We start from the raw sequence: 111337 nt of genomic DNA, 5'->3' as shown, positions 1-111337 counted from the left end.
CTGGATCATCACCCTGCTGCCGAAAGAAAACGGCAGCGTAGTGATTCCGCCGCTGCAACTGGGCGAAGCGCAGAGCCAGCCGATCACCGTGCAGGTGATCGCCAGCAACAACCGCGAAGACAACAACAGCCTTGATCCGGTGTTCATCGAAGCCAGCCTCGACCAGACCAGCGTCTACGTGCAGGCCCAGGCCATCCTGACCCTACGCATCTATCATTCAGTCTCGCTGTACGACGACAGCAGCCTGAGCCCGCTGCAAATCGCCGATGCGCGCATCGAACAACTTGGCGACACGCGCACCTACGAGAAAGACATCAACGGTCTGCGCCACGGCGTGATCGAGATGCGCTACGCGATCTATCCGCAACACAGCGGCCTGCTGACGATCGCCCCGCAGACCTTCAGCGCCACGCTGGTCGATACCGCGCCATCGGCAGACGCCTCGGGGCCCAAGCCCGGCAAATTGATGCGCGTCAGCTCGGCGTCGATTCCGCTGACGGTCAAACCGAAACCGCTGACCTACCCGGTCGATGCACCATGGCTGCCGGCGCGCAGCCTCAACCTCAGCGAAAGCTGGAGCCCGGAACCGGATCACACCCAGGTCGGCGATTCCCTGACCCGCAGCCTGACCCTGAAAGTCGAAGGCCTCGCCAGCTCGCAACTCCCAGCCCTGCCCGCCACCGACGTCAACGGCCTGCGCCGCTACCCCGACCAACCGGTGCTGAGCAACCAGAGCAGCGACCGCGGGATCATCGGCAGCCGCGAAGAACGCGAAGCCCTGGTGCCAAGCCGCAGCGGCGCGATCGACCTGCCGACCGTCGACGTGGTCTGGTGGAACACCTTCGAAGACCACCTCGAACACAGCAGCCTGCCCGCGCGCACCCTGCAAGTGGCGAACAACCCCAGCCTGCAAATCGACACCCCGGCCGGCACCCTGCAACCGAGTACGCCCGACAACGACACCCTGTGGTGGTGGAAACTCAGCACCCTGATCCTCGCCTGCACCACCCTGCTCGGCTTCGGCCTCTGGTGGCGCGCCCGCTGGCAACCGGCAATCCACCGCGCCGCCCAGACCGGCCCGAGCCCACGCACCCTGCTCGACGACATCAAACGCGCCAGCCAGGCCAACGACCCCCACGCCACCCGCCAGGCACTGGACGCCTGGGCGCGGCAGCAGCCGGAGACACTGGCAGACATGGCCGCGCGGTTTGTACCGTTGTCGGACGCGTTGGACGGGTTGAATGGTGCGCTGTACAGCGAGACGGGGCAGCATTGGCAGGGTGAGGATTTGTGGCGGGCGATCCGAACTATTCCCGCCGCCGAGCGCGTGCAGGATCCGGTGGGTGAGAGTGGGTTGCCGCCGCTTTATCCGAAGTGAAAAGCGAAAGATCGCAGCCTTTGGTAGCGCCTACGGATTGTGAGCAGGAGCTGCCGAACGCTGCGATCTTTTGATTCTCATAAGTACTGATTCCTGAGTACCGTCGAACCTAGGGCAGTTTAACCAGCACAATTTCATCGGAGCCCTTTGGCAACTCCAGCAAATACTTCCAGCTTTCAATAATTTTCTTCCACTCTTCCAAGCTGAATTTGCTTTCCGGCTGACCGATCCAGTCATCGTTTATGTTTATATCGACCTGTACACCACTCGCATCAATATTCAGGACAACATCATTTCCGCCTTCACAGACTGATAGCTGAGTGCCGTTCATTACTGACGTTAAGGACTCAAGCAGGCGATCACAATCCCCGGAGTATTGGGCAATAGCGCCAAGGACAGAGCAGACATATAGCTCATACCGTTGAACTCCCTCTTGGCCTGGGCTCACTTGCGCCATGTCATGAAAAACCTCACCCAATACTGGGTGAGTGCCAGCCCTATGATAAAAAAATTGCAATTCCATAAATGCATTCTCAGCGAGTAATTCGGGAAAGCTACGCAGTCCCAGAAGATCTATGAGCCTGGTTTTCTGGTGCGTCTTACACGGACAACTCTACGTAGACAGCCTCAACGATGGCGTCGCCTTCTTCGAAATCAGGCACATAAAACCTTAAACCCACGCCAGTGACACTGAAGCCTGAATTATTGAAAACCAGAACCTCTCCTCGCTTGGCCAAAAACTGTCGAACCACAAGCGCATCTTCACCGACCAGTTTCTGGTTGTCCCAAACAAGCCCACTCCATTTCAAAAACTCAACGCCAAAGACCCGGTAGCGCTCATCAAAGTAAACGTGCACGCCTAAATCATCGTAAGCGTCGGTCGGTACTGTCGAATCTTCGGCTTTGTAAAACGCCTCAAACCGACCACCAAGCGCCTTCCTTGATTCTTCTCGGGACATGCCAGCATGAATCAATCCCAGATCACCGCGACCTAAAAAACTAAATACCATTGTCATTTTCTTCTGGGATCCCCTGAACCAAGAAAGATACGCAATTCCTTCCAAGATGGTCAGGCTTGCGCATTCTGCACCTATGGAAAACTCACTGGTGACGTAAAAAGGGACAGACCACGTTTTCGGAGTACTTTCCAAACATGGTCTGTCCCATTATCCCTTTTTAGAGATTAAATACGGAGCGAACATGCTCGGCAAGTCCAGTTAAATCTTCGTAGGCCAGTGGACCGAGTGAAGGTTCATGAGTAGACAAGTAGACGGCTGCTGTCATATTTTTTTGCGAAGCACAATCACCAACTTCCCACAACCTTGACGGTGCAATCATCCAGTTGATCCCTGGGAGCCCTTCTCGTGGCCGGCCTACAAGCGACCATGACAAAGCCCCCTCATAGCCCTCCACCGCGGCCTTCAACTTGTCGATGTCAACCTTGTTAATACACTCAAACCTGAAAGCGACGAAAGGTGGCAGCGCAGAATGATCCTCCCGCTGCATTTCATTGCCGACCCTGGTTTTTGGAAACCGCTGTTGGTACTTTTGCCACTCCAAGACGCCAATTTCAGCAATAACGTTCAAGAGACGGCCTTCTTCATTTTCAACTGTCATAAATCAAAGACCTTTCAATTTATCTGAAATTCTAACACCGTCTGGATTCATCCCTTTGATGTGCTGCTCCCAATCACCTTTGGGAATAGGACTAGAAGACAATCGCGGATCGTATACATAGCGCCCATCTGTAAAAACATTATGATAATACTGGCCTACTTCAATTTTTCCATTTTCAAAGACCGTTAGCTTCCTGGGCTGGACCGGTTGAACTTCTATTATTTTTCCTTTGCCCCCGGCAGCGTCAAATAGTTTTATCGCAATTTCCAAACAGTCGGAGCTATCACACGCGACCATTTTCTTGATCAACGGGCTTTCCATCGCATCAACAACAGATTGAAGCGGTGGATGTAAAAAGAGGACAAACCACTTTTCGGAGTACTTCCCTCAAACGTGGTCTATCCTTATTTACCCACTAACCTTCATAAGTTAAAGACCTTTGACCCCTCGAGACAGACTACGTTTATTTAAACGTGGTCTGCCCCATTATTCCTCCAAACGCCTCAGACCTCGTCTGCGAGAAAGGAAATGAGATCAAGAAGTCGCCTAAAATTTCAATCAAGTTCTCCAATCGAGATCATGGTCACTTTCAAGATCGGTCTTGTAACCGAAATACAGCCCTACTTCCAGCAACCTGACGGCTGACTTTCCTGAAATCTTGAAATCAAAACGCTCAAGCAAGGACACCATCACTTCGTATGCCAAACCATATTCGCTATCATCTTCCAACCATTCTCTAATATTGGATAATGTATCTTCATAACCCAATATATCTGACGCAAAGAAGATCGCCATTTCGGGCTGAGATTCAAGCTCCTCCAAGAGCGCTGTGAGACTTTTTTCAACAAAGACATCATCCCTACTCATAATTTTGGATTCTTGGGTACATTCGTTGGATAACCTGTTACAACACGATTAAGAACCGTATCATAAACAACTTTGATATCGAGCCCATCTCTTGTGGCATTGCCCACTACGTAACCTCTGTTATCTGGAAGCAAAAAATGGGACAGATTTATTTCCTAAAATGAATCTGTCCCCTTTTAGCCTGACGCCCGCGCCCCTTATCAAAGACCCGATGTCGTCGCATTCTGCACCTATGGATAACTCAATGGTGGTAGCCCTGATAATCAAATCCTTCTGGAATATCCGGCCAGACTGGCTTGCGCAGCAGTGCATCCAAATCGTCGAAAACATCCCTGAAAAAATTGGCGAGATCCATGAAGTCCGTTCGTGAATTCAGCAACGCGGCTTTCAACATGACATCATCTGTATTTTCTTTGGCGGATGCCGCTCTGGACATATTGTAGAAAGCGTTTGCTAGCCTTTCCGCTAACTCGTCTTCCCAGTTCAGCTTGTAATCAGCTTCCCAACTGCCACCATCAAAATTGCCGGTTTTATCTTTAACCAACTGGATAATCAGTTTCTTTACTGACTCGAAATCATTCATCTTTCAACTTTCTCTTGATCGGATAACTTTTGGCTGCGCTGGACAAATGGCACATTTTTACTTATCAGACATGGCTCTCACTCAAGAGAACATCGACTTCCGTCTTATTTTCAGGATGACGCTGCAGCTATTTATCACAAGCTAGCCGAAGGTATTCCATGCAAACCTCTTCACTGACAACAATTGTGTCTGCATCGCTAGAGGGATACCCATAAGAAAACTCCACTCCTTCGAAATGACCCTCTTCAAATGAGCTATTTACATCAGGGAAGTTACAGTATGCTCCATCAACACTGAACCCCCAACGCCTCACAATATAGCCGGCCGCCTCGATGAAACGGCCATCATCATACATCCTGTCGAAATACCCTTTGACAATCCAATAAGGGTCTGACGGGCGGTATGGCTGACCGAACAACTCCTTCATAACAACCTTACTTCATTGCCGGATCATACACTGTCATTTCTTGAGTCTTCTGAACCGGAAACAATGTCCAACTCGTCCCACAGCATCGACAAGCCTATGCTTTCCATATAAGTCCCAAAATCCAGAAAAGGCGCAACGCCGATCGCCTCAATTGAAAACCAGGTAGCGTCGCACTCTGGGCACATGAATAATTCTTTGCCAGTGGCCTTGACATGGGCACAGACAATGTAATCCTGCTGACATCTTGGGCAGATGATCATCTCTGGCTCCTGTTAGAACACGACGCCGTTGAATGAATTTTCGCGGCGCAGATTGATATATAAAGTGGTGATCAAGTCGTCGTCATCGTCAACGTAAAACCCCATACCCAACTCACCGACTTCAAATCCGTCATCGTCAATGACGGGATCAATACCGTGGCGACGAAACAAAGCCAACACGTCCGTGGATGTTTCGCCTACCAGCTTGTGGCCGTTCCAGGACACCGTGCTTCTTTCGAAAAACTCTACCCCTTTAACCATATCTCGCGCGTCGTAGTAGACATGAAGGTCGAGCTGAAAATAAGCATCCGTAGTATTCAAGGAGTCAGCTGTTTTCCAGAACACTTCGAAACCGGCTCCAAGAATGTCGCGCACTTGTCCTCTGGACAACTTGCCATTCAAAGGGCCGACCGCTCCGTACTCCGCAATTGAAAAGTCCATTTGAAGCCTCTTGCTGGCGAACAATCCAGCCCCCACTCTTACCCGAAAGCGTGTGGGCGCGCTCTATCATAGTTCCTTAATATAGGAAGAAAAGTTTCCGCCACCTTGATCAATATGTAGTCGCCCGCATTTATTGCATCGATAAACAGTAGTAGCACCCGCACCTATCTGCTGATAGAACTCTTCCTCAGACAACCAACGGTCTGCCAAGGCAGCACCCAGCTCATCTATCTTTCGCTCGGCAACCATTGAAAACTCTAACTCGGAAGTACCATGAGACAAATTGATTATCTGACCGCACACACAGGAAAATTTAGGCATTGTATTGGTGGCTCAACTCAAGAAATGTAAAAAACTCGCCCACGGTCTTGAGGCGGACACATCAAAACAAAAAATCTTTCATCAGCGAGTGTTGGGAAGGGATCAATCATTGTTTCACCTGATAAAACGTAACCACCGGGCCGTAATCCTCATCCGAGTTCGACACCTCGACAGTGAATAATGTGTCCGGGAATTTCTCCTTCAACACCATTCGCCAGGCAAACCCGATCATCTCGCACAGTTGAAGAAATATTCTCGGCGATACACCATTTCCGTATTGGCCAAAAACATCATAAATCTTCACATAATTTATAAGCCGCTCAACCTCCGCCATGTCTCCAGCGGCCAGGTTCACGCAGCGCGCGAACGCTTCGTGTGAAAAATTTCGCTCGAGGAAAACGCCTCCCTCAGACACGATGAACGTCGGGAACAGCAACGTGGAAAATATCAATATCTGTTCCGGATGGCATTGGTCGTTGATATACGAATGAATATCCAGGCCTTCCTGATTCGACCACTGCTGCTTCCATGTGTCGAAGGGTTCTGTGTCGATAACCATGGGTATAGAGTTGATCACTTGCATTCCATTGGCTCCCCACTCGATCTTCTGGCGTCAGCTTTATCGAATAACGCTGAAGACTGGACGTAACGCTTGCGACTGAGATGATATCAATACGATGGCTCGATATTAGGTAGCCGCTGTATGGGCGTCAACGAGCGAATCGTCGAAATGCCCTGCGGCGTTCCGCTGGGACAAGCCCCACCGGCGCAATAATCTGTAAACTCTCCCCTCTTTCGCCGCCCAATCATTTCCTCGCGGCCATCACCTCTTTTCTGTAGCGGAGTCCACCTTGCGTCTGTTCCACACCTCCGACTGGCACCTTGGGCAAAACCTGCACGGCCAGGAGCGCGATTTCGAGCACGCGTGTTTTCTCGAATGGCTGCTGCGCCAGTTGCACTTGGCGCAGCCGGATGTGCTGCTGATCGCCGGAGACATCTTCGATACGGTCAATCCGCCGGTCAAAGCGCAGGAACGCCTCTACGATTTCATCGTCAGCGCTCACGAACAGCAGCCGCTGCTGACCATCGTGATGATTGCCGGCAACCATGATTCGGGCTCGCGGATCGAGCTGCCGGCGCCGTTGATGCGGCGTTTGCGTACTCACGCGTTGGGTCGGGTGCTGTGGCTGGATGACGGGCAGCTCGACGCCGAGCGCTTGTTGCTGCCGCTGCCGAATGCGCAGGGAGAAATCGCCGCGTGGTGTCTGGCGCTGCCGTTCTTGCGCCCGGCGGAAGTCACTGGCGCGCATCTGGGTGACAACTATCTGCGCGGCATCGGTCAGGTACATGAGTGGCTGATCGCGGCGGCGAATGCCAAGCGCCAGCCCGGGCAGGCGTTGATCGCTATCAGCCACGCGCACATGGCCGGGGGCTCGGTGTCGGAGGATTCCGAGCGCAGCCTGATCATCGGCAATGCCGAAGCGCTGCCCGCCAGCCTGTTCGGCGAAAGCATCAGTTACGTCGCCCTCGGCCATTTGCACAAGCCGCAGAAGGTCAACGGCGAGGAGCGCATCCGCTACAGCGGCTCGCCGATTCCGCTGTCGTTCTCCGAAATCGGTTATCAGCATCAGATTCTCGATGTGGTCCTGGACGGTGAAACACTGGTCAGCGTCGAGCCGAAACTGATCCCGCGCTCGGTCAATCTGCAGCGCATCGGCCCGGCACCGCTGGCCGAGATTCTGCTGCAACTGGCTGACCTGCCGAACATCGATCTGCTCGCCGAAACCCAGCGCCAGCCATGGCTCGAAGTGCGCGTGCGCCTGGATGAGCCGCAACCGGATCTGCGCCATCAAGTGGAAACCGCACTGCAAGGCAAAGCCGTACGACTGGTGCGCATCGCCGCTGAATACGCCGGCAATCGCGGCGTCGATGGCAGCGAGGACGGCAGCACGCTGATCGAACTCGACCAACTCACCCCGCAGGAACTGTTCAGCCGCGCCTGGCTCGACAATTACGGCAGCGAGGTCGACGAGCAGACGCTCAAGGACTTCGCCGAACTGCTGCAGGACGTGCAACTGGAGGGCGAGCAGCCATGAAAATTCTCGCCATTCGTTTGAAGAACCTCGCCTCGCTGGCCGGTCCGTTCGAGATCGATTTCACCGCTGAACCGCTGGCCAGCGCCGGTCTGTTCGCAATCACCGGCCCGACCGGCGCCGGCAAAAGCACGTTGCTTGATGCCTTGTGTCTGGCACTGTTCGGCGCTGTACCGCGTCTGAACAACACCGGCCGAGATGCGAAAGTCCCGGATGCTGACGGTGAAATCGCCACTGGCGACCCGCGCACCTTGCTGCGACGCGGCACCGGTGAAGGCTATGCCGAAGTGGATTTTGTCGGCGTCGATGGCCGCCGCTATCGCGCGCGCTGGGAAGCCAACCGTGCTCGCGAGAAGGCTGGCGGCAAGCTCCAGGCCAGTCGGCAGAGCCTGCGCGACATCGATCAGGATCAACTGCTCGCCAGCCAGAAAGGCGAATACAAAACTCAGCTGGAAGCCGCTCTGGGTCTCAACTTTGAACAGTTCACTCGCGCTGTGCTGCTGGCGCAGAGTGAGTTCAGCGCGTTCCTCAAGGCCGATGACAACGACCGCAGTGAACTGCTGGAAAAACTCACCGACACCGCGCTCTACACCCGCCTCGGCCGCCGCGCCTTCGACAAGACCAAAGAGGCCCGCGAAGCGCACAAGCTGTTGCAGGATCAGGCTACCGGCGTGACGCCTTTGGCGCCGGAAGCGCGCGCCGAACTCGACGAGCGTTTCAACACCGCGCAGCAACAGATGAAGGCGCAACAGGCGCAGCTCAAACAACTTGAGCAACAACACAGTTGGCTGAAGGATTTGCGTCAGTTGCAGGAAGCGCAGCAAGCGGCCAGCGAACAACTGCAAACCGCGCAACAGCAATGGCAGGCACTGGCCGGCGAGAGGGTAAAACTGACGCGTCTGGAACAGCTTGGCCCGCAGCGTCATCAGTTCGCGCGCAAGGCCGAGCTCGATGCGCTGCTGACGCCACTGGCGACGCAGATTGCCGCGCACACCCAACAACACGCGGCGCTGGGCGAACGCCAGACGGAGCTGGAACAGAACCTCGACGCAGCGAAAGTCGCCCTGAGCGCAGCGCAACAACGCCAGAGCGAAAATGCGCCGTTGCTGCGTCAGGCATTCGAAGAGCAAAGCACCCTCGCCCGCCTGATCAAGGACACCGCCAGCAGTGCCGAAGCCCGGCAAGCGGCCGAGCAAGCGTTCAAGGATGGCCAGAGCGCGATTCAGGCTTTGCAGGAAAAGCAGACTGAAGTCGCCGCGCGTTTGCAACACATCGCCGCTGAGCTTGAGCAGAGTGCCCATCTGGCGCCGTTGAGCGATGCCTGGAGCGCCTATCGCGATCGTCTGCAACAGCTGATGCTGATCGGCAACCGCTTGAACAAGGGCCAGAGCGAACTGGCTTCCCTCGCACAGAACGCCGCGCACAGTGCTGAGCAACTGGCCTCGCACAAACAGCAACTGGAAGTGCTGTTCAAAGAAGCCGGCGCAGAGCCGGACGCAGTCGCCGAACAGATCGGCCTGCTTGGCACCTTGCTGCAGGACAACCGCAAACAGCTGCGCGCGATCGAAGACCTGTCGCGCCTGTGGGCGACTCAGCAGGATCTCGACAAGCGCAGCGCCGAGTTGCAACAACGCCAGCTTGACGCGCAGCAGCAACGTGAACGTCTAACCCAGGACGGGGTGAAAACCAAGGCCGAACTGACCGTCGCCGAGCAGACCCTCAGCGTCACTCGCGAGCTGCTTGAACGTCAGCGGCTGGCGCGCAGTGCCAGTGTCGAAGAGTTGCGCGCGCAGTTGCAGGACGATCAGCCCTGCCCGGTCTGCGGCAGCAACGAGCATCCCTATCACCAGCCCGAAGCGCTGTTGCAAAGCCTTGGCCGTCACGATGAAAGCGAACAGGCCAACGCCCAGCAAGTGGTCGATCAGCTCAAGGAAAAACTGAGCGAACTGCGCGGCGAAGTCGGTGGCGTGATCGCACAACAGAAAGAATTGCTGCAGCAACAGGAACAACTCGCGGCGCAGCAACAAGCCTTGGCCCCGAGCCTCGACGCGCATCCGCTGGCCGCGCAACTGTTCAATCAGGACGCCGACAAACGCGACGCCTGGCTCAGCCGCCAGACCGAGCAGTTGAACCAGAGCATCACTCAGGACGAACAACGCCAAAGTGCGCTGCTCACCTTGCAACAGGACGCTGCGCGCTTATCGCAACAATTGCGTCAGGCTGAAGTGGCGCATCAGCAAGCGGCGCAACAGCTGAGCCATCAGCAGCATGAACTCAACAGTGATCGTCAGCGCCTTGAGGAAGAACTCAGCGCGTTCGGCCCGCTGCTGCCCGCCGACACACTTGAGGCATTGCGCCTGGAGCCGGCGGCAACGTTCATGCAGCTGGACCGGCAGATCGCCGAGCGTTTGACCCAGCTCGAACAGCAAAAGGAAGAGCTGAGCGAACAGCAGCAACGCCAGCAGACGTTGGAGAAAGAACAGGATCGTCAACAGCTGCGCACTCAGCAACTGCACAGCGCCGAGCAACAATTCATGGCGCTGACCGAGCAACAGCAAGGCTGTCAGGAAAAGCTCGCGCAGTTACTTGGCGAGCACGACAGCGCCGAGCACTGGCAGCAGCAGCTGGAACACGCGGTGGAACAGGCGCGCGTCGCCGAAACCAGCACCGCTGAGGAGCTGCAAAGTGTGCGCACGCAACTGGTGCAGATCGCCGCTGAGCTCAAGGCCCAACAGGAACGCCTGCAAGCACTGCAAGCCGAAGACCAGGCACTCGCCGGCAAGATCGCCGATTGGCGCGCCAGCCATCCGGAACTGGATGACGGCGGCCTCGAGGACTTGCTGCGCTTCGACGACGCGCAAGTCGCCGAACTGCGTCAGACCCTTCAGCACAACGAAAAAGCCATCGAACAGGCCCAGGTCCTGTTGCAGGAGCGCGATCAGCGTCTGCTCGATCACCAGGCCCGGCAGGACGGCAATCTTGACGCCGAACAGCTGGACAGCGCCCTCGCTGAGCTGCAGAACCAGTTCGCCGTCAGCGAACAGCAGTGCGCCGAGCTGCGCGCCGAACAGGTGGAGGACCAGCGCCGGCAGAACGCCAATCAGGCGCTGGCCCAGCAGATCGCCGACGCCTATGCCGAGTACCAGCGCTGGGCGCGGCTCAGTGCCTTGATCGGCTCGGCCACCGGCGACACCTTCCGCAAGATCGCCCAGGCCTACAACCTCGACCTGCTGGTGCATCACGCCAACGCGCAGCTGCGCCAACTGGTCAAACGCTATCGCCTCAAACGCGGCGGCAGCATGCTCGGCCTGCTGGTGATGGACACGGAAATGGGCGACGAACTGCGCTCGGTGCATTCGCTTTCCGGCGGCGAGACGTTCCTCGTATCACTCGCCCTTGCGCTGGGTCTGGCCTCGATGGCGTCGAGCACGCTGAAAATCGAGTCGCTGTTTATCGATGAAGGCTTTGGCAGCCTCGATCCGGAATCCTTGCAACTGGCCATGGACGCGCTCGATGGCTTGCAGGCGCAGGGACGCAAGGTGGCGGTGATTTCCCATGTGCAGGAAATGCACGAGCGGATTCCGGTGCAGATTCAGGTGCGGCGCCAGGGCAATGGTTTGAGCACGCTGGAGGTGATATGAACACGCTGTATTCCTTCCGCCGCTGCCCTTACGCCATGCGTGCGCGAATGGCGCTGCGTTATGCGGGCGTGCCGGTGGAGATTGTCGAAGTCAGTCTCAAGGATAAACCGGCGCAGATGCTGGAACTCTCGCCCAAGGGCACGGTGCCGGTGCTGAATGCCGATGGCGTGGTGATCGATGAGAGTCTGCAGATCATGCGCTGGGCGTTGGCGCAGAATGATCCGGATGATTGGTTGCTGGCCGGTGATTCGTTCGCGGCGCTGTGGATGGAGAAACTGATTGAAGGCAATGATCAGATTTTCAAATCGGCTTTGAATCGCTACAAGTACGCCGAGCGTTACCCTGAGCAGCCGATGGAAGCTTATCGGGCTGAAGGTGCGTTGTTTCTGCAGAAACTGGATGAGCTGCTCGAAGGCCGCGATTATTTGCTCGCCGATCACCCAAGCCTCGCCGACATCGCCCTGCTGCCCTTCGTCCGACAGTTCGCTCATGTTGATCGCGAGTGGTTTGCGCAGACGCCTTATCTTCGCTTGCAGGCCTGGTTGCAGCGCTTGCTCGAATCTGAGCTGTTCACCTCGGTCATGAAGAAGTAACCCTCTCTCCCTCTTGATCGTTCCCACGCTCTGCGTGGGAATGCAGCCGGGGACGCTCTGCGTCCCATTGGAACGCGGAGCGTCCCTTGAGGCATTCCCACGCAGAGCGTGGGAACGATCTTCGTCAGGCCAGGGCGTTGCACATGCCCAGCGCCATGCAATCCACTTCAAACGGCCCGAGAAAATCCACCGCGACCTTGACCGGTGGATTGCCGGCCATCAGCCCCAGCGTGTTGGCTCTTTCAATGTTGTGGGCGATGTTGTGGTTGGCCTCTATGGCCCGGGCCAAGCCGCCCACCGAGCCCTGGCCAAACCCCAGGAGTGAGGCGCCGTTGGTCATCAGCGCGAGGCTGGCGATGACCCAGAGTCTGTAGCCTTTCATGCGCCGCCGACTCCTGCGAGTTCGGCCCTGTCGACCATCGCGCTTTGCGAGCGCAGTTCGAACTGGATGCCGGGGTGGGCGACGTTGATCGGGGCGTCGAAGCTGTGTTCCATCTGTGCGCCGATGCTGACGAACAGCACCACGGCCAGGTACAGACCAATGGCCAGGTAGGCGCCGCGTTTGGCGGAAGTGAGGATTGCGCTGGCCATGGTGTTCTCCGTGGGCAAAGGTTTCGATGGCCACAGAATCAATCAAAAAAGCCGAAGCAACCACTCAGGGTTTGCAATGGTGAATATCAGCTTCGTTGATTATTTAGCGGCTCTATTTGCCGGCGAGAGAAAACCTATGAGTGCAGAACGCGCGCGCGCGTAGGAGCTGCCGAAGGCTGCGATCTTCTGATTGATCGTTCCCACGCTCCGCGTGGGAATGCCTCAAGGGACGCTCCGCGTTCCAATGGGACGCAGAGCGTCCTGGGCTGCGTTCCCACGCAGAGCGTGGGAACGATCAGGTTACGCGCGCGCGTAGAAGCTGCCGAAGGCTGCGATCTTTTGACGATGAAGATCAAGAGATCGCAGCCTTCGGCAGCTCCTACAGGAGAACGGTGCGCTCAGGCTTGGGTTTTGTGATCCAGCGCGGCGTAGAAGTTGGCGCTTTGTTGCAGGTATTTCTGGGTGTAGCTCTGGGTGTGGGATTTTTTGCTGGCGATTTCGACGTTGGCACCGGCTGGCAATACCACGGTGGCAGAAATGGCGGAAGCGGCGATGACGGAGAAGAGATTAAAGTTCATGGCGGTAACCCTCGTGTTCGTTTGCTTGGTTTGCCCGGTCGGGCTGTGAAACAAACGTAACGCTCGAGGGTTGCCTCCTTGAAATCTTTTGTAGCATTAGCCGATATCAGTGCAATTAATACAACGATGCAGGCCCCGCAGACCGGGGCCTGTGGCTTATTGTCGCACTACAAATTTCAGATCGCTTGGCGCGTCCATCGGCAGTTTTTGCACGGTTTTGCCCAGCAGACCGGTCTTGGCATCGCGTTCGACGACGACAATCTGGTTGCTCTTCTGGTTGGCAATCAAGACGAATTTACCGCTCGGATCAAGGGCAAACTCGCGCGGGTGATCACCTTCGACCGAGCGCTTTTGCAGCTCTTTGAGCTGACCGGTCGCAGGATCAATGCCGAACACTACGAGCTGATTGGCCGTGCCGCGATTGCTCACGTAGAGAAACTTGCCGTCAGCCGAAGCATGCAGCGCCGCGCCGGCTTTGTCCGAGGTCGGCTGGCCCGCTGCCAGATCGACCAGTTGCGTCTGGGTCAGTACGCCGTCCTTGTAGTCGAACACCGCGACCTGTGCACTCATCTCCATGGTCAGCCAAGCGTGTTTGCCGTCAGCGCTGAACAGCAGATGACGCGGGCCACTGCCGGCCGGCAAGGCTACCGAGGCGGTTTTTGCCGGGGTCAGCGGCAGGTGTGGGTTGGCCTTCGGGTCGTATTGATAGATGAAAACCTTGTCCGCGCCCAAATCATTGGAGAACACATAGCGCCCGTCCGGCGACGACACCGTCGAGTGCACGTGATTGGAAGCCTGGCGCTCGGGGTTGACCCGACTGGCCGGGTGTCCGCTCATTTGCACTACCGGTTTCAGCTGGCCGTCGGCATCGACCGGCAATACCGCCAGGGTGCCGCCCGGATCTTCCATCACCGAGTAGTTGCTGACGAACAGGTGTTTGGCATCTGCGCTGAGGCTGGAATGGGTCGGCTCGTTACCGAGACTCTGCACTTGATTGATCAGGCTCAGCGCATGGGTTTTCGGGTCGATGGCGAAGCTGCTGACGCGGCCGACCGGATCGGTCTGGCCCGGGCCGTTTTCGTTGACCACGAACAGGCGTTTCTGGTCTTTCGAGAGGGTCAGCCACGAAGGGTTTTCGGTCTTGACCACTTGCAGCGGCTTGGCGTCGATCTGGCCGGTGGCACTGTCGAACTGCATGCGGTAGATGCCCTGGCTGGAACCGGCGGTGTAGGAGCCGACCAGCAATTGCAAGGTTTCGGCAGAGGCGCTGGAAAGCCCCATCGCGCCGACGCTGCCGGCCATCAGCAAAGGCCAGAAATTACGCATCTTCATTATTGTCATCCTCATCGTCGCTGCTGCTGACTACGTCGCCGACGCACACCAGACGATGCTCGCCCGTGGTCTTGGTGTCGCTGGCGTAACCAACGATCAGCCAGCTCTGCAGCGTCTCAGCGAACGTCGCTTGCGCGACCTGCGCCGGGGTGAATTGCCAGTGCTTGGCTTCGCGGCCGTCGATGCATTCGATGTGCAGGTTATCGTCCTCGTCGAGGGCGAATTCGAAGGCGTGCAGGCCATCGATTTCGACCATACCGCAGTGTTCGAGGGCGTTGAGAAGGGTTTGGGCAGTCATGGCAAACAGTCTTTCTAGGGGGGAAAGGGCCAATGATAGCCCAATGTGATCCGAAGGCCCCTGCTGGAACCTCTGTGGGAGCGAGCCTGCTCGCGAAGGCGGTGAGCCAGCTGATCGTTCCCACGCTCTGCGTGGGAATGCCTCTAGGGACGCTCCGCGTTCCAATGGGACGCAGAGCGTCCCGGGCTGCATTCCCACGCGGAGCGTGGGAACGATCAATCAAAGACACAGGAAATTACGGTGCTGGCTAGATCGCCTCACGCGATGGCTTGCCATCCACCAGACGCTGAATCCGCAGCGGGTTGGCGTTTTTCAGCGGTTCGGGCAGCAAGCTGTCCGGGTAGTTCTGGAAGCACACCGGGCGCAGGAAGCGATCGATCGCCAGCGTGCCCACTGACGTGCCGCGCGCATCGGACGTCGCCGGGTACGGCCCGCCGTGCACCATCGAATCGCACACTTCGACACCGGTCGGATAACCGTTGAGCAGGATGCGCCCGACCTTCTGTTCCAGCAGCGGCGTCAGCTCGGCGAATTGCTCGAAGTCAGACGGCTCGCCGATGATCGTCGCGGTCAACTGACCGTGCAGGCCGTGCAGCGCTGCGCTCAGTTGTGCCTGATCGGCCACTTCGACGATTACTGTGGTGGGGCCGAACACTTCTTCCTGCAGCACTTCATCGCCGTTGATCAACAGGCTGACATCGGCCTTGAACAACTGCGGCTGCGCCTGATTGCCCTGCTGCGGATTACCGGCCAGATGCTCGATGCCGCTGTGGGCCAGAAGCTTTTCCAGGCCTTTGCCATAGCTGCCGAGGGTACCGGCGTTGAGCATGGTTTGCGCCGGTTGATCACCGATTGCAGCGGCGACTTGCTGTACAAACGCGCTGAACTGCGGCGAGCGAATACCGATGACCAGACCCGGGTTGGTGCAGAACTGACCGCAACCCTGAACCACCGAAGCGGTGAGGTCACGCGCAACGGTTTCCGAACGCGTGGCCAGTGCCTGCGGCAGCACGATGACCGGGTTGATGCTCGACATCTCGGCGAACACCGGGATCGGTTGCGGACGTGCGGCAGCCATGTCGCACAAGGCGCGACCGCCCTTCAGCGAACCGGTGAAACCAACGGCCTGAATCGCCGGATGCTTGACCAGCCATTCACCGACGCCGCCACCGTAGATCATGTTGAACACGCCGGCGGGCATACCGGTTTTTTCTGCGGCACGAATGATCGCGTCGGCGACCAGTTCAGCGGTGGCCATGTGGCCGCTGTGCGCCTTGAATACCACCGGGCAACCGGCGGCCAGTGCTGCTGCGGTATCGCCACCGGCAGTGGAGAACGCCAGCGGGAAGTTGCTCGCACCAAACACGGCGACCGGGCCGAGGCCGATGCGGTACTGACGCAGATCCGGACGTGGCAGCGGCTGGCGATCCGGCAATGCCTGATCGATGCGTGCGCCGTAGAAATCACCGCGACGCAGAACTTTGGCGAACAGACGCATCTGCCCGCTGGTGCGACCACGCTCGCCCTGAATGCGACCAGCCGGCAGCGCGGTTTCGCGGCAGACCACGGCGACGAAATCGTCGCCAAGCGTATCGAGTTCATCGGCGACCGCGTCGAGGAACTGCGCGCGACGTTCGGCGCTGAGGCTGCGATAGGTCGGGTAAGCCGCAGCGGCGGCCTTGGCGGCGGCGTCGACTTCTTCGGCCGTGGCCTGAATGAAATCATGCGGCAGGGCTTCGCCAGTGCTGGCGTCGAGCGAGTGCAGTTTGACGCTGCCGGCGGCGCTACGCTGACCGCCGATGTAGTTGTGACCGAGAATCTGAGTCATGGGATCTCCTTAAAGGGTGCCGATGCTGTCCGGTTCAAAAGCCGCCTGAACCGGTGCGATACCGTTGACCAGCGGTGCGCCGAAGTCGGCCTGGCTGATCTCGAACGTGTCGCCCGGCTGGGTGCGGATGCCGTCGGCAAACGACAGGGTCGCAGTGCCGAAAAAATGAATGTGCACGTCGCCCGGACGCAGGAACTGACTGTATTTGAAGTGGTGGTACTCGAGGTTCGCCAGGCTGTGGCACATGTTGGCCTCGCCGCTGAGGAACTCGTTCTGCCAGAGCACTTCGCCGTCACGCAGGATTCGGCTGGTGCCGGCAAGGTGTTGAGGCAATTCACCGGTACGAAGTTCCGGGCCATAACTGCAACTGCGCAATTTCGAGTGCGCGAGGTACAGGTAATTCTTGCGCTCCATGACGTGGTCGGAGAACTCGTTACCGACGGCGAAACCGAGGCGATACGGCTTGCCATCGTTGCCGATGACATACAGGCCGGCCATCTCCGGCTCTTCGCCGGCGTCCTCGGCGAACGGCGGCAGCGGGAACGGCTGCCCCGGACGCACGACAATGCTGCCGTCGCCCTTGTAGAACCACTCTGGTTGCACGCCGGCCTGCCCCGCCGCTGGTTTACCGCCCTCCACGCCCCATTTGAAAATGCGCATGGTGTCGGTCATCGCCGCTTCATCGCCGGCCTGCTGGTGCATCTTGTCCCGGGCCGAAGCACTGCCCAGATGGGTCAGACCAGTACCGCTGACCAGCATGTGCGCCGGGTCCGGGTGATCGAGTGGCGGCAGGATGCGCAGGTCTTTGAGCAACTGCCCATAGTCGTGACTGGCGCCGAGGCCGAGGCTTTGCACTTGCTGCTCAAGCGAGCTGCCGGCCTCGATCGCGGCCAGGGCCAGATCACGGACACTGCGGGCGTCCTCGACTTCGCGGACCTGACCGTTGTCGACCACGCCGACCCGGCGCTCGCCGTTGGGTAATTCGAATTGAACCAGATGCATATGTCCTCTCCTTTATCCAAAATTCCGAAACACCGCAAAACCCTGTGGGAGCTGGCTTGCCAGCGATAGCAACCTGTCTGACGCATCAATGTTGGATGTGCCGCCGTCATCGCTGGCAAGCCAGCTCCCACAGGGGTGGTAATTGATCCATAGGTGTCAGGTTCGGGTCGCGCCACGGGCGCTGGCGGCAAACTGGTCGACGGGCAACACGTGTTTGCGCTCCAGCACGCGATAAACGACGCCGGTCAGAATCAGCCCGAACACCATCACGCCCGAGAGGAAGTAGAGTCCGGACGCCAGATTGCCGGTGTATTCCTTCAACGCGCCGATGACGAACGGCCCGATGTAACCGCCGAGGTTGCCCACCGAGTTGATCAAGGCAATCCCCGCCGCGGCACTGGCGCCAGCAAAGAAGCGACCGGGCAAGGTCCAGAACACCGCTGTGCACGAGAACAACGCGAACGCCACCAGACACAGCGCCGCCAGTTGCGCTACCGGCAGCGACAGCCAGGCACTGAGGAACAGGCCCAGCGCACCAAGCACATAGAGCACCGCCAAGTGGCCGTAGCGATCATTCAAGCGGTCGGAACTGCGCGGAATGATCAGCAGGCCGATGATCCCGAAAATGTATGGCACCGAAGAAACGAAACCGGTCACCAGATCGCTGCCGCCGAACTGTTTGATCAGCGTCGGCAGCCACAGGCCGAGGCCATAAATGCTCAGGGTCACCGGCAGATAGAAAAGCGCCAGCAGCAACACGCGTTTGTCTTTCAGCGCATGCAGTGGATTGCCGTGACGGGTCTGGCCGTACTCCTGCAAGTCCTTTTTCAGTTCGCCGGTCAGCCAGTCTTTTTCCGCCTGATCCATCCACTTCACTTGCTGCGGGCCGTCCGGCAGCCAGCGCAGGACCGGCCATGTCAGCAGGATCGCCGGGGTGCCGATGACGATGAACAGCCACTGCCAGCCATGCAGACCAAGGATGCCGTCCATGCCCAGCAAACCGCCGGACACGGGACCGGTGATCATCATCGCGATGGGTTGCGAGAGGATGAACAGGCCGAGGATCTTGCCGCGATGGCGCACCGGGAACCATTGGGTGATGTAGTACAGCACGCCGGGGAAGAAGCCCGCCTCGGCCGCGCCGAGCAGAAAGCGCATCACATAGAAGCTGTGCGGCCCTTGCACAAAGGCCATGCCGATGGTGATCGCGCCCCAGGTGATCATGATCCGCGCGAACCAGCGCCGCGCGCCGAAGCGTTCGAGCATCAGGTTGCTGGGAATCTCGAGAAGAAAATAGCCGATGAAAAACAGCCCGGCACCGAGGCCATAGGCGGCGTCGCCGATGCCAATGTCGGCGCCCATGTGCAGCTTGGCGAAGCCGACGGCGGAGCGATCCACATAGGCGATCAGGTACAGCAGGATCAGGAAGGGAATCAGTTTCAGTGTGATGCGCCGGACAAGCCGCAATTCCTGGCTCATGAGATCGGTCTCCGATTGTTGTTTTTATAGAACCTCGGGGGACGCCTCTCGCCAAACCAGCCAAGGCCATCCCACCGTCGAAAACGACTATATAGTAATACTAATTACCCAACAACTCTTCCAAAGCGCGGATTTTGAGCTTAGATTAAGCGTCAGCTCGCAAACAATAGTCTTACAATAAGAGAATCGATCATGTCTGATAAGAAACCCACCCTGCGCTCCGCCCAATGGTTTGGCACGGCCGACAAGAACGGCTTCATGTACCGCAGCTGGATGAAGAATCAGGGCATCGCCGACCATCAGTTCCACGGCAAGCCGATCATCGGCATTTGCAACACCTGGTCGGAACTGACCCCGTGCAACGCGCACTTCCGCCAGATCGCGGAGCACGTCAAACGCGGGGTGATCGAGGCCGGTGGTTTTCCGGTGGAATTCCCGGTGTTCTCCAATGGCGAATCGAACCTGCGCCCGACCGCCATGCTCACCCGCAACCTGGCGAGCATGGACGTTGAAGAAGCGATTCGCGGCAACCCGATCGACGGCGTCGTGCTGCTCACCGGTTGCGACAAAACCACTCCAGCACTGCTGATGGGCGCGGCCAGTTGCGACGTGCCGGCCATCGTCGTCACCGGCGGCCCGATGCTCAACGGCAAGCACAAAGGCAAGGATATCGGCTCTGGGACCGTGGTCTGGCAGCTCAGCGAACAGGTCAAGGCCGGCACCATCACCATCGATGACTTCCTCGCAGCCGAGGGCGGCATGTCGCGTTCGGCGGGCACCTGCAACACCATGGGCACCGCGTCGACCATGGCCTGTATGGCTGAAGCGCTGGGCACTTCGCTGCCGCACAACGCGGCGATTCCGGCTGTGGATGCGCGCCGTTACGTGCTGGCGCACATGTCCGGCATGCGTGCGGTGGAGATGGTGCGTGAAGACCTGAAATTGTCGAAGATCCTCACCAAGGAGGCCTTCGAAAACGCTATTCGTGTCAACGCTGCCATCGGCGGTTCGACCAACGCCGTGATCCACTTGAAAGCCATCGCCGGACGCATCGGCGTCGAGCTGGACCTGGACGACTGGACCCGCATCGGTCGCGGCATGCCGACCATCGTCGACCTGCAACCGTCCGGGCGTTTCCTGATGGAAGAGTTCTACTACGCCGGTGGCTTGCCAGCGGTACTGCGTCGCCTCGGTGAAGCCAATCTGATCCCCAACCCGAATGCACTGACGGTCAACGGCAAGTCCATCGGCGAAAACACCAAGGACGCGCCGATCTACGGCGAAGACCAAGTGATCCGCACCCTCGACAATCCGATTCGCGCCAACGGTGGCATCTGCGTGTTGCGTGGCAATCTGGCGCCGTTGGGCGCGGTGCTCAAGCCGTCCGCCGCCACTGCTGAACTGATGCAGCATCGCGGGCGTGCGGTGGTGTTCGAGAACTTCGACATGTACAAGGCCCGGATCAACGATCCGGAGCTGGACGTCGATAAGGATTCGATTCTGGTGATGAAGAACTGCGGGCCGAAGGGTTATCCGGGCATGGCCGAAGTCGGCAACATGGGCCTGCCGGCCAAGCTGCTGGCAGAAGGCGTGACCGACATGGTGCGCATTTCTGACGCACGCATGAGCGGCACCGCGTACGGCACGGTGGTTTTGCACGTCGCCCCGGAAGCCGCAGCCGGCGGGCCTTTGGCGGCAGTAAAGGAAGGCGACTGGATCGAACTCGATTGCGCAAGCGGCCGTTTGCATCTGGACATTCCGGATGCTGAACTGGCCGCACGCATGGCCGATCTGCAAGCACCGCAGCAATTGCTGGTGGGCGGTTATCGTCAGCTGTACATCGATCACGTGCTGCAGGCGGATCAGGGTTGCGACTTTGACTTCCTGGTTGGCTGCCGAGGTGCCGAGGTTCCGCGCCACTCTCATTGACACCCCACTGATCGTTCCCACGCTCCGCGTGGGAATGCAGCCCGGGACGCTCCGCGTCCCTTTCAGAGCTGGAACGCGGAGCGTCCCTTGAGGCATTCCCACGCAGAGCGTGGGAACGATCATTGCCTACCTCAAGATTGTGCCGTGCCTGCTATGATGCGCGGCATCTCCATCGCTCAGGATCGCGCCACTCCCCATGGATTACCGCAAACCTTCCGACCGTAAAAGCATGCACTCGCGCATCGTCCAGGAACTGGGCATGCAGATCGTCTCCGGACGCTTTTTGCCCGACGACAAACTGCCCGCCGAAGCCCTGCTTTGCGAGGAGTACGCGGTCAGTCGGCCGGTGTTGCGCGAGGCCACCCGAGTGCTGGTGGCCAAGGGTCTGGTGTATTCCAAACCGCGCGTCGGCACCGTGGTCAAGGCGCGCCGCGAATGGCACATGCTCGACCCGGACGTGCTGCACTGGCTGATGCAGAGCAGCCCGCAGAATGAATTCTTCAACGTCCTGACCAGCGTGCGCAGCATCATCGAACCGGCAGCGGCCGCCCTCGCCGCTCAGCATGCAACCGATGCCGACATCGCCGCGATCAACGAAGCCTACCAACGCATGGAAGCCGCGCCGACCCCGGAAGCGCTGTTGCAACCGGACCTGGACTTCCACAGCCGCATCGCCGATGCGACGCACAATGACCTGCTGGCGAACCTGTGCAACATGTTGGCGGTAGCAATTGCCGAGGCGTTGAAGCATTCCAATCAGCGGCCGAATCTGCATGAACTGGCGTTGCCCAGGCACAAGGCGATTCTGACCGCCATCGAGAACCGCGATGCCCTGGGCGCCCGGCATGCGACGCTGGTGCAGCTGGATGATGCGCGTAGTGCGTTGAGTGTTGTGCTTGGCGCAGAGCTTTCTTAGGGCTTGAGATCGCTTGCCCTCACCCTAGTCCTCTCCCAGAGGTAGAGGGGACCGATTGGGGGATATTTGAAATTTACGCCGACTTGAACGATTTGCGCTGAATCCAACATCGCTTGGTATTGCAGGTCCAGTGATTTGCTTTGAATCCATAATCGACTCGATCTTTCAGGTCGGTGTATGGCGAGAGACACCGCGGTCAGTCCCCTCTCCCTCCGGGAGAGGGCTAGGGTGAGGGGCTCTTGATCTTGAAGCACAAAAAAAGCCGCAACCCCTCAAGGTTGCGGCTTTGTCGTTTCAGGCTTTCAGATCAATGAGCAAACAGCGAATTGCCCTTCTGCCCCGCCAGCTTCTCAGGCTTGATCAGGAACTTGGCCAGCGCCGGCAGCAGCCACAGCGCGCCGAACATGTTCCACAGCAGCATGAAGGTCAGCATCAGGCCCATGTCGGCCTGGAACTTGATCGCCGAGAAGATCCAGGTGCACACGCCGATCGCCAGGCACAGGCCGGTGAACAGCACCGCTTTACCGGTCGACTTCAGGGTCTGGTAATAGGCTTCCTGCAACGGCAGCCCGGCACGCAGGAAACTTTCGAGGCGGCTGTAGATGTAGATGCCGTAATCCACGCCGATCCCCACACCCAACGCCACCACCGGCAGCGTCGCGACTTTCACGCCGATGCCCATGAACGCCATCAGCGCGTTGCCGAGCACCGAGGTGAGCACCAGCGGCAAGACGATGCACAGGGTCGCTGCCCATGAGCGGAAGGTGATCATGCACATCACTGCCACGCAGATGTACACCAGAATCAGGATGGTCAGCTCAGCCTGTTTGATGACTTCGTTGGTGGCCGCTTCGATCCCGGCGTTACCGGCAGCGAGGATGAATTCCAGGCCGTCCTTGTTGTTTTCCTTGGCGAACTCCTGCACCGCGTTGACAGCACGATCGAGGGTTTCAGCTTTGTGATCGTTAAGGAACACCAGTACCGGTGCCAGCGAGCAGCTGTTGTTGTACAGGCCATCGGCGCGGGCGATCGAGTTGTTCAGTACGTCCGGGTTGCGCGACAGGGTTTCCCATTTCAGGTTGCCCTCGTTCATGCCCTTGATCATCTGCTTGGACACGGTCACCAGCGAGATCGCCGACTGTACGCCCTCGGTGTTCTGCATCTTCCACATCAGCTGATCGATCGGCGCCATGGCTTCGTAGCGCGAGCAGCCTTCGGCTTTGGTCTTGACCATCACCACCAGCACGTCGGAGCTGGTCGAGTAGTTGCTGATGATGAAGTTGTTGTCCTTGTTATAGCGCGAGTCCGGACGCAGTTCCGGCGCGCCCTGGTCGAGGTCGCCGATCTTCAGGTTCTGGCTATACCAGAGGCCGCCACCGAAAGCGATCAGGGCCAAGGCTACCGAAATCGGCGCGACTTTCGGGCTGGCGAAGTTCGACAGCAGGCGCCAGAACGGGTGCTCACGGTTCGCATCTTTCTTGCTCTTGGCAATCGCGCGCTTGCTGATGCCGACATAGGAAATCGCCACTGGCAGCAGGATCAGGTTGGTGAACACGATCACCGCAACGCCGATAGACGCGCCGATCGCCAGTTCACGGATCACCCCGATGTCGATGATCAACAGGGTGATGAAACCCACCGCATCGGCCAGAATCGCGATCATCCCCGGCAGGAACAACTGGCGGAAGGTGCGTCGTGCAGCGGTCAGGGCGTTATCGGCCTCGCTGGATTGCAGGGCGATACCGTTGATCTTCTGCACGCCGTGGGAAATGCCGATGGCGAAAATCAGGAACGGCACCAGCATCGAATACGGGTCGAGCCCGAAGCCGAGGAAGTGCATCAACCCGAGCTGCCAGACCACCGCCACCAGCGTTGTGCTCAACACCGCGATGGTGCTGCGCAGGCAGTTGGTGAACCACAGCAGCAGAATCAGGGTGATGACGAAGGCGACACCGAAGAACAGCACCACCATCACCAGACCGTCGATCAGGTCACCGACCTTCTTGGCGAAACCGACGATGTGGATCTTGATGTTGGGGTTCTGCGCTTCGAACTTGTTGCGGATCTTGTCTTCGAGCTCATGGGAGAACTGGCGATAGTCCAGCGCCAGCAACTTGCCCTGATCCTGCGGGTCCGGATAGGCCTCGAGCAGCGGGATGTCGACGATGCTCGACTTGAAGTCGTTGGCCACCAGACGCCCGACCTGGCCGGACTTGAGCACGTTGTTGCGCAGCAGATCGAGGCTGTCCTGCGAGCCATTGTAGCTCTGCGGAATCACTTCACCGCCGGCGAAACCCTCTTCGGTCACTTCGGTCCAGCGTACGCTCGGGCTCCACAGCGATTTGAGGCCGGAACGGTCGACGCCGGAAATGTAGAACACTTCGTCGTTGATCTGGCGCAGGGTCTCCATGTACTCCTTGGAGAAGATGTCGCCGTCGGTGGCCTCCACCGAAATACGCACGGTGTTGCCCAGGTTCGCCAGATCGTTGCGGTGCTCCATCATCTTTTCGATGAAGGGATGCTGCAGCGGGATCATTTTTTCAAAACTGGTCGACGGCCGAATCAGCGTGGCCTGCCAGAACAGGAAAATGCTCACCACCAGGCAGATCAGGATCACGGCCGGACGGTTATTGAAGATCAGGCGCTCGAGAACCGTCGCCTTTTCCTGCTGAGGAGTGATCAAGGAAGTCATAGCCCCGCCTTCTTGTTATTGGTCTCGGCACCGTTTGGCTGGGTGATGTGCAAACCACCCTGCCCGGTCAGAATCAGGTTGCCGTTGCCGGCGGCGGTGACCGACGACAGCGAAATGCGATCCGGGCGGTTGAACACGCTGAAGGTTTCGCCGTTGTCGCTGCTGCTGATCACCGAGCCGCCGTTACCGACGATGACGATCGAGCCGTCTTCCAGCAGCGTGCCGCCGGACAGGCCGAACTCCAGCGCACCGCGTGCAGCTTTGAGTTCGACCTGCTCCCAGTTGCTGCCGAAATCAGTGGAGCGATAAAGATTGCCGCGCAAGCCGTAAGCCAGCAGGGTCTGCGGCTGCGCCGTGCCGATCACGCCGAACAGTGAACCTTCGTACGGGCCTTCAAGCTTTTCCCAGGTCTGGCCGTCATCGGCGGAGCGGAACATGCTGCCGGACTCGCCGACGATAAACAGCCCGGCGTCTTTCACGGCGGCGATGGCGTTGAGGTGGAACTGGTCTTCGTTGTCGAGGCGATCGCTGACGTCTTCCCAGTGCTTGCCGCCGTCGGTGGTTTCCAGCAGCGTGCCGTAGGCGCCCACGGCAAAGCCGCTGCTGGCGTCCTTGAACCAGACGTCGAGCAGCGGCGATTCGCGTGCGAGGTCTTCGAATTGTTTGGTCCAGGTCAGACCGCCGTCTGCGCTGGCGAGAATCTGTGCGTCGTGGCCCACGGCCCAACCGTTTTTGTCGTCGACGAAATACACGGCGGTGAGCAGTTGCCGGGTTGGCACCTTGGCCTGGGTCCAGGTTTTGCCCTGGTCATCGGAATAGACGATGTGCCCGCGATCGCCGACCGCGACCAGACGCGCGCCAGCGTGGACGACATCAAGAATCAGGCTTTTCGCGGCCTTGGCCGATTCAGTGGCATAGACCACGTCAGCCGGGGCCTCGGCGGCAATCACAGGTGCCGATAACGTGGCGAAGCCCAGCAGCGAGAGTGCTGTGGCCAGCAACGCGGTGTTGCGTAACGCCGGCGGGCGGCAACGACTCATAGACCTTCCCCTATTTATTATTGTTGGGCCATCGGGCCTTCAAGGGCGCCGCAAGGGTGCTCAGCTACTGGCGTTTCAGAAGCATAGTCCTGAAACCCGCAATCCAGAGCCCCTTCGGAAGCTGGCTCATCCTATCGGGCTTTGCAAATGTCTGACAATCGGCGCCGCGTTATCTTTTGTTAACCGAAAGCGGCCCTCTGTAACCAAGGAATTCCCCTGTGGGAGCGAGCTTGCTCGCGAAAGCGCCGGGTCTGGCAATGAAGATGTCGACTGGAGGGGCCTCTTCGCGAGCAAGCTCGCTCCCACAGGGGTTGGCGGTAGCTTGGGAATTTGAATACATGACCATTCGCCGGGGTGATGAGGCAAATCTCGTCAGGGGGACTTGCAGGATCGGTATTATGGTATACCATCAGACGCACAGACATTCTCAATCCTCCAACGGAGCAGCTCATGAGTTTCGAAATTCGCAAGATCGTCAGCTATGTCGAAGAAACCTTCATTGAAGGCGACAAGGCTACTGACAAGCCGGTGACCATGGTCGGCCTCGCCGTGGTGATGAAGAACCCGTGGGTGGGCAACGGTTTTGTCGAAGACCTCAAGCCGCAGATCCGCGCCAACTGCTCCGACCTCGGCGCAATGATGGTCGAGCGTCTGGTCGGGATCATCGGCGGTGCCGAGAAGATCGAGGCCTACGGCAAAGCGGCGGTCGTCGGCGCTGATGGCGAGATCGAGCACGCGTCGGCGGTGATCCACACCCTGCGCTTCGGTAATCACTATCGCGAAGCAGTGAAAGCCAAGAGCTACCTGAGCTTCACCAACAAGCGCGGCGGCCCTGGCACTTCGATTCAGATCCCGATGATGCACAAGGACGACGAAGGCCTGCGTTCGCACTACATCACCCTGGAAATGCAGATCGAAGACGCGCCGCGTGCTGACGAAATCGTCGTCGTGCTCGGTTGCGCCGACGGTGGCCGCCTGCACCCGCGCATCGGCAACCGCTACATCGATCTGGAAGAACTGGCTGCCGAAAAAGCCCAGTAATCACAATAAAAAGGCATTGCAGGAGCGCTCCATGATTCGGCTCACCGCTGAACTCACCCCGGCTGGCACCAGTTACCTGGCGACCGGCCAAGGCCAGCCCGTGGTATTGATCCACGGCGTGGGCCTGAACAAAGAAATGTGGGGCGGGCAGATTGTCGGCCTCGCCAGCCAGTACCAGGTGATCGCCTACGACATGCTCGGCCACGGCGCCAGCCCGCGCCCGGCCAGCGGCACCGACCTGCTCGGTTACGCCGATCAGTTGCTCGAGCTGCTCGATCACCTCAATCTGCCCCAGGCAGCGGTGATCGGTTTCTCCATGGGCGGTCTGGTCGCGAGGGCCTTCGCCCTGCACTACCCGGAGCGCCTGCAAAGCCTGGTGGTGTTGAACAGCGTGTTCAACCGCAGCGAAGAACAGCGTGCCGGTGTCATCGCGCGCACTGCGCAGGCTGCCGAACACGGCCCGGACGCCAATGCCGAAGCGGCGTTGTCGCGCTGGTTCAGCCGTGAATATCAGGCGGCCAACCCGGCGCAGATCGCCGCGTTGCGCCAGACTCTGGCCAACAACGATCCGCAGGGCTATCTGACCACCTACGAATTGTTCGCCACCCAGGACATGTACCGCGCCGACGACCTGAGCAGCATTCAGGCGCCGACGCTGATCGCTACCGGCGAACTCGACCCCGGCTCGACGCCGGAAATGGCCGAGCAACTGGCCCGGCGCATCCCCGGCGCGAAGGTTGCCGTGCTGCCCGAGCAACGGCATATGATGCCGGTAGAGTCGCCGCGTCTGGTCAACCAGATGCTGCTGGAATTTCTCCAATTCGCACACGCCCGACAAAACCATATAAAGGGGATCGTTGCATGACACTCGCACGCTTCCAGATGTGCATCGGCGGAGACTGGGTCGACGCCCTCTCCGGCAAGACCTTCGAAAGCCTCAACCCGGCCTCCGCGCAAGCCTGGGCGGAACTGCCCGACGCCGATGAAGCGGACGTCGAACGCGCCGTGCAAGCAGCGCAAAATGCCTTCGACAGCCCGGCGTGGCGCGGCCTGACCGCCACTGCGCGGGGCAAACTGCTGCGCCGCCTCGGTGATCTGATCGCAGAAAACAAGGAACACCTCGCGCAGCTGGAAAGCCGCGACAACGGCAAGCTGATCCGCGAAACCCGTGGCCAGGTCAGCTATCTGCCGGAGTTCTTCCACTATACCGCAGGCCTCGCTGACAAGCTTGAAGGCGGCACCCTGCCGTTGGACAAGCCTGACCTGTTTGCCTACACCGTGCATGAAGCCATGGGTGTGGTCGCCGCGATCATTCCATGGAACAGCCCGCTGTACCTGACCGCGATCAAACTGGCCCCGGCCCTGGCCGCCGGCAACACGATTGTGATCAAGCCGTCCGAGCACGCCTCGGCGACCATTCTCGAGCTGGCGCGTCTGGCCCTCGAAGCCGGGATTCCGCCGGGCGTGGTCAACGTCGTTACCGGCTACGGCCCGAGCACCGGCGCCGCCCTCACCCGTCATCCGCTGATCCGCAAGATCGCCTTCACCGGCGGCGCGGCCACGGCACGGCATGTGGTGCGCAGCAGCGCCGAGAACTTCGCCAAGCTGTCGCTGGAGCTGGGCGGCAAGTCGCCGAATATCATCTTCGCCGACGCCGACCTGGACAGCGCGATCAACGGTGCGATTGCCGGGATCTACGCGGCGTCCGGGCAGAGTTGCGTGTCTGGTTCGCGCTTGCTGGTGCAGGACGAAATCTACGACGAATTCGTCAATCGTCTGGTCGAGCGCGCCCAGCGCATCCGCATCGGCAACCCACAGGAAGACAACAGTGAAATGGGGCCGATGGCCACCGCGCAGCAACTGGCGGTGGTCGAAGGTCTGGTCGCCGATGCGATCGCCGAAGGCGCGCGTTTGCGCACCGGTGGCAAGCGTCCGGCGGATCTTGGCGAAGGCTGGTTCTACGAGCCGACGCTGTTCGAATGCGACCGCAATTCGATGAAGATCATGCAGGAAGAAGTCTTCGGCCCGGTGGCTTCGGTGATTCGTTTCAAAGACGAAGCCGAAGCGCTGGCGATCGCCAACGACTCGCAGTTCGGCCTCGCTGCCGGCATCTGGACCCGTGACCTCGGCCGCGCCCATCGTCTGGCGCGCGATGTGCGCTCGGGGATCATCTGGGTCAACACTTACCGCGCAGTGTCGGCGATGGCGCCGATCGGCGGCTTCAAGAACAGTGGCTATGGACGCGAAAGCGGCATCGACTCGGTGCTGGCCTACACCGAACTGAAAACGGTGTGGATCAACCTCTCCCAGGCGCCAATGCCTGATCCGTTTGTGATGCGCTAGGAGTCCTGCGAAATGATCGAACCCGGCATTTACAAAGACGTCATGAGCTCGTTTCCGTCCGGCGTCACGGTGGTCACCACCCTCGACCCGGACGGCGGCATCGTCGGTATCACCGCCAGCGCGTTCAGCGCGCTGTCGATCGACCCGGCGTTGGTGCTGTTCTGCCCCAACTATGCGTCCGACACCTACCCGGTGCTGCGCGACAGCAAGAAATTCGCCATCCATTTGCTCTCCGCCGAGCAAACCGCCGAAGCCTACGCGTTCGCCGGCAAGGGCAAGGAAAAGGCCAAGGGCATCGAGTGGCACCTGAGCGATCTGGGCAACCCGATTCTGGCCAAGGCCACGGCGATCATCGAGTGTGAGTTGTGGCGTGAATACGACGGCGGCGATCACGCGATCATTGTCGGCGCAGTGAAGAACCTGATCCTGCCCGAGCAACCGGTGACGCCGATGATTTATCACAAGGGCAAGCTCGGTGCGTTGCCGCCCCTTGTTTGAGAACAATACAAAACCCTGTGGGAGCTGGCTTGCCAGCGATGGCGACGGAACATTCAACATCAATGCTGACTGAACTACCGCTATCGCTGGCAAGCCAGCTCCCACAGGATTGAGGTGAGGCGAAAGAAATGAGTAACGAGAAGTATGAAAAAGGTCTGAAAATCCGCACCCAGGTATTGGGCGAAGCCTATGTTCAGCGCTCGATCGAGAACGCCGACGACTTCACCCGTCCGCTGCAGGAAATGGTCACTGAATACTGCTGGGGCCATGTCTGGGGGCGTGAGGGTCTGTCGCTCAAGGAGCGCAGCATGATCAACCTGGCAATGATCTCGGCGCTCAACCGCCCGCATGAACTCAAGCTGCATGTGCGTGGCGCCTTGCGTAACGGCCTGAGTCGTGAGCAAATACGCGAAATTCTGCTTCAGGTCGGCATTTATTGCGGCGTTCCGGCGGCCGTGGACAGTTTCCGGCTGGCTCGTGAAGCCTTTGCCGAAGCCGACGCCGAGGCCTCCAGTTAACCCTCGGCTGTTTTGATGCCCGTCTGGCATGGACAGCCAAGCTCAAGAGCGGACCCCATGAAACGCCAGCCACTCGACGACAGCTTCAAGGTCAATCGCAACCCCGTTACCCTGCGCGAAATCGTGCTGGACAAACTGCGTAGCGCGATCATGAATTTCCAGCTCATGCCAGGTGATCGTCTGGTCGAACGCGACCTGTGCGATCGCCTCGGTGTCAGCCGCACTTCGGTGCGCGAAGCCTTGCGTCACCTCGAATCCGAAGGTCTCGTCGAATTCGCCGATGCCAAAGGCCCGCGCGTAGCCATCATCACCCTCGACGACGCCGTCGATATCTACGAACTGCGTTGCGTGCTCGAAGGCTTGATCGTGCAGTTGTTCACCCTGCGTGCCAAAGCCAAGGACATCAAGGCCCTGGAAAAAGCCCTCGACGACAACCGCAAGGCGCTCAAGGACGGCGAGCTGCAACAGGTCATCGACTCGGTGCAGGGCTTCTACGACGTGCTGCTCGAAGGCTCGGGCAACCATGTCGCCGCCACCCAGCTGCGCCAGTTGCAGGCGCGCATCAGTTACTTGCGGGCCACTTCGGTGTCGCAGGAAAACCGACGCGGCGCGAGTAATCACGAGATGGAAAAAATGGTCGAGGCGATCAAGAGCGGCGATCCGCTGGCGGCGCATCAGGCGTGCGTAGATCACGTCCGCGCTGCGGCTGCCGTGGCCCTCGATTACCTCAAGCGCAAGCAGGAAGAAACCGGCGTCGCCGTCAAAGGCACCCCGGCGATCACCCTGCCGATCGCGCTGAAAGAACCCCGTATAGGTCAATGACATGTTCAGCCCGAGCTTTTGCCCGAAATGCGGTGGCCCTGACCTCGGTCAGCAGACGCCGCCGGGTGATACGCACGAGCGCCTGATGTGCCGCGGCTGCGGCTACATCCACTACGTCAATCCGAAGATCATTGCCGGCTGCATCATCGAGCAGGACGGCAAATACCTCTTGTGCCAACGGGCGATCCCACCACGCCCCGGCACCTGGACGCTGCCGGCCGGTTTCATGGAAAGCGGTGAGACCACCGAGCAGGCGGCGCTGCGCGAAGTCTGGGAAGAAAGCGGCGTGCGCGCGGAAATCGTCTCGCCGTATTCGATCTTCAGCGTGCCGAAAATCAGCGAGGTGTACATCATATTCCGCGCCATCGCCCTGGAGATCACCGGGCAGTACGGGCCGGAGACCATGGATTACAAGTTCTTCGCCCCGGAAGAGATTCCGTGGGAGCAGATCTACTACCCGGCGATCCGGCAGATTCTCGAGCGCTATATCGAAGAGCGCCAGGCTGGGGTTTACGGGATTTACATGGGCAATGATGACAGCGGCAAGATCCATTTCATGCGCTAAAAATCACCTGTCCCCTGATCGTTCCCACGCTCCGCGTGGGAATGCCTCTTCGGACGCTCCGCGTTCGGCTTTGAAAGGGACGCAGAGCGTCCCGGGCTGCATTCCCACGCGGAGCGTGGGAACGATCATCAGTGTGGCTTAAATTGGGTTGATGCCTTCAACGATGATGATCTCCGCTCTCGCCCAATCTTCGCGATAACTTTTCGCCTCCTGATACGCCGCCGAGCGGTAGCACGCCACGGCTGTTTCGTAGCTCTCGAACTCAATGATCACTGTGCGCTGCGGCGTCTGCCGTCCTTCCATCGCTTCGCTGCGCCCGCCTCTGGCGAGAAACTTGCCACCGAATGCGGCAATCGCCTGCGGGGTGCGCTGGGTGTATTGGCTGTAGTGCTCGGCATCGGCTATATCCACATGTGCAATCCAGTACGCCTTCATAGTGACCTCTTTGTTGATTTTGTATTATGGTATACCAATATATTTCCAACGAACCCTGAGAGTCCAGCATGGCCTTCAACAGCATCGAAGAAATCATCGAAGATTATCGCCTCGGCAAAATGGTCCTGCTGGTCGATGACGAAGACCGCGAGAACGAAGGCGACCTGCTGCTGGCCGCTGATCGTTGCACACCGGAGGCTATCAGCTTCATGGCCCGCGAGGCACGCGGGCTGATCTGCCTGACCCTGACCGACGAACATTGCCAGCGTCTGGGCCTGGAGCAAATGGTACCCGCCAACGGCAGCGTGTTCAGCACTGCATTTACCGTGTCGATCGAAGCGGCGGTTGGCGTGACTACCGGCATTTCTGCCGCCGACCGGGCCTGCACCGTTGCCGCCGCGGTCGCGCCGAATGCCCGCGCCGAAGACCTGGTGCAGCCCGGCCACATCTTCCCGTTGCGCGCCAAGGAAGGTGGCGTGCTGACTCGCGCCGGGCACACCGAGGCCGGTTGCGATCTGGCGCGTCTGGCCGGTTTCACCCCGGCCTCGGTGATCGTCGAAGTGATGAACGACGACGGCACCATGGCCCGCCGCCCGGATCTGGAGCAGTTCGCGCGCAAGCACGGGATCAAGATCGGCACCATTGCCGACCTGATCCACTACCGCCTGAGCACCGAGCACACTATCGAACGCATCGGCGAACGTGAGCTGCCGACGGTGCATGGCACGTTCCGTTTGATCACCTTCGAAGATCGCATCGAAGGCGGCGTGCACATGGCGATGGTCATGGGCGACTTGCGTCGTGAAGAGCCGACACTGGTGCGCGTGCACGTGATCGATCCGCTGCGCGACCTGGTCGGCGCCGAGTACAGCGGACCGACGAACTGGACGCTGTGGGCGGCGCTGCAACGGGTCGCGGCGGAAGGTCATGGGGTTGTGGTGGTGCTGGCCAATCATGAATCGTCGCAGGCGTTGCTCGAGCGCGTGCCGCAGCTGACCCAGCCGCCTCGGCAGTTCAGCCGTTCACAATCGCGGATTTATTCCGAGGTCGGGACGGGGGCGCAGATTCTGCAGAACCTTGGGGTTGGCAAGCTGCGCCACCTCGGTCCGCCGCTGAAGTATGCGGGGTTGACCGGGTATGACCTTGAGGTGGTTGAGAGCATTCCGTTCACCGAATGACCCTGTTATCGATACTCCCCTGTGGCGAGGGGATTTATCCCCGTCGGGCTGCGAAGCGGCCCCGATTCCTGCCAACGCGATCCGCCAGAAATATCGCATGTCCCGCTTTCAGGGCTGCTCCGCAGCCCAACGGGGATAAATCCCCTCGCCACAGTTTCATTCGCTACACATTTGGATGAAGACCGGAAAGACAGATCCGCCAGATAACCGGTAAGGCAAAGTGCTTGCACAAAGTTTGGAATACCATAATATGATATTCCATAGACCGGACGAACCGAAAAACCGTCCAGCTACTGCTCCCGACAGGCGGGCAACAACGCAAGGCCCGCTCAAAAACACAACAATGAGGGCGTGAACATGGTGTTGAACAAAGCTGCAACCGCGATCTTTTTCGCGGGACTGCTCAGCGTTACCGGCCAGGCTGCAATGGCTGCCGAAAGCGTGAATTTTGTCAGCTGGGGCGGTAGCACCCAGGATGCGCAGAAACAGGCCTGGGCCGATCCGTTCAGCAAGGCCAGCGGCATCACCGTCGTTCAAGACGGGCCGACCGACTACGGCAAACTCAAGGCCATGGTCGAAAGCGGCAACGTGCAGTGGGACGTGGTCGATGTCGAAGCCGATTTTGCCCTGCGCGCCGCTGCCGAAGGCCTGCTCGAACCCCTCGACTTCAAAGTGATCCAGCGCGACAAGATCGATCCGCGCTTCGTCAACGATCACGGTGTCGGTTCGTTCTTCTTCTCCTTTGTCCTCGGCTACAACGAAGGCAAGCTCGGCGCCAACAAGCCGCAGGACTGGAGCGCGCTGTTCGACACCAAGACCTACCCGGGCAAACGCGCCCTGTACAAATGGCCAAGCCCCGGCGTGCTCGAACTCGCGCTGCTGGCCGACGGCGTTGCGGCTGACAAGCTCTACCCGCTGGATCTGGATCGCGCCTTCAAGAAACTCGACACCATCAAGAAAGACATCGTCTGGTGGGGCGGCGGCGCGCAGTCGCAGCAACTGCTGGCGTCCGGCGAAGCGAGCATGGGCCAGTTCTGGAATGGCCGTGTGCACGCCTTGCAGGAAGACGGCGCACCGGTCGGCGTGAGCTGGAAGCAGAACCTGGTCATGGCCGACATTCTGGTCATTCCCAAAGGCTCGAAAAACAAGGACGCGGCGATGAAGTTCCTCGCCAATGCCAGCAGCGCCAAAGGCCAGGCCGACTTCTCCAACCTGACCGCCTACGCTCCGGTTAACCTCGACAGTGTGGAGCGTCTGGATTCGACGCTGGCCCCCAACCTGCCGACGGCTTACGCCAAGGATCAGATCACCCTTGATTTCGCTTACTGGGCCAAGAACGGTCCGGCTATCGCGACACGGTGGAACGAATGGCTGGTCAAATGAAAATCGCGGCCACTGCGCCCCGTCCTTCCACTGCCACCGGGAGCGCCGCCGGCGCTGCCGGTTCGGCTTTCAAGCAACGCTGGCGCGGCGCCGGCAACCTCGTCCCGGCGCTGCTGTTCCTCGGCCTGTTCTTTCTGGCGCCGTTGATTGGCCTGCTGCTGCGCGGTGTGCTGGAACCTGTACCTGGCCTTGGCAACTACGAACAGTTGTTCGCCAACTCGGCTTATGCGCGAGTGCTGCTCAACACCTTTTCGGTGGCCGGGCTGGTGACGCTGTTCAGCCTGCTGCTGGGCTTTCCGCTGGCTTGGGCGATCACCCTGGTGCCGCGCGGCTGGGGGCGCTGGATCCTCAACATCGTGCTGCTGTCGATGTGGACCAGCCTGCTTGCCCGCACCTATTCGTGGCTGGTGTTGCTGCAAGCCTCGGGCGTGATCAACAAGGCGCTGATGGCGCTGGGCATCATCGATCAACCGCTGGAGATGGTGCACAACCTCACGGGCGTGGTGATCGGCATGAGCTACATCATGATCCCGTTCATCGTGCTGCCGTTGCAGGCGACCATGCAGGCCATCGACCCGATGATCCTGCAGGCCGGCTCGATCTGCGGTGCCAGTCCGTGGACCAACTTCTTCCGGGTGTTCCTGCCGCTGTGCCGGCCGGGTCTGGCGTCCGGCGGTTTGATGGTGTTCGTGATGTCGCTCGGTTACTACGTCACCCCCGCTTTGCTGGGCGGGGCGCAGAACATGATGCTGCCGGAGTTCATCATTCAGCAGGTGCAATCGTTCCTCAACTGGGGCCTGGCCAGTGCCGGCGCCGCGTTGTTGATCGCAATCACCCTGGTGCTGTTCTACTTCTACCTGAAGCTTCAACCGGAATCCCCGGTTGGCGCCAGTAACGCGAGGTAAGCCGACATGCTCCTGACCCCCAATGCCATGAGCCGGCGCATGCGTTTCGGCCTCTACGCTACGACTGGGCTGATCGGTCTGTTCCTGCTGTTGCCGATCGTGTTCATCGTCCTGCTGTCGTTCGGCTCCTCGCAGTGGCTGGTGTTCCCGCCACCGGGCTGGACGCTGAAATGGTACGGCCAGTTCTTCTCCAATCCCGACTGGATGAACGCCGCTGCCGCCAGCCTCAAGGTCGCCGTGCTGACTACGATCTGCGCCGTGGCCCTCGGTCTGCCGACCGCGTTTGCGCTGGTGCGCGGGCGCTTTCCCGGCCGCGAGATGCTCTACGGCCTGTTCACCCTGCCGATGATCGTGCCGCTGGTGATCATCGCCGTGGCGGTGTACGCGCTGTTTCTCAAGCTCGGCTATACCGGGACCATGTTCGCCTTCGTCGTCAGCCATGTGATCGTCGCGCTGCCATTTACCATCATCTCGATCATCAACTCGCTGAAGCTGTTCGATCAGTCGATTGAAGACGCGGCGGTAATCTGCGGTGCCTCGCGCTTGCAAGCGGTGTTCAAGGTGACGTTTCCGGCGATCCGCCCGGGCATGGTCGCCGGCGCCCTCTTCGCCTTCCTCGTCTCGTGGGACGAAGTGGTGCTCAGCGTGATGATGGCAAGCCCGACTCTGCAAACCCTTCCCGTGAAAATGTGGACCACCCTGCGCCAGGACCTGACCCCGGTGATCGCCGTCGCTTCGACGCTGCTGATCGGCCTGTCGGTATTGGTCATGGTGATCGCCGCCGCCCTGCGCCGGCGCAACGAAATCAGCGCCTGAGCGCCCAGGAGTACGACATGAGTGCCGTGATCAAAGACGCATCCCAGCAGAACGACAAACCCCTGGTCAGCCTGCGCAACCTGAACAAGCACTACGGCGATTTTGCTGCCGTCGATAACATCTCGCTGGACATCAAGGACGGCGAATTCCTCACCTTCCTCGGCTCCAGCGGCTCGGGCAAAAGCACCACGCTGTCGATGCTCGCCGGGTTCGAAACACCGAGCAGCGGCGAGATCCTCGTCAACGGCCAGTCGCTGGTCAACGTGCCGCCGCACAAGCGTGACATCGGCATGGTCTTCCAGCGCTATTCGCTGTTCCCGCATCTGTCGGTGCGCGACAACATCGCCTTCCCTCTGGCCATTCGCAAACTGGCGACGGCCGAGCGCGAAAAACGCGTCGATGCGATGTTGAAGCTGGTGCAGCTCGAACAGTTCGCCCATCGCCGCCCTTCGCAACTGTCCGGCGGTCAGCAACAACGTGTCGCCATCGCCCGGGCGCTGGTTTACGAGCCACGCATCCTGCTGATGGACGAACCGCTGGGCGCGCTGGACAAGAAGCTGCGCGAGGACTTGCAGGATGAACTGCGCCAGCTGCACCGGCGCCTGGGTATCACCATCGTTTACGTGACCCACGACCAGGAAGAAGCCATGCGGCTGTCGCAACGCATCGCGATTTTCAGCCACGGCAAGATTGTCGGCTTGGGCAGCGGGTATGACCTTTATCAGAATCCGCCGAATGCGTTTGTCGCGTCGTTTCTGGGCAATTCGAACTTCCTCAAGCTCAAGGCACAAGGCAATGCGGCAGCGAGTTTCGAGGGTCAGTCGTTGTCGATTCGGCTGACGTCCGGGTTGCACACTGATCAGGATGTGCTGCTGATGGTGCGTCCGGAAAAGGCCTTGGCGCTGAGCACGCAGCAGGCGCTGGATGAGCCGCTGGCGGCAGGCTGGAATGAGGTATCGGCGAATGTTGTGGAGGTGCTGTTTCTCGGTGAGAGCCAGACGTGCAGCGTGGTCACTGCGGGCGGGACGTCGATGACGGTGAAAGCCCTGTCGGCAGCGGGCATGCCACTCAAGGCCGGCGATCCGGTACGAGTGCGCTGGGCGACGGCGGATGCTTGTGTTTACACCGAATGGACCGAGAGCGATTTGAACAAGGCAGCAGGTGCTCACTGAGGACACCTGTTGGAGCTGCCGCAGGCTGCGATTTTTTGATCTTGCTGTTAAAAACAAGATTAACAGATCGCAGCCTCGTTTCACTCGACAGCTCCTACAGGGTTTCACGGTGCTCAGAGGATCGGGACAAAACCCTCAATCTCATCCGGCCAAGCCGTCAGCACTTCAAACCCGCTCTCCGTCACCGCGACCATATGCTCCCACTGCGCCGACAACGAGCCATCCTTGGTCAGCACCGTCCAGCCATCCGGCATGTTCTTCACATGGCGTTTGCCGGCATTGAGCATCGGTTCCACGGTGAAAATCATCCCGGCCTTGAGCTTCAGCCCTTGATTGGGAAAGCCGTAATGCAGGATTTGCGGTTCGTCGTGATAGACCTTGCCGATGCCATGGCCGCAGTACTCGCGTACCACGCTGAAGCCCTCCGCCTCCGCCAGGCTCTGGATCGCGTAACCGATATCGCCCAGCGTTGCACCCGGTTTCACTGCGCGAATGCCCGCGCACATCGCGTCGTAAGTGGTCTTGATCAGGTGCTGCGCCTCGGGGCTCGCCTCACCCACGACATACATGCGGCTGGTATCACCGAACCAGCCATCCTTGATCACGGCGATGTCGAGGTTGACGATGTCGCCGTCTTTCAATGGCGTACCCGATGGAATCCCGTGGCACACCACGTCATTGACCGACGCGCAGACGGTTTTCGGAAAGCCGTGATAACCGACGTTGGCCGGCACGGCTTTCTGCACATTGACGATGTAATCGTTGCACAACCGGTCCAGCTCATCGGTGGTCACCCCGGCCTTCACATGCGGCACCAGCATTGCCAGCACTTCAGCGGCGAGTTTGCCGGCGGCGCGGGATTTTTCGATGTCGGCCGGCGTGTTGATCTTGATCTGGTTTCTCATGCGCTGACGGCTTCCTGAGTCAGTTGTTGCAGATCCAGTCCGCCGTTCTGTTCGGCGCGGATCAGCAGGCGGCAAATGGCGCTGTGGTCGAGCTTGGGATGCAGCTCGGCGAGCATGCCGATGCGCATCCAGTGCTCGGCCTGCGCGTTGATCGAGCGGCTGAGGGCGTTGCTGGAGATGCGCAGGTTCTCGTGCATGTCCTCTGAAATTTTTACGATGCCCATATATGAATCCGATACGATGTGTATATGGAACGTATATTAATCAGTGCATACGGCCGATTGCAATGCCAACGGCAAAATCGACGCTGTGGCAGATTCGCCTCCCCCTCCACCGCGCAAATCGACTACCATGCCGCCGCCGGTTTCCACACGGAATTAATAGGGAATCCGAAATGCTTGCACAGCATCAATCGGAACTGCCCCCGCAACTGTAGGTGCCGAGCCTGCTCCTCGACTGCCACTGGGTGAATCCCGGGAAGGCCGGAGCGTGGCGATGACGCATCAGTCAGGAGACCTGCCGGCACAGTGACTGACTAACCGGCGGGGTGTCCGGGAAGGACATCGTGCCGTGCTTGTTTTCACTATGCCGGCCTTGCGCAGTTTCCACGACCGCGCACGAGGTGTGTTTCCAACCGTACCCGCCCGCTCCCGTACGGTTCCCCTGGAGACTGCCCCATGCTGCTGCCCCGCGTTGCCACCCTGCTCACCGCTCTGAGCCTTTGCGCCCTGGCGCAAGCGGCGCCGACTGCGTATCCGCTGACCGTGGAAAACTGTGGCAGCAGCCTGACCTTTCAGCACGCGCCTGCGCGCACGGTGACCATCGGCCAGGCCGGCACCGAAATGCTCTACGCCTTGGGTCTGGGCGACAAGGTCGTCGGCACCTCGCTGTGGTTCAATGACGTGCTGGGCACATACAAAGTACAGAACGACAGGATCGAGCGCCTCGCCGACAACGAGCCGAGTTTCGAAGCGGTGATCGCCAAACGCCCGGAGCTGGTTGCCGTCGAGCTGGAATGGATGGTCGGCCCGCAAGGCGCGGTCGGCACCCGCGAGCAGTTTCATGAACTGAAGATTCCTACCTATCTGCTGCCCTCCGATTGCGAAGCCAAGGACAACCTCGTCGGTTCGGACGGCACGCGGCTGGCGCCGTTTCGCATCGACAGCATCTACAAAAGCGTGAGCCAACTGGCGGCGATTTTCGATGTGCAGGCGCGTGGCGAGCAACTCAATGAGCAGCTCAAAGCCAGCCTCGCGCAGTCGATCGCCACGGCGAAAAAGCAGCAGCGCAAAGACGTCAGCGCCCTGGTGTGGTTCTCCAGCGCCGAGATGGACATCGAGCCGTTCGTGGCCGGGCACAAAGGCGTTCCCGATTTCATGCTCAGCACCCTCGGCGTGCGCAACGTCGTCGAGTCGGATGAAGAATGGCCGACCGTCGGCTGGGAAACCATCGCCAAGGCCAACCCGACATTTCTGGTGATCGCGCGCATGGATCGTCGACGTTTCCCGGCGGACGACTATCAGAAGAAACTCGCCTTCCTGCGCAGTGATCCGGTGACGCGCAACATGGACGCGGTCAAGCACAACCGCATCATCATCCTCGACGCCATGGCCATGCAGGCCAGCCTGCGCACCTTCGACGGCCTCGCACAACTGGCCAGCGCGATCAACGGCTACGACCTGTCGCCATGAGCAGACGCCTGATCCGTTTGCTGCTGGTGCTGTTGACGCTGTCGGTCGCGCTGATCGGCGGCGTGGCCATTGGTGAGACTTCAATCGAGCCGAGCGTGGTGTTGCAGGTGCTGGGCAACAAGCTGTGGGGCGCCGGTTATGTGCTCGACCCGATCGACGAAGGCATTGTCTGGAACTATCGCCTGACCCGCGCGCTGGTCGCGGCGGCCTGCGGCGCCGGCCTGGCGACGTCCGGGGTGATTCTGCAATCGCTGCTGCGCAATCCGTTGGCCGATCCGTATCTGCTGGGGATTTCCGCGGGTGCCTCGACTGGAGCGGTAATGGTCGCCCTGCTTGGCGTCGGCGCCGGGGCGATTTCATTGTCGGTCGGTGCGTTTGCCGGCGCGGTGACCGCGTTCGTGCTGGTGATCCTGTTGGCGCGGGTCAGCGGCTCGGCCAGCGGCACCGGGCAGATCATTCTGGCCGGGATTGCCGGCTCGCAGCTGTTCAACGCCCTCACCGCGTTTCTGATCACCCGCTCGGCCAGCTCGGAACAGGCGCGCGGGATCATGTTCTGGTTGTTGGGCAATCTCGGCGGCGTGCGCTGGCCGTCGGTGTGGCTGGCGGTGCCGGTGGCGGTGTTGGGGTTGGTTGTTTGTCTGTGGCATCGCCGGGCGCTGGATGCGTTCACCTTTGGCGCGGATTCGGCGGCATCCCTCGGCATTCCAGTGCGCCGTGTGCAGATTCTGTTGATTGGCTGCGCCGCGCTGGTGACGGCGGTGATGGTGTCGATCGTCGGCTCGATCGGTTTTGTCGGCCTGGTGATTCCCCATGCCGCGCGGTTGTTGCTCGGCACCGGCCATGCGCGTCTTCTGCCCGCCAGTGCGCTGGGCGGCGCGGTGTTTCTGATCGCCGCCGATGTGCTGTCGCGCACCCTGATCAAGGGTCAGGTGATCCCGGTCGGCGTGATCACCGCACTGGTCGGCGCGCCGGTGTTCGCGCTGATTCTGGTGGGCCGGAGATCGGCGCGATGAACACGGTTCTGAGTTGTGCGGGTGTGGGCTTCAAAGTGCGCGGTGCCGAGTTGCTCAATGGTGTCAGCCTCGACGTTCAGCGCGACGAGACTCTCGGCATTGTCGGGCCGAACGGTTCGGGGAAATCCACTTTGCTGAAGCTGCTCGCCGGCTTGCGTGAACCGAGCGCGGGCCATGTGCAGCTCGGAGGTCAGGCGCTGGGCAAAATGTCGCGGCGCAGCATCGCGCAGACACTCGCGGTGGTTGAGCAACAGGCCGATACCGACGATGGCATTCGCGTGTTCGACGCGGTGGCGCTGGGGCGCACGCCGTGGTTGTCGGCGCTGCAACCGTGGTCGCCGGCCGATGAAGCCATCGTCGAGCAAGCGCTGGTCGACGTCGACGCCGTGCACCTGCGCAACCGCCTCTGGCGCAGCCTCTCCGGCGGTGAACGCCAACGCGTGCACATCGCCCGCGCACTGGCGCAGCGCCCGCAGATCCTGCTGCTCGACGAGCCGGCGAATCACCTCGACATCCAGCATCAGTTGAGCATTCTGCAAGTGGTGCGCGCACTGCCGGTGACTACGTTGATCGCCTTGCACGATCTCAATCAGGCGCTCAAATGTGATCGCCTGGCGGTGTTGGAGCGCGGGCGTCTGGTGGCATTGGGCGAGCCGCTGCACGTGCTGACGCCGGAGCGATTACAGACGACTTTCGGCGTCAGGGCGCACTATCTGACGGACCCGTTCGATGGTGCGCCGATATTGCGCTTCCTTGCCTGATGCATGTGTAGCTGACACACCACTTTCGCGAGCAGGCTCGCTCCCACAAGGAGTTTGTGTGTTGCCGTGAATGACAGGGGGAACGCGAATTCTGTGGGAGCGAGCCTGCTCGCGAAGGCGTCAGGTCATCCAACATGATGTCGACTGACACACCGCTTTCGCGAGCAGGCTCGCTCCCACAAAGGATTTGTGTGTTGCCGTGAATGACGGGGAGAACGCGAATTCTGTGGGAGCGAGCCTGCTCGCGAAGGCGTCAGGTCATCCAACATGGTGTCGACTGACACACCGCTTTCGCGAGCAGGCTCGCTCCCACAGGGTTCTGTATTCCAGGGCGGTAATGGGTCAGGCCCACTCTTTGCGCAGTTGCCGCGCGGCGCTGACCATGTGCACCAGCGCCGCTTCGGTCTCTGGCCAGCCTCGGGTTTTCAGCCCGCAATCCGGATTGACCCACAGCCGCTCAACCGGAATACGCTGCGCCGCCTTGCGCAGCAAGCCGACTATTTCCGACACATCTGGAATCCGTGGCGAGTGAATATCGTACACGCCGGGGCCGATGTCGTTCGGGTAGGCGAACGCTTCAAACGCTTCGAGCAGTTCCATGTCCGACCGTGAGGTTTCGATGGTGATGACATCGGCGTCCATCGCCGCGATCGACTCGATCACATCGTTGAATTCGCTGTAGCACATGTGCGTGTGGATCTGGGTTTCGTCGCGCACGCCGGAGGCGCACAGGCGGAACGCTTCGCTTGCCCATTCCAGATACGCCGGCCACTGCGCCCGGCGTAACGGCAAGCCCTCACGGAACGCTGCTTCGTCGATCTGCACGATTTTGATTCCTGCCGCTTCCAGATCATTCACTTCGTCACGAATGGCCAGCGCCAGCTGTCGAGCCTGCACCTCGCGGCTGACGTCTTCGCGGGCGAAGGACCACATCAGCATGGTCACCGGGCCGGTCAGCATGCCTTTCATGACCTTGTCGGTGAGGACCTGGGCGTAGCAGATCCACTCGACCGTCATCGCTTGCGGGCGGCTCAGGTCACCGAAGATCACCGCTGGCTTGACGCAGCGCGAACCGTAGCTCTGCACCCAGCCAAAGCGGGTGAAGGCATAGCCGTCGAGCTGTTCGGCGAAGTATTCGACCATGTCGTTGCGCTCTGCCTCACCGTGCACCAGCACATCCAGGCCGAGGCGTTCTTGAATTTCTACAGCGTGGCGAATCTCCGTGTGCATCGCATCGGTGTAATCGGCCGCGCTGAGCTTGCCTTGCTTGTAGGCCTGACGCGCCAGACGGATCGCCGCCGTTTGCGGAAACGAGCCAATGGTGGTGGTCGGAAACAGCGGCAAATCGAGTTTGCCGCGCTGCTTGGCAATACGCTGAGCAAACGGCGATTGGCGTTGCGCATCCTTGGCAGTGATCGCCGCGACCCGCGTTTGCACCTCAGGTTTGTGAATGCGCGGCGAGGCGGCGCGGCTGGTTTGTACCGAACGGTTTTGCGCGAGGGCACGCAGTACCTTCGGCGCTTCCGGCTCGCTGACCGCTTGGGCGAGCACGGCGACCTCTTCGCACTTCTGCACGGCAAACGCCAGCCAGCTCTTGAGTTCCGCATCGAGCTGGTCTTCGCGGCCCAGATCAACCGGACTGTGCAGCAACGAGCAGGACGGCGCCACCCACAAGCGATCACCCAGACGCTCATGGGCATGACGCAGCGTCGCCAGCGCGTTTTGCAGATCGCAGCGCCAGACGTTCCGACCGTTGACCACACCCAGCGACAGCACTTTATAGGCCGGCAGACGATCCAGAATGGTCGGGTACTGATCCGGCGCGCGCACCAGATCGATGTGCAGGCCATCGACCGGCAAGTTCGCCGCCAGACCGAGGTTTTCTTCCAGGCCCCCGAAGTACGTGGCGAGCAGTTTTTTCAGCGGATCGCGCTGGATCTGGTTGTAGGCGCGCTCGAAAGCGTTCTTCCAGTCCTGCGGCAGATCGAGCACAAGAATCGGCTCATCGATCTGCACCCACTCCACACCCAATGCCGCCAGCCGCGCGAAGATCTGGCCGTATAGCGGCAGCAGGCGATCAAGCAAATCGAGCTTGTCGAAATCGGCGCCTTTGGTTTTGCCCAGCCACAGATAGGTCAGCGGGCCAATGATCACCGGTTTGACGTTGTGCCCCAGCACACGGGCCTCTTCGGTTTCCTCAAACAACTGCTCCCAACCCAGGTGGAAGTGCTGGTCGACACTGAATTCCGGTACGAGGTAGTGATAGTTGGTGTCGAACCACTTGGTCATTTCCTGAGCGTGGCCTTCGCCGCAGCAAGTATTGCTGACGCCTCGGGCCATGCTGAACAGGGTGTGCAGCGTGGCTTTGCCGTCATGCGGGCGGAAGCGCTCGGGGATCACGCCGAACATCAGCGAGTGGCTCAGCACCTGGTCGTACCAGGCGAAATCGCCAACCGGCAGCAAGTCGATGCCGGCGTTTTTCTGCAAGTCCCAATGGACCTGGCGCAGCTCACGCCCGACGTCACGCAGGCCCGCCTCGTGCAGTTCTCCTTTCCAGAACGCCTCTTGCGCTTTCTTCAGTTCGCGGTCGCGACCGATGCGCGGAAATCCAAGGGAATGGGCCAGTGCCATGACAAACAACTCCAGATGCTTATTCGATGGCGGGTATTGTCGGGAACCGGACTTGATGAAACAAACTCAATAAATTCCAGATCATCACAAGTTCTACTCATGCACAGACGCCCCTTTAGGAGCTGCCGAAGGCTGCGATCTCAGGACCGTAGGGACGCAGAGCGTCCAAGGCTGCATTCCCACGCGGAGCGTGGGAACGATCAGAACACCTCAGGGCAACATGCCAGTTTTCGTTCTATCGTTAGATCCAAATGGCTGGATTTTCCAAGGATTAGAGGTTGCGAGAGAGGATGTCTGCGCCTAAGTTGCACGCGAGTCTTTTCCCCGCGATTGGAACGCGATCAACACCATAAAGAGGTGAAGAAATGTCGAAGGAATCACGCCCTGCCGTGCTTGGGCTGATAGGCAATACTCCGCTGGTGCAGGTCACCCGCTTCGATACCGGACCGTGCACGCTGTTTCTCAAACTTGAATCGCAGAACCCCGGCGGCTCGATCAAGGACCGTATCGGTCTGGCGATGATCGACGCTGCCGAACGTGACGGTCGCCTGCAACCGGGCGGGACGATTGTCGAGGCCACTGCCGGCAATACCGGTCTGGGTCTGGCGCTGGTCGGTCGCGCCAAAGGCTATCGCGTAGTGCTGGTGGTACCGGACAAGATGTCCACCGAGAAGGTCCTGCACTTGAAGGCCATGGGCGCCGAAGTGCACATCACTCGTTCTGACGTCGGCAAGGGCCATCCCGAGTATTACCAGGACGTCGCCGCGCGTTTGGCCAAGGACATTCCCGGCGCGTTTTTCGCCGACCAATTCAACAATCCCGCCAACCCGCTGGCCCATGAATGCAGCACCGCACCGGAAATCTGGGCGCAGACCGAACATGATCTGGACGCCATTGTCGTCGGCGTCGGATCGGCCGGCACGCTGACCGGATTGAGTCGCTTCTTCAAGCGCGTGCAGCCGGATCTGGAAATGGTCCTCGCCGATCCCGTCGGCTCGGTGATGGCGCAATACAGCCGCGACGGCACCTTGCCGACGCCCGGTTCGTGGGCGGTCGAGGGTATCGGCGAAGACTTCATTCCGTCGATCACCGACCTGTCCAGCGTGCGTCACGCCTACTCGATCAGCGACGCGGAAAGCTTCGATCATGCCCGCCAGTTGCTCAAGGCCGAGGGCATTCTCGGCGGCTCATCGACCGGTACCCTGTTCGCTGCCGCGCTGCGTTATTGCCGCGAGCAGACCGAGCCGAAACGCGTGGTCAGTTTCGTCTGCGACACCGGCACGCGCTACCTGTCGAAGGTCTACAACGACCAGTGGATGACCGATCAGGGCCTGTTGCAGCGCAAGGGCTACGGCGATCTGCGCGATTTGATCGCACGGCGTTTCGAGGACGGCCGGGTGATCAGCGTCGGCCCGGACGACACCCTGCTCACGGCCTTCCAGCGCATGCGTCTGGCGGACGTTTCGCAACTGCCGGTGCTGGTCGAAGGCAAACAACTAGTGGGAGTGATCGACGAGTCCGACATCCTCCTCGGCGTCCACGAAGACGCCGCACGTTTCAGCCAGTCGGTGTCGAGTGTGATGACCGACAAACTGCAAACCCTCGCCCCGGCTGCGAGCCTGGCCGAGCTGGAATCGGTGCTCAGCCGTGGCCTCGTCGCGATCATCGCCGACGCTTCAGGCTTCCATGGCCTGATCACCCGCACCGACATGCTCAACCAATTACGGAGATCCCTTGCATGAGTCAGCACGACGATAAATCCCAAGGCTTCGCCACCCGGGTGATCCACGCCGGGCAAGAGCCGGACCCGACCACCGGCGCGCTGATGCCGCCGATCTATGCCAACTCCACCTACCTGCAAGACAGCCCCGGCGTGCACAAGGGGTTCGACTACGGCCGCTCGCACAACCCGACGCGCTTCGCCCTGGAGCGCTGCGTCGCCGACCTCGAAGGCGGCACCCGCGCGTTCGCCTTCGCCTCGGGGCTGGCGGCGATTTCCACGGTGCTGGAACTGCTCGACGCCGGCTCGCACATCGTTTCCGGCAATGACTTGTACGGCGGCACGTTCCGCCTGTTCGACAAGGTCCGCCAGCGCAGTGCCGGGCACCGTTTCAGCTTCGTCGACCTGACCGATCTGTCGGCGTTCGAAGCCTCGCTGCACGACGACACGCGCATGGTCATGGTCGAAACCCCGACCAACCCGCTGCTGAGCCTGTCGGATCTGGCCGCGATCGCGCGCATCTGCCGCGCGCGCGGGATCATCTGCGTGGCCGACAACACCTTCGCCAGCCCATACATTCAGCGCCCGCTGGAGTTGGGTTTCGACATCGTCCTGCACTCAACCACCAAATACCTCAACGGCCACTCCGACGTGATCGGCGGCATTGCCGTGGTCGGGCAGAACGCCGAGTTGGCGGAAAAACTCGGTTTCCTGCAAAACGCCGTCGGCGCGATTTCCGGGCCGTTCGATGCGTTCCTCACTCTGCGCGGGGTGAAGACTTTGGCGCTGCGCATGGAACGTCACTGCAGCAACGCCCTGGACCTGGCGCAGTGGCTGGAACAGCAGCCGCAGGTCAAGCGCGTCTACTATCCGGGCCTGACCTCGCACCCGCAGCATGAACTGGCCAAGCGGCAGATGCGTGGTTTTGGCGGGATGATTTCTGTTGATCTGAACAGCGACCTGGCCGGTGCGCGGCGCTTTCTCGAGAACGTGCAGATCTTTGCACTGGCGGAAAGTCTGGGTGGCGTGGAGAGCCTGATCGAACATCCGGCGATCATGACCCACGCGACCATTCCGCCGGAAACCCGCGCGAAGCTGGGGATTGGCGATGGGCTGGTGCGGTTGTCGGTGGGGGTCGAAGACATTGAAGACCTGCGCGCCGATCTGGCTCAGGCACTGGCAAAAATGTAAACAGCTCCGCACGAAGAAGCCCGCGCAATGCGGGCTTCGTCTTTTTTTGTCCGTCGATCTTTCCACCATGGCAGTTTCCGAGGCCGATCCTATACTCAATCGGCTCGATCAGGATTATCTCGACACCCGCACGCCGCTCGGTGTGCCCGTGCCTTTCGCCAACCAGGTAAAACCCAAGCCAATGAGTCGTGGCGTTTGTATGCATCGCGCGCGATTGATCGCTGTATGGCAGCCGGGTCGTGGAGAAAACCATGAAATACAAGTTGTTGTCAGGGGTGCTTCTTGCGGTAGCGGCCAGCGTTGTGGTGCCGAATGTCTTGGCGGCGCAACCGCAGGCGTTGGCTTCGGATGGGGCTGATCATGTTGGCGCAGGCGCTGTGGCTGCCGATGGCGCTGATCGTGTCGGCGCAGGCGCGGTGGCTGCCGATGGTGCTGATCGTGTCGGCGCGGGCGCAGTGGCTGCCGATGGCGCTGATCGCGTGGGCGCAGGCGCGGTGGCTGCCGATGGCGCTGATCGTGTCGGCGCGGGCGCAGTCGCTGCCGATGGTGCTGATCGTGTCGGTGCCGGCGCGGTGGCTGCCGATGGTGCTGATCGTGTCGGTGCCGGCGCGGTGGCTGCCGATGGTGCTGATCGTGTCGGTGCCGGCGCGGTGGCTGCCGATGGCGCTGATCGCGTCGGTGCCGGCGCTGTGGCTGCCGATGGCGCTGATCGTGTCGGTGCCGGAGCATTGGCAGCGGATGGCGCCGACCGCACCGGCGTCAACCGAGTGGCCTACTCCCGGGTCGGAGTCGGTTCTGATCGCGTGGCATCGGCGCTGATGACCGGCAGCTATTCCGACCAGTTCAACAGCCCACAATAATCGCCGCGAAATAACGGGCGAGCTCCTGAGCCGCCCGTTTACATCGGCCTTTACAGCATCTGTTCAACCGCTGCGCCTTGTCGATCACGCAGGGCGCGCAACGTCGCGCGTAACTCGGCCGGCCGCACAGGTTTCGACAGAATCGCAATCTGCCGGTCATGCAAGGCTGCCTGAATCTTTTCGACGTCATGCCCGGTGATGATCATCGCCGGCACTGCCCAACCGCGCCGCCTGCGCACTTCGTCAATGCATTCGATGCCAGTGGCGTGGGTGCCGAGGTCATAGTCGGCGACGATGATGTCGCAGTCGGTGACCAGGCCTTCAGCCGACCACTCGGCCTGCACCACACAGCCCCAGCGTTCGAGCAACGCCGAAGTCGCGAGCAACACGTTGCGGTCATCCTCGACCAGACACACCTTCAGTCCGGTCAACAAACCCATCTGCCGCGCTTCACTGCGAACCACCAGTGACTGCGGCGCGGCCACGATCGGCAACCCCGCAAGCGTCACAGCTGTGCCGCGCCCCAACTGTGAACGCAGAGCAACGTGCACATCGATCAGTTCACCAAGACGCTTGATGATCGACAGGCCCAGCCCGACGCCCTCGACATCTTTGTCGCGCACTTGCCGTACCCGATAAAACTCCTCGAAGACCTTGTGCAGATGCTCTTCGGCAATGCCGTTGCCACGGTCATGGATGACGATGGCCAGCCCTGCCCCACATTTACGCACGCCGATCAGCACGGGACGTTGCGCGCCGTATTTGAAGCAGTTGGAGAGCACGTTCTGCACCATGGTCGCGAGCAGCGCCGGGTCGGTTCTGACCCAGTGGTTGCACGGTCGCAGCCGCAGTTCGACGCCTGCCCAACGGGCCGCTTCCTGGTGTTGGCGTATCAGATCCGCAAGCCATTCACCGAGATTCAGCGTTTGCATTTTCGCTTCGACGCGGCCGTTATCGAGGGTGTAGAGGTCGAGAATCGAGCGGAACAATTGCGAGACGTTGAGCAGTGAGCGGTCGATGTTGTCGACCAACCGCCGCTCCTCATCACCCAGGCGCGACTCCCGCAGGCACGCGGTAAACAGTCCGATGGAGTGAATTGGCTGACGCAAGTCATGACTGGCCTGCGCGAGGAAGCGCGATTTCTCCAGATTCGCCGCAAGCGCTTCTTCCGACGCCTTGCGCGTGCGCTCAAGCAGCAAGTGCGCATAAAACGGAATCACCGTGCTGGTGATCAACAGCATCAACACCATGAACGGCTGCGCCTGCCAATACGGCGTCAGGCGATAGACCACCAGCAGCGCCACCAATGCAAGGCCGGTGGCAATCGCCAGATAGCGCGAGCCGTAGCGCATGCCGTTGCCGAGATTGACCCAGACCATCACCGCGTACAGTGGCAACGCCGCTTCGCCGCCGATCACCAGCCCGAAACAGGTGCCGGTGTAATCGTGGGCCATGGCGAAAATCCGTCGCGCCGGATAATGCCCCGGCCAGCGCGCAATGGCCTGGCGAAACACGATCGACGCCAGCAGGAACAGACTGATGTAGGTGATGACCGGCAGGTAGGTCTCGAAGCGATGGCCCGGCAAAAAGACCAGTACGACCATGTAAACCACCGCGATGGCGGCGATGATGATGCGCAGATTGGCCTGGTCGAGTTCGGTGTTTTTCTCGAACTTCATGGGAAACGTCCTTGTGCAGCGATTGCAGTTTCGGAAGCAGCCTACAGGCAACCTTCGCGTCCAGTGCTAAGGTGCAGGCCTTGAATCACGCCTGACCCAGGGAGGGTCGCATCATGACGTGCCGGATCATCATAGCCGACGATCACCCACTGTTTCGCGAGGCAATGTTGCGCACTGTGCAGCGCTTGCTGCCTGAGATGTTGCTTGAAGAAGCCGGCGACTTCGAGACCGTGCTCAAGCTGCTGGTGCCGGACAACGAGCCGGACACGCTGATGCTCGATCTGCGCTTTCCCGGACTGACCTGCATCACTCAACTCGCCGACTTGCGCCAACGATTGCCGCGCACCACGCTGATCGTGGTGTCGATGGTTGACGATCAAGCGCTGATCAGTGAAGTCATGGCGGCGGGCATTGACGGTTTTATCGGCAAGAACATTGCACCGGATGAAATCGGTCAGGCGATTCTGGCGATCCGTGAAGGCGAGGTGCTGGTGAAGTCAGCGCCGTCCGGCCTCTTGCCGCTGGAAACCGCGACGACGCTGACGCCGCGTCAGCAGGACGTGCTGCGTTTGATCGCGCAAGGCAAGACCAACAAGGAAATTGCCCGTGAACTGGATATCTCCCCGTTCACGGTACGCATCCATGTGTCTTCGTTGCTGCGCACGCTGGATGTGCCGACGCGGGCGGCAGCGGCGGTCAAGTATTCGGGGCTGTGAAGCGCTTTTACGGATCAACCTGCGCCATCAGATCCGGCACCGACTCCGGTCGTTTCGCATAGCGCTGGGCCAATACCGCGCAGACCATCAGCTGAATCTGGTGGAACAACATCAGCGGCAGAATCAGCACGCCGATGGTGCTGCCGGCGAACAACACCTGCGCCATCGGCACGCCGGTCGCCAGGCTCTTTTTCGAACCGCAGAACAGAATGGTGATGCGGTCTTCCTGATTGAAGCCGAACGCTTTGCTCAACAGAATTGATGCCACCAGAACCAACGTCAGCAGGATGCAGCAGACCACCACCAGGCCGAGCAACTCGAACAACGGAATCTGCTGCCAGATGCCTTCGTTGACCGCCTCGCTGAATGCGCCGTACACCACCAGCAGAATCGAGCCCTGATCAACGAATTTCAGCCAGTTCTTGTTGCGCCCTACCCAAGCGCCGATCCAGCGGCGGGCGATCTGCCCGGCAATGAATGGCAGGAGCAATTGCACACTGATTTTGACGATGGCATCGAGCGTCGAGCCGCCGTCGCCGTGGACGTTGAGCAGCAACGTCACCAGCAGCGGTGTAAGGAAAATCCCGAACAGGCTGGACGCCGCCGCACTGCAGATCGCCGCCGGAATATTGCCTCGCGCCAGCGAAGTGAACGCGATGGCCGACTGCACGGTCGCCGGTAATGCGCAGAGGTAGAGCATGCCCATGTACAGCTGATCACCGATCAGCGGTGACAATAGCGGTTTCAGCGCCAGGCCGAGGATCGGGAACAGTACGAAGGTCAGGCCGAACACCAGCAGATGCAGACGCCAGTGGCCGGCGCCGGCGATGATCGATTCGCGCGACAGCTTGGCGCCGTGCAGGAAAAACAGCAGGGCGATGGCGATGTTGGTCAGCCAGCCAAAGCCGACCGCGACTTGACCGCTGGCGGGCAGGAAGCTGGCCAGCAGGACGACGCCGATCAAGGTCAGCGTGAAGTTATCGGGCAGAAAACGTGGGCGCGTCATGAGATTCATCCGGGGGTTGCCAGTGCGTGCCGACGACTCTAACGTGACTGGCAATTACCGACTAACGCCGAAGAGCCGCAAGATGCCGCCTAAAGGACATAGCAAAAGCGTGCGCCGCAGTGTTCCCGGGCTGCCCAGCCTGCCGCGCCCCGTGTATGGACGCACCGAATCGCTGCCCAATCGCGCCCTCACCCGCCGCCACAGTCATCCGTGGGTGCAGTTGTCCTACGCGATCCAGGGCGTGCTCGAAGTGCAGACCAGCGCCGGCCGATTCGTCGCGCCGCCGGAGCGTGCGGTGTGGATTCCAGCGGGCGTGCCGCACCGGGTGTTCAGCGCACCGCATACGGAAATGCGCAGTCTCTACATCGACAGCAGCGTCACCGGTTGGGCGGCTGAACATTGCCATGTGCTCGGCGTCAGCGATTTGCTCAGGGAGTTGATCCGCGCCTTCAGTCAGGTGCCAGTGGAATACGACGAAAGCGGCCCTGACGGACGCTTGGCCCAGGTGATCCTTGATCAATTGGCCGACGCGCCGACCATCGACTTGATGCTGCCGCTGCCGCAAGACCCGCGCTTGAAGCAGATCTATCAGAGCCTGGAGCAACACCCGGAGCAGCAGACCACCCTGAGCCACTGGAGCGAAAAATTCGGTGTCACTGAAAAGACTCTGACGCGCCTGTTTTTGCGCGACACCGGCCTGACCTTCCGCGCTTGGCGCCAGCGCCTGCGCTTGCTTGGCGCCCTGACCCCGCTGGAAAAAGGCGAGCGTGTGACCGATGTTGCGCTGGCTTGTGGATACGACTCGACCTCGGCGTTTATCGCCGCGTTTCGTCAGCAGTTTGGCGAGACGCCGGGGGAGTTTTTCCGCTGACACTTCGTTTTTGCCGAACTGTCAGTCAGAAATAAACGATTTTTCTTTGCTCCAGATCCGTCGCTAGCATGGCCCCGTCTGACTTTGATCGAGAAGAGAAGATGATCCCTGTGGGAGCGAGCCTGCTCGCGAACGCGGTGGGTCAGCAACCTCAACTTCACTGTTCCATCGCAGTCGCGAGCAGGCTCGCTCCCACAGGGGATGCGCTTGCCGTTGAATCAGCGATAACACTGCAAGTAACAAGACAGGGGAGCGTGCCATGCCTGCCACGAACATCAATATCGGCGAACCCTGGATGTGGGGTGCCTTCATCATCTTCGTTCTGGCCATGCTGGCCCTGGACTTGTTTGTCTTCGGCGGGCGCAAGGCGCACCGGGTGTCGGTGCGGGAAGCGTCGGCCTGGGTGATTGCCTGGTGCCTGTTGGCGCTGAGCTTCGCCGGGTTGCTCTGGTGGTATCTGCACGGTGAATTCGGTGGTGAAATCGCCCGACAGAAAACCCTGGAATTCCTCACCGGCTATCTGATTGAGCAGTCGCTGTCGATCGACAACATGTTCGTCTTCGTGATGATCTTCAGCTACTTCGCCGTGCCACCGGAATTGCAGCGACGAGTGCTGCTGTACGGCGTGCTCGGCGCGATCGTCATGCGCGCGATCATGATTTTTGCCGGTGTGTGGCTGGTGTCGCAGTTCGAATGGCTGCTGTATGCCTTCGGTGTGTTCCTGATCATCACCGGGATCAAGATGCTGGTGTTCGCTGATCATCAACCGGATCTGGAAAAGAATCCGTTATTGCGCTGGGTGCGCGGGCATATGCGCATCACCAGTGGCTTTCATGGCGAGAAGTTTTTCATCCTACAGAACGGCGTGCGCTGGGCAACACCGATGTTCCTCGTGCTGGTGCTGATCGAGGCCAGCGACTTGATGTTCGCCGTCGACAGCATTCCGGCGATCTTCGCCGTGACCACCGACCCGTTCATTGTTTTCACCTCGAACATCTTCGCGATCATGGGCCTGCGCGCGCTGTACTTCCTGCTGGCGGACATGGCTGATCGCTTTCACCTGCTCAAATACGGGCTGGCGATCGTGCTGGTGTTCATCGGCGGCAAGATGGTGCTGATGCCGTGGTTCCACATGCCGGTGGAATGGTCGCTGGCAATCGTCGGGACGGTGATTCTCGGGTCGGTGCTGTTGAGCCTGGTGACCAGCCGCGAGGCAGAACGCCGCACCGAATGACACAACCCACCCCCACCTGTGGGAGCGAGCCTGCTCGCGAATACGCCGGATCATTCAACATAGGAGTTGAATGACACCCTGCTTTCGCGAGCAGGCTCGCTCCCACATTTGAAGTGCGGTGCTCTTATTTATCGGATTTGATACTGGTCCACACCCGCGTCCGCACCCGTTCCATTTTCTGCGGCAACGGTTGCACCACATACAGGGTTTTCAGCGCCTCGCTGGTCGGGGTCAGGTTGGGGTTGTCGGTGATGTCCTTGTTGACCAGCGGCATCGAGTCCTTGTTGGCATTCGGGTAACCGAGGAAATCACTGATCGGTGCGATCACTTTCGGGTCGAGCAAGTGGTTGAGGAATTCGTGGGCCTCGGCGACGTTCTTAGCGCTCTTCGGAATGGCGAAGGTGTCGAACCAGATCGGCGCGCCCTCCTTCGGCAAACGCCAGTCGACCACCACGCCGTTGCCCGCCTCTTTGGCGCGATTGCCGAACTGGTAGAAGCTGCCGGAATAACCGATCGCCACACAGATGTCGCCGTTGGCGATGTCGGTCATGTACTTGGCCGAGTTGAAGTACGTCACGTACGGGCGAATCTTCATCATCAAGGCCTTGGCCTTTTCATAATCCGCCGGATTCTGGCTGTTCGGATCGAGTCCGAGATAATGCAGGGCCAGCGGCAGAATTTCCGACGGCGAATCGAGCATCGCCACGCCGCAGGCCTTGAGCTTTTCCATGTTCTCGGGCTTGAACACCAGATCCCAACTGTCCACCGGCGCGTTGTCGCCCAGGGCGGCCTTGACCTTGGCCGGGTTGAAGCCGATCAGCACGGTGCCATACATGTACGGCACGCCGTACTGGTTGCCGGGGTCGTTGGCGTCGAGCAACTTGAGCAACGCCGGATCCTGGTGCTGCCAGTTCGGCAATTTCGACTTGTCGAGTTTCTGGAACACGCCGGCCTTGATCTGGGTTTCGATGAACTGATTGGACGGCACCACCAGGTCGTAACCGGAGTTGCCGGTGAGCAGTTTGGCTTCCAGGGATTCGTTGGTGTCGAAGGTGTCCCAGGTCACTTTGATCTTGCTTTGCTCGGCGAAGTCCTTGGGCACTGACGGCAGAATGTAATCCGCCCAGTTGTACACCCGCAGTTCGCGCTGCTCGGCCTGGACGGCGCTGGCCAGCAGCGTCAGGCCACACACGGTGGCGCCCAGAATGCGTTTGATCGTGACCATGGTTGTTTCCCCGAATGCGACGTGAGATCGATGGTTTTTATGTTCTGTACACGGCAGTGGCTGTAACGATAGCCAAGGGCAAAAAAGGTCGAGCCTGTTGTTATGGTTTCGATTCTTGCTGACAGCGTAGCGCGATGACAGTAGGCGGCAGGCCAAAAGGGGATCGATATGGCCATTTTCCGTGACCGCTGAAATACGCAAACAAAAATGCCCGGCGCTGGGCCGGGCATTGCTGTATTGCCGTTGGGATCAGTCGGTATAGCCGAGTCTGGCCGCCCTGCTCTGCTGCGCCTGACCGCGAGTTGCCAGGCAGTAATACAACGGCACGGTGACCACCAGGCCAACCAGCCACGACAGGTCGGCACCTTCCACCAGATTGGCGTACGGCCCGACATACAGCGAGGTGTTGGCAAACGGCAGCTGCACGATGATGCCGATGAAGTAGGCAATGATCGCGTGCAGGTTGAAGCGCCCGTAAATGCCGCCGTCAGCGCGGAAGATCGAGGCAATGTCGTAGTTGCCGCGCTTGATCAGATAGAAGTCGATCAGGTTGATCGACGCCCACGGCACCAGCACCAGCAACAGCGCCAGAATCAGCCCGATGAATTCGGAAATGAAATCCGCCGAAGCACCGAGGGCGACCACACAGCATCCCGCCAGGATCACGCTCGACAGCACCACGCGCACCTTGATGCTCGGCGTCCACTGGCTGGCAAACGTCTGAATCGAGGTGATGATCGACAACACCGCGCCATACAGATTGAGCGCGTTGTGGCTGATGATGTTGAGCAGAAACAGCACCATCAGTATCGGCCCCAGCCAACCAGTGGACTGCTTGACCGCTGCCATCGCTTCAGTGCCTTCCGGCGTCGCCAGTACCGCCACCGCGCCAAAACTGAACGACAGAATCGTGCCCAGCGTTGCGCCCATGTAAGTCGCCCAAAACGGTTTGGCAATGCCGATGTCTGCTGGCAGATACCGCGAATAGTCGGAGACGTATGGCGAGAAGCTGATCTGCCAGATGATCCCCAGCGACACCGTCGCCAGCCAGCCGGAGAGGTTGAAACTGCCGCGCGTCAGGAAGTCTGCCGGCAAGTCATGGGCGAAAATGTAGATGAATCCGGCGAGCAACGCGCCGCCCATCACCCAGGTGCCGATGCGGTTGAGGGTGTGGATGAAGTTGTAGCCGATCACACCGATCGCCGTGGCGGCCAGCGCGCCGATCAGAATGCTCAGCGGCGCTGGCACCGAGGGCGCAATGCCGACGATGGACTTGCCGGCCAGCACGATGTTGGAAATGAAGAAACCGATGTAGATGAGCGCCGCGAAAAACACGATCAGCAGCGCGCCGTAGCGGCCGAACTGACCGCGACTCTGGACCATTTGCGGAATGCCCATGCGCGGGCCTTGGGCCGAGGCCAGCGCAATCACCACGCCGCCGATCATGTGCCCCAGCGCAATCGCCAGTAGCCCCCAGAACAGATTGAGGTGGAACACCTGAACCACCATGGCGCCGGTGACGATGGGCAGTGGCGCGATGTTGGTGCTGAACCAAAGAGTGAACAGATCGCGGGCCTTCCCGTGGCGTTCCGCGAGTGGGACGTAATCGACCGTATGATTCTCGATCAACGGATCTTGCCGGGACATCTGGGACATATGCATGAACTCGAGTTTGTCTGTTTTTATCTTTGTATGAAGCCAAACCGGGAGGACTCTTGGGTCGCCCCTCAGATGCAGACCATATTATGGTATTCCAGACTTTGCACAAGCCTGATCCGCTGATTCTGTCGCTGTCTGATCCGCTATCCTCGCTGATCCCACCCCTGACCGGCTAGCTGAAAGCCCCGTAAACACTGAGTTTCCGACGAAAGTGGCACGTTTATCGGTTCACCAGAAAAGCTCTTGCAAGATATGTATTACGGTATACCATCAGACCTACAAACCATAAAAACCGCGTCACACCACCCGAGGACCACCCAATGATCGATGCTGCCATTTACAAACAAGTCATGGGCTCATTCCCGTCCGGCGTCACCGTCATCACCACGCTGGACGACGACGGCCAGATCGTCGGCCTGACCGCCAGCGCGTTCAGCTCGCTGTCGATGGACCCGGCGCTGGTGCTGTTCTGCCCCAACTACAGCTCCGACTCCTATCCCGTGCTGATCAAGAACAAACGCTTTGCGATTCACCTGTTGTCCAGCGTGCAGCAAAGCGAGGCCTATGCCTTCGCCCGCAAAGGCAAGGACAAGGCGCAGGGCATCGAGTGGACGTTGAGCGAACTGGGCAACCCGATCCTCGCCAATGCGACGGCGGTGATCGAGTGCGAGTTGTGGCGTGAATACGAAGGTGGCGACCACGCGATCATGGTCGGCGCGGTGAAGAACCTGATCGTCCCCGAGCAGGTCGCCGGGCCGCTGGTGTATTGCCACGGCAAGATGGGTGCGTTGCCGGTTGTGGCGTGATTTTCAAATCCGCCGAAATCCATGTGGGAGCGAGCCTGCTCGCGAATGCGATGGGTCAGTTGTTACATTTTCGACTGACCCGACGCCTTCGCGAGCAGGCGCGCTCCCACAGGTCTTGGTGTTGCCTGGGCGACCGTGTCAGGTCCTAAACCGGCTCACCAACTGATTCAACGTCTGCGACAACGCCGTCAGGTTCTGCGCATCCTGCCGAGTTGATTCCGCCAGGCTCGCCACCAACTGCGCATCGCCATGAATCTGGCTGATGTGCCGATTGATGTCCTCCGCCACTTGATGCTGTTCCTCCGCCGCCGTGGCGATCTGGGTGTTCATGTCGCGGATTACGTCAACCGATTCACGAATCAATTCAAAACTCGCCCGCGCCTCGTTGATCGACACCACGGTTTCCTGCGATACCTCAAGGCTGGCGTGCATCTGCTTGCCCATCTGGTGGGTGCGCCGCGCCAGATTGCCGAGCAGTGCGTCAATCTCACCGGTGGAATCCGAGGTGCGTTTGGCCAGCGCGCGAACTTCATCAGCGACCACGGCAAAGCCCCTGCCCTGCTCTCCAGCGCGCGCGGCCTCGATGGCGGCGTTGAGCGCGAGCAGATTGGTCTGCTCGGCAATCGAGCGAATCGTGCCGAGGATCGACTGGATGTCGTTGCTGTCCTGCTCCAGTTGCTGCATCGACTCGGCGCTATGGCCGATCTCCTGACTCAAGCGCCCGACGTTACTCACCGCCGCGTCGATCTGCTGCTGCCCGGTGTGAGCCTGACGCTGACCGTTGTCTGCCGAGTCGGCCGCCTGACTGCACGAGCGCGCAACCTCGTTGGAAGTGGCGACCATTTCGTGAAACGCCGTAGACACCATGTCCACCGCCTCACGCTGACGCGAAGCGACGTCGGCCATTTCCGCCGAGACTTCGGTGGCGCTGCCAGAGCTGCTGTGAATCTGCCCCGCTGCCTGGCCGATGCGCTGAATCAACGTACGAATCGCTTCAAGAAACTGATTGAACCAGCCCGCCAGTTGCGCGGTTTCATCCTGCCCGCGTACTTCCAGTCGCGCAGTCAGATCGCCCTCGCCCTGGGCAATGCCTTCGAGACCACTGGCGACACCACGAATCGGCTTGACAATCAGTCCGGCAAACCAAGCGCCGGCCATTGCAAACAACAATGCGCAAACCACAGCGATAGCGCCGATCATCCAGGTCAAACGAGTCGCCCCGGCCATCACTTCGCTCGCCTTGACCAAGCCGACAAACCGCCAGCCCAACGCCTGCGACGGCCAGACCAGCGCCATGTAATGCTCGCCGGCCAGTTGCACCTCGACCAGGCCTTTGCCCGCCTCGGCCAGTTGCTGATAACCGTCGCCGAGATCGCTGAGTTTCTTGAAGTTGTGCGCCGGATCGCTCGGGTCGACCAGCACGGTGTTGTTGGCTTCCATCAACATCAGATAACCGCTCTCACCAAGGCGGATCTGCTTGACCAGGTCGGTCAATTGCTTGAGCGACACATCGATGTTGACCACGCCGGCATTGCTGCCCAACTGGTTGTTGAAACTGTGCACGGTGCTCACCAGCACCACGTCATCCGCAGCCCAGTAATAGGCCTCGGTGCGCAGGGTTTTGCCGGGGTTGACCATCGCGGTTTTGTACCAGGGCCGGGTGCGCGGATCGTAGTTCGCCAACTTCGCATCGCCCGGCCAGAACAGATAACCGCCCTGCTCGGTGCCGACAGATAGATAGGTGTAGGCCGGATGCGCCTTAGCCAGACCGTCGAACAGTTTGAACAGCTGTTGATCCTGCGGCCCCATCGGCACTTGCGCAGCGTCGCTGCTCAGGTAGCGTTTAAGGCTGGTGTCGATGCTCTGCAGTTGCGGATGCTCGGCCAGATAGGCAACGTTTTGGCTGATGCCCTCGAAAAACAGCTGCATCGCGTTTTCCACCTGACGCACCTCGCGCCCGGTGCTGTCGGTAAAGGTGTCGCGCGCGCCCTCGCGGACATTGAGGATGATCAGCGCTGCCACCAGTAACACCGGCAGGCTGGCGATTACCGCAAACGCCAGAGTCAGTTTTTGTTTTATGTTCATTGCTTGCGCCTTCCTTGTTCGAAGTGTCGGTCAGAAATATTTTGCGGATATTCCGTATTATGGTATACCAATATTCAATCAACCGAACAGCCGTCCTCGAAGGCGTGCTTGAATGGTGAGAAGACTCGCGAGCGCAACGCGTTCACGTCAGTTCGACAGGCCCGCACACGACCGGCCAATTACAAAAGACTCGAGGTAGCGTCATGAAATTTTCCCTGTTCGTACACATGGAACGCTGGGACGAAAGCGTCAGCCACCGCCAACTGTTCGAAGACCTGACCGAACTGACCCTGATGGCCGAGGCCGGCGGTTTCAGCACCGTGTGGATCGGCGAACACCACGCCATGGAATACACCATCTCCCCAAGCCCGATGCCGCTGCTGGCCTACCTCGCAGCGAAAACCACGACCATCCACCTCGGCGCCGGCACCATCATCGCGCCGTTCTGGCACCCGCTTCGCGTCGCCGGCGAATGCGCCCTGCTCGACGTGATCAGCAACGGCCGCATGGAAGTCGGTCTCGCGCGCGGCGCCTATCAGGTTGAATTCGACCGCATGGCCGGCGGCATGCCCGCCTCCAGCGGCGGCCAGGCCCTGCGCGAAATGGTCCCGGTGGTCCGTGCCCTGTGGCAAGGCGACTACGCCCACGACGGCGACATCTGGAAATTCCCTACCTCCACCAGCGTGCCGAAACCGATCCAGAAGCCCAACCCACCCATGTGGATCGCCGCCCGCGACCCCGACTCGCACAACTTCGCCGTGGCCAACGGCTGCAACGTCATGGTCACGCCATTGATGAAAGGCGACGAAGAAGTCCTCGACCTGAAGAACAAATTCCAGACCGCGCTCGACAACAACCCAGACGTACCGCGCCCACAATTGATGGTGCTGCGCCACACCCACGTGCACACCGCTGATAACCCGGACGGCTGGCAAGTTGGCGCCAAAGCCATCTCACGTTTTTACCGCACTTTCGATGCCTGGTTCGGCAACAAGCAAACCCCGGTCAACGGCTTCCTTGCGCCAAGCCCGGAAGAGAAGTTTGCCGGACGTCCGGAGTTTGAACTGGAGAGTCTGCACAAGACCGCGATGATCGGCACGCCGGAAGAGATCATTCCGCGGATCAGGTACTACCAGGAACTGGGGGTGGATGAGTTTAGTTTCTGGTGCGACAACAGTCTCCCGCATGAAGAGAAGAAGAAGTCGCTGGAGTTGTTTATCAAGCATGTGGTGCCGGCGTTTCGCTAGAAGCCTGTCCATCTCTCAGCATTGAAAAAAGGGCGACTCCGACCAGAGCTCGCCCTTTTTCAATTCTGTAATGTCGAAGTGAAATACTCATCGCGCAACGTACGACTCTTTCCTACTGCCAAACCAGCACTTGCGTACAAGTGCCTTTCGCACTTTGCGCGGATAGTGGCCGTTGCCCATTCGGCATCTATTCTTGCCACACACGATCACAAGGAGTTTGCATGAGCACCTTCAAGACCCAAGACGGCACCGAGATCTATTACAAGGACTGGGGCAGCGGCAAGCCCGTGCTTTTCAGCCACGGCTGGCCGCTGGATGCCGACATGTGGGAATACCAGATGGAATACCTGAGCAGTCGCGGCTATCGCACCATCGCCTTCGACCGCCGTGGTTTCGGGCGCTCCGATCAACCATGGACCGGCTACGACTACGACACTTTCGCCGATGACATCGCTGGCCTGATCAACCATTTGGACCTGCGCGACGTGACCCTGGTCGGCTTCTCCATGGGTGGCGGCGACGTCAGCCGCTACATCGCCCGCCACGGCAGCGAGCGCGTTGCCGGCCTGGTATTGCTCGGTGCGGTCACGCCGCTGTTCGGCAAGAAAGCCGACTTCGCCGACGGCGTCGACAAATCGGTGTTCGACGGCATCAAGGCCGGCCTGCTGAAGGATCGTGCGCAATTCATCGCTGATTTCAACGCGCCGTTCTACGGCACCAATCAGGGCCAGAAAGTCTCCGACGGCGTGCTCACGCAAACCCTGAACATCGCGCTGCTGGCGTCGCTCAAGGGCACCGTCGACTGCGTGACCGCGTTCTCGGAAACCGACTTCCGCCCGGACATGGCCAAGATCGATGTGCCGACTCTGGTGATCCATGGCGACGGCGACCAGATCGTGCCATTCGAAACCACCGGCAAGCAGGCCGCCGCGCAAATCAAAGGCGCCGAGTTGAAGGTCTACGCCGGCGCGCCGCACGGGTTCGCCGTGACCCACGCGCAGGCGTTGAATGAGGATCTGCTGGCGTTCCTCAATCGGTAATTCCGCCCGGCAAAAGCCGTAGTCAGATGCTGATGAACCAAGGCCCGCGCGATGCGGGCCTTGTGTTTTGCGCTATGGTATTTTTCTGCGTCCACTACCCGGAGAAGGAAATCCAATGCTGCGAATACTCGGCAAAGCCTCATCGATCAATGTGCGCAAAGTGCTGTGGACCTGTGCCGAACTGGACATCCCGTTCGAGCGCGAAGACTGGGGTTCGGGTTTCAAGTCGCCAAACACACCGGAGTTCCTCGCGCTCAATCCCTGCGCCATGGTGCCGGTGATCCAGGACGGCGATTTCACTCTCTGGGAATCCAACACAATCATTCGTTATCTGGCGACGCGTTACGGCGGCGCCCATTTGTATCCCGCTGAGCCTATTGCCCGGGCGCAGGTCGATCAGTGGATCGACTGGCAGGCCTCGGAGCTGAATCGCTCGTGGTCATACCCGCTGATGGCACTGGTGCGCAAGTCGCCCGACTATCAGGACGGCGATGCCCTGGCCGCCGGCTGCCGGGACTGGATGCGCAACATGGAAATCCTCGACCGCCAACTGGAGAAGACTGGCGCTTACGTCAGTGGCGAGCAGTTTTCCCTGGCGGACATTTCGATCGGGCTGTCGGTCAATCGCTGGTTCGAAACGCCGCTTGATCACGGGAATCTGGCGGCGGTAAGCGCCTATTACGATCGTTTGAATCAGCGCGACGGTTATCGCTTGTACGGGCGCAACGGCACGCCATAAAGATACGCTCGATCAGGCTTGCTCACGCACCACGCCCCGCTCTTCAAGCAAACGCACGAACATGCTCAGACTGCGCGACACCGTGCCCCGGCGCCACACCAGCCAAGTGGTCAGATAGCGGAAGTCCGCCGTCAGCGGCCAGACGCTGACCGTCGCGCTGCCGGGCATGCTCTGCAGCATTTTGCGCGGCATCAGCGCCAGGCCGGCACCGGCGCTGACGCAGGCGAGCATGCCGTGGTAGGACTCCATTTCGAAGATCTTGCCGGGTACGGCAGCGTCGGTGCTGAACCATTTTTCAAAATGGTGACGGTAGGAACAGTTGGAACGGAAGGCATAGATATTCTCGCCGTTAACGTCCGCCGCACGTTCGACCGGTGAATGATTGAGCGGCGCGATGATGACCATTTCCTCCTCGAATGCCGGCACACCCTCCAGGGCCGGATGCAGCACCGGGCCGTCGACGAATGCAGCGGCGAGACGCCCGGACAGCACGCCGTCGATCATCGTCCCCGATGGCCCGGTCGAAAGATCGAGATCGACCTTCGGGTGCTGCTGGTTGTACGCCGCCAACAGTTCGGGAATACGCACTGCTGCGGTACTTTCCAGCGAACCCAAGGGGAACGCGCCCTGGGGTTCCTCACCCGCCACAGTGGCTCGAGCTTCCTGCACCAGATCGAGAATACGCCGCGTGTATTCGAGAAAACTCCACCCGGCCGGCGACAGGCGCAGACGGCTTTTCTCGCGGATAAACAGATCGACGCCGAGGTCCTGCTCCAGCTGTTTGATCCGCGTGGTCAGGTTCGACGGCACGCGATGAATCTGCGTGGCGGCGGCGCTGATGCTGCCGTGCTCGGCCACGGCCTTGAAGATTTCCAGTTGCACCAGATCCACAGTCATTCTCCAATCGTGAAGGAAACGCTCTTTATTATTCAGTTTCCAGAAAACTAACGCCACCCTACTCTAGGCCCATCCGACGAACCTACAGGACAACGTCATGAGCCAGATTTCCAGCCAGACCCACGCCATCTCGATCAACCCCGCCACCGGCGAGCAGATCGGGCATTACGCGTTTGAATCCGCCGCTGCCCTTGATGCGGCGCTGACTCGCGCTGCCTTTGCTTTTGGCAAGTGGAAGCGCAAGCCGCTGCAGGATCGTTCGCGCCTTTTGACCGCCCTCGCCGGCGCGCTGCGTGAAACCTCAGAAGCGATGGCAACCATGATCACTCAGGAAATGGGCAAGCCGATCGCCCAGGCCCGTGGCGAAATCGAGAAATGCGCCAAGCTCTGCGAGTGGTACGCCGAGCACGGCCCGGCCATGCTCGACGCCGAAGCCACCCAGGTTGAAGGCGGCAAGGCGCGTATCGAGTACCGTCCGCTGGGGCCGATTCTGGCGGTAATGCCGTGGAACTTCCCGATCTGGCAAGTGCTGCGCGGCGCGGTGCCGACGCTGATCGCTGGCAACACTTACGTGCTCAAGCATGCGCCGAACGTGATGGGCAGCGCTTATCTGCTGCGCGATGCGTTCGTCCGCGCCGGTTTCCCCGAGGGCGTGTTTGAAGTGATAAACGTCACCCCGGAAGGCGTTTCCAGCGCCATTGCCGATTCGCGCATCGCCGCTGTGACGCTGACCGGCAGCGTCCGCGCCGGCATGGCCATCGGTGCTCAGGCAGGTGCGGCATTGAAGAAATGCGTGCTGGAACTGGGCGGCTCCGATCCGTTCATCGTGCTCAACGATGCTGATCTGGATGAGGCGGTGCACGCGGCGGTGGTCGGTCGTTATCAGAATTCCGGCCAGGTCTGCGCGGCTGCGAAACGCTTGATCATCGAACAAGGTGTGGTCGAGGAATTCACCCGCAAGTTCGTTGAAGCGACACGCCAGTTGAAGATGGGCGATCCGCTCAACGCTGACACTTACATCGGGCCGATGGCGCGTTTCGATCTGCGTGATGAATTGGATCAGCAAGTGCGTGACACGTTGGAGGAAGGCGCGACGCTGCTGCTCGGCGGCCGAAAAGCCGAAGGCGCCGGCAATTTCTACGAACCGACCGTGCTCGCCGATGTAACCGACCGCATGACCTCGTTCAAGCAAGAACTGTTCGGCCCGGTCGCTTCGATTATCACCGCCCGCGATTGCGCACACGCCGTGGCCTTGGCCAACGACAGCGATTTCGGCCTGACCGCCACGATCTACACCGCCAACGTCGCGCTGGCCGAGCAACTGACCAGCGAACTGGAAACCGGCGGCGTGTTCATCAACGGCTACTCGGCGAGCGATCCTCGGGTGACCTTCGGCGGCGTGAAGAAGAGCGGCTTCGGTCGCGAGTTGTCGCACTTTGGCGTACGGGAATTCTGCAACGCGCAGACCGTATGGCTGGATCGTAAATAAGCCGGGTGCTGTAAAACCTGTGGGAGCGAGCCTGCTCGCGAAAGCGTCCTGTCAGTCACCGTTGCATCGACTGACACACCTCTTCGCGAGCAGGCTCGCTCCCACAGGGGCACGGCTGCGCAGATGATTTGGTGCACGACTCCCTCAAGCTCTGCTTCGATTTACAGATACTTCAGCCAGCTGATGTCCCGCCGCCGCGCTTTCAGTGCCGAAAACCAGCGCACTGCCGGGAACAGCACCAAGGCAAGAACCACCGCCGCCAGCCACACCGCGGTCACCGTCGAAAAGCCGAAATAGTTGCCCTGATTCAGGCCAAACAGCGCCACACCGATCAGGTACAACACCTTCAAAACATACAAGTGCAGCAGATAGAAAAACATCGGTGCCGAGCCGAACACCGTCAGCCAGCCAATCCAGCGGCGACTCTGCACGCGCTCAAAGGCGAGCAACAGCAACAGACCCGTACTCACAGTCAGCGCGAGAAACAGCAGCGACGGCGGGTATTTGGTGATGTTGAAAAAGCTCATCAGTGTCTGCACCAGCGAATCGCTGATCGCCCACGGTTTTTCGCCGTAGCCATTGATCAAGCGCAGCGCCACAAAGCCCAGCAAACCAGCGACCCCAGCAATCAGCAAACGACGCTGACGCACCGCCGCGTCCATGCCGCGAGCAAACCACGGCCCCAGCACATAGCCCAGGCCGATTACACCAATCCACGGCAGCAGCGGGTACGAGGTGCGCAGGCGCAGGGTTTCGCTGATCTCGATCCAGCCTCGATCATGCAGAATCGCCCAAGGCACATGCATCGCCGACTCGACCGGGAAATGCACCGCGTCGAGCAGGTTGTGCCCGGCGATGATCGCCACGCTCAGCGTCAGCAGCAGCGCACGTGGCAACCAGACCAGCATCGCCAGCGCAATCATGCTCAGGCCGATCGCCCAGATCACTTGCAGGTAGATCACGCTCGGCGGCAACTGGAAGGTCCAGGCGAAGTTGACCAAAGTGAATTCCAGCGCCACCAGGAACAATCCGCGCTTGAACAGAAACGCGCTGACATCGGCTTTGCCGGCGTATTTTTCGCCGTAGAGCCATGCCGACAAACCGGTCAGCAAGACGAACACCGGCGCACACAGATGCGCCAATGTGCGGCTGAAAAACAACGCCGGCTCGGTGCTGGCGATGTCCATCGGATCGGAGACCTGTCGGTGCAAGAGAAAGGTTTCACGTACGTGATCGAGCAGCATGAACAGGATCACCAGGCCTCTGAGCGCATCAATGGATAGCAGCCGGCCAGTCGTCAACGGGGCAGAACGGGGAAGCACAGGAGTCATGGATCTTTCGCAATCGAGAGGGATAACACCGGACAGCCATAACGCCGCCCATAAATTTTGCGTTACCTTATAACATCAGAAAAACAAAACCCAAACATCCAGCATCGAAGTTGCCCATCAGCGCCAGCCTTCTATAGTGAACAGATCCGCCCTGCCCTTGAGCGCTGTCCATGGTCAACACCGAACACCTGATCATCTGCGAGCACTGTGATTGCGTGTACGAGAAAGTCGTGCTCGCCAAACACCAGAAAACCCTGTGCGTGCGCTGCGGTGGCGTGCTGCAGCGCTTCAACGGCCTGACCATCGAGCAGCGTCTGGCCCTGACGTTCACGGCCGCGATGCTGTGGCTGTTCGCCAATTTCTATCCGGTGATGAGCATCAGCCTCAAAGGCATGAAAAACAGCGCAACCCTATGGGATTCGGTGCTCGCGCTGAGCCAGGGACCGATCACCTTTATCGCCATGGTCGCGGCGATCGCAATCATCATCGCCCCGGCATTTCAGCTAGTGTTGCTGGTCTGGGTGTTGACTTTCGCCCTCGGCATGAGGCGGGCACCGGGGTTCAATCTGTGCATGCGCTGGCTGGAAACCCTGCGCCCGTGGAGCATGCTTGAGGTGTGTCTGCTGGGGGCGATGGTCGCGGTGTTCAAACTTGCCGGCCTGCTGGATGTGCTGCCGGGGATCGGCCTGTTCGCCCTGGCGGTGCTGAGCCTGATGATGATCCGCATTGCCGGCCGTGACATCCGCGAACTCTGGGACATTTTATGAAGCGTCCACCGACCGCCAGTGAACTCAATTTATGCCTGTGCCACAGCTGTGGCCTGGCCTGCGATATGACCGACGAGCCACACGAGTGCCCGCGCTGCGATGCGCCGCTGCATCGGCGCAAAACCAATTCGCTGACGCGAACCTGGGCGTACATGCTCGCCGCCCTGGCATTTTATATCCCGGCCAATCTGCTGCCGGTGATGAATACGGTGATGCTCGGCAACGGCGCCGACAGCACGATCATGAGTGGCGTGCTGGAGTTCTGGGAGGCCGGGGCGTGGGACATTGCCCTGATCATTTTCATCGCCAGTATCGCGGTGCCGGGGGTCAAGTTCGTCGCCCTGACCTTGCTGCTGGTCACCGTACAGCGCAACAGCGATTGGGCGCGCAGGGAGCGTTCGAAGCTGTACCGCTTCGTCGAACTGATCGGCTACTGGTCGATGCTCGATGTGCTGGTGGTCGCGCTGGTCGCGGCGCTGGTGAAGTTCCAGGCGCTGGGCGATATCGAGCCACGACCGGGCATCCTGTTCTTCGGCCTGGTCGTGGTGTTCACCATGCTCGCGGCGATGAGTTTCGACCCACGCCTGATCTGGGACAGGGACACCAGCGACACGGTCAGCGACGCAGCGTCTGGAGCAGCACCTGCAGCGGATGGCGCAGCGCCTGATCCGACTGGCGCTTGACCTGGCTGCGGCAGGAGTAGCCGGTCGCCAACGCCTCGCCCTGCTCCGCCGGAGCCTGCACCTGACGCGCCCACGATTGCTCGTAAATGATTGCCGAGGTCTGGCGATTGCGTGCTTCGTGGCCGTAGGTACCGGACATGCCGCAGCAACCGGTAGCCTGCGTGGCCAGCTTCAGACCGGCACGTTCGAAGACCTGTTCCCACTGGCGGGTCGCGGCCGGCGCGTTGGTTTTCTCCGTGCAATGGGCGAGCAGACGGAACGCTTTGGGCTGAGCCTCAGGCGTCTGCTCCGGCATGACCTTGAGTAACCATTCCTGCACCAGCGCTACTTCTGGGCACTCATTCAGGCCCGGTACTTTCAGGTATTCCTGGCGATAGACCAAAGTCATCGCCGGATCCAGCCCCAGCAGCGGCACGCCGGTCTGCGCCAGCGCCTGCAACTGCTCAGCGTTACGCAACGCCGCGCGATTGAACGCCGAGAGAAAGCCCTGCACATGCAGCGGTTTACCATTGGCGCTGAACGGCGCGAGATAGACCTGATAACCCAGGCGCGAAATCAGCTCGACCAGATCAGCCAGCAGCGGCGCTTCGAAGTAGCGGGTGAAGGCGTCCTGCACGATGACCACGCTGCGTTCGCGTTGCTCTGAGGTCAGTGCCGACAGCGTTGCAACCGTTGCTGGCTGCACCTGCCAACGGCGCATCGCCGCGTGGAAATCGAAACGGCTGAGCAACGGCACATCGACCATGCCACCGATCCGCGACAGCGCACTGCGCACCCAGCCCGCGCCAATCATACCGTTGTACAGCGCCGGAATCCGCGCCATGTAGGGAATGGTGTATTCCAGCGAGGCAATCAGATAGTCTCGCGCCGGACGCAAATAACGACTGTGATACAGCTCGAGAAAACGCGAGCGAAACTCCGGCACGTTGACCTTGACCGGGCACTGCCCCGCGCAGGATTTGCAGGCCAGACAACCGGCCATGGCGTCGTACACCTCATGGGAAAAATCCGCCGATGGATCGCGACTGTTGCGCCAGCGCTGCCACAGCGAGCGGAAAAACGCCGGTTTGCGAATCGCATCCGAGAGTACGTCGACACCTGCCTCGCCCTGCAACCGCAGCCATTCTCGAATCAGTGAAGCGCGGCCCTTGGGCGACTGCGCGCGTTCGCGGGTGGCTTTCCACGACGGGCACATGGCGTCATCAGGATCGAAGTTGTAGCAGGCGCCGTTGCCATTGCAATGCATGGCCGCGCCGTAGCTTTGCCAGACTTTTTCGTCGATCTGCCGATCCAGCTCGCCGCGCAGGGTCACTTCGTCGATCTTCAGCAGTGCTGCGCCGCTGTTGGCCGGCGTAGCGATTTTGCCCGGGTTGAACTGGTTGAATGGGTCGAACGCGGCTTTCAAGGCTTGCAGCGCCGGGTACAACTCGCCGAAGAATGCCGGCGCGTACTCCGAACGCAGGCCCTTGCCATGCTCGCCCCAGAGCAGGCCGCCGTAGCGCTGAGTCAACGCGGCGACGCCATCGGAAACCGGGCGTACCAGCGCCGCTTGCTGCGGGTCTTTCATGTCGAGAATCGGCCGCACGTGCAGTACGCCGGCGTCGACATGGCCGAACATGCCGTACTGCAAACCGTGGCTGTCGAGCAGCTCGCGCAGTTCGGCGATGTATTCGGCCAAATGCTGCGGCGGCACTGCGGTGTCTTCAACGAACGGCTGTGGGCGGGCTTCACCGGCGACGTTGCCGAGCAGGCCCACCGCCCGCTTGCGCATGCCGTAGACCTTGTTCACCGCTGCCTGACCGATCGCCAGTGTATGTCCGAGGCGCTCCACGGTGCGGTCGTTTTGCAGATGTTCGAGGAACGCTTCGACGCGGCGCTGCAGATCTTCGGGATCGTCACCGCAGAACTCGACCAGGTTGATCCCTAGGGTCTGCCGCTCGGCGTTTTCAGGAAAATATTCGGCAACGCCGTGCCAGACGATGTCCTGCATCGCCAACAGCAAGACTTTGGAGTCGACGGTTTCGATCGACAACGGCTTGAGCGCCATCAACGCCCGCGCATCGCGCAAGGCATCCATGAACCCGGCGTAGCGGATGTTGACCAGCATGGTGTGCTTGGGAATCGGCAGCACGTTGAGCCGCGCTTCGACGACGAAGCCCAGCGAGCCCTCAGCGCCGCAGAGCACGCTGTTGAGGTTGAAGCGCTGGTCGGCCTCGCGCAGATGCGCCAAGTCATAACCGGTCAGGCAGCGGTTGAGATCGGGAAAGCGTGCCTTGATCAGCTCACCCTGTTCATCAATGATCTGCCGCGCACAACGATAGACTTCGCCGACGCGATCATCGCGGGCGCACTGCGCTGCAAGCTCATCCTCGGCCAGCGGCAGGCCGTGCAGACGCTCGCCGCCGCGCAGGATCATCTCAAGCTCCAGCACATGGTCGCGGGTCTTGCCGTAGGTGCAACTGCCTTGGCCGCTGGCGTCGGTGTTGATCATGCCGCCGACCGTGGCGCGGTTCGAGGTCGACAGTTCCGGAGCAAAAAACAGCCCGGCGGATTTCAGCGCGGCGTTGAGCTGGTCCTTGACCACCCCGGCCTGCACGCGTACCCAGCGTTGTTCAACATTGATTTCCAGAATGCGATTCATGTGCCGCGACAGGTCGACGACGATGCCGTCCGTCAGCGATTGACCGTTGGTGCCGGTGCCACCGCCACGGGGGGTGATCAGCACTTTCTCGTACGCCGGTTCGGCAATCAGCCGCGCCACACGTGCAACGTCTTCGGCGTCCAGCGGAAACACCGCCGCTTGCGGCAAGCGCTGATAGATCGAGTTGTCGGTCGCGAGCACCACGCGGCTGGCGTAATCGGCGCTGATTTCACCGCGAAAGCCGCTGTCTTTCAGGGCGGCGAGAAATTGTTGGTAATCGCCGGTCAGGGCTTTGGCAGGCGACAGCTGGGCAATCATCGGTCGGGTCATCTCGGTCAAATCGGGCTGTGTGGCGGTGAACAGTTGTGCGCAAGGAATGATTGCGTCAGGCTCCGCCATCTGATTGCGCCCATACTCATTGCTGGCCAGCCATGGAACAAACGTAAATTCGACCCGCTATCGATGAGTTTTATGAATGAATCCGCGCACCCTCACACCGTCCATGTCGCTGCTGCTGGCTTTCGAGGCCGCCGCTCGCCACGAGAGCTACACCCGCGCCGCCCATGAGCTGTCACTGACACAGAGCGCGGTCAGCCGCCAGGTGCAGATTCTCGAGAAGATGCTCGGCATGCGCCTGTTCAGCCGCGAAGGCCGGCAGGTGGTGCTGACGGATGTCGGGCGCATGTATCAGCGCGAGCTCAGCGAAGCCCTCGGGCAGATTCGCAGCGCAACCTTGCAGGCGATGGCATTTGGTTCGGGCATCCATAGCCTGCGCCTGGCGACGCTGCCGACCTTCGGTTCGAAATGGCTGCTGCCACGGTTGAAGGATTTCTACACGGCGCACCCGGGCATGACCGTGCACCTGCATTCGCGGATCGAAACCATCGACTTCGACACCAGCGAAATCGACGCGGCCATCTGTGTCGGCGGCGGTGAGTGGCCAGGCCTGACCGCCCTGCCCCTGCACACCGAAGAATTGGTGGCGATTGCCAGCGCGCAGCTGTCGGCGACTGAACGCGACGAGGCCGAGCGGCACATTGCCGGGCAATTACTGCTCAACGTCAGCAGCAATGCCCAGGCATGGGCGGAATGGTTCAGCCATCATCAACTGCCGCATCGCAGCATGCGGATCGGGCCGAGCTTCGAAATGACCTCGCACTTGATTCAGGCAGTACGCGCCAATATCGGCGTCGGCCTGGTGCCGCGGATTCTGGTCGAGGAGGAATTGCTCAAGGGCGAATTGCTGCAACTGGGCGAGCCGATTACCAGCCGACGCAGCTATTACCTGGTGTATCCGCCGCGTAATGAGAATTTGCCTTCGTTGAAGGCGTTCAGGGATTGGCTGATTGATACCCTCTGAAGGATCGCGTCGCGGCCATTCGCGAGCAGGCTCGCTCCCACAGTTGCCATGCATTTACCTGTGGGAGCGAGCCTGCTCGCGAAGAGGCCAGTCGCAACGACCTTAAAACCTCGGCTTGACCGCCCGCCAATCCGCCTTGTACCGCTGCATCTGCCGCACATCATCGCGCTGGCGAATGCCGCACGTCAGGTACTGATCATGCAGCTTGGCCAGTTGCTCATGGTCCAGTTCCAGCCCCAACCCCGGCGCACGGGTGATCTTCACGCAGCCATCGACAATCGGCAGCTTGCCGCCCTTGATCACTTCCTCGTCCGGCTCCTGCCACGGGTAGTGGGTGTCGCAGGCGTAATCCAGATTCGGCACTGCCGCCGCAACGTGCGCCATGGCCATCAGGCTGATACCCAAGTGCGAATTGGAATGCATCGACACGCCGAGGCCGAACACGTCGCACATTTTCGCCAGTGTCTGCGTATCCCGCAGGCCACCCCAGTAATGGTGGTCGGCGAGGACGATCTGCACGCTGTTCAACGCAACGCTGCGGCGGAACTCGTCGAAATCAGTGACGACCATATTGGTCGCCAGGGGCAGACCGGTGCGCTTGTGCAGTTCGGCCATGCCTTCAAGGCCCGGGGTCGGATCTTCGTAATACTGCAGGTCATCGCCGAGCAGTTCGGCCATGCGAATCGCCGTCTCCAGCGACCAGTTGCCGTTCGGATCGATGCGCAGCGGCAATCCCGGAAAGGCTTTTTTCAGTGCCTTGATGCAAGCCACTTCATGCTCCGGCGGCAAGGTGCCGGCCTTGAGCTTGATGCTCTTGAATCCGTACGCTTCGATCATCCGCGCTGCCTGCGCGACGATCTGCTGCTCGCTCAGCGCCTCGCCCCAGTCGTCTGGCTTGTAGGGCGAGTCGATATGCTCGGCGTACTTGAAAAACAGGTAAGCGCTGAACGGCACTTCATCGCGGATCGCCCCGCCGAGCAGGTCCACCAGCGGCACGTTCAGGTAGTGCGCCTGCAAATCAAGAAACGCTACTTCGAATGCCGAGTAGGCATTGCTCACCGCTTTGCTGGCGTGGGAACCGGGGGCCAGTTCGGCGCCAGCGACGCTGGCGGGTTTATTCGCCGCCACGGTGGCCTGCACGATCGCGCGCAACTGATTGAGGTTGAACGGATCAAGACCGATCAATTGGCTCTGCAATTGTTGCTGGATCGCCAGCGCCGGGGCATCGCCGTAGCTTTCGCCGAGGCCGATGTAGCCGTTGTCACTTTCAATCTCGATGATCGAGCGCAGGGCAAAAGGTTCGTGGATGCCACTGGCGTTGAGCAGTGGCGGATCGCGGAAGGCAATCGGGGTGACGCTGACACGGGTGATTTTCAAGATAACGCTCCTGACAGATCAACAATCGATTCAGTGGCTCGCAGCCGAACGAGCCGGCGCCACAACGGCGGCTTCGTCACTTGGCTTTGCCGGGGTTTTACCTTTGGCGCCAGGCGCCGTGCGGGCGAAGAAGATCACCACGGCGGCGACCAGCGATGTCGCCGCCAGGCCATACAGGCCGCCCTCGATGGAACCGGTGGTTTGTTCGAGAATGCCGAACGCGGTCGGCGCGACGAAGCCGCCAAGGTTGCCGATGGAGTTGATCAGCGCGATCACCGCCGCAGCGATGCGCGCGTCCAGATAGCTTTGCGGAATCGGCCAGAACAGCGCCGACGCTGCTTTGAAACCGATAGCGGCGAAGCAGATGGCGACGAAGGCAAATACCGGCCCGCCAGTGGTCGACATGAACATGCCGACCGCCGCGATCACCAGGGTCAGCGCGACCCAGGCCTGCTGGAATTTCCATTTGCCGGCCATCGCTGCGAAGCCATACATGGCGACAATCGAAATGATCCACGGAATGGAGTTGAGCAGCCCGACCTGGAAATCTCCGAGGTTACCCATCTTCTTGATCATGCTCGGCAACCAGAACGTCGCGCCGTAAATGGTCAGGGCAATGGAAAAATAGATGAAGCAGAACAGCGCGATCTGTCGGTCAGCCAACAGCTTGAACATCGACGGCTTGGCGACTTGTACCGCTTCGCGAGCGCGCTGCTCCTCGGCAATCGCCGCGACCAGTGCGTCTCGCTCTTCCTCGCTCAGCCACTTGGCTTGACGCGGGTGCGATTGCAGCCAGAACCAGACGAAAGCACACAACACCACCGACGCTGCGCCTTCGATGAGAAACATCCACTGCCAGCCGTGCATGCCCAATCCGCTGATATGCAACAGCGCACCGGACACCGGGCCGGAAATCACCGAGGCAATCGCTGAGCCGCTGAGAAACACCGCCATGGTTTTGCCGCGCTCGGACGCCGGCAGCCATTGGGTGAAGTAATAAATGATCCCCGGGAAAAACCCGGCCTCGGCCGCACCGAGAATAAAGCGCAGCACGTAGAAACTGGTTTCACCTTGAACAAACGCCATGGCCATGGCTGCGGCGCCCCAGGTGAACATGATCCGCGTCAGCCAGACCCGCGCGCCGTAGCGCTGCAACAGCATGTTGGACGGCACTTCGAACAGTGCGTAACCGATGAAAAACAGCCCGGCGCCCAGTCCATAAGCCGCTGCGCCGATACCCAGATCGGTTTCCAGATGGCTGCGCACGAAACCGATGTTCACTCGGTCGATGTAGTTGACGATGAACATCACCACGAACAGCGGCAGCACGTGGCGTTTGACCTTGGCGGCGGCGCGGGCGAGCACCGTGATGTCCGTCGGACTCTGGAGGGTTTTCAAGGGGCGACTCCCGATCTTGTTTTTTTAGGGATGACTTGAAGCGATGAGCCGATCATGGACGTCGCGCATTGATCCCGTCTAATCTAAACAGGCATTCGATTGATACCCGGATTAGATCAATGTTCGAACTTACCCAGCTGCGCTGCTTTACTACGGTCGCCACCGAACTCAACTTTCGCCGCGCCGCCGAGCGCCTGAACATGACCCAGCCGCCACTGAGTCGGCAGATTCAGCTGCTGGAGCATCACCTTGGCGTCGAATTGTTTACCCGCAGCACCCGAAGCGTCGCGCTGACGGCGGCTGGCCGGGCTTTTTTCGTTGAGGCGCAGAATCTTCTGGAGCGCGCCCAGCAAGCGGCGATCACCGCACGCCGGTTTGCCGAGGGCGATATTGGTTCGGTAAACATCGCGTTTGTCGGCAGCGCGGTGTATGAGTTTCTGCCCAAGGTGATCGCCGAAGCGCGACTTAAGCAGCCCCAGGTGAAAATCGATCTGGCAGAAATGAACACCTATCAACAGCACGAGGCCTTGCGCGCTCGCCGTATCGACCTGGGCATTGCCCGAGCGCCATTGCAGGAACCGGGCTATGCCACCGAATGCCTGGTGCGCGAACCATTTGTGCTGGCAGTGCCGAGCGGGCATCGGTTGGCCAATGCAGCTGAGGTATCAGTGGCTGATCTGGATAAACAACCGTTCCTGATGTACTCCCATGAAGCCTATCCGCCGTTCAACGAACTGTTGACCGGCACGCTGCGCTCAGCGCGGGTGGCGCCGGATTACGTGCAGTGGCTGGGCTCGTCGCTAACCATTCTGGCGCTGGTCAACGCTGGCATGGGTCTGGCGCTGGTACCGCGTTGCGCGACCAGCGTGGTGTTCAGGAATGTGGTGTTTCGCGAGATCGATCTGGGCGAAGGGGTGCAAAGCGAGCTGCATCTGATCTGGCGTGAGAACAATGACAACCCGGCGTTCGCGATGTTGCTGGAGGCGATTCGCCGGGCGGTGGTGCAGGGTTGGGGCTGAAGAAGTTTATCGTCTAGACCGTGGTTTCAGAGGCGGCGGCGCACTGGGGCCTTTGATCAAGGGCACGTCCAGCATTTTTCCGTCCGGCCCGACAAAGAGTCGCTCTAAATGCTTTGGCATGGGTTGTGGTGCTCTGGCAGTTGGCATGTTGATCCCTCTGATACTGGGCTGAACTCGACCCATTTGACTTTCGCGGAATCTATCAACAAAAACTCCGCGCCAATAGATGCAGGTTGGCCATCATCCGTGAGCCAACGCGGATATTTCATGATGAACTGACCATTGGATGATTCCCGTGGCCACTCGACCGGCCAGCCAAATACGCGCCTTTCATCGTTCAAATGCAGAGTTATGAAGCGCTCATGTTGGGCGAAAGCGCAGAACCATTCACTGGGGAAAGAAGATTGTTTCGTGACGTTTCGCTTACGTAACCAGCCGTGCAATTTGTCACTCGTAGCCAGGTAACAGGCAAACAATCCCAGCATCAGCGAAAACATAAATGCCCAGAGCGTTTGCGCCCGATCATCCCAGTTTCCTAATGAAAAACTCTTCGAGCCAATCCACAAACAGAGGTTGCCCACCGCCAACACCGCGCCCTGAATCACAAATGTGAATATCAGCGCCTGCACGATCTGGCCGAACGTATCCGGTCGCTTGAATGCCGTAAGTGAATAGAAGATCCAGGTCGATAGAAAACCCGGAATGAGGTACTGCAACAGCGGAATGATGTCCTTGACCAGATCATCCATGATCCGAGACTCCTTTCAGTCATGCCGATCCCGTCACGGGCCGACATTCAAAGCCTAGTCAAGGATCCTGCTGCGCCTCGCGGGCAACTGTCACAGCTCTTTGCGAGCGTTTGGTTGGAGTCTCCATCTAATGAAAAAAGGCAGACACCGAACTTCGGTGTCTGCCTTTTTTGAGATCCGGGCGCCCGGTTACAGGCAGTCACGCACCGATTGGCGCAGCGATCCGGACTTGGCCCAAGGCGGCCCCTGATAGAGCGACACTTTGCTGCCGTCCTTGTATTTGACGATATCGAGAATCTCATCCGCCGTGATAATGCTCGGCGCGGTAATCCGGTAGCCGTTGGAAATCGACGTCTGCGAAGTCTTGGCCACGTCCTTCTGCCACAACGGTAACAAGCACGCGGCATATTCCTTGGGAGGTTTGTCACTGGTCTTGCTCAGGTTTGGCTCGCCCGGCACCAGCGATGCTGGTAACGAGCAACCCGTCAACAGGGCCAGTGCCAAAGTGCCGATCCATACGCGCATGCTGTTTACCTGTTCCGAAAAACGTGAATGTACCGTTTAACGGCGTGCACATCCATCGTGGCACCCCGCCGTTACCGGGGTTTGGACAATTTTTTACGTCGGTTCAGCCGGGCGTCAGATGGCCTGGCCCCAGGTGGAAAAATGCGACTACTCTTTTCTACCGAGAATCTTCTGGAGGTGATCATGCGGCTCAATGAATACGAACACGAACTTCAACGGGATTTGCAAAGCGTGGCGTCGGACCTGAGATGGTCGGCGGTCGACCTCAAGCGCATTGCCGAACAATTGCGCAAATCAGGTAACGAGGCAGACGCCCAGACTGTGTTGCGGTCTTGCACAATCCTGCAACACGACGAGGAGAGATTGCAGATCTATGCCAGGGAGGTAAAAGCCCGGACCATCAGCCGAATCAAGGTGCACTGACTCCTGATCCAAACAAGAAGCCCCGGTCGAAACCGGGGCTCTTTCGTTATAACGCGTCAATTCACGTTCTGGCTTTGCACCCGCTTGGCGCGTTGCTTGTAACCAGGAAGCGCCGCCGCATAGGCCATCGCTTCCTCCCTGCTGGTGAATGACGCCAACCGGTCGCCCTGAGTGCAAACCCGCCATGGGCCGTTGTTCACGCTAAGCACGTCATAACCGTTCATGTGCAGCTTGTTCAGCATTGGAATGCTCATGAGCACCTCCATTTCGTCAACGGTGTTTTCGGTGTACGGGCTTACCTTACACCCGCTCCCCGCTGCGGTGTAAACCGGATTCGCCCTGGCACATGTCAATTCACTGGCACTTTTTGCTACGCAAATGGCTCCGAATCAAGAGGGAACCTTTAAATCCGCTTGCGGCTCGAATATTGCAGATTGATTACAGTTTTATGACACGCATCAACAGGGCAATCATGAAAGTACGCGCCACCGTCATTTGCGAGCAGGATCGCCATATCCTCCTGGTACGCAAACCCCGCCATCACTGGTCATTGCCCGGCGGCAAGGTCGAATCCGGGGAAACCCGTGCGGCGGCAGCCGTGCGCGAGTTGCAGGAGGAAACCGGGCTCAATGCGGAGGACGTCCTGTACCTGATGGATTTTCAGGCGGGCAGTACGCGGCATCATGTGTACGAGGCTTCGGTGGTCAACCTCGACGATGTGCGCCCGCAGAACGAAATCGTCGATTGCATCTGGTACCCGCTCGATGCCGTGCACAATCTTGAAACCAATGACGCGACACGGCGCATCGTGCAGGCCTTTCAGCGCCGTTTATGACAATCAGCCGGCGAACGCCCGGCGACCGGCGCTGATTTCCGTTCGCAACTCACCGATGAAATTGGAAATATCGCGAATCGTCACCAGATGCTCGGGAGAAACGCCGTCAAGCAACAACTCGACACGCCCACTGCCCGGCTCATACACCTTGATCCGCAACAGACCTTGTCCGGTCGGTGTGCAGTCACACTTGAACGTGGGGAAGCCTGACTCGACGATCCGGCAGATATCGGCAATGGCAAGCATGGACGGGCGCCTCGCAGGCGGAGAATCGATCCATCGAGCATAGACCCACGGTGTGTTTATTGCCCGCCGGGAATGCCAAGCCGATCACAACTCACTCATGCCATTCAATGCGCGTCGTGATCCCAGATCCAGTTCCACAGTCCGGGCAGATTCACCGGCTCAGCGCTTTGCTGAACCGTACGCGCCAACGCGGCTTTTTCCAGTGCGGCCTGATTGTCGTAGAACGGCTTGTCCGCCAGTCTGACCCCGGTCGCCGCCGCGCTATCGAGCAGAATCTGCAGATATTCGCGAGTGTGGCGCGCGGTGTAGCGATTGAGGTCATGGAACGTCACCACGACCGGAATTACGCCATCCACCGTCGGCAATTGACCCTCGGCGATGCGCTCGCGCACTTCCGATAACTGCCGCAGCATGTTCGCCCGACGCCGAGGGCTGGCGTTGAAGCCCCAGATCTTGCCGTCGTTGGCACTCATGTCCGTGAGCAAGACATGCAAGCCGTGTTTTTGATAGGCCGTAAATGTGCGCTTGTCGTAGTTCCAGAACGGCGGGCGCAACAGCTTGGGCTGCGCCCCGGTGATAGCGGCGATGTCAGCGCTGCCATCGGTCAGCGACTGGTCCAGTTCTTGCGGGTCGAGCGAGCGATGGTTGGTGTGCCAATGAGTCGCAGTGTGGAAAGCGAGAATATGTCCCTCGGCGTATTCACGACGCATCAGGCTGCGACCGATCTCGCTGTTGCCTGCCCTGGGTGCTCGGGTCTGCACGAAAAACACGGCTTTGATATTTGCCTGCAGCGGATTGGTTTGGAGGCTGTCGAGCACCGTCTCCGTGGGATTCCACCATCCTGAAGCACTTGGACCATCATCGAACGTCAGCAAAAAACGTACGGGGGCCTGAGCCATCAGGCGCGTTTCGGTTTGCGTGGTCATTTCAATCGGCGCGGCGATGCAGCCGGCCAGACCGAGCGCGATGAGCGCAGCACAAAGAAGTTTGCATCCGGATGTCATGTCTTGCCCTGAGGCCGCGGCCGTGGTGTTGTCGAATGGCAAAACTCCCTCGCCTTTGTCGATCCCTGCGCGGCTATCCGCGAGCGCAGGTTGGATAAGGTACACAGGGTTTGGTTCCGGTGCTGGTTTCAGTGCGTCATCGGCCAGGCACATCGGCATGTCCGACTAGACTCAAATTTCCTCAAGGAGATTTCAGCCATGTGCGGAAGACTCACGCAGTACCGTGGGATTCACGATTTCGTCGCGGTTTTGAGCATCCCCGATGCGTTGATCAATCACGTTGGCGATGCGCCGCTCAATCGCTACAACGCAGCGCCCACCACTGCGCTGGCGGTTCTGCACCAGCACGAACAGGCCATTCATGCCGATAATTTGCGTTGGGGCTGGCGGCCGCATTGGGCCAAGGATCGTGCCCCGCCTATCAACGCTCGGGTAGAGAAAGTCGCCCACGGCGCGTTCTTCCGGGCGATCTGGCGGCAGCGGCTGATCGTGCCGGTCGACAATTGGTTTGAATGGGTTGATAGCGGGGAAAAATCCCGACAGCCCTGGTTGATTCGTCGGGCGGATCAGGCTCCGGTCTTCTGTGCCGGTATTGGCCAGTTTCCGGCACCGGGGGTTGCGCCGAGGGAGGACGACGGGTTCGTCATCATCACCGCTGACAGCCTGGGCGGCCTGCTCGATATTCACGATCGGCGCCCAGTGGTCTTCGATTCGGCGCGAGCTCGGGAATGGCTTGATCCGGCTACGCCACTGGAACGCGCCGAGCAGATGCTGCTGTTTGAAGGCGAGCCCAGTGAGGCCTTCGAATGGTACAAAGTCGGCAAAGCGGTCGGCAATACGCGTAATCAGGGTGCGCAATTGATAGAACGAGTCGACTAAATAATCCGGCCATTCTTGCGTTAATCAAGCAACGCCGCCACTGAGTCCCGTGCGTTACAAAAAGTGTTTCAACCGCGATACACCCCCCGTAAAACAGCCGTTTGAGCGAATCAACCGCCTGTCAGACATTTCGACAGTCATACATACATTTTCCCGCGCTGCGGATAGCATGCGCGCCGCCTTTCCGATTGGTATACCAGTTGACCAAAGAGTCAAAGAAATCAGGAATCCATCAACAACTTTCAAGCCTTGCAGAGAAATAAGTGAGCGACGATTTTGCAATCAAACAGGTCAGCGGCCTGAAGTGTGTCCATCTGTCCAAGACAGAACGCCTGGAACTCGACTGTTTTATCGGCCATTACATCAAGACCCGAAACCTGCACAGCGTGCCCGATATCGAACGCACCCTGCGCAGCACCCTCGAGGGTTATCCCGGCCATCCGCCGGTGATGGTCAATGAGCTCAATGCGTGGATCGATCGAACGTTGGGGTATCGCGCGACCTACCCGGACTTCACGCAGCTGGCAGACCTCTGAACGCGAAGAGCCCCGCTGCTGCGGGGCTCTTCGTATGGGTTGTTCAAGGTTTCAGCGGACGCTCCTGATCGCGGTCCGACAACTCGCGGCTGTCATCGTGCTTCCAGGTTTTTTCCTGTCTCTTTTGCCGCTCGATTTCTTCCTCTGTTGGCGCATCATCTTCCGCACGCGTTTGCTCAGTTGCCATGTGCACCTCACCTCAGAACAGTTGATGATCGTTAAAGGGTAGAACACTTTTGCGCGCCCGAATTCACCAAGGAATTTTGTCCCGCGCGGCGTACCATAGCGCCATCCACCCTTACGTCAGGAAGACGCCATGCTCTACCGAATCGCCGCCGACGGGCTGGTGCTGTTTCACTTGTGTTTCATCTTGTTCGTGCTGTTCGGCGGGCTGCTGGTGCTGCGCTGGCCACGATTGATGTGGTTGCACTTGCCGGCGGCCGCATGGGGCGTGGCGGTCGAGGTGCTGCACCTGGCCTGTCCGTTGACCTACTGGGAAAACCTCATGCGCCACGCGGCCGGACAGACCGAATACGCCGGCGGCTTCATTGAGCATTACATCTGGCCGATCATCTACCCGGCCGGTCTGACGCCGCAGATTCAACTGGCCCTCGGCAGCGTGGTGCTGGCGGTCAACCTGTTGGTGTACGCACGACTGCTGCGCTCATGGAAATTGCGCCGCGCCCGGCGCATTCCGTTTTAACGCGAGGCCGGTTTCAACGTTTCCAGCCACTGCGGATCGAAGCGTGGCTGGTCGGAATCAAGTCCCTGCGCCTGCATCCGCGCCTTGTGCTGTTCGACTTCGTCACGCAGTTGTCCATGATCGCTGGAGTTGCCGTCCAGCTCATGCATTTGCAGCAATCCGAGGTGATAGAAACGCAACACCTTCATCGCCGTCGGATCGTTGTTCTGCACCGCCGCTGTCACCTGATGCATGACATTGGTGATGCTCATCAGATTGCGCTTGAGGCGCCAGCTGTACACCGCCGGGGCCATCCAGGTCTGATGCCAGAAACGCCCGCGCAACAGCGCCGCCGTCAGCAGAAACGCCACGAATACGCCGCCGACATTGAAACGCAGGTTATCCCCGTCGGGTTCACCGAACACTGCCACCGCAACCGACGAAAACAGCATGGCCAGCAGCAGAAACAGCACGGCGATGATGATCGTGCTACGGCGGGTCTGCTGACGAAAGGTAGCGGGGTCCATCGGCTGAATCTCGAACATCGAAAATGACTTCCTTGAGTGACAAAACGCGCAACGGAAAAAACTCGCCGGCGCATTATCGCATCGCACCGGGTTTTAGCTATGCTGGGGCTCCTTTTCATCTTTTCAAAGTCCAACGGGACATGGCGGTATAACGCAGATCGTGCCATCTTCATTCATGGATACACACTATTCGGATGCCATCCGCTGCGTTGTGGATGACATCGTTTTAAGGATCACTGCATGACCCAACGACACGTAATCAATGCCTCGGTCAGCCCGAAAGGCAGTCTGGAAACCCTTTCTCAACGTGAAGTTCAGCAACTGAGCGAAGCCGGATCCGGCAGCACCTATACCCTCTTCCGCCAGTGCGCCCTGGCCATCCTCAACACCGGCGCGCATGTCGACAATGCAAAGACCATCCTCGAAGCCTACAAGGACTTCGAAATCCGTATTCACCAGCAGGATCGCGGCGTACGCCTGGAGCTGCTGAACGCTCCGGCCGACGCGTTCGTCGACGGCGAGATGATCGCCAGCACCCGCGAAATGCTCTTCAGCGCCCTGCGCGACATCGTCTACACCGAGAACGAACTCGACAGCCAGCGCATCGACCTGAGCAATTCCCAAGGCATCAGCGACTACGTGTTCCATCTGCTGCGCAACGCGCGCACCCTGCGCCCGGGCGTCGAGCCGAAAATCGTGGTGTGCTGGGGCGGCCACTCGATCAACACCGAAGAATACAAATACACCAAGAAAGTCGGCCACGAACTGGGCCTGCGCAGCCTCGACATCTGCACCGGTTGCGGCCCTGGCGTGATGAAAGGCCCGATGAAAGGCGCGACCATTGCCCATGCCAAACAGCGCATTCACGGCGGTCGCTACCTCGGCCTGACCGAGCCAGGCATCATCGCCGCCGAAGCGCCGAACCCGATCGTCAATGAGCTGGTGATCCTGCCGGACATCGAAAAGCGTCTGGAAGCCTTCGTCCGTGTCGGCCACGGCATCATCATTTTCCCGGGCGGCGCCGGTACGGCCGAAGAGTTCCTCTACCTGCTCGGCATCCTCATGCACCCGGACAACGCAGGCCTGCCCTTCCCGGTCATTCTCACCGGGCCGAAGCATGCCGCGCCGTATCTGGAACAGCTGGATGCGTTCGTCATCGCGACCCTCGGCGAAGCGGCGAAGCAGCATTACGAGATCATCATCGACGACCCGGCCGAAGTGGCGCGGCAGATGACTCAAGGCCTGAAAGCGGTGAAGCAGTTCCGCCGCGAGCGTAACGATGCGTTCCATTTCAACTGGCTGTTGAAGATCGATGAGGGCTTCCAGCGCCCGTTCGATCCAACCCACGAAAACATGGCCAACCTGAAACTGCATCGCGACCAGCCACCGCATGAACTGGCGGCCAATCTGCGTCGGGCGTTTTCCGGGATCGTCGCCGGTAACGTCAAGGACAAAGGCATTCGCCTGATCGAAGAGCACGGGCCGTATCAGATCCGTGGTGATGCGGCGATCATGCAGCCGCTTGATGCGCTGCTAAAGGCCTTCGTCGCCCAGCACCGGATGAAGTTGCCGGGTGGCGCGGCGTATGTGCCGTGCTATCGCGTCGTCGCGTAATTTCAAGTCGTAACGCACACCCATTGTGGGAGCTGGCTTGCCAGCGATAGCGGTCTTTCATTCAACAGAGACGTTGAATCAGATGACGCTTTCGCGAGCAAGCTCGCTCCCACAGGATTTATGGTGTGGCGCAAATTGGAGTCACAACCTCAATCCCCCTGTGGGAGCGAGCCTGCTCGCGAAGAAGCCCGAAAGAACACATCAATCTTTCGGGCTATCCACCAACCGCCGAGCCAACGCTTTAGCCTGCGCAGCGACGTCCGTCACCGCCGTACTTTCCCACCACATCCCGCGCAACGGCGGGCCCATGGCGAACAACCGAGCGCTCACCTGCCCTTCGGCATCCACCACTGCGCCGTCCTTTGCTGTGATCCCCAGCGCCAGCGGCCCCGGTTGCACCAGTCCCCGCGCCAGCAATTGCTGCGGCAACGGTCGTGCAACACGCCGCCAGTCGTATTCAATGCCGCTGGAGTTGATCAGCGCCGCACCGCTCACTGTAGATGTTTCAGTCTCACCCTGCGGACGGATGCGGATGGTCACAGCATCGCCAGCGCCGGGCTCAATGCCCTTGAACGACGCTGCATGAATGCGCAAGCGCCCTTCCTGGTGCAGCCGTTCGATCAACTCGGCACTCAGTGGCGGCGAACGATGGTGATGACTCTCCCACCATGGCCGTACATGCCGTACGAATTGTCGACGCTGCACGTCAGTCGCCTGACTCCACAACCGCGCGATGTGCGCGCGAACCGTATCCAGCGGCGCCTGCCAGTCGATGCCTTGGGCGACTGCGTCGCGACAATGTCGACGCAACTCGCGCAGCAACTGGCGGGGCGTACGAATGTTGTGATCTGCTGCCAGAAAATCCACCCACGCCGGCGGTTGACGGCGCACGTGCGGCAGCAGGCCATGCCGGGAGAACACCTCAATCGGCCCGCGATGCCCGGCCTGCTCCAGCGACACCACGGCATCGACCATGGTCAGACCGGAGCCGATGATCAGCACGGTGGACTGCGGGTCGAGTTCGCGCATGGCCGCCACATCCCAGGGATCGAGCGCTGCGGCGTTAAGGCCACTGGACTGCGTCTGCGGCGTGCGAGCGGCGGGAAACATGCCGGTGGCCAGCACCGCCTGCGATCCACGCAGAGTCTGGCCATCGCTTAAGGTGAGCTGCACTGAACCAGCATCAACATGCAGGTCGACGACCTCGGCACAGAAATGTTCAACGGTCGAACCTTGCAGCGTACCCACTGCCCTGGCTTCGGCCAGACGCTGTTGCACATAGACCCCGAACAGGCCACGCGGCGGAAACAGCTCACTGACCGGCACGTCCTGCTCGGCAGATTCCGGCCAGCCGCCGCCGGCAATATGCGCCGTCAGCCACTGCGTCAGATCATCAGGATTATCCGGGTCGACGCTCATCCGCGCCGCGTTGCCGTTCAGCGTATGTCCCAACTCGACGGCGCTGTAAGCCTCGCCACGTCCCAATTCAGCACGCGGCTCGATAATCGCAATTCGTCGTTGCCCAGGCAGGCGTAACAATTGCACCGCCAGCATGGTGCCACTGAGGCCGCCGCCGATGATCAGGATGTCCGCAGGCTGTTCCATTCAGATCACCACATTACGCACGAACCGCGCAGCCACATCGCCATCGTTGCGGTAGGCATGCGGTTGATTGCTGGCGAACATGAAAAACTCTCCTTTATTGATGTGCTGCGCCTGATCGCCGAGCATCAGTGTCAGGCATCCTTCAAATACGTAGATCTGCTCGCTCCAGCCATCGGCGTCCGGTTGCGACGGATAAACTTCGCCCGGTTGCAGACACCATTCCCATTGCTCGACTTCGCGGCTCGCGGTGGCTTTGGACAGTAGCACGGCTCTGCTGCCGGGAATCGTGCCCGCCCAGGCAACCTCATTGATCCGGCTCGGATCGCGCGCATCGTGCGCTTGGATCAGATCGCTGAAGGCAACGTCGAGCGCTTCGGCGACGCGATCAAGCGTAGTCAGGCTGACATTCTTTTCGCCTGCCTCGATTGCTACCAGCATCCGTCGGCTCACCCCGGATTTTTCCGCCAGTGCGGTCTGGCTCATATCCGCAGCATGGCGCAAGCGTCGAACGTTCTGGCTGACGTGTTGCAGAACGGAGGCTCGCTGAGTCAAATCTTTGTGCACTATATTGCTCACTCGGTGGGGTTGGGCAGTATACTGCGCAACGTTGGCGGCATTGTGCGGCCTCCCTTTTAATGTGCGCAAGGTCATGATGTCGCCAAACAATTCTGCGTCCCCAATCCGCTTCTCCCGCTTCAGCAAAGCCGAGTGCGTGCTGGTGCTGATCACCATGATCTGGGGCGGCACGTTTCTGATTGTGCAACATGCCATGACGGTCAGTGGCCCGATGTTTTTCGTCGGCTTGCGCTTCGCCGCAGCGGCGGCGATCGTGGCGATGTTTTCCTGGCGGCACCTGCGCGAGTTGACCTTGTTCGAAGTCAAGGCAGGGTCGTTCATCGGTGTAGCGATCATGCTTGGTTATGGCTTACAGACGGTCGGGCTGCAAAGCATTCCGAGCAGTCAGTCGGCGTTCATTACCGCGCTGTACGTGCCGTTTGTGCCGCTGCTGCAATGGCTGGTGCTGGGACGGCGTCCGGGGTTGATGCCAAGTATCGGGATCATGCTGGCGTTTACCGGTTTGATGTTGTTGTCGGGTCCCTCAGGGGCGGCGCTGAATTTCAGTCCCGGAGAAATTGCGACATTGATCAGCGCCGTTGCGATTGCTGCTGAAATCATTTTGATCAGCACTTTCGCCGGGCAGGTGGATGTGCGGCGAGTGACGGTGGTGCAACTGGCGGTGACGGCGGTGTTGTCGTTCTTGCTGGTAGTCCCGACCGGTGAAGTGATTCCGGATTTTTCCTGGTTGTTGCTGGCGACCGCTTTGGGCCTGGGCGCGGCGAGTGCGGCGATTCAGGTAGCGATGAACTGGGCACAGAAGAGTGTTTCGCCGACTCGGGCGACGTTGATCTATGCCGGTGAACCGGTGTGGGCCGGGATTGTCGGACGGATTGCCGGGGAGCGCTTGCCGGCAATTGCGCTGGTGGGCGCCGGGCTGATTGTGGCGGCGGTGATTGTCAGTGAGTTGAAGACCAAGGGTAGGTCCACCGAGGCAGAAGCTGAGCTGGAGCGGGAAACGCAGGGGTGACCGGCAATCTCTTCCGGCTGCTCGCGAAAGCGCTGCTCCATCGTTACCTCTGAAACAACGCCAAACACACAATTCCCAACTACTTTGTAGGATTCTGAGACATCCTCGCGTTTGGTGATCAGGGAGCTGGCACGTATGATGCTTCACAAACTTCCGCAGATTAGAAGCCTATGTCCCTGATAGTTCTACTGCTTCTGCCGTTCATTGGCAGCTGTCTGGCAGCGGTGCTGCCGCACAATGCGCGTAATGCCGAATCCCTGCTGGCGGGCCTGGTCGCTTTGATCGGTACCGTTCAGGTCGCGATGCTGTACCCGCAAATCGCCTACGGCGGCGTGATCCGCGAAGAATTCATGTGGTTGCCGAGTCTGGGGCTGAACTTCGTTCTGCGCATGGACGGCTTCGCCTGGCTGTTCTCGATGCTGGTGCTCGGCATCGGTACACTTGTCTCTTTATATGCCCGTTATTACATGTCGCCGGACGACCCGGTGCCGCGCTTCTTCGCATTTTTCCTGGCGTTCATGGGCGCCATGCTTGGCCTGGTGATCTCCGGCAACCTGATTCAGATCGTGTTCTTCTGGGAATTGACCAGCCTCTTTTCGTTCCTGCTGATCGGCTACTGGCACCACCGCGCCGATGCGCGGCGCGGTGCTTATATGGCGCTGATGGTCACCGGTGCCGGCGGATTATGTCTGCTGGCGGGGGTCATGATTCTCGGCCATGTCGTCGGCAGCTATGACCTGGACAAGGTCCTGGCCGCCGGCGATCTGATTCGCGCACATGCCCTCTACCCCGTTCTTCTGCCACTCATCCTGATCGGCGCGCTGAGCAAAAGCGCGCAATTCCCGTTTCACTTCTGGCTGCCCCACGCCATGGCGGCACCGACGCCCGTGTCGGCCTATCTGCACTCGGCGACCATGGTCAAGGCCGGGGTTTTCCTTTTGGCACGTCTGTGGCCGTCGCTGTCCGGCAGTGAGGAATGGTTCTACATCGTCAGCGGAGCGGGCGCCTGTACGCTGTTGCTCGGCGCGTACTGCGCCATGTTCCAGAACGATCTCAAAGGTTTGCTGGCCTACTCGACCATCAGCCATCTCGGTCTGATCACTTTGCTTTTGGGCCTGAACAGTTCACTGGCTGCAGTCGCGGCGGTTTTTCACATCCTCAATCACGCGACGTTCAAAGCTTCGTTGTTCATGGCCGCCGGAATCATCGACCACGAAAGCGGCACCCGTGATATCCGCAAACTCAGCGGCCTGATCAAGCTGATTCCCTATACGGCAACGCTGGCCATGGTCGCCAGCGCCTCAATGGCCGGCGTACCGCTGCTCAACGGTTTCCTGTCGAAAGAAATGTTCTTCGCCGAAACCGTGTTCATCAACGCCACCGCGTGGGTCGAAACCAGTCTGCCGATCGTCGCGACTATCGCCGGCATGTTCAGCGTGGCCTACTCCCTGCGTTTCACCGTCGACGTGTTCTTCGGCCCCACCGCCACTGACCTGCCGCACACGCCACACGAGCCGCCACGCTGGATGCGCGCACCCGTCGAGTTGCTGGTCTTCACCTGCCTGCTGGTGGGGATTTTCCCGGCGCAGATCGTCGGGCCACTGCTCGCCGCTGCAGCGCTGCCCGTAGTTGGCGGGGAGTTGCCGGAATACAGCCTGGCCATCTGGCACGGCTTGAACGCGCCGATGATCATGAGCCTGATCGCCATGTCCGGCGGCATCCTCCTCTATCTGCTGCTGCGCAAGCAGTTCAAGCTGGGCCGTTTCAAGTACCCGCCGCTGGTGGGCCGCTTCAACGGCAAGCGTTTGTTCGAGCGCAGTCTGGTCGTAATGATGCGCATCGCCCGGCGCGTCGAGCGGCGACTGGGCACCAAGCGCTTGCAGATGCAGCTGTTCCTGATGGTTTCGGCTGCGGTGCTCGCCGGTCTGATCCCGATGCTGCACAGCACGCTGACCTGGGGCGACCGGCCGAAAATCCCCGGATCCATTGTCTTCGTGACCCTGTGGCTGCTGGCGATAGCCTGTGCGCTTGGCGCCGCTTGGCAGGCGAAATATCACCGTCTCGCCGCCCTGACGATGGTCAGCGTCTGTGGCTTGATGACCTGCGTGACCTTCGTCTGGTTCTCGGCGCCGGATCTGGCGCTGACGCAACTGGCAGTCGAAGTGGTGACCACGGTGTTGATCCTGCTTGGCCTGCGCTGGTTGCCGCGACGTATCGAAGAAGTCTCACCACTGCCAAGTAGCCTGCGCAAGGCGCGTATTCGTCGTCTGCGCGACTTGCTGCTGTCGATTGCCGTCGGCGCCGGCATGGCCCTGCTGTCCTACGCCATGCTCACCCGGCAGACGCCGAACCATATTTCCTCGTTCTACCTCAGTCGCGCCCTGCCCGAGGGCGGCGGCAGCAATGTGGTCAACGTGATGCTGGTGGACTTCCGAGGTTTCGATACCCTCGGCGAAATCACCGTGCTGGCCGCCGTGGCGCTCACCGTATTCGCCCTGCTGCGGCGCTTCCGCCCACCGAAGGAAAGCCTGCAATTGCCGGCGCAGCAACGTCTGCTGGCACCGGACGTGGTCACTGATCTGGTCAACCCGCGTTCGGCCAGCGACACCGCGCTCGGTTTCATGATGGTCCCAGCGGTACTGGTACGCCTGTTGCTGCCTGTCGCGCTGGTGGTGTCGTTTTATCTGTTCATGCGCGGGCACAATCAGCCGGGCGGCGGTTTTGTCGCCGGGCTGGTGATGTCGGTGGCCTTTATCCTGCAATACATGGTTGCCGGCACGCAGTGGGTCGAAGCACAAATGAGCCTGCGGCCATTGCGCTGGATGGGCACCGGGCTGCTGTTCGCCACTGCCACCGGTCTCGGTGCGCTGCTCGCCGGTTATCCGTTCCTGACCACTCACACTTGGCACATCAGCGTGCCGTTGCTGGGTGATATCCATATTGCCAGTGCGCTGTTCTTCGACGTCGGCGTGTACGCCGTGGTGGTCGGATCGACGTTGTTGATCCTCACCGCCCTCGCCCACCAATCGGTGCGCGGCCACAAGACGGCCTCGCTGCCCAAGTCCGTCGCCAGCAAAGGAGCCGTCTGATGGAAGAAGTCATCGCAATCGCCATCGGCATTCTTGCCGCGTCCGGGGTCTGGCTGATCCTCCGGCCGCGAACCTTTCAGGTGGTCATGGGCCTTTGCCTGCTGTCGTATGCAGTGAACCTGTTCATTTTCAGCATGGGCAGCCTGTTCATCGGCAAAGAGCCGGTGATCAAGGACGGCGTGACCCAGGATCTGCTGCATTACACCGACCCGCTGCCCCAGGCGCTGGTACTGACGGCGATCGTCATCAGCTTCGCCATGACCGCGCTGTTCCTCGTCGTATTGCTCGCCTCGCGCGGCCTGACCGGCACCGACCACGTCGACGGCCGGGAGCCTAAAGAATGATGGCGATGACTCACCTGATCGCCGCACCGATCCTGCTGCCGCTGCTGACCGCCGCGATCATGCTGATGCTCGGCGAAAAGCATCGGCCGCTGAAGGCGAAAATCAATCTGTTCTCCAGCCTCCTCGGCCTGTTCATTTCAGTGATGCTGCTGCAATGGACGCAGACCACCGGCGTACCCGGCTCCATCGGCGTGTACCTGCCGGGCAACTGGCAGGCACCGTTCGGCATCGTTCTGGTGGTTGATCGCCTGTCGGCATTGATGCTGGTGCTGACCGGCGTCATCGGCGTCAGCGCGTTGCTGTTTGCCATGGCCCGCTGGGACGGCGCCGGCTCAAGCTTTCACGCTCTGTTTCAGATCCAGCTGATGGGCCTGTACGGCGCGTTCCTGACCGCGGATCTGTTCAACCTGTTCGTGTTCTTCGAAGTGTTGCTCGCCGCGTCCTACGGTTTATTGCTGCACGGCTCTGGCCGGGCGCGGGTATCGTCGGGGTTGCATTACATTTCGATCAACCTGCTGGCATCGTCACTGTTTTTGATCGGCGCTGCGTTGATCTACGGGGTGACCGGCACGCTGAACATGGCCGATCTGGCGATGAAGATCCCGCTGGTGCCGGAAGCCGACCGTGGCTTGCTGCACGCTGGGGCAGGGATTCTAGCGGTAGCGTTTCTGGCCAAGGCTGGCATGTGGCCGCTGAATTTCTGGCTGGTGCCGGCCTATTCCTCGGCCAGCGCGCCGGTGGCGGCGATGTTTGCCATCATGACCAAGGTCGGCATCTACACCCTGCTGCGCTTGTGGACCCTGTTGTTTTCCGGCCAGGCCGGCGCCTCGGCATTCTTCGGCGGCGACTGGCTGATTTACGGCGGCATGGCGACCATGGCTTGCGCAGGGCTGGCGATTATCGCCGCGCAACGCCTGGAGCGCATGGCCAGCCTGAGCATTCTGGTGTCGGCGGGGATCCTGCTCTCGGCGATCGGCTTCGCCCAGCCGAACCTGATCGGCGCTGCGCTGTTCTATCTAGTCAGCTCGACCCTGGCGCTGAGCGCATTGTTCATGCTCGCCGAACTGATCGAGCGCTCGCGCTCGGCCAACGAAATTCCGCTGGAAGACGAAAGCGAACTGCTGCCGCGTCCACAGGAATCGCTGCAACCGCCCAAGGGCATCAACCTCGACGACGAGCAGAAAGCCGTGGTCGGCCAAGTCATCCCGTGGACCATGGCCTTTCTTGGTTTGAGCTTTATCGCCTGCGCGCTGTTGATCATCGGCATGCCACCGCTGTCCGGATTTATCGGCAAGCTCAGCCTGATCGGAGCATTGCTCAACCCGTTGGGACTTGGCACTGCGGCGCCGCTGTCTCCCGGCGCATGGGGATTGCTGGCCCTGTTGATCCTGACCGGTCTGGCCTCGCTCATGGCCTTCTCGCGCCTCGGCATTCAGCGCTTCTGGACGCCGGAAGAGCGCCCGTCACCATTGCTGCGCAAACTCGAATGCGCGCCGATTTTCCTGCTGCTCGGGCTGAGCATTGCCCTTACGTTCAAGGCTGAACCGCTGCTGCGCTACACCCAGGCCACGGCCGATGCGCTGAACAATCCGCAGCAATATGTGTTCGCAGTTCTAGGCACTCGGGCGGTGCCGAGCCCGCAAGCCAGAACCGACATGCTCGAGGTGCAGCCATGAATCGACTGTTCCCGGCTCCGTGGTTATCGCTGGCCCTGTGGATTCTGTGGCTGACCCTGAACCTGTCCGTCAGCCCGGGCAATCTGCTGCTCGGTGCCGCGCTGGGTTTCGCCGCGCCACTGATGATGCGCAAATTGCGGCCGAAACGTGCGCGCATCCGCAACCCCATCGCCATCCTGCGTCTGTTCTTCCTGATCGGCCGCGACGTCATCATGTCCAACCTGATCGTCGCCTGGGGCGTAGTCAACGCCGGACGCCGTCCGCCCAACTCATGCTTTATCAAGGTGCCGCTGGATCTGCGCGATGCTCATGGTCTGGCGGCACTGGCAATGATCTGCACCGTGGTGCCCGGTACCGTATGGTCAGAACTGGCGCTGGACCGCAGCGTTCTGTTGCTGCACGTCTGGGATCTGCACGACGAAGCGCAGTTCATCGAGCACTTCAAAAGCACTTACGAGCGACCGTTGATGGAGATTTTCGAATGAGCCCATTGCTGTCGAATGCGATTCTGCTGACGCTGTTTCTGTACTGCGTGGCGATGGCGCTGACCCTGGTGCGCCTGTTCAAAGGCCCGTCAGCTCAGGATCGGGTACTGGCGCTGGATTACCTGTACATCGTCGCCATGCTGATGATGCTGACCCTGGGCATTCGTTACGCCAGTGATACCTACTTCGAAGCGGCGCTGCTGATTGCGCTGTTCGGCTTCGTCGGCTCCTTTGCCCTGGCGAAATTCCTGCTGCGTGGCGAGGTGATCGAATGAATGCCGAATTGTCTTTGTGGGTCGAGATTCCGGTGGCGGTGCTGCTGGTGCTCAGCGGCGTGTTTACCCTGTTGGGCGCAACAGGATTGCTGCGCATGAAGGATTACTTCCAGCGTATGCACCCGCCAGCGCTGGCCTCGACACTCGGTGCCTGGTGTGTGGCACTGGCGTCGATCATCTGCTTTTCGGCATTGAAATCCGCACCAGTGGTGCATGCCTGGTTGATTCCGGTCCTGTTGGCTATCACCGTGCCGGTGACCACCCTGCTGCTGGCGCGGGCGGCGTTGTTCCGCAAGCGGATGGCCGGGGATGATGTGCCGGCCGAGGTGAGCAGTCGTAAGACTGAAAGTGGTAACTGATGATCATGTGGCGCCCGTGATGGCGCCATCGCTACAGTAGGACCGCGCCCTCCATTGTGGGAGCGAGCCTGCTCGCGAAGAGGCCAGTCGGGTCGTCGCCAATTCCGGATCAGCTCAAACCCACGCGACTGCCAACAACCCTGCCCCCAACAGCGCACACAACGGCGAATACACCCAGGTATCCAGCCGCGCAAATCGCGAATCCTTCACTTCCTTGAAGAACCCGACCAGATTCGAATCACCGATCGCCCGAGCGAACATCAGCAACGCGATCGCGCTGATCACCCATTGCAGTGCCTTGTGCTGCACCGCCGGCACGCCCCAACCGACCCGCATACAAACCAGCGCCGCAATTATCAGCAGCACAGCCGCCACTGCCAGCGTCAGCCAGCCTGAGGGCTTGAAGGCCGGGCGTACCGTGGCGACGAAGCCCGACACCGGCACCTGCGGCACCACCACCGCAGCCGCCCATTGCCCACCCAACGCCCAATACACATGCATCAGGCCGATTGCCGCGAACACAGTCACCAGCCATTGAGCCAACACAAAGGTCATGGTTGAAATCCTTCAAAGGGATTTGAACAAACCATCGTAGTCGGATTTTTTGGCCGTGCACGACCGGTCGGCGGTGCACTGCGTTGACCGCGTTATTTCAGATCAGCCGTCACCTTGTCGGCCACATCCTTGGGCAGCCACGCCTGCCACACATCCGGATGCGTCTTCATGAACGCGACCGCCGCCTCACGAGGCGCGGTGTGCTTGTCACTCATATCCGCCAGTGCCTTGTTCAGTGGCTCGATGGGAAAATCGACCTTGCTGAAGAACTCGGCAATTTGCGGGTTCTGCTTTTGAAACGGCGTAGACACGCCAATCGACAGCTTCGATGCCAGCGAGCGGGTTGGTTTCGGATTGGGATTATCGGCGTCTGTCAGCGTCTTCCACGCCTCGGCATCGAACGGCGGCTCTTCCAGTTGCACCAGTTTGAATTTGCCAAGCAGTGGCGTCGGCGACCAGTAATAGAACAGCACTGGTTTGCCGCGACGGATCGAAGAGCTGATCTCGGCATCCAGCGCAGCGCCGGAACCGCTGCGGAAGTTGGTGTAGTCGTCCTGCAAGCCATACGCCGTGAGCTTCTGCTTGTTGACCACTTCCGACGTCCAGCCGATCGGGCTGTTGAGGAAACGCCCTTTGCCCGGGCTTTCCGGGTCCTTGAACACGTCCTTGTATTTCTTCAGATCGGTGACACTGCGCAGATCCGGCGCCAGTGGCTTGATGCCTTTGGCCGGATCGCCCTTGATCACGTATTCCGGCACCCACCAGCCTTCAGTGGCACCCTTTACCGTATCGCCCAGACCGACGACCTTGCCCTCGGCTTCGGCCTTGACCCAGACCGGACTGCGCCCGGCCCACTCCTCGCCAATCACCTGGATGTCATTGTTGGCCAGCGCGGTCTCAAGGGTAATAGTGGTACCCGGCAAGGTATCGGTCGGCAAGCCGTAGCCTTTCTCGACGATCACCCGCAGCACCTCGGTGATCAGGCTGCCGCTTTCCCAGTTCAGGTCGGCAAAGTGGATCGGCGCCTGTGCCGCCTGCAGCGATTGCGCTGACGTCAGCAAACCAAAGGTGGCCACGCTGGCGGCCAGTAACCGTCGAAATCCGTTCATGCATCACACCTCGTGCTGTTCACAGCAATGGCAGTTGGCCTGACAGAAACGCAAGCCTCTGAATGACTCAGTCAACTGACTTTAGCCGAGGTTCCTGCTTTTTCCGGGGTCCGCTGCGTGCGAGGTTACGTTTCAGACTTTTCCTGCAGGCTTTGCAGCTCACGTCTGACCATGCTGGCGTATGCCGCCGGTTGCAATGCGTAGAGCTGCGAAGCCACCCAACTCAGCCAGGCACCTTGCAGTTCGGCCTTGCGGGCGAACAGGCGCTGCGCGTCTTCGCGTGCGCTGTCGAGATTTTGCGAATGGAAGTGCGCGCGGCTCACTCGCTGGCCTTGAAGGAAATCAGTTCACCTTTGCGCCATTTGGCAGCCTTGGCGGTGACGGCTTTCAAGGTTTTGGTCAGGCCTTCCTGCAATTGTTCATTGGCGGCGAACACCGTGACGACGCTATGACCTTCCTTGAACAGAATCGCGTGACCGTCGGCCGTACTGACAAATGCGTAGTCGCCCAAGCCGTAAACCGTGAGTTTGATGTCGCGAAAGCGAATGTCCATCTTGCCGCCTTCACGGCTGGGCAGAACCGATGCAATGAAATGGTCGCCAACCTTGAGTTTGAGCCCCGGTTTGTCATCGACTACCAATGCACTTTCGGTATCGATTTCGGCGATGTAAATGCCTTCGGCGTTTTGCTCGGTGATGTAAACAAAACGTGATTGGAATTGCTTGACCAGCTTTGCACGCAAATCACCCAGCACGAACAAAGCATGCATATCGAGGTTACTGACTGCCAAAGAAACATCCCCACATTTGAAAAACCGTGCAGCGGAAAACACGCACGGCAAAAAACGGCAATGCCGATGAAAACTGCAAAATCACTCAAAAACCCGAAGCGAGCGAAGCGCTCTTGATCGCGAGGTTCGTAGACTACTGGATTGTCATTAGTGAAACCCGCTCTGAAGTCGGCAAACCTTGAAGGAAAAAGCCTCAAGTGCGACTGGAGCAAGATCTGACTACGAACTTCAGGGAAATTTCTCACGAAAAAAAGCACTTTTCCGACATATCGCTGGCGAAAAATTGCTTTAGATAAGCCCGGTCGTCAACAGGTACTGGCGATTCTAGAGCAGCGATGCTCCTTACGACTACCCGCAACGGCCGTTAAATCCCGGCCGACTGATGAAAAGGACTTCATATGTGCACTTTGACTCATTTTGCCACGTCGGCCGACGCGCGAATCAACACACCTCTGACGATGAAGGTTGCCGACCTCGACAACCTTCCGACATCTTCTAACAATCATCGCCCCCCGCACTTTCAAGTGGTGCCAGCGGGTATTGCGTTCTTTCACATCAAGGAGATATCCACGGGACGTGTCAGAGGTTTCCGTGGCAATCACAACGAAGCCTGCGCCCTCGCCCGCTCGCTTGAATCAAAAATCGAACTCCGCGCCAGCGCCTGCCTCTGATAAGGGAGTGAACGAACAAGCCGTACCGGCACCAACCCAGGAGTAGATGATGGAACTGCCAACCGAGCTTAACCTGACCACCCTTTTCGAACAGCTGGGCCTGCCCTCGGATGAGGCGTCGATCAGTGACTTTGTCGAAGCACATCCGCTGGATCCGGACACTAAACTCATTGATGCCGACTTCTGGTCACCCCAGCAGGCGCAATTACTCAAGGAGTGGCTGCGGGCCGATGGCGAAGAAGCGCCGATCGTCGATGAGCTGAACGTGCGCCTGCATCGCGGCAAGTAAGTACGATCAGTGCAGGCTGTCGCCGGGCTCGATGTTCAATTGTTCGAGCCAGGCAGCCTTGCACTCCTCCGCTTCATCGCGACTGGCGAAGGCTGTGCCGCGTCGCTCCCCGTTGAGCAAAACTACCCAGCAAACACTGCGCCCCATCGCACGTAAGCCGGCCGGAACACCGCTGCCGATCATCACTGCCACGTCTACCCTGCACTGCATGTGCCCTCCGAAATAATTAGCTACCTAACTAAGTCGTCAGATTAATGCTTTCCGTCGAGAGGAAACAGCAAACGCCGTGCACAGATTCATTGCGTCACCGGTAATAATCTCAGCGCGGATTCTCAGGTTTATAGCCCAGACGCAACCCGCCCCAGTGTCGGCCATTGATCATGATCGGCACCGATAAATCATGCATCAGCTCACCCGTATCGCGCGTGTAAGTCTGCAACAGCACCGGTTGCTGATGGCTGCCGCAGCGGATACCGGTGCGGTCAGCGAATTTGCGTTTGGTGCGATTATTTACCGTGTCGACCTGCACATCGCCGGTCAATGGCTGGCTGAATGCCTGGTTGTGCGTCGGTACATAACCCTGCTGCGTGCAGGCAATCGCAAAAACCAGCCCTTCATGACGCGCCAATAAAGGTTTTTGAATCGCCGGCAAGACCTGATCGGTGTATCGATCAAAGCGGGTTTGAAATTTGGCTGGTTCGGTGCCCGAAATCAGCTGGTAGCTGCGATCGAACAGGTCATCCAGGCTGATCCGCCCCTGCTCGACATCCGCCTCGAAGCGCGCCGCGATCTGGCTCGCACCTTCGCGCGCCAAGTCATAAATGCGCTGGTGATAGTCATCCAGGCCGACCTCGGCCAGGCGTTCGCTGATGGTTTCCGCCTGTCCTTCCATCTGCACAGCGGCCTCGGCGAGGCGGCGGGTCTGCTGATCGCTGATTGCCAGATCGCTGCGCATTTGCTCGATGGCGATGAACAGCGCGTCAAGCTGCTCGCGATTGGTTTGCGCGCCACGGGCGATTTCGCTGACCTGGGTTTCCACTCCAGCGGCAAGTCGCGCGATGTTTTCCAGATGCTGGCCGGTGTGTTCGACCTGTTCGACACCAGTGTGCAGATCGCTCGACAACTCGCGAATCTGCGCCACCACTTGCGCGGTGCGCTGCTGAATGTCAGCGACCATCTCACCGACCTCACCCGTGGCCGCCGCCGTACGCGCGGCCAGTCCGCGCACCTCATCGGCGACCACAGCGAAACCGCGACCATGCTCGCCGGCCCGGGCCGCTTCAATTGCAGCGTTCAAGGCCAGCAAATTGGTCTGGCTGGCAATCGATTGAATTACCAGTGTCACGCGCTGAATATCGTCGCTGCGCACACTCAAGGCCTCGATCAATTCGCGACTGGCGTTGGCGCGCTGACTGAGTTGCTGCATGCGCGCAATCGAGTCGAGCAGTTCGCTGCGCCCCGCCGCGCTGCTGTGATGCGCTTGGCTGGCAGAATCCAGCGCGTCACGACTGAGCTGTGAAGTCGCCTGTTCAGTGGCGATCATCACCTCGGCGTTGCTGACGATCTGCGCCGCCGCGTCGAGTTGCGATTCAAGTTTGCCTGCGAGCGCTTTGACCGAGAACGCCACGCCGGCCGCCGACAGTGCGTTGTGACTGGTGGTATAGGAAAGATCGCGGGTCAGTGCGGACAATGCGCTCGCACTATCGACCGGGACAGCAACAGGAGCGCTGCGCGAACGCAGGCGCGGCAGCCAGACAATCAGTATCGCCAGCGGCATGCCGAGGTAGAGCGACCACTCGGCCATAGCCATGCCGGCCAGCAACAGCATCAGGGCGATGCTTTGCAGGGTCGGCGCGATCCAGCGGTTTTTCGGCAAAAGCACTGGTGCAGGCAGCGCCGCAACCAGAGATCCATCTCTCGTCATCTTGATCACCCCACGTTTGTTCTCATTGTTGTGACTGCATTAAACGCCACTACAACGCCATTATCCATGGTCCGTTAGTCGTGGGGTCTGTGGCAGGTCAATGGAACAACGGGGGAAATAGCGCAGACGAGCAAAAACAAAGATCGCAGCCTCCCGCAACTCCATGTAGAAGCTGCCGAAGGCTGCGATCTCTTGCAGGCGCCCCCCTATTCAGGGGCCGCCATGGAATCAGGCCTGACGCTGGTGCTTGTCGATCTGCTCGTGACGCTCTTGAGCTTCGATGCAGTACTTGGTGGTCGGGCTGATCAGCAGGCGCTTCAGGCCGATGGCCTCGCCGCTGTCGTCGCACCAGCCAAAGCTGTCGTCCTTGATGCGCTCAAGGGCTTGTTCCAGTTGCGGCAGCATGCGCTGGTCGCGATCGATCGCGTTGACCAGCCAAGTGCGCTCTTCTTCAACCGAAGCCGCGTCCGCCGGGTCAGCCGGGGTATCCAGGCTTTCGATGGCGATACGATTTTGCTCAATGCGCTCGTGGGTTTCGACTTTCATGTTCTGCAACAGCTCAGTGAAGAAAGCGTGTTGCTCTGCATTCATGTAGTCATCTGCCGGCATAGCCAGCAACTTGTCCTTTGTCATTGATATCTCTATAAAAAAACGTGCATTAAGGCGAATAAGGGAGCGTTTCGGCGAACCGTGACGGCCGTCGAAAAGGCATCGTTTTATTGCAAACGCCACCCGGCACTCAATTTACGAGGGGCGGCAGTCTAAGGCCCGATCAAGACCTCAGCAACTGTAAATACAGGGAATTTGTCCGACAGGACCTGGAAACTGCTCTGACACAGGCTTCACACGGCCATCGGAGTGCGTTTATAGCAAGAAATTCAGTCCAGCGGCTGTATATAGAAGACAAACGGCTAACCATCCCGCCAGCGACAGCCGGGATTATTCTCGCAAGGTGCATCGTTTCAGCCCGGCAGAGCTTACGCAGCCCTTCTATTATCAGGCCCACCGCGTGCTCAACTCGCCTGAAGGATGCTGCCCATGCCCCGCCCCGCTCTGCCGGCCACAGACGAAATTTCCTTCGCCAGCCCGCCGGTCAACGCCGAGCGCCTGCTGCAAATGATCAGCGAAGAGTATGACGCCCTGCCGCGCCAGCTCAAACGCGTGGCCAGCTACATCAGCCAGCAGAGCGAGCGAATCATGGTCGAGCGCATCAGCGACATCGCCCGCGAGTGCGAAGTGCATCCGTCAGCCATTGTGCGTTTCTCGCAACGTTTCGGTTTCAGCGGATTCAGCGAAATGCAGGCGCTGTTCCGCCAGGCCTGGACGCACAAAACCACGCCAGCGCAAAACTATCAGCAACGCATCCGTAGCCTGATCGCCAACAACTCGCAGACCGCCAACAGCGGCGACCTGGCCCGCGAATGCATCGACGCAACGCTCTCGGGCATCGAACGCTTGGGCCGCGAACTGGACGAGGTGGCGTTCGATACAGCCGTCGATCTCATCGTCAATGCCGACGACATCTATGTGGTCGGAGTCCGCCGTTCGTTCGCCGTCGCCGATTATCTGGTTTACAACTTGCAACATACGCAGAAACGCATTCATCTGGTTTCCGGCATCGGCGGCAGCTATCGCGAGCAAATGCGCAGCGTGCGCGCCAACGACCTGGTCATCGCCATCAGTTTTGTGCCCTACGCCAAGGAAACCCAACACTGCCTGCGGTTCGCACAGCAGCAAGACGCCAATGCCCTGATCATCACCGACAGCCCTCTTTCGCCACTGGCGAAACTTGCCAACAGCGTGTTGCTGGTCAATGAAGGCAGTGCGCTGGCCTTTCGTTCGCTGAGTGCGACGCTGTGTTTGTGCCAGGCGCTGTTTGTGGCTGTGGCCTATCGGCTGGAACTGAATGTCGATGAGATTCACGAACAACCCGGATTCGACGACTGACAATTGCCTCTCGCTCGGCTAGGTTATGCGTTCCCACCGGTTCGACTTGAAGGAACGCGTCATGAAACTGATCGGCATGCTCGACTCCCCCTACGTGCGCCGCGTAGCAATCTCCGCCAAATGCCTGGGGATTGACCTCGAACACGAGTCGGTCTCGGTGTTCCGCCACTTCGAGCAGTTCCAGCAGATCAACCCGGTGGTCAAAGCGCCCACGCTGATCCTCGACGACGGCGTGGTCCTGATGGACTCGACCCTCATCCTCGATTACCTCGAAGCCAGCTGCGGCAAAAGCCTGCTGCCAAGCGATCTCAAACAACGCGCTCAAGCCCTGCGCCTGATCGGCCTCAGTCTCGCCGCCTGCGAAAAAGCCGTGCAGCTTTACTACGAACGCAACCTGCGCCCGGCCGACATTCAATATCAGCCGTGGGTCGAACGCGTCGAAGGCCAGCTCGCCGCCGCGTTTACCGCACTGGAAAAAGAACTTGAACACAGTGACTTGCCTGTCGACGGCTCCCTCGCCCAGACCGGCATAAGCCTGGCGGTTGCCTGGAGCTTCACCGAACTCGTCGTACCCGATCAGATCGACGCAACACGCTTTGCGCGTATCGCCGAGTACACCGCCTACGCAGAAGGCACCGATGCGTTCATCAGCACACCGATGAACTGATCATGAGCTCCAACGACACCGCCGCCCCGGCGTTAAAGGAAATCTTCAACGCCGAGCGCTTGCAGCACATCGCTGACGAAATGAGCGCGGTGTACCCGGCGTTCAAGGCCAGGACGTTTCTCAAACATGCCCAGGACGGACTCGCTGAACTATCAGTGATGCAGCGCATGGCGCGTGTCAGCGAAAGCCTGCATGCCGTGCTGCCGCTGGACTACGAAGATTCCCTCGAAGTGCTGTTCGAACTCGCGCCACGGCTGAACAGCGGCTTCGTCAGCATGTGCCTCCCACACTACGTCGCGAGCTACGGCGCCCATGCGTTCGACACCTCAATGGACGCGCTGAAGTACTTCACCACCTTCGGCTCCTCCGAATTCGCCATCCGCTACTTTTTGCGCAGCGACCTCAAGCGCTCGCTGGAACGAATGCACGAGTGGACCCGAGACGAAAACCACCACGTCCGCCGCCTAGCCAGCGAAGGCAGCCGCCCTCGCCTGCCGTGGTCGTTTCGCCTGGAAGCGGTGCAGGCGGATCCGCTGCTGGCCGCCGGGATACTGGATCGGTTGAAGGCGGACGAGAGCTTGTACGTGCGCAAGTCGGTGGCGAATCATTTGAATGACGTGACGAAGGTGCATCCGGAGTGGGTGCTGGACACGATTGAAAGTTGGTCGCTGGACAACAAGCACACGGCCTGGATTGCCAAGCATGCGCTGCGCAGTTTGATCAAACAGGGGGATTTGCGCGCGTTGACGGTGATTGGCGCAGGGGCGAAGGCTGAGGTTGAGTTGTTGGATGTGCGGGTCGAGCCGGCGGTGGTGAGGTTGGGGGAAGCGATTACTTTGTCGTTTACGGTGAAATCCATGGTGGCGCACGAGCAAAGGCTGGTGATTGATTATGCGATTGAGTATGTGAAGGCGAATGGCGGGGTTTCGAGGAAGGTTTTCAAGTTGAAGACTCTGGGATTAGCGGGGTTCGGGACTGAGGTAGTGCGACGGAATCAAGTCATCAAGGATTTTACGACGCGCAAGCATTTTGCCGGGCGACATGGGGTGCAGGTGATGGTTAATGGGGAGGTGTTGGGGAGTGCGGCGTTTGAGGTTTTGATTTGAGGCGTGAGTTGTTTATTCACCAAAAGAGCCGGTAGCGGATCAGTTCACTGGCAGCCGTGCATCGATATTGAGCGCGGCGGCACAGTGGACGACTCACGGCTTCAGCGCTTACCAACTTCCGTACGGGATGCCGAATTTCTCGATATAGCGCTTGGACTTTTCGCTGACGGGATAGGCGTAGCGACCACCGTTTTTCCCAAGCTCCGGCCCTAGCGGCTCAATCTCGCCTTGCGCTCGAGCAACCTTTATCGGTCGATGACATGAGTCTCTCACCCACGCCTGAACAACACCGCCCGGAGCAAGTCCCAAGTAAACAGAGGCCATGAAGCGTGCTGTCCTGTCAGGTCTCTCGGGGCACCGTTGACTGGTAGAAGTCACCATTATCTGTCTGGCATTCTCTGGAATATCCACCCACGCTTGCCACGTTTTCTGTTCAACGATTGATTGCCAGCGAACATAGATACGAATGGGTAGATCGGCCCCCACCACTCTTTTACCGCTGCCCCCCACCCCTGTCCAGCCGCGAGCAGAGTCAGTACCGTTTTCAGGCTCTCCGCCCGCAGCAGTCCCTCCACCGGTTCTAAAGAAAACTCTGCCGGTTATGTCCTGCACCGAACTGTCCTCCACCCATACCTTCATGTAATCGGGCTCAGTGAAAGCCAGCTCCCACCAATTCGACTTCGGATCGCTATTGGCTGAGAGCAGATCAGAAGACTGGCAACCCGTTATGCATACGCCAAGTAGCAGGGCGACAAATAATTTCATTACCAAAGAGTCCAGTCAGGTACGTGAGGATGCTGCACGCGAATCGCGTCTGCGGTGGGCGCATTGATATAGACGGCGCGGACTCCGCTGCCGTCTCTTCTTCCAAGAGGGTGATTCCAATTTGCGGACATGTGAATGTATTTCAACTTCAGCAGGTTCTCCTCTTGCTGAGTTGTGGTGTAGTCACCTGCGACAAATCGGTCGCACAACGCCTGAAGCTCTGACGGGACCGCCAAAGCAGCCGTGGCTGGAATATCATCGAAGCGAACCCCCTTCTCTTTTGCCAAGCTATGCATCACCCGAAGATATACCCTCGACAACAACCCGCTTACGGGACGTTTGAGTTGCAGAGCTGCATAAACGCGCTTTCTACGGGGACTGAGCCGGTCCTGTTGATCCACGGGCAGGAGAAGCGCGTCCGGCGTAACAATTTCCAGCAGATCTTCGGGCCACCCCCTTGAGATCCACTCATTTTTAATGACCATGGCATCGCGGTAGATCGACGTAGTAGATACATCGGTAAACTTCGAGACCTCAAGCGTTTGCATTGGACTGACGAGTACACATTCTTCAATGTCATCGCGGTAACCGCCGCCGATGTCGGAATGCCCCCCTGGAAGAATGACTTCCAAGTGGTCGGCTTTAACGCGACTCAATGCAAAATTAGCGCGATATTCGTCCCGCGCCGACAGCTGAACGACGTCAGTAAAAAACCGCCGGTCGAGGTAGAGCTTGATACCCGTGGCCACAGGACTTTTAACGTTGCCAAAATTCGACCAGCCAGCAACCGACGGCACAGTGTCGAACAGCCCGATGAATCCCATGTTGATGCTGCCTTGGTACTGATCGATGAAGGTGCGACTAAAGTCGCTCGCATTGTTGCGCAATACATCTCCGAGTGGCCCTTGTTTTCCGCGGACTACTGCATTGGCAAAATGCCTCGCGGCAGCTGCGCCGCGACTAAATCCGAACGTATCGAAAGTCAGCGAGGTAATTTCACTGTTTGGATTTTCGTTAATTACATCTTCAATACGCGATTTGATCTCGCTAAATGATTGTTGGACACGACCCGCTATACCCGTGTCTCCGCGGCCCGTGCCCGCTCCGAATGTACTGTCCTCTTCTCCCGATTGAGTGCCAATCCCCTCTATGTACACCCTGCGAAACGCCCGCTTGTGCGAGCCGTCTCCTTCGGCTTTCTGAGGTGCGAAGTACAGTTCACTCAGTTTGTAAACGTTGGTTGTTTCATTGGCATAGCTACTATCTGGATTGCGCATGTAGGGCTTGCAACTGGCATCGATATCCTCAGGCGCAATCGGATGCTGAGCGCCACACAACAACCCCGCAGCAGAGTTGTTCGCATTGTTGCCCGTGCCATCAAAGAACACCCCGATCCTCAACGCAATCCCGATTTTCTCAGGTTCGCGCGCGGGCTCTTTCCCATGCTTCTCATACTCGGCCCAATGCTGGGCGTGTATGTCGACGGGTTTGGCTTCTTCGTAGCGATAGTTTTTCGGCGGGTTTGGAACGTAGCCACTCAATCCTTGATTCCTTCTGATCCTTGAAGAACGGCCAGAAGGGTGACAGCCGGGAGGGGGCGGTGCAAGCCGTGGCGGTGTGCCAGCCACGGAGCGTCAGTGCGAGCAGGCTCACTCCCAAAAAGGTATGAGCCTGGCTGGGGATGGCGGGTCAAATCGACCGCTGATTCACCCGCGCCATCAACTGTTCAGCGCTTTCCTTGCGCTCGGAATAGCGGTCCACCAGGTGCGCCTGCTGCCCACGCAGCAGCACGGTGAACTTGACCAGTTCTTCCATCACATCCACCACACGATCGTAAAACGGCGAAGGTTTCATCCGCCCTTCTTCGTCGAACTCCATATAGGCCTTCGGCACCGAGGATTGGTTGGGGATGGTGAACATGCGCATCCAGCGGCCGAGGACGCGTAGTTGGTTGACCACGTTGAACGACTGCGAGCCGCCGCAGACTTGCATCACCGCCAGGGTTTTGCCTTGGGTCGGGCGCACAGCGCCGAGTTCGAGTGGGATCCAGTCGATCTGTGCTTTGAACACGGCGGACATCGCGCCGTGGCGTTCTGGCGAGCACCAGACCTGGCCTTCCGACCACAACACCAGATCGCGCAATTCCTGCACCTTGGGATGGTCGACCGGGACGTCGTCGGGCAATGGCAAACCGGATGGGTTGAAGATCCGCGTTTCGGCGCCGAAGTGTTCGAGCAGGCGCGCGGCCTCTTCCACCAACAAGCGGCTGAAGGAGCGTTCACGGGTCGAGCCGTAGAGAAGAAGGATGCGCGGTTTGTGTTCGCCGACATTCGATGGCTTAACAGCGTCGAACAGACTTGCGTCGAGGTTGGGCAGATGGTCTGACATGAAGCCTCCTTACAGCGTGCCGATGCGGTCGAGTTCGGCTTTCAGTTGCTCGCGACTGAGCGAGTGAAACGGCAGATCGAGGAACGCTTGGCAGCGTTCACCGATGCGCATCAGAGTGGCTTGGAATGCCCCGTCGATTGCCGCTTCGTCGCCCTGCACTTCGGACGGATCTTCCAGTCCCCAATGCGTTTTCAGTGCCGGACCGAAATACACCGGACAGGTTTCGCCGGCGGCTTTGTCGCAGACAGTGATGACGATATCCGGCGGGTTGTTTGCGAAGGCATCGTTGCCTTTGCTGTACAACCCGTCGATGGCGATACCGTGCTTTTGCAACGTCGACAGGCTGCGCGGCAGAACCTGGCCTTTGGGAAAACTGCCGGCACTCACCGCTTGGAAACCAGCGGGAGCCAGGTGATTGAACATGGCTTCGGAAAGAATGCTGCGGCAGCTATTGGCCGTGCACATGAACAGGACTCGCATCGATGCGCTCCGTAGATAGTGGAAGATTCAGCAGCAGGCGCGTTCGCGCACGGGACGGCCATCCATGTTTTGCAGGCGCGCGGCGTTGTCCTTGAGCCAATCGGCATTGGCCTTGGATGTCAGCTGAAGGATTTCGCCGATCCATGCCGGCAGTTCCGGATTGAGGCGGTAATACACCCACTGGCCCTGACGGCGGTCGAGCAGCAAACCGTTACTGCGCAGTTGCGCGAGATGGCGGCTGATTTTCGGCTGGCTGTCGCCGAGCGCACACATCAACTCGCAAACGCAGAGTTCACCTTGCTCGGCGATGAGCAGGATGGCGCGGACGCGGGTTTCATCGGCGAGGCTTTTGAAGACTTCGGTGGGGGTGATCATGGTGATCGGCTCGCCATATGCGGGAAATCGAATATACGGATATCCATATATTTATCAACCCGTGAAAGCAGCCACGGTGAATAACCGTGTGGGAGCGAGCCTGCTCGCGGAAGCGGTGGGTCCGTCAGCATCGATGTTGCTGAAAGACTGCCTTCGCGAGCAGGCTCGCTCCCACAGGGGGATTTGGATGCGGCAGGTTTAACCGCGCAACAGGCCCTGCTCGGCCTCACACAACCCCACCACATAATCCCAGACCACTCGCAGCCGCACCGATTTATGCAGCTCCCGGCGGGTACTGATCCAGTAGCTGCGCTCGATGCTTTCATCCGGCAACAGTGCCACCAGATCCGGGTCGGACGCGGCCATGTAGCACGGCAGCACGGCGATGCCCAATCCCGAGCGCGCCGCTTCCTGTTGGGCAATGACGCTGGTGCTGTGAAACACCACGCGCGGGCTGCGGCAGAAGCTGTTGAGGAACATCAGTTCCTGACTGAACAGCAGGTCGTCAACGTAACCGATCCACGCATGCCGGCCCAGGTCTTCGCGGCTGTGCAGTGGCGGTGCGTTGTCGAGGTAGGTTTGGCTGGCGTAAAGCGCGAGCCGATAGTCAGTGAGCTTGCGCGTGACCAGCATGTCGGCGGACGGCCGTTCGAGGTGGATGCTGATCTCCGCTTCACGGTTGAGGATGCTGACAAAGCGCGGCACGGCGACCAGTTCCACTTCCAGCCCCGGATAACGCTCGAACAAGCCAATCATGCGACTGGCGAGAAACTTAATGCCGAGGCCTTCGGTGACGCCGACGCGGATCTTGCCCAGCGGCGCGGTGGACTGGGTGATTTCTTCCTGCGCCAGCAGCGCGACGTTTTCCATCGCCTCGGCGTGCTTGAGCAAGGCCTCCCCCGCCGGGGTCATTTCATAGCCTTGGGCGTGCTGGACGAACAGCGCCGTGCCGAGGCTTTTCTCGATCGATTCAATATGCCGCGCCACCGTCGCGTGGGTGGTATTGAGACGGCGCGCGGCAGTGAGCAGGCGGCCGCTGCGTTGCAGCTCGAGAAAAAAGCGCAGGTCGTTCCAGTCGAACATGGCAGGTCCTTGTCAGCTATCGTCACTTCGGGCTGTTTGAAAACACACAGCGGCTGCGCAAAAACTAACATTCTTTTAACGAAAGCTAACAACTAGAGTGTCCGACAATAAAAACAAAAAGCGAGGTCAGGGCATGCACACGTCCCTGGATGAATTCGACTACATCGTGGTCGGCGCCGGCCCCGCCGGTTGCTTGCTGGCCAACCGGCTCTCAGCGGATCCCCAGCAGCGGGTGTTGCTGCTCGAAGCCGGCGGACGCGACAACTACGCCTGGATTCATATTCCTGTGGGTTACCTGTTCTGCATCGGTAACCCGCGCACCGACTGGTGCTTCAAAACCGAACAACAACCGGGCCTCAATGGCCGCGCGCTGAGTTATCCGCGCGGCAAGGTGCTGGGCGGCTGTTCGTCGATCAACGGCATGATCTACATGCGCGGCCAGGCCGGCGACTATGACGGCTGGGCGGCAGCGGGCAATCCGGGCTGGGCCTGGAAAGACGTGCTGCCGCTGTTCAAACAGAGCGAAAACCACTTTGCCGGCGGCGCTGAATTTCATGGCGATCAGGGTGAATGGCGGGTCGAGCAGCAGCGCCTGTCGTGGCCGATTCTGGATGCCTTTCGCAGCGCTGCCGAGCAAAGCGGCATCGCCAGCATCAATGACTTCAACCAGGGCGACAACGAGGGCTGCGGCTACTTTCAGGTCAACCAGAAAGCCGGGGTGCGCTGGAACGCGGCCAAGGCCTTTTTGAAACCGCTGCGCAGCCGGGCGAACCTGACCGTGCTGACCGGCGTCGAGGTTGATCGTGTCTTGCTGGAGAATGGCCGCGCGGCGAAAGTCAGCGCGCAGCATGAAGGCCAGACCAGACAGTTCAAGGCGCGCAAGGAGATTGTTTTGTGCGCCGGCTCTGTCGGCTCGCCGAGCATTCTGCAGCGCTCCGGGATCGGTCCGCGGCCGCTGCTCGAACGCTTAGGGATAGGCGTGATTCATGAGCTGCCGGGGGTCGGCGGCAACCTGCAGGATCACCTGCAACTGCGCCTGATCTACAAGCTGGAAAACGCCCGCACCCTGAACCAGATCGCCGGCAGCGTGTGGGGCAAGATGGGCATGGGCCTGCGTTATCTGTACGACCGCAGCGGGCCGTTGTCGATGGCGCCGAGCCAGTTGGGCGCGTTTGCCCGCTCCGGTCCCGAGCAAACCTCGGCGAACCTGCAATATCACGTGCAGCCGCTGTCGCTGGAGCGCTTTGGCGAGCCGCTGCACAGCTTCCCGGCGTTCACCGCCTCGGTGTGCGACCTGCGTCCGCAGAGCCGTGGGCGCATCGAGATCCGCTCCGCCGATCCGCAAGCGGCGCCGCTGATTCAGCCCAATTACCTCAGCCATCCAGAAGACCTGCGCGTCGCCGCCGATGCGATTCGCCTGACCCGGCGTATCGTCAGCGCCCCTGCCCTGCAAGCGTTCAAACCGGTGGAATACCTGCCCGGCGACAGCTTGCAAAGCGAAGAACAATTGCATGAAGCGGCGGCGAAAATCGGCACGACGATTTTCCATCCGGTCGGCACCTGTCGCATGGGCAACGACGGTGACGCAGTGGTCGATGCGCAATTGCGCGTGCATGGCGTGCCGGGTCTGCGCGTTGCCGATGCGTCGATCATGCCAAGAATTACCTCGGGCAATACCTGTTCGCCTACGCTGATGATTGCCGAGAAGGCGGCACGACTGATTTTGTCCAGACCTGCAGATATTTCCCCTGTGGGAGCGAGCCTGCTCGCGAATGCGGTAGCTCACTCAGCCTAGGAGTTGACTGGCAAAAAGCTTTCGCGAGCAGGCTCGCTCCCACAGGAATCACCACCAGACTCAGGCATCGCGCATTACCGGACACGCAACACCAGTGGAACAACAAAAACAATCACTGTGAGGGATACCGATATGTCAGAACACGTTCAGCCGCTGGACGCTGCGGGCAGCGCCGATACCAGCAACGCCACGCAGAAAGTCATCTTCGCCTCGTCACTCGGGACGGTGTTCGAGTGGTATGACTTCTTCCTCTACGGCGCCCTCGCGGCGGTGATCAGCAAGCAGTTCTTCGCCGGGGTCAACGACACCACGGCATTCATCTTCGCGCTCATGGCGTTCGCCGCCGGCTTCATCGTACGGCCGTTCGGCGCGTTGGTGTTCGGCCGCCTGGGCGACATGATCGGGCGCAAATACACCTTTCTGGCGACGATCATTCTGATGGGCGTGGCGACGTTCTGCGTCGGCCTGCTGCCGACCTACGCCAGCATCGGCATCGCCGCGCCGATCATTCTGGTGGTGCTGCGCATGCTTCAGGGCCTGGCGCTCGGTGGCGAATACGGTGGCGCGGCGACCTACGTGGCCGAGCACGCGCCCATCGGCAAACGCGGCTTCCACACCAGCTGGATTCAATCCACCGCGACCCTCGGCCTGCTGCTCTCGCTGCTGGTAGTGCTCGGTTGCCGCTACTTCACCGGCGACCAGTTTGAAGTCTGGGGCTGGCGCATTCCTTTCCTGCTGTCGATCGTGCTGCTGGGTATTTCCACCTGGATTCGCCTGAGCCTGCACGAGTCGCCGGCCTACCTGAAAATGAAGGAAGAAGGCAAAACCTCGAAGGCGCCGATCCGCGAATCCTTCGGCAAATGGGAAAACCTCAAAGTCGTGCTGATCGCGCTGTTCAGCATCAACGCCGGGCAAGCGGTGACCTTTTACGCTGCGCAGTTCTATGTGCTGTTCTTCCTCACCCAGTTCCTGAAAATGGACCCGGCGGTGGCCAACAGTCTGCTGATCATCAGCGTGGTGATCGGCGCGCCGTTCTTCATCTTTTTCGGCTGGCTGTCGGACAAGGTCGGACGCAAACCCGTGCTGATGCTCGGCCTGCTGCTGGCGACCGCGCTGTACTTTCCGATCTTCAAATCCCTGGCCCATTACGCCAACCCGGCAATCGATCAGGCCAGCCGTCAGGCGCCGATCACCGTCCTCGCCGACCCCGCCACTTGCACCTTCCAGTTCGATCCGGTGGGCAAGGCCAAATTCGACAGCCCCTGCGACAAGGTCAAGACCTTCCTGGTCAAACAAGGCCTGCCCTACTCCAGCGTCGCAGCACCTGCGGGCAGCGCCGTGCAAGTGAGTGTCGGCGACGTGAAGCTGGATGGTTTCGATGAGGCGGCACTGCGCGGCGCGATCACCCTCGCCGGCTACCCGCAACAAGCCGATATGCAGCAGATCAACAAACCGATGATCGTCGCCCTGATCGTCGCGCTGATCATCATCTCCGCCATGTGCTACGGCCCGCTGGCGGCGCTGATGGTCGAACTGTTCCCGACGCGCATTCGCTACACCTCGATGTCGCTGCCCTATCACATCGGCAACGGCTGGTTCGGCGGCTTCCTGCCCACCGTGTCGTTTGCGCTGGTGGTGTATACCGGGGATATTTTCTACGGGCTGTGGTATCCGGTGCTGATCACCGGGGTGAGCCTGGTGGTGGGGATGATCTGTCTGCGTGAGACGAAGAATATCGATCTGGACAAGAACTGAGCGTCGTCATCGAATCCGCTTCTGGCCAGCCCTGAAGCGGATTACTGCCTTGAGATTGAATGTTCGACAGAATGATGGCACTTACCTATCATGCCGGCGCATTCGGCATGGCCCCAGTGCCACAACCCGAGCGCATCGGCCCCAACGACATCCAATCATCCTAAGGAACAGGATATGGCGAACAATTCACCCTCCCCACAAACACCCTCCAGCTCCCCTGCAACTGACGCTCCCCCTAAAGGAGAAAAGATCTTGGCCTGGTTCGGTCAAGTCATCCTCCCGTTGGTACTCGGCTCGTTTCTCTTCACCGGCATCCTCGAAGGCTACAAAAGTACGTTAGGCGAGAAGAAAGACATCATCGACAGCTACTATCGCCCCATGCGTGCGCTGCAAGCCTCCTGCTCCAGCCAGCACCACCAATTGGTCAGCAAATACAGCCAACTCGCAGCTAACTACCAACTGCAATTCAACGAACTGGCGCATATGCAAGGCCATCCCGAAGTGAATACCCTGGCTGGTTACGACGCAATCCCCAAGGCGATCTGGACTCGCACCGAGGAACTGGCCAAGGCCACTC

General features: G+C 59.8%; 112 protein-coding genes, 2 pseudogenes and 1 riboswitch (2 of these 115 cut by a window edge). Of the genes and pseudogenes, 57 read left to right on the top strand and 57 right to left on the bottom strand.

What is annotated here, in order from left to right:
* A protein-coding gene (locus tag JWU58_RS12180; RefSeq protein WP_206422042.1) for a BatD family protein crosses the window boundary here: on the top strand, positions 1 to 1378 show its 3' portion. Its footprint begins 254 nt before the window's first position; the window shows 1378 of its 1632 coding nt (coding positions 255-1632); its start codon lies off the left edge, out of view; its stop codon occupies positions 1376 to 1378.
* 109 nt (positions 1379 to 1487) lie between these two features.
* Here the strand turns inward: JWU58_RS12180 and JWU58_RS12175 are convergent, their stop codons facing one another.
* The 10 genes from JWU58_RS12175 to JWU58_RS12130 form a co-directional block, all read right to left on the bottom strand.
* Entirely contained in the window at positions 1488 to 1901 is a 414-nt protein-coding gene (locus tag JWU58_RS12175; protein WP_122506745.1) for a hypothetical protein, read from the bottom strand.
* 76 nt (positions 1902 to 1977) lie between these two features.
* Complete coding sequence (locus JWU58_RS12170; RefSeq protein WP_206422041.1) at positions 1978 to 2529, bottom strand: hypothetical protein; 552 nt, start codon at positions 2527 to 2529, stop codon at positions 1978 to 1980.
* Between the two features lie 25 nt (positions 2530 to 2554).
* Complete coding sequence (locus tag JWU58_RS12165) at positions 2555 to 2995, bottom strand: hypothetical protein (protein WP_123442291.1); 441 nt, start codon at positions 2993 to 2995, stop codon at positions 2555 to 2557.
* 3 nt (positions 2996 to 2998) lie between these two features.
* A complete protein-coding gene (locus tag JWU58_RS12160; protein WP_185015338.1) occupies positions 2999 to 3304 on the bottom strand; it encodes a hypothetical protein in 306 nt (101 codons plus the stop codon).
* A gap of 249 nt (positions 3305 to 3553) precedes the next feature.
* A complete protein-coding gene (locus tag JWU58_RS12155; RefSeq protein WP_123442290.1) occupies positions 3554 to 3862 on the bottom strand; it encodes a hypothetical protein in 309 nt (102 codons plus the stop codon).
* A gap of 241 nt (positions 3863 to 4103) precedes the next feature.
* Positions 4104 to 4445: a hypothetical protein gene (locus tag JWU58_RS12150; RefSeq protein WP_206422040.1), complete on the bottom strand. Its 342-nt coding sequence runs from the start codon at positions 4443 to 4445 to the stop codon at positions 4104 to 4106.
* 127 nt (positions 4446 to 4572) lie between these two features.
* Complete coding sequence (gene cdiI, locus JWU58_RS12145) at positions 4573 to 4872, bottom strand: ribonuclease toxin immunity protein CdiI (RefSeq protein ID WP_206422039.1); 300 nt, start codon at positions 4870 to 4872, stop codon at positions 4573 to 4575.
* Between the two features lie 23 nt (positions 4873 to 4895).
* Positions 4896 to 5132 carry a hypothetical protein gene (locus tag JWU58_RS12140; RefSeq protein WP_223630941.1) on the bottom strand — a complete coding sequence of 79 codons (237 nt, stop codon included), beginning with the start codon at positions 5130 to 5132 and terminating at the stop codon, positions 4896 to 4898.
* A gap of 12 nt (positions 5133 to 5144) precedes the next feature.
* Positions 5145 to 5573: a hypothetical protein gene (locus JWU58_RS12135; protein ID WP_206422038.1), complete on the bottom strand. Its 429-nt coding sequence runs from the start codon at positions 5571 to 5573 to the stop codon at positions 5145 to 5147.
* Between the two features lie 427 nt (positions 5574 to 6000).
* Positions 6001 to 6477, bottom strand: coding sequence for a hypothetical protein (locus JWU58_RS12130; protein WP_206422037.1), 477 nt, complete (start codon positions 6475 to 6477; stop codon positions 6001 to 6003).
* Between the two features lie 268 nt (positions 6478 to 6745).
* On the opposite strand from JWU58_RS12130, the gene JWU58_RS12125 reads away from it, so the two are divergent.
* From JWU58_RS12125 to JWU58_RS12115, 3 genes are read left to right on the top strand one after another with little or no spacing between them, the layout of a single operon-like run.
* Positions 6746 to 7990 carry an exonuclease SbcCD subunit D C-terminal domain-containing protein gene (locus JWU58_RS12125; protein ID WP_206422036.1) on the top strand — a complete coding sequence of 415 codons (1245 nt, stop codon included), beginning with the start codon at positions 6746 to 6748 and terminating at the stop codon, positions 7988 to 7990.
* The gene (locus JWU58_RS12120; protein ID WP_206422035.1) at positions 7987 to 11628 is read left to right on the top strand and encodes an AAA family ATPase; all 3642 of its coding nucleotides are present in this window, start codon (positions 7987 to 7989) and stop codon (positions 11626 to 11628) included. The genes JWU58_RS12125 and JWU58_RS12120 overlap by 4 nt, the downstream gene beginning before the upstream one ends.
* Positions 11625 to 12221: a glutathione S-transferase gene (locus JWU58_RS12115; protein WP_206422034.1), complete on the top strand. Its 597-nt coding sequence runs from the start codon at positions 11625 to 11627 to the stop codon at positions 12219 to 12221. Before JWU58_RS12120 ends, JWU58_RS12115 begins: the two co-directional genes overlap by 4 nt.
* Before the next feature lie 124 nt (positions 12222 to 12345).
* On the opposite strand, the gene JWU58_RS12110 is transcribed toward JWU58_RS12115, so the two are convergent.
* From JWU58_RS12110 to JWU58_RS12075, 8 genes are all read right to left on the bottom strand, one after another.
* A complete protein-coding gene (locus JWU58_RS12110) occupies positions 12346 to 12603 on the bottom strand; it encodes a hypothetical protein (protein ID WP_039763921.1) in 258 nt (85 codons plus the stop codon).
* Complete coding sequence (locus JWU58_RS12105; protein ID WP_206422033.1) at positions 12600 to 12812, bottom strand: hypothetical protein; 213 nt, start codon at positions 12810 to 12812, stop codon at positions 12600 to 12602. The genes JWU58_RS12110 and JWU58_RS12105 overlap by 4 nt, the downstream gene beginning before the upstream one ends.
* Positions 12813 to 13210: 398 nt before the next feature.
* Positions 13211 to 13390 carry a hypothetical protein gene (locus tag JWU58_RS12100; RefSeq protein ID WP_016775003.1) on the bottom strand — a complete coding sequence of 60 codons (180 nt, stop codon included), beginning with the start codon at positions 13388 to 13390 and terminating at the stop codon, positions 13211 to 13213.
* A gap of 156 nt (positions 13391 to 13546) precedes the next feature.
* Positions 13547 to 14722 (bottom strand): lactonase family protein, encoded by a 1176-nt coding sequence (locus JWU58_RS12095; protein ID WP_076562527.1) that lies wholly within the window; start codon positions 14720 to 14722, stop codon positions 13547 to 13549.
* Complete coding sequence (locus JWU58_RS12090) at positions 14709 to 15020, bottom strand: DUF5629 family protein (protein WP_206422032.1); 312 nt, start codon at positions 15018 to 15020, stop codon at positions 14709 to 14711. The genes JWU58_RS12095 and JWU58_RS12090 overlap by 14 nt, the downstream gene beginning before the upstream one ends.
* 247 nt (positions 15021 to 15267) lie before the next feature.
* Positions 15268 to 16848 carry an aldehyde dehydrogenase (NADP(+)) gene (locus JWU58_RS12085; protein ID WP_206422031.1) on the bottom strand — a complete coding sequence of 527 codons (1581 nt, stop codon included), beginning with the start codon at positions 16846 to 16848 and terminating at the stop codon, positions 15268 to 15270.
* A 9-nt stretch (positions 16849 to 16857) separates the two neighbouring features.
* Positions 16858 to 17850, bottom strand: coding sequence for an AraD1 family protein (gene araD1 / locus JWU58_RS12080; RefSeq protein WP_110603690.1), 993 nt, complete (start codon positions 17848 to 17850; stop codon positions 16858 to 16860).
* Positions 17851 to 18006: 156 nt separating this feature from the next.
* Positions 18007 to 19329, bottom strand: coding sequence for an MFS transporter (locus JWU58_RS12075; RefSeq protein ID WP_071172697.1), 1323 nt, complete (start codon positions 19327 to 19329; stop codon positions 18007 to 18009).
* 192 nt (positions 19330 to 19521) lie between these two features.
* Here JWU58_RS12075 and JWU58_RS12070 point away from each other — a divergent pair, with 192 nt between their 5' ends.
* Positions 19522 to 21258: an IlvD/Edd family dehydratase gene (locus tag JWU58_RS12070; protein WP_206422030.1), complete on the top strand. Its 1737-nt coding sequence runs from the start codon at positions 19522 to 19524 to the stop codon at positions 21256 to 21258.
* Positions 21259 to 21454: 196 nt separating this feature from the next.
* The gene (locus JWU58_RS12065; RefSeq protein ID WP_024013185.1) at positions 21455 to 22174 is read left to right on the top strand and encodes a FadR/GntR family transcriptional regulator; all 720 of its coding nucleotides are present in this window, start codon (positions 21455 to 21457) and stop codon (positions 22172 to 22174) included.
* A 307-nt stretch (positions 22175 to 22481) separates the two neighbouring features.
* On the opposite strand, the gene JWU58_RS12060 is transcribed toward JWU58_RS12065, so the two are convergent.
* Entirely contained in the window at positions 22482 to 24866 is a 2385-nt protein-coding gene (locus JWU58_RS12060; RefSeq protein ID WP_206422029.1) for an efflux RND transporter permease subunit, read from the bottom strand.
* Positions 24863 to 25906: a WD40/YVTN/BNR-like repeat-containing protein gene (locus JWU58_RS12055; RefSeq protein WP_016775010.1), complete on the bottom strand. Its 1044-nt coding sequence runs from the start codon at positions 25904 to 25906 to the stop codon at positions 24863 to 24865. Before JWU58_RS12055 ends, JWU58_RS12060 begins: the two co-directional genes overlap by 4 nt.
* 450 nt (positions 25907 to 26356) lie before the next feature.
* Between JWU58_RS12055 and JWU58_RS12050 the strand changes: the two genes are divergently transcribed.
* The 7 genes from JWU58_RS12050 to JWU58_RS12020 all read left to right on the top strand — a co-directional run bounded on the left by JWU58_RS12050 (position 26357) and on the right by JWU58_RS12020 (position 31693).
* Complete coding sequence (locus JWU58_RS12050) at positions 26357 to 26947, top strand: amino acid synthesis family protein (protein ID WP_136492518.1); 591 nt, start codon at positions 26357 to 26359, stop codon at positions 26945 to 26947.
* A gap of 31 nt (positions 26948 to 26978) precedes the next feature.
* Complete coding sequence (locus JWU58_RS12045; protein WP_071172700.1) at positions 26979 to 27812, top strand: alpha/beta fold hydrolase; 834 nt, start codon at positions 26979 to 26981, stop codon at positions 27810 to 27812.
* On the top strand, positions 27809 to 29290 hold the full coding sequence (locus tag JWU58_RS12040) for an aldehyde dehydrogenase (RefSeq protein ID WP_024013188.1): 1482 nt from the start codon (positions 27809 to 27811) through the stop codon (positions 29288 to 29290). Before JWU58_RS12045 ends, JWU58_RS12040 begins: the two co-directional genes overlap by 4 nt.
* 12 nt (positions 29291 to 29302) lie before the next feature.
* Positions 29303 to 29788 carry a flavin reductase family protein gene (locus JWU58_RS12035; protein ID WP_076562509.1) on the top strand — a complete coding sequence of 162 codons (486 nt, stop codon included), beginning with the start codon at positions 29303 to 29305 and terminating at the stop codon, positions 29786 to 29788.
* Between the two features lie 128 nt (positions 29789 to 29916).
* Entirely contained in the window at positions 29917 to 30306 is a 390-nt protein-coding gene (locus JWU58_RS12030) for a carboxymuconolactone decarboxylase family protein (protein ID WP_007968634.1), read from the top strand.
* A 57-nt stretch (positions 30307 to 30363) separates the two neighbouring features.
* Entirely contained in the window at positions 30364 to 31128 is a 765-nt protein-coding gene (locus JWU58_RS12025; protein ID WP_016775014.1) for a GntR family transcriptional regulator, read from the top strand.
* A gap of 1 nt (position 31129) precedes the next feature.
* A complete protein-coding gene (locus JWU58_RS12020; RefSeq protein WP_024013191.1) occupies positions 31130 to 31693 on the top strand; it encodes an NUDIX hydrolase in 564 nt (187 codons plus the stop codon).
* Between the two features lie 138 nt (positions 31694 to 31831).
* Here the strand turns inward: JWU58_RS12020 and JWU58_RS12015 are convergent, their stop codons facing one another.
* Entirely contained in the window at positions 31832 to 32128 is a 297-nt protein-coding gene (locus JWU58_RS12015) for a DUF1330 domain-containing protein (RefSeq protein ID WP_122751614.1), read from the bottom strand.
* Between the two features lie 68 nt (positions 32129 to 32196).
* Here JWU58_RS12015 and ribBA point away from each other — a divergent pair, with 68 nt between their 5' ends.
* From ribBA to JWU58_RS11990, 5 genes are all read left to right on the top strand, one after another.
* Positions 32197 to 33306 (top strand): bifunctional 3,4-dihydroxy-2-butanone-4-phosphate synthase/GTP cyclohydrolase II, encoded by a 1110-nt coding sequence (gene ribBA / locus JWU58_RS12010; protein WP_016775017.1) that lies wholly within the window; start codon positions 32197 to 32199, stop codon positions 33304 to 33306.
* Positions 33307 to 33663: 357 nt separating this feature from the next.
* Entirely contained in the window at positions 33664 to 34689 is a 1026-nt protein-coding gene (locus JWU58_RS12005; protein WP_039763888.1) for an ABC transporter substrate-binding protein, read from the top strand.
* The gene (locus JWU58_RS12000; protein WP_024013193.1) at positions 34686 to 35594 is read left to right on the top strand and encodes an ABC transporter permease; all 909 of its coding nucleotides are present in this window, start codon (positions 34686 to 34688) and stop codon (positions 35592 to 35594) included. The genes JWU58_RS12005 and JWU58_RS12000 overlap by 4 nt, the downstream gene beginning before the upstream one ends.
* 6 nt (positions 35595 to 35600) lie before the next feature.
* Positions 35601 to 36410, top strand: coding sequence for an ABC transporter permease (locus JWU58_RS11995; RefSeq protein WP_007918021.1), 810 nt, complete (start codon positions 35601 to 35603; stop codon positions 36408 to 36410).
* Positions 36411 to 36427: 17 nt separating this feature from the next.
* The gene (locus tag JWU58_RS11990) at positions 36428 to 37582 is read left to right on the top strand and encodes an ABC transporter ATP-binding protein (protein WP_206422028.1); all 1155 of its coding nucleotides are present in this window, start codon (positions 36428 to 36430) and stop codon (positions 37580 to 37582) included.
* Between the two features lie 113 nt (positions 37583 to 37695).
* On the opposite strand, the gene map is transcribed toward JWU58_RS11990, so the two are convergent.
* Complete coding sequence (gene map / locus JWU58_RS11985) at positions 37696 to 38487, bottom strand: type I methionyl aminopeptidase (protein ID WP_206422027.1); 792 nt, start codon at positions 38485 to 38487, stop codon at positions 37696 to 37698.
* The gene (locus JWU58_RS11980; protein WP_123442271.1) at positions 38484 to 38711 is read right to left on the bottom strand and encodes a ParD-like family protein; all 228 of its coding nucleotides are present in this window, start codon (positions 38709 to 38711) and stop codon (positions 38484 to 38486) included. Before JWU58_RS11980 ends, map begins: the two co-directional genes overlap by 4 nt.
* 120 nt (positions 38712 to 38831) lie before the next feature.
* Positions 38832 to 39025: riboswitch (cobalamin riboswitch) on the top strand.
* A 139-nt stretch (positions 39026 to 39164) separates the two neighbouring features.
* On the opposite strand from JWU58_RS11980, the gene JWU58_RS11975 reads away from it, so the two are divergent.
* From JWU58_RS11975 to JWU58_RS11965, 3 genes are read left to right on the top strand one after another with little or no spacing between them, the layout of a single operon-like run.
* Positions 39165 to 40178, top strand: a complete 1014-nt coding sequence (locus tag JWU58_RS11975; protein WP_206422026.1) for an ABC transporter substrate-binding protein — start codon at positions 39165 to 39167, stop codon at positions 40176 to 40178.
* Positions 40175 to 41191, top strand: coding sequence for a FecCD family ABC transporter permease (locus JWU58_RS11970; RefSeq protein ID WP_241196158.1), 1017 nt, complete (start codon positions 40175 to 40177; stop codon positions 41189 to 41191). The genes JWU58_RS11975 and JWU58_RS11970 overlap by 4 nt, the downstream gene beginning before the upstream one ends.
* Positions 41188 to 41952 carry an ABC transporter ATP-binding protein gene (locus JWU58_RS11965; protein WP_206422025.1) on the top strand — a complete coding sequence of 255 codons (765 nt, stop codon included), beginning with the start codon at positions 41188 to 41190 and terminating at the stop codon, positions 41950 to 41952. The genes JWU58_RS11970 and JWU58_RS11965 overlap by 4 nt, the downstream gene beginning before the upstream one ends.
* Positions 41953 to 42294: 342 nt before the next feature.
* On the opposite strand, the gene metE is transcribed toward JWU58_RS11965, so the two are convergent.
* Complete coding sequence (gene metE / locus JWU58_RS11960) at positions 42295 to 44583, bottom strand: 5-methyltetrahydropteroyltriglutamate--homocysteine S-methyltransferase (RefSeq protein ID WP_206422024.1); 2289 nt, start codon at positions 44581 to 44583, stop codon at positions 42295 to 42297.
* A 365-nt stretch (positions 44584 to 44948) separates the two neighbouring features.
* On the opposite strand from metE, the gene JWU58_RS11955 reads away from it, so the two are divergent.
* From JWU58_RS11955 to JWU58_RS11945, 3 genes are all read left to right on the top strand, one after another.
* The gene (locus JWU58_RS11955) at positions 44949 to 46325 is read left to right on the top strand and encodes a pyridoxal-phosphate dependent enzyme (protein WP_122698092.1); all 1377 of its coding nucleotides are present in this window, start codon (positions 44949 to 44951) and stop codon (positions 46323 to 46325) included.
* Positions 46322 to 47494, top strand: coding sequence for a cystathionine gamma-synthase (locus JWU58_RS11950; protein ID WP_206422023.1), 1173 nt, complete (start codon positions 46322 to 46324; stop codon positions 47492 to 47494). Before JWU58_RS11955 ends, JWU58_RS11950 begins: the two co-directional genes overlap by 4 nt.
* 348 nt (positions 47495 to 47842) lie before the next feature.
* Entirely contained in the window at positions 47843 to 48313 is a 471-nt protein-coding gene (locus JWU58_RS11945) for a hypothetical protein (protein WP_181424972.1), read from the top strand.
* Between the two features lie 91 nt (positions 48314 to 48404).
* Here the strand turns inward: JWU58_RS11945 and JWU58_RS11940 are convergent, their stop codons facing one another.
* Positions 48405 to 50033, bottom strand: a complete 1629-nt coding sequence (locus JWU58_RS11940) for an ATP-binding response regulator (protein WP_206422022.1) — start codon at positions 50031 to 50033, stop codon at positions 48405 to 48407.
* Positions 50034 to 50146: 113 nt separating this feature from the next.
* On the opposite strand from JWU58_RS11940, the gene JWU58_RS11935 reads away from it, so the two are divergent.
* Positions 50147 to 50749: a LuxR C-terminal-related transcriptional regulator gene (locus JWU58_RS11935; RefSeq protein WP_125927932.1), complete on the top strand. Its 603-nt coding sequence runs from the start codon at positions 50147 to 50149 to the stop codon at positions 50747 to 50749.
* 7 nt (positions 50750 to 50756) lie between these two features.
* On the opposite strand, the gene JWU58_RS11930 is transcribed toward JWU58_RS11935, so the two are convergent.
* Positions 50757 to 51755 (bottom strand): bile acid:sodium symporter family protein, encoded by a 999-nt coding sequence (locus tag JWU58_RS11930; protein ID WP_041480047.1) that lies wholly within the window; start codon positions 51753 to 51755, stop codon positions 50757 to 50759.
* Positions 51756 to 51837: 82 nt separating this feature from the next.
* On the opposite strand from JWU58_RS11930, the gene JWU58_RS11925 reads away from it, so the two are divergent.
* On the top strand, positions 51838 to 52626 hold the full coding sequence (locus JWU58_RS11925) for an AraC family transcriptional regulator (protein WP_071172719.1): 789 nt from the start codon (positions 51838 to 51840) through the stop codon (positions 52624 to 52626).
* Between the two features lie 259 nt (positions 52627 to 52885).
* The gene (locus tag JWU58_RS11920) at positions 52886 to 53860 is read left to right on the top strand and encodes a TerC family protein (RefSeq protein WP_122602397.1); all 975 of its coding nucleotides are present in this window, start codon (positions 52886 to 52888) and stop codon (positions 53858 to 53860) included.
* 124 nt (positions 53861 to 53984) lie between these two features.
* Here JWU58_RS11920 and JWU58_RS11915 read toward each other — a convergent pair whose 3' ends face one another.
* Complete coding sequence (locus tag JWU58_RS11915; RefSeq protein WP_016775035.1) at positions 53985 to 55085, bottom strand: polyamine ABC transporter substrate-binding protein; 1101 nt, start codon at positions 55083 to 55085, stop codon at positions 53985 to 53987.
* 249 nt (positions 55086 to 55334) lie between these two features.
* Entirely contained in the window at positions 55335 to 56741 is a 1407-nt protein-coding gene (locus JWU58_RS11910) for a purine-cytosine permease family protein (RefSeq protein ID WP_206422021.1), read from the bottom strand.
* Positions 56742 to 57064: 323 nt separating this feature from the next.
* On the opposite strand from JWU58_RS11910, the gene JWU58_RS11905 reads away from it, so the two are divergent.
* Entirely contained in the window at positions 57065 to 57550 is a 486-nt protein-coding gene (locus JWU58_RS11905) for a flavin reductase family protein (protein WP_016775037.1), read from the top strand.
* Between the two features lie 138 nt (positions 57551 to 57688).
* Here the strand turns inward: JWU58_RS11905 and JWU58_RS27575 are convergent.
* Positions 57689 to 58288, bottom strand: a pseudogene (locus JWU58_RS27575) (methyl-accepting chemotaxis protein); the annotation flags it as partial.
* A gap of 306 nt (positions 58289 to 58594) precedes the next feature.
* Positions 58595 to 59479 (bottom strand): annotated as a pseudogene (locus JWU58_RS27570) (cache domain-containing protein); the annotation flags it as partial.
* 359 nt (positions 59480 to 59838) lie between these two features.
* Here JWU58_RS27570 and JWU58_RS11895 point away from each other — a divergent pair.
* The 3 genes from JWU58_RS11895 (at position 59839) to JWU58_RS11885 (ending at position 62661) form a co-directional block, all read left to right on the top strand.
* Complete coding sequence (locus JWU58_RS11895; protein WP_123442261.1) at positions 59839 to 60882, top strand: LLM class flavin-dependent oxidoreductase; 1044 nt, start codon at positions 59839 to 59841, stop codon at positions 60880 to 60882.
* A 221-nt stretch (positions 60883 to 61103) separates the two neighbouring features.
* On the top strand, positions 61104 to 61922 hold the full coding sequence (locus JWU58_RS11890) for an alpha/beta fold hydrolase (RefSeq protein WP_024013222.1): 819 nt from the start codon (positions 61104 to 61106) through the stop codon (positions 61920 to 61922).
* Positions 61923 to 62037: 115 nt separating this feature from the next.
* Complete coding sequence (locus JWU58_RS11885; protein ID WP_123442259.1) at positions 62038 to 62661, top strand: glutathione S-transferase family protein; 624 nt, start codon at positions 62038 to 62040, stop codon at positions 62659 to 62661.
* Between the two features lie 12 nt (positions 62662 to 62673).
* On the opposite strand, the gene ptrR is transcribed toward JWU58_RS11885, so the two are convergent.
* A complete protein-coding gene (ptrR, locus tag JWU58_RS11880; protein WP_038862196.1) occupies positions 62674 to 63552 on the bottom strand; it encodes a putrescine utilization regulator PtrR in 879 nt (292 codons plus the stop codon).
* A 103-nt stretch (positions 63553 to 63655) separates the two neighbouring features.
* On the opposite strand from ptrR, the gene JWU58_RS11875 reads away from it, so the two are divergent.
* Positions 63656 to 65047, top strand: a complete 1392-nt coding sequence (locus JWU58_RS11875) for an aldehyde dehydrogenase family protein (RefSeq protein ID WP_123442258.1) — start codon at positions 63656 to 63658, stop codon at positions 65045 to 65047.
* Between the two features lie 161 nt (positions 65048 to 65208).
* On the opposite strand, the gene JWU58_RS11870 is transcribed toward JWU58_RS11875, so the two are convergent.
* A complete protein-coding gene (locus JWU58_RS11870) occupies positions 65209 to 66378 on the bottom strand; it encodes an acetyltransferase domain-containing protein (protein ID WP_206422019.1) in 1170 nt (389 codons plus the stop codon).
* Between the two features lie 170 nt (positions 66379 to 66548).
* On the opposite strand from JWU58_RS11870, the gene JWU58_RS11865 reads away from it, so the two are divergent.
* Both JWU58_RS11865 and JWU58_RS11860 read left to right on the top strand, forming a co-directional pair.
* Positions 66549 to 67145 carry a paraquat-inducible protein A gene (locus tag JWU58_RS11865; RefSeq protein WP_123442256.1) on the top strand — a complete coding sequence of 199 codons (597 nt, stop codon included), beginning with the start codon at positions 66549 to 66551 and terminating at the stop codon, positions 67143 to 67145.
* On the top strand, positions 67142 to 67828 hold the full coding sequence (locus tag JWU58_RS11860) for a paraquat-inducible protein A (RefSeq protein ID WP_206422018.1): 687 nt from the start codon (positions 67142 to 67144) through the stop codon (positions 67826 to 67828). The genes JWU58_RS11865 and JWU58_RS11860 overlap by 4 nt, the downstream gene beginning before the upstream one ends.
* On the opposite strand, the gene ydiJ is transcribed toward JWU58_RS11860, so the two are convergent.
* Positions 67761 to 70787: a D-2-hydroxyglutarate dehydrogenase YdiJ gene (gene ydiJ / locus JWU58_RS11855; protein ID WP_206422174.1), complete on the bottom strand. Its 3027-nt coding sequence runs from the start codon at positions 70785 to 70787 to the stop codon at positions 67761 to 67763. The genes JWU58_RS11860 and ydiJ overlap by 68 nt on opposite strands.
* Before the next feature lie 157 nt (positions 70788 to 70944).
* Between ydiJ and JWU58_RS11850 the strand changes: the two genes are divergently transcribed.
* Complete coding sequence (locus JWU58_RS11850) at positions 70945 to 71829, top strand: LysR substrate-binding domain-containing protein (protein WP_206422017.1); 885 nt, start codon at positions 70945 to 70947, stop codon at positions 71827 to 71829.
* Positions 71830 to 71931: 102 nt separating this feature from the next.
* On the opposite strand, the gene JWU58_RS11845 is transcribed toward JWU58_RS11850, so the two are convergent.
* Positions 71932 to 73206 (bottom strand): glucarate dehydratase family protein, encoded by a 1275-nt coding sequence (locus JWU58_RS11845; RefSeq protein WP_206422016.1) that lies wholly within the window; start codon positions 73204 to 73206, stop codon positions 71932 to 71934.
* Positions 73207 to 73236: 30 nt separating this feature from the next.
* Positions 73237 to 74604: an MFS transporter gene (locus tag JWU58_RS11840; RefSeq protein WP_206422015.1), complete on the bottom strand. Its 1368-nt coding sequence runs from the start codon at positions 74602 to 74604 to the stop codon at positions 73237 to 73239.
* Positions 74605 to 74723: 119 nt separating this feature from the next.
* On the opposite strand from JWU58_RS11840, the gene JWU58_RS11835 reads away from it, so the two are divergent.
* Entirely contained in the window at positions 74724 to 75623 is a 900-nt protein-coding gene (locus JWU58_RS11835; protein ID WP_016775066.1) for a LysR family transcriptional regulator, read from the top strand.
* 104 nt (positions 75624 to 75727) lie between these two features.
* Here the strand turns inward: JWU58_RS11835 and JWU58_RS11830 are convergent, their stop codons facing one another.
* Together JWU58_RS11830 and JWU58_RS11825 are read right to left on the bottom strand one after the other, a co-directional pair.
* Positions 75728 to 76372 (bottom strand): DUF6338 family protein, encoded by a 645-nt coding sequence (locus JWU58_RS11830; RefSeq protein ID WP_123442251.1) that lies wholly within the window; start codon positions 76370 to 76372, stop codon positions 75728 to 75730.
* Between the two features lie 189 nt (positions 76373 to 76561).
* Complete coding sequence (locus JWU58_RS11825) at positions 76562 to 76897, bottom strand: hypothetical protein (protein WP_024013232.1); 336 nt, start codon at positions 76895 to 76897, stop codon at positions 76562 to 76564.
* Positions 76898 to 77080: 183 nt separating this feature from the next.
* On the opposite strand from JWU58_RS11825, the gene JWU58_RS11820 reads away from it, so the two are divergent.
* A complete protein-coding gene (locus JWU58_RS11820) occupies positions 77081 to 77320 on the top strand; it encodes a hypothetical protein (RefSeq protein WP_206422014.1) in 240 nt (79 codons plus the stop codon).
* Between the two features lie 56 nt (positions 77321 to 77376).
* Here JWU58_RS11820 and JWU58_RS11815 read toward each other — a convergent pair whose 3' ends face one another.
* Positions 77377 to 77574, bottom strand: coding sequence for a hypothetical protein (locus JWU58_RS11815; RefSeq protein WP_016775071.1), 198 nt, complete (start codon positions 77572 to 77574; stop codon positions 77377 to 77379).
* A gap of 218 nt (positions 77575 to 77792) precedes the next feature.
* Between JWU58_RS11815 and JWU58_RS11810 the strand changes: the two genes are divergently transcribed.
* The gene (locus tag JWU58_RS11810) at positions 77793 to 78155 is read left to right on the top strand and encodes an NUDIX hydrolase (RefSeq protein WP_123442367.1); all 363 of its coding nucleotides are present in this window, start codon (positions 77793 to 77795) and stop codon (positions 78153 to 78155) included.
* A 3-nt stretch (positions 78156 to 78158) separates the two neighbouring features.
* On the opposite strand, the gene JWU58_RS11805 is transcribed toward JWU58_RS11810, so the two are convergent.
* Together JWU58_RS11805 and JWU58_RS11800 are read right to left on the bottom strand one after the other, a co-directional pair.
* A complete protein-coding gene (locus JWU58_RS11805; protein ID WP_016775073.1) occupies positions 78159 to 78401 on the bottom strand; it encodes a DUF1652 domain-containing protein in 243 nt (80 codons plus the stop codon).
* 104 nt (positions 78402 to 78505) lie between these two features.
* Positions 78506 to 79405: a polysaccharide deacetylase family protein gene (locus tag JWU58_RS11800; protein ID WP_206422173.1), complete on the bottom strand. Its 900-nt coding sequence runs from the start codon at positions 79403 to 79405 to the stop codon at positions 78506 to 78508.
* 198 nt (positions 79406 to 79603) lie between these two features.
* Here JWU58_RS11800 and JWU58_RS11795 point away from each other — a divergent pair, with 198 nt between their 5' ends.
* A complete protein-coding gene (locus tag JWU58_RS11795; RefSeq protein ID WP_206422013.1) occupies positions 79604 to 80284 on the top strand; it encodes an SOS response-associated peptidase in 681 nt (226 codons plus the stop codon).
* A 263-nt stretch (positions 80285 to 80547) separates the two neighbouring features.
* Entirely contained in the window at positions 80548 to 80820 is a 273-nt protein-coding gene (locus JWU58_RS11790) for a hypothetical protein (protein ID WP_016775076.1), read from the top strand.
* A gap of 43 nt (positions 80821 to 80863) precedes the next feature.
* On the opposite strand, the gene JWU58_RS11785 is transcribed toward JWU58_RS11790, so the two are convergent.
* Positions 80864 to 81007, bottom strand: a complete 144-nt coding sequence (locus tag JWU58_RS11785; RefSeq protein WP_177434898.1) for a hypothetical protein — start codon at positions 81005 to 81007, stop codon at positions 80864 to 80866.
* Between the two features lie 129 nt (positions 81008 to 81136).
* On the opposite strand from JWU58_RS11785, the gene JWU58_RS11780 reads away from it, so the two are divergent.
* Positions 81137 to 81523, top strand: a complete 387-nt coding sequence (locus JWU58_RS11780; protein WP_024013239.1) for a DUF2784 domain-containing protein — start codon at positions 81137 to 81139, stop codon at positions 81521 to 81523.
* Here the strand turns inward: JWU58_RS11780 and JWU58_RS11775 are convergent.
* On the bottom strand, positions 81520 to 82047 hold the full coding sequence (locus tag JWU58_RS11775; protein ID WP_038860192.1) for a DUF3087 domain-containing protein: 528 nt from the start codon (positions 82045 to 82047) through the stop codon (positions 81520 to 81522). The genes JWU58_RS11780 and JWU58_RS11775 overlap by 4 nt on opposite strands.
* A gap of 222 nt (positions 82048 to 82269) precedes the next feature.
* Here JWU58_RS11775 and ppnN point away from each other — a divergent pair, with 222 nt between their 5' ends.
* Positions 82270 to 83643 carry a nucleotide 5'-monophosphate nucleosidase PpnN gene (ppnN, locus tag JWU58_RS11770; protein WP_073471165.1) on the top strand — a complete coding sequence of 458 codons (1374 nt, stop codon included), beginning with the start codon at positions 82270 to 82272 and terminating at the stop codon, positions 83641 to 83643.
* Between the two features lie 201 nt (positions 83644 to 83844).
* Here the strand turns inward: ppnN and JWU58_RS11765 are convergent, their stop codons facing one another.
* Positions 83845 to 85248, bottom strand: coding sequence for an FAD/NAD(P)-binding protein (locus JWU58_RS11765; RefSeq protein WP_206422012.1), 1404 nt, complete (start codon positions 85246 to 85248; stop codon positions 83845 to 83847).
* Positions 85249 to 85812 carry a helix-turn-helix domain-containing protein gene (locus JWU58_RS11760; protein ID WP_024013243.1) on the bottom strand — a complete coding sequence of 188 codons (564 nt, stop codon included), beginning with the start codon at positions 85810 to 85812 and terminating at the stop codon, positions 85249 to 85251.
* An 85-nt stretch (positions 85813 to 85897) separates the two neighbouring features.
* Here JWU58_RS11760 and JWU58_RS11755 point away from each other — a divergent pair, with 85 nt between their 5' ends.
* From JWU58_RS11755 to JWU58_RS11725, 7 genes are all read left to right on the top strand, one after another.
* Positions 85898 to 86833 carry a DMT family transporter gene (locus tag JWU58_RS11755; RefSeq protein WP_206422011.1) on the top strand — a complete coding sequence of 312 codons (936 nt, stop codon included), beginning with the start codon at positions 85898 to 85900 and terminating at the stop codon, positions 86831 to 86833.
* A gap of 170 nt (positions 86834 to 87003) precedes the next feature.
* Positions 87004 to 89922 (top strand): monovalent cation/H+ antiporter subunit A, encoded by a 2919-nt coding sequence (locus JWU58_RS11750; RefSeq protein ID WP_206422010.1) that lies wholly within the window; start codon positions 87004 to 87006, stop codon positions 89920 to 89922.
* Positions 89922 to 90266, top strand: coding sequence for a Na+/H+ antiporter subunit C (locus JWU58_RS11745; RefSeq protein ID WP_016775082.1), 345 nt, complete (start codon positions 89922 to 89924; stop codon positions 90264 to 90266). Before JWU58_RS11750 ends, JWU58_RS11745 begins: the two co-directional genes overlap by 1 nt.
* On the top strand, positions 90263 to 91942 hold the full coding sequence (locus JWU58_RS11740) for a monovalent cation/H+ antiporter subunit D (protein ID WP_206422009.1): 1680 nt from the start codon (positions 90263 to 90265) through the stop codon (positions 91940 to 91942). The genes JWU58_RS11745 and JWU58_RS11740 overlap by 4 nt, the downstream gene beginning before the upstream one ends.
* Entirely contained in the window at positions 91939 to 92427 is a 489-nt protein-coding gene (locus JWU58_RS11735) for a Na+/H+ antiporter subunit E (protein WP_206422008.1), read from the top strand. Before JWU58_RS11740 ends, JWU58_RS11735 begins: the two co-directional genes overlap by 4 nt.
* On the top strand, positions 92424 to 92702 hold the full coding sequence (locus JWU58_RS11730) for a K+/H+ antiporter subunit F (RefSeq protein WP_016775085.1): 279 nt from the start codon (positions 92424 to 92426) through the stop codon (positions 92700 to 92702). The genes JWU58_RS11735 and JWU58_RS11730 overlap by 4 nt, the downstream gene beginning before the upstream one ends.
* On the top strand, positions 92699 to 93061 hold the full coding sequence (locus JWU58_RS11725; RefSeq protein WP_206422007.1) for a Na+/H+ antiporter subunit G: 363 nt from the start codon (positions 92699 to 92701) through the stop codon (positions 93059 to 93061). The genes JWU58_RS11730 and JWU58_RS11725 overlap by 4 nt, the downstream gene beginning before the upstream one ends.
* Positions 93062 to 93175: 114 nt before the next feature.
* Here the strand turns inward: JWU58_RS11725 and JWU58_RS11720 are convergent, their stop codons facing one another.
* The 4 genes from JWU58_RS11720 to JWU58_RS11705 all read right to left on the bottom strand — a co-directional run bounded on the left by JWU58_RS11720 (position 93176) and on the right by JWU58_RS11705 (position 95494).
* Positions 93176 to 93616, bottom strand: coding sequence for a DUF3995 domain-containing protein (locus JWU58_RS11720; RefSeq protein WP_016775087.1), 441 nt, complete (start codon positions 93614 to 93616; stop codon positions 93176 to 93178).
* 92 nt (positions 93617 to 93708) lie between these two features.
* Entirely contained in the window at positions 93709 to 94725 is a 1017-nt protein-coding gene (locus JWU58_RS11715; protein ID WP_024013250.1) for an ABC transporter substrate-binding protein, read from the bottom strand.
* Between the two features lie 125 nt (positions 94726 to 94850).
* On the bottom strand, positions 94851 to 95048 hold the full coding sequence (locus tag JWU58_RS11710) for a hypothetical protein (RefSeq protein WP_016775089.1): 198 nt from the start codon (positions 95046 to 95048) through the stop codon (positions 94851 to 94853).
* A complete protein-coding gene (locus JWU58_RS11705; RefSeq protein ID WP_024013252.1) occupies positions 95045 to 95494 on the bottom strand; it encodes a hypothetical protein in 450 nt (149 codons plus the stop codon). The genes JWU58_RS11710 and JWU58_RS11705 overlap by 4 nt, the downstream gene beginning before the upstream one ends.
* Before the next feature lie 479 nt (positions 95495 to 95973).
* Here JWU58_RS11705 and JWU58_RS11700 point away from each other — a divergent pair, with 479 nt between their 5' ends.
* Together JWU58_RS11700 and JWU58_RS11695 are read left to right on the top strand one after the other, a co-directional pair.
* The gene (locus JWU58_RS11700) at positions 95974 to 96186 is read left to right on the top strand and encodes a hypothetical protein (protein WP_410902533.1); all 213 of its coding nucleotides are present in this window, start codon (positions 95974 to 95976) and stop codon (positions 96184 to 96186) included.
* Positions 96187 to 96235: 49 nt separating this feature from the next.
* The gene (locus JWU58_RS11695) at positions 96236 to 96475 is read left to right on the top strand and encodes a DUF2789 family protein (RefSeq protein WP_206422005.1); all 240 of its coding nucleotides are present in this window, start codon (positions 96236 to 96238) and stop codon (positions 96473 to 96475) included.
* Positions 96476 to 96481: 6 nt separating this feature from the next.
* On the opposite strand, the gene JWU58_RS11690 is transcribed toward JWU58_RS11695, so the two are convergent.
* The 3 genes from JWU58_RS11690 to JWU58_RS11680 all read right to left on the bottom strand — a co-directional run bounded on the left by JWU58_RS11690 (position 96482) and on the right by JWU58_RS11680 (position 99032).
* Complete coding sequence (locus JWU58_RS11690) at positions 96482 to 96685, bottom strand: hypothetical protein (protein ID WP_016775093.1); 204 nt, start codon at positions 96683 to 96685, stop codon at positions 96482 to 96484.
* Between the two features lie 109 nt (positions 96686 to 96794).
* Complete coding sequence (locus JWU58_RS11685; protein ID WP_420893288.1) at positions 96795 to 98018, bottom strand: methyl-accepting chemotaxis protein; 1224 nt, start codon at positions 98016 to 98018, stop codon at positions 96795 to 96797.
* A gap of 609 nt (positions 98019 to 98627) precedes the next feature.
* Positions 98628 to 99032, bottom strand: a complete 405-nt coding sequence (locus JWU58_RS11680; protein ID WP_016775095.1) for a TraR/DksA family transcriptional regulator — start codon at positions 99030 to 99032, stop codon at positions 98628 to 98630.
* A gap of 405 nt (positions 99033 to 99437) precedes the next feature.
* Here JWU58_RS11680 and JWU58_RS11675 point away from each other — a divergent pair, with 405 nt between their 5' ends.
* The 3 genes from JWU58_RS11675 to JWU58_RS11665 all read left to right on the top strand — a co-directional run bounded on the left by JWU58_RS11675 (position 99438) and on the right by JWU58_RS11665 (position 102119).
* Positions 99438 to 100346 (top strand): MurR/RpiR family transcriptional regulator, encoded by a 909-nt coding sequence (locus JWU58_RS11675; protein WP_125926952.1) that lies wholly within the window; start codon positions 99438 to 99440, stop codon positions 100344 to 100346.
* 61 nt (positions 100347 to 100407) lie between these two features.
* Positions 100408 to 101013 (top strand): glutathione S-transferase, encoded by a 606-nt coding sequence (locus tag JWU58_RS11670; RefSeq protein WP_206422003.1) that lies wholly within the window; start codon positions 100408 to 100410, stop codon positions 101011 to 101013.
* 2 nt (positions 101014 to 101015) lie between these two features.
* Positions 101016 to 102119 carry a DNA alkylation repair protein gene (locus JWU58_RS11665; RefSeq protein ID WP_123442239.1) on the top strand — a complete coding sequence of 368 codons (1104 nt, stop codon included), beginning with the start codon at positions 101016 to 101018 and terminating at the stop codon, positions 102117 to 102119.
* 108 nt (positions 102120 to 102227) lie between these two features.
* On the opposite strand, the gene JWU58_RS11660 is transcribed toward JWU58_RS11665, so the two are convergent.
* The 6 genes from JWU58_RS11660 to JWU58_RS11635 all read right to left on the bottom strand — a co-directional run bounded on the left by JWU58_RS11660 (position 102228) and on the right by JWU58_RS11635 (position 107210).
* A complete protein-coding gene (locus JWU58_RS11660) occupies positions 102228 to 102884 on the bottom strand; it encodes a DUF2931 family protein (protein ID WP_206422002.1) in 657 nt (218 codons plus the stop codon).
* On the bottom strand, positions 102884 to 104425 hold the full coding sequence (locus tag JWU58_RS11655) for a DUF2235 domain-containing protein (RefSeq protein WP_206422001.1): 1542 nt from the start codon (positions 104423 to 104425) through the stop codon (positions 102884 to 102886). Before JWU58_RS11655 ends, JWU58_RS11660 begins: the two co-directional genes overlap by 1 nt.
* 148 nt (positions 104426 to 104573) lie before the next feature.
* On the bottom strand, positions 104574 to 105272 hold the full coding sequence (gene arsH, locus JWU58_RS11650; protein WP_123442236.1) for an arsenical resistance protein ArsH: 699 nt from the start codon (positions 105270 to 105272) through the stop codon (positions 104574 to 104576).
* 9 nt (positions 105273 to 105281) lie between these two features.
* Positions 105282 to 105752: an arsenate reductase ArsC gene (locus JWU58_RS11645; RefSeq protein ID WP_206422000.1), complete on the bottom strand. Its 471-nt coding sequence runs from the start codon at positions 105750 to 105752 to the stop codon at positions 105282 to 105284.
* Between the two features lie 27 nt (positions 105753 to 105779).
* Entirely contained in the window at positions 105780 to 106127 is a 348-nt protein-coding gene (locus tag JWU58_RS11640; protein WP_206421999.1) for a metalloregulator ArsR/SmtB family transcription factor, read from the bottom strand.
* A gap of 198 nt (positions 106128 to 106325) precedes the next feature.
* Positions 106326 to 107210 (bottom strand): LysR family transcriptional regulator, encoded by an 885-nt coding sequence (locus tag JWU58_RS11635; protein ID WP_016775104.1) that lies wholly within the window; start codon positions 107208 to 107210, stop codon positions 106326 to 106328.
* A 133-nt stretch (positions 107211 to 107343) separates the two neighbouring features.
* On the opposite strand from JWU58_RS11635, the gene JWU58_RS11630 reads away from it, so the two are divergent.
* The 3 genes from JWU58_RS11630 to JWU58_RS11620 all read left to right on the top strand — a co-directional run.
* Positions 107344 to 109005 carry a GMC family oxidoreductase gene (locus tag JWU58_RS11630; RefSeq protein ID WP_206421998.1) on the top strand — a complete coding sequence of 554 codons (1662 nt, stop codon included), beginning with the start codon at positions 107344 to 107346 and terminating at the stop codon, positions 109003 to 109005.
* A 132-nt stretch (positions 109006 to 109137) separates the two neighbouring features.
* Complete coding sequence (locus JWU58_RS11625) at positions 109138 to 110760, top strand: MFS transporter (protein ID WP_041480829.1); 1623 nt, start codon at positions 109138 to 109140, stop codon at positions 110758 to 110760.
* A 252-nt stretch (positions 110761 to 111012) separates the two neighbouring features.
* A protein-coding gene (locus JWU58_RS11620) for a hypothetical protein (RefSeq protein ID WP_206421997.1) crosses the window boundary here: on the top strand, positions 111013 to 111337 show its beginning. Its footprint extends 431 nt past the window's final position; the window shows 325 of its 756 coding nt (coding positions 1-325); it begins with the start codon at positions 111013 to 111015; the stop codon falls past the right edge of the window.

Source organism: Pseudomonas atacamensis (assembly GCF_017167965.1).
In the GTDB taxonomy this organism is placed as follows: Bacteria; Pseudomonadota; Gammaproteobacteria; order Pseudomonadales; family Pseudomonadaceae; genus Aquipseudomonas; species Aquipseudomonas atacamensis.
Note: the sequence above shows the minus strand (reverse complement) of the source record. Positions and strands in the feature narration are given on the sequence as shown.

Excerpts from the sequence above, each read along its gene's own strand:
- JWU58_RS12175 (WP_122506745.1), bottom strand. The coding sequence starts at position 1,901 with ATGGAATTGCAATTTTTTTATCATAGGGCTGGCACTCACCCAGTATTG.
- JWU58_RS12165 (WP_123442291.1), bottom strand. The coding sequence starts at position 2,995 with ATGACAGTTGAAAATGAAGAAGGCCGTCTCTTGAACGTTATTGCTGAA.
- JWU58_RS12155 (WP_123442290.1), bottom strand. The coding sequence starts at position 3,862 with ATGAGTAGGGATGATGTCTTTGTTGAAAAAAGTCTCACAGCGCTCTTG.
- JWU58_RS12150 (WP_206422040.1), bottom strand. The coding sequence starts at position 4,445 with ATGAATGATTTCGAGTCAGTAAAGAAACTGATTATCCAGTTGGTTAAA.
- cdiI (WP_206422039.1), bottom strand. The coding sequence starts at position 4,872 with ATGAAGGAGTTGTTCGGTCAGCCATACCGCCCGTCAGACCCTTATTGG.
- JWU58_RS12140 (WP_223630941.1), bottom strand. The coding sequence starts at position 5,132 with ATGATCATCTGCCCAAGATGTCAGCAGGATTACATTGTCTGTGCCCAT.
- JWU58_RS12135 (WP_206422038.1), bottom strand. The coding sequence starts at position 5,573 with ATGGACTTTTCAATTGCGGAGTACGGAGCGGTCGGCCCTTTGAATGGC.
- JWU58_RS12130 (WP_206422037.1), bottom strand. The coding sequence starts at position 6,477 with ATGCAAGTGATCAACTCTATACCCATGGTTATCGACACAGAACCCTTC.
- JWU58_RS12120 (WP_206422035.1), top strand. The coding sequence starts at position 7,987 with ATGAAAATTCTCGCCATTCGTTTGAAGAACCTCGCCTCGCTGGCCGGT.
- JWU58_RS12115 (WP_206422034.1), top strand. The coding sequence starts at position 11,625 with ATGAACACGCTGTATTCCTTCCGCCGCTGCCCTTACGCCATGCGTGCG.
- JWU58_RS12110 (WP_039763921.1), bottom strand. The coding sequence starts at position 12,603 with ATGAAAGGCTACAGACTCTGGGTCATCGCCAGCCTCGCGCTGATGACC.
- JWU58_RS12105 (WP_206422033.1), bottom strand. The coding sequence starts at position 12,812 with ATGGCCAGCGCAATCCTCACTTCCGCCAAACGCGGCGCCTACCTGGCC.
- JWU58_RS12100 (WP_016775003.1), bottom strand. The coding sequence starts at position 13,390 with ATGAACTTTAATCTCTTCTCCGTCATCGCCGCTTCCGCCATTTCTGCC.
- JWU58_RS12095 (WP_076562527.1), bottom strand. The coding sequence starts at position 14,722 with ATGAAGATGCGTAATTTCTGGCCTTTGCTGATGGCCGGCAGCGTCGGC.
- JWU58_RS12090 (WP_206422032.1), bottom strand. The coding sequence starts at position 15,020 with ATGACTGCCCAAACCCTTCTCAACGCCCTCGAACACTGCGGTATGGTC.
- JWU58_RS12085 (WP_206422031.1), bottom strand. The coding sequence starts at position 16,848 with ATGACTCAGATTCTCGGTCACAACTACATCGGCGGTCAGCGTAGCGCC.
- araD1 (WP_110603690.1), bottom strand. The coding sequence starts at position 17,850 with ATGCATCTGGTTCAATTCGAATTACCCAACGGCGAGCGCCGGGTCGGC.
- JWU58_RS12075 (WP_071172697.1), bottom strand. The coding sequence starts at position 19,329 with ATGAGCCAGGAATTGCGGCTTGTCCGGCGCATCACACTGAAACTGATT.
- JWU58_RS12070 (WP_206422030.1), top strand. The coding sequence starts at position 19,522 with ATGTCTGATAAGAAACCCACCCTGCGCTCCGCCCAATGGTTTGGCACG.
- JWU58_RS12065 (WP_024013185.1), top strand. The coding sequence starts at position 21,455 with ATGGATTACCGCAAACCTTCCGACCGTAAAAGCATGCACTCGCGCATC.
- JWU58_RS12060 (WP_206422029.1), bottom strand. The coding sequence starts at position 24,866 with ATGACTTCCTTGATCACTCCTCAGCAGGAAAAGGCGACGGTTCTCGAG.
- JWU58_RS12055 (WP_016775010.1), bottom strand. The coding sequence starts at position 25,906 with ATGAGTCGTTGCCGCCCGCCGGCGTTACGCAACACCGCGTTGCTGGCC.
- JWU58_RS12050 (WP_136492518.1), top strand. The coding sequence starts at position 26,357 with ATGAGTTTCGAAATTCGCAAGATCGTCAGCTATGTCGAAGAAACCTTC.
- JWU58_RS12045 (WP_071172700.1), top strand. The coding sequence starts at position 26,979 with ATGATTCGGCTCACCGCTGAACTCACCCCGGCTGGCACCAGTTACCTG.
- JWU58_RS12040 (WP_024013188.1), top strand. The coding sequence starts at position 27,809 with ATGACACTCGCACGCTTCCAGATGTGCATCGGCGGAGACTGGGTCGAC.
- JWU58_RS12035 (WP_076562509.1), top strand. The coding sequence starts at position 29,303 with ATGATCGAACCCGGCATTTACAAAGACGTCATGAGCTCGTTTCCGTCC.
- JWU58_RS12030 (WP_007968634.1), top strand. The coding sequence starts at position 29,917 with ATGAGTAACGAGAAGTATGAAAAAGGTCTGAAAATCCGCACCCAGGTA.
- JWU58_RS12025 (WP_016775014.1), top strand. The coding sequence starts at position 30,364 with ATGAAACGCCAGCCACTCGACGACAGCTTCAAGGTCAATCGCAACCCC.
- JWU58_RS12020 (WP_024013191.1), top strand. The coding sequence starts at position 31,130 with ATGTTCAGCCCGAGCTTTTGCCCGAAATGCGGTGGCCCTGACCTCGGT.
- JWU58_RS12015 (WP_122751614.1), bottom strand. The coding sequence starts at position 32,128 with ATGAAGGCGTACTGGATTGCACATGTGGATATAGCCGATGCCGAGCAC.
- ribBA (WP_016775017.1), top strand. The coding sequence starts at position 32,197 with ATGGCCTTCAACAGCATCGAAGAAATCATCGAAGATTATCGCCTCGGC.
- JWU58_RS12005 (WP_039763888.1), top strand. The coding sequence starts at position 33,664 with ATGGTGTTGAACAAAGCTGCAACCGCGATCTTTTTCGCGGGACTGCTC.
- JWU58_RS12000 (WP_024013193.1), top strand. The coding sequence starts at position 34,686 with ATGAAAATCGCGGCCACTGCGCCCCGTCCTTCCACTGCCACCGGGAGC.
- JWU58_RS11995 (WP_007918021.1), top strand. The coding sequence starts at position 35,601 with ATGCTCCTGACCCCCAATGCCATGAGCCGGCGCATGCGTTTCGGCCTC.
- JWU58_RS11990 (WP_206422028.1), top strand. The coding sequence starts at position 36,428 with ATGAGTGCCGTGATCAAAGACGCATCCCAGCAGAACGACAAACCCCTG.
- map (WP_206422027.1), bottom strand. The coding sequence starts at position 38,487 with ATGAGAAACCAGATCAAGATCAACACGCCGGCCGACATCGAAAAATCC.
- JWU58_RS11980 (WP_123442271.1), bottom strand. The coding sequence starts at position 38,711 with ATGGGCATCGTAAAAATTTCAGAGGACATGCACGAGAACCTGCGCATC.
- JWU58_RS11975 (WP_206422026.1), top strand. The coding sequence starts at position 39,165 with ATGCTGCTGCCCCGCGTTGCCACCCTGCTCACCGCTCTGAGCCTTTGC.
- JWU58_RS11970 (WP_241196158.1), top strand. The coding sequence starts at position 40,175 with ATGAGCAGACGCCTGATCCGTTTGCTGCTGGTGCTGTTGACGCTGTCG.
- JWU58_RS11965 (WP_206422025.1), top strand. The coding sequence starts at position 41,188 with ATGAACACGGTTCTGAGTTGTGCGGGTGTGGGCTTCAAAGTGCGCGGT.
- metE (WP_206422024.1), bottom strand. The coding sequence starts at position 44,583 with ATGGCACTGGCCCATTCCCTTGGATTTCCGCGCATCGGTCGCGACCGC.
- JWU58_RS11955 (WP_122698092.1), top strand. The coding sequence starts at position 44,949 with ATGTCGAAGGAATCACGCCCTGCCGTGCTTGGGCTGATAGGCAATACT.
- JWU58_RS11950 (WP_206422023.1), top strand. The coding sequence starts at position 46,322 with ATGAGTCAGCACGACGATAAATCCCAAGGCTTCGCCACCCGGGTGATC.
- JWU58_RS11945 (WP_181424972.1), top strand. The coding sequence starts at position 47,843 with ATGGGGCTGATCATGTTGGCGCAGGCGCTGTGGCTGCCGATGGCGCTG.
- JWU58_RS11940 (WP_206422022.1), bottom strand. The coding sequence starts at position 50,033 with ATGAAGTTCGAGAAAAACACCGAACTCGACCAGGCCAATCTGCGCATC.
- JWU58_RS11935 (WP_125927932.1), top strand. The coding sequence starts at position 50,147 with ATGACGTGCCGGATCATCATAGCCGACGATCACCCACTGTTTCGCGAG.
- JWU58_RS11930 (WP_041480047.1), bottom strand. The coding sequence starts at position 51,755 with ATGACGCGCCCACGTTTTCTGCCCGATAACTTCACGCTGACCTTGATC.
- JWU58_RS11925 (WP_071172719.1), top strand. The coding sequence starts at position 51,838 with ATGCCGCCTAAAGGACATAGCAAAAGCGTGCGCCGCAGTGTTCCCGGG.
- JWU58_RS11920 (WP_122602397.1), top strand. The coding sequence starts at position 52,886 with ATGCCTGCCACGAACATCAATATCGGCGAACCCTGGATGTGGGGTGCC.
- JWU58_RS11915 (WP_016775035.1), bottom strand. The coding sequence starts at position 55,085 with ATGGTCACGATCAAACGCATTCTGGGCGCCACCGTGTGTGGCCTGACG.
- JWU58_RS11910 (WP_206422021.1), bottom strand. The coding sequence starts at position 56,741 with ATGTCCCAGATGTCCCGGCAAGATCCGTTGATCGAGAATCATACGGTC.
- JWU58_RS11905 (WP_016775037.1), top strand. The coding sequence starts at position 57,065 with ATGATCGATGCTGCCATTTACAAACAAGTCATGGGCTCATTCCCGTCC.
- JWU58_RS11895 (WP_123442261.1), top strand. The coding sequence starts at position 59,839 with ATGAAATTTTCCCTGTTCGTACACATGGAACGCTGGGACGAAAGCGTC.
- JWU58_RS11890 (WP_024013222.1), top strand. The coding sequence starts at position 61,104 with ATGAGCACCTTCAAGACCCAAGACGGCACCGAGATCTATTACAAGGAC.
- JWU58_RS11885 (WP_123442259.1), top strand. The coding sequence starts at position 62,038 with ATGCTGCGAATACTCGGCAAAGCCTCATCGATCAATGTGCGCAAAGTG.
- JWU58_RS11875 (WP_123442258.1), top strand. The coding sequence starts at position 63,656 with ATGAGCCAGATTTCCAGCCAGACCCACGCCATCTCGATCAACCCCGCC.
- JWU58_RS11870 (WP_206422019.1), bottom strand. The coding sequence starts at position 66,378 with ATGACTCCTGTGCTTCCCCGTTCTGCCCCGTTGACGACTGGCCGGCTG.
- JWU58_RS11865 (WP_123442256.1), top strand. The coding sequence starts at position 66,549 with ATGGTCAACACCGAACACCTGATCATCTGCGAGCACTGTGATTGCGTG.
- JWU58_RS11860 (WP_206422018.1), top strand. The coding sequence starts at position 67,142 with ATGAAGCGTCCACCGACCGCCAGTGAACTCAATTTATGCCTGTGCCAC.
- ydiJ (WP_206422174.1), bottom strand. The coding sequence starts at position 70,787 with ATGATTGCCCAGCTGTCGCCTGCCAAAGCCCTGACCGGCGATTACCAA.
- JWU58_RS11850 (WP_206422017.1), top strand. The coding sequence starts at position 70,945 with ATGAATCCGCGCACCCTCACACCGTCCATGTCGCTGCTGCTGGCTTTC.
- JWU58_RS11835 (WP_016775066.1), top strand. The coding sequence starts at position 74,724 with ATGTTCGAACTTACCCAGCTGCGCTGCTTTACTACGGTCGCCACCGAA.
- JWU58_RS11830 (WP_123442251.1), bottom strand. The coding sequence starts at position 76,372 with ATGGATGATCTGGTCAAGGACATCATTCCGCTGTTGCAGTACCTCATT.
- JWU58_RS11825 (WP_024013232.1), bottom strand. The coding sequence starts at position 76,897 with ATGCGCGTATGGATCGGCACTTTGGCACTGGCCCTGTTGACGGGTTGC.
- JWU58_RS11820 (WP_206422014.1), top strand. The coding sequence starts at position 77,081 with ATGCGGCTCAATGAATACGAACACGAACTTCAACGGGATTTGCAAAGC.
- JWU58_RS11815 (WP_016775071.1), bottom strand. The coding sequence starts at position 77,574 with ATGAGCATTCCAATGCTGAACAAGCTGCACATGAACGGTTATGACGTG.
- JWU58_RS11810 (WP_123442367.1), top strand. The coding sequence starts at position 77,793 with ATGAAAGTACGCGCCACCGTCATTTGCGAGCAGGATCGCCATATCCTC.
- JWU58_RS11805 (WP_016775073.1), bottom strand. The coding sequence starts at position 78,401 with ATGCTTGCCATTGCCGATATCTGCCGGATCGTCGAGTCAGGCTTCCCC.
- JWU58_RS11800 (WP_206422173.1), bottom strand. The coding sequence starts at position 79,405 with ATGACATCCGGATGCAAACTTCTTTGTGCTGCGCTCATCGCGCTCGGT.
- JWU58_RS11795 (WP_206422013.1), top strand. The coding sequence starts at position 79,604 with ATGTGCGGAAGACTCACGCAGTACCGTGGGATTCACGATTTCGTCGCG.
- JWU58_RS11785 (WP_177434898.1), bottom strand. The coding sequence starts at position 81,007 with ATGGCAACTGAGCAAACGCGTGCGGAAGATGATGCGCCAACAGAGGAA.
- JWU58_RS11780 (WP_024013239.1), top strand. The coding sequence starts at position 81,137 with ATGCTCTACCGAATCGCCGCCGACGGGCTGGTGCTGTTTCACTTGTGT.
- JWU58_RS11775 (WP_038860192.1), bottom strand. The coding sequence starts at position 82,047 with ATGTTCGAGATTCAGCCGATGGACCCCGCTACCTTTCGTCAGCAGACC.
- ppnN (WP_073471165.1), top strand. The coding sequence starts at position 82,270 with ATGACCCAACGACACGTAATCAATGCCTCGGTCAGCCCGAAAGGCAGT.
- JWU58_RS11765 (WP_206422012.1), bottom strand. The coding sequence starts at position 85,248 with ATGGAACAGCCTGCGGACATCCTGATCATCGGCGGCGGCCTCAGTGGC.
- JWU58_RS11755 (WP_206422011.1), top strand. The coding sequence starts at position 85,898 with ATGATGTCGCCAAACAATTCTGCGTCCCCAATCCGCTTCTCCCGCTTC.
- JWU58_RS11750 (WP_206422010.1), top strand. The coding sequence starts at position 87,004 with ATGTCCCTGATAGTTCTACTGCTTCTGCCGTTCATTGGCAGCTGTCTG.
- JWU58_RS11745 (WP_016775082.1), top strand. The coding sequence starts at position 89,922 with ATGGAAGAAGTCATCGCAATCGCCATCGGCATTCTTGCCGCGTCCGGG.
- JWU58_RS11740 (WP_206422009.1), top strand. The coding sequence starts at position 90,263 with ATGATGGCGATGACTCACCTGATCGCCGCACCGATCCTGCTGCCGCTG.
- JWU58_RS11735 (WP_206422008.1), top strand. The coding sequence starts at position 91,939 with ATGAATCGACTGTTCCCGGCTCCGTGGTTATCGCTGGCCCTGTGGATT.
- JWU58_RS11730 (WP_016775085.1), top strand. The coding sequence starts at position 92,424 with ATGAGCCCATTGCTGTCGAATGCGATTCTGCTGACGCTGTTTCTGTAC.
- JWU58_RS11725 (WP_206422007.1), top strand. The coding sequence starts at position 92,699 with ATGAATGCCGAATTGTCTTTGTGGGTCGAGATTCCGGTGGCGGTGCTG.
- JWU58_RS11720 (WP_016775087.1), bottom strand. The coding sequence starts at position 93,616 with ATGACCTTTGTGTTGGCTCAATGGCTGGTGACTGTGTTCGCGGCAATC.
- JWU58_RS11715 (WP_024013250.1), bottom strand. The coding sequence starts at position 94,725 with ATGAACGGATTTCGACGGTTACTGGCCGCCAGCGTGGCCACCTTTGGT.
- JWU58_RS11705 (WP_024013252.1), bottom strand. The coding sequence starts at position 95,494 with ATGCATGCTTTGTTCGTGCTGGGTGATTTGCGTGCAAAGCTGGTCAAG.
- JWU58_RS11700 (WP_410902533.1), top strand. The coding sequence starts at position 95,974 with ATGAAGGTTGCCGACCTCGACAACCTTCCGACATCTTCTAACAATCAT.
- JWU58_RS11695 (WP_206422005.1), top strand. The coding sequence starts at position 96,236 with ATGGAACTGCCAACCGAGCTTAACCTGACCACCCTTTTCGAACAGCTG.
- JWU58_RS11690 (WP_016775093.1), bottom strand. The coding sequence starts at position 96,685 with ATGCAGTGCAGGGTAGACGTGGCAGTGATGATCGGCAGCGGTGTTCCG.
- JWU58_RS11685 (WP_420893288.1), bottom strand. The coding sequence starts at position 98,018 with ATGATCGCCACTGAACAGGCGACTTCACAGCTCAGTCGTGACGCGCTG.
- JWU58_RS11680 (WP_016775095.1), bottom strand. The coding sequence starts at position 99,032 with ATGACAAAGGACAAGTTGCTGGCTATGCCGGCAGATGACTACATGAAT.
- JWU58_RS11675 (WP_125926952.1), top strand. The coding sequence starts at position 99,438 with ATGCCCCGCCCCGCTCTGCCGGCCACAGACGAAATTTCCTTCGCCAGC.
- JWU58_RS11670 (WP_206422003.1), top strand. The coding sequence starts at position 100,408 with ATGAAACTGATCGGCATGCTCGACTCCCCCTACGTGCGCCGCGTAGCA.
- JWU58_RS11665 (WP_123442239.1), top strand. The coding sequence starts at position 101,016 with ATGAGCTCCAACGACACCGCCGCCCCGGCGTTAAAGGAAATCTTCAAC.
- JWU58_RS11660 (WP_206422002.1), bottom strand. The coding sequence starts at position 102,884 with ATGAAATTATTTGTCGCCCTGCTACTTGGCGTATGCATAACGGGTTGC.
- arsH (WP_123442236.1), bottom strand. The coding sequence starts at position 105,272 with ATGTCAGACCATCTGCCCAACCTCGACGCAAGTCTGTTCGACGCTGTT.
- JWU58_RS11645 (WP_206422000.1), bottom strand. The coding sequence starts at position 105,752 with ATGCGAGTCCTGTTCATGTGCACGGCCAATAGCTGCCGCAGCATTCTT.
- JWU58_RS11640 (WP_206421999.1), bottom strand. The coding sequence starts at position 106,127 with ATGATCACCCCCACCGAAGTCTTCAAAAGCCTCGCCGATGAAACCCGC.
- JWU58_RS11635 (WP_016775104.1), bottom strand. The coding sequence starts at position 107,210 with ATGTTCGACTGGAACGACCTGCGCTTTTTTCTCGAGCTGCAACGCAGC.
- JWU58_RS11630 (WP_206421998.1), top strand. The coding sequence starts at position 107,344 with ATGCACACGTCCCTGGATGAATTCGACTACATCGTGGTCGGCGCCGGC.
- JWU58_RS11625 (WP_041480829.1), top strand. The coding sequence starts at position 109,138 with ATGTCAGAACACGTTCAGCCGCTGGACGCTGCGGGCAGCGCCGATACC.